At 46.8% G+C, this 115,343-nt stretch carries 110 protein-coding genes, 2 tRNA genes, 1 other RNA gene, 1 pseudogene and 5 other annotated features (2 of these 119 running past the window's edge); of the genes and pseudogenes, 101 read left to right on the plus strand and 13 right to left on the minus strand.

Features of this window, described 5'->3' with window-relative positions; translation table 11 throughout:
• The 12 genes and pseudogenes from racE to V7728_RS05510 form a co-directional block, all read left to right on the plus strand.
• Positions 1–580, plus strand: the 3' portion of a protein-coding gene (gene racE, locus V7728_RS05455) for a glutamate racemase (protein ID WP_012118125.1). 239 nt of this gene lie to the left of the window's left edge; the window shows 580 of its 819 coding nt (coding positions 240–819); its start codon lies beyond the left edge, outside the window; its stop codon occupies positions 578–580.
• Positions 581–685: 105 nt separating this feature from the next.
• Positions 686–1,771, plus strand: coding sequence for a GerMN domain-containing protein (locus V7728_RS05460; RefSeq protein ID WP_099566997.1), 1,086 nt, complete (start codon positions 686–688; stop codon positions 1,769–1,771).
• A gap of 109 nt (positions 1,772–1,880) precedes the next feature.
• A complete protein-coding gene (rph, locus tag V7728_RS05465; protein WP_099566996.1) occupies positions 1,881–2,618 on the plus strand; it encodes a ribonuclease PH in 738 nt (245 codons plus the stop codon).
• Positions 2,619–2,629: 11 nt separating this feature from the next.
• Positions 2,630–3,226 carry an XTP/dITP diphosphatase gene (locus V7728_RS05470; protein ID WP_087920775.1) on the plus strand — a complete coding sequence of 199 codons (597 nt, stop codon included), beginning with the start codon at positions 2,630–2,632 and terminating at the stop codon, positions 3,224–3,226.
• A gap of 15 nt (positions 3,227–3,241) precedes the next feature.
• On the plus strand, positions 3,242–3,751 hold the full coding sequence (locus V7728_RS05475; protein WP_076425060.1) for a YfcE family phosphodiesterase: 510 nt from the start codon (positions 3,242–3,244) through the stop codon (positions 3,749–3,751).
• Between the two features lie 113 nt (positions 3,752–3,864).
• Positions 3,865–3,938, plus strand: a tRNA-Arg gene (locus tag V7728_RS05480).
• Between the two features lie 125 nt (positions 3,939–4,063).
• Positions 4,064–4,137: transfer RNA gene (locus V7728_RS05485), tRNA-Arg, on the plus strand.
• A 648-nt stretch (positions 4,138–4,785) separates the two neighbouring features.
• Positions 4,786–7,992, plus strand: coding sequence for a type I restriction-modification system endonuclease (hsdR, locus tag V7728_RS05490; RefSeq protein WP_025853160.1), 3,207 nt, complete (start codon positions 4,786–4,788; stop codon positions 7,990–7,992).
• A gap of 132 nt (positions 7,993–8,124) precedes the next feature.
• Complete coding sequence (locus V7728_RS05495; protein ID WP_076425056.1) at positions 8,125–9,555, plus strand: class I SAM-dependent DNA methyltransferase; 1,431 nt, start codon at positions 8,125–8,127, stop codon at positions 9,553–9,555.
• Positions 9,552–11,045: a restriction endonuclease subunit S gene (locus V7728_RS05500; protein ID WP_076425054.1), complete on the plus strand. Its 1,494-nt coding sequence runs from the start codon at positions 9,552–9,554 to the stop codon at positions 11,043–11,045. The genes V7728_RS05495 and V7728_RS05500 overlap by 4 nt, the downstream gene beginning before the upstream one ends.
• Positions 11,046–11,311: 266 nt before the next feature.
• Positions 11,312–11,688, plus strand: a pseudogene (locus V7728_RS05505) (recombinase family protein); the annotation flags it as partial.
• A 563-nt stretch (positions 11,689–12,251) separates the two neighbouring features.
• Complete coding sequence (locus tag V7728_RS05510; protein ID WP_007408136.1) at positions 12,252–12,437, plus strand: hypothetical protein; 186 nt, start codon at positions 12,252–12,254, stop codon at positions 12,435–12,437.
• A 39-nt stretch (positions 12,438–12,476) separates the two neighbouring features.
• Here V7728_RS05510 and V7728_RS05515 read toward each other — a convergent pair whose 3' ends face one another.
• The gene (locus V7728_RS05515) at positions 12,477–12,827 is read right to left on the minus strand and encodes a hypothetical protein (protein ID WP_015417942.1); all 351 of its coding nucleotides are present in this window, start codon (positions 12,825–12,827) and stop codon (positions 12,477–12,479) included.
• 422 nt (positions 12,828–13,249) lie between these two features.
• Positions 13,250–13,501: a binding site (T-box leader), on the plus strand.
• Between the two features lie 119 nt (positions 13,502–13,620).
• On the opposite strand from V7728_RS05515, the gene ilvB reads away from it, so the two are divergent.
• The 13 genes from ilvB to yihA all read left to right on the plus strand — a co-directional run bounded on the left by ilvB (position 13,621) and on the right by yihA (position 30,718).
• Positions 13,621–15,345: an acetolactate synthase large subunit gene (ilvB, locus tag V7728_RS05520; protein ID WP_032866714.1), complete on the plus strand. Its 1,725-nt coding sequence runs from the start codon at positions 13,621–13,623 to the stop codon at positions 15,343–15,345.
• Complete coding sequence (gene ilvN, locus V7728_RS05525) at positions 15,342–15,860, plus strand: acetolactate synthase small subunit (protein WP_025285067.1); 519 nt, start codon at positions 15,342–15,344, stop codon at positions 15,858–15,860. Before ilvB ends, ilvN begins: the two co-directional genes overlap by 4 nt.
• 22 nt (positions 15,861–15,882) lie before the next feature.
• Positions 15,883–16,911, plus strand: a complete 1,029-nt coding sequence (gene ilvC / locus V7728_RS05530; protein WP_007408142.1) for a ketol-acid reductoisomerase — start codon at positions 15,883–15,885, stop codon at positions 16,909–16,911.
• Positions 16,898–18,454: a 2-isopropylmalate synthase gene (locus tag V7728_RS05535; RefSeq protein WP_076425052.1), complete on the plus strand. Its 1,557-nt coding sequence runs from the start codon at positions 16,898–16,900 to the stop codon at positions 18,452–18,454. The genes ilvC and V7728_RS05535 overlap by 14 nt, the downstream gene beginning before the upstream one ends.
• A 20-nt stretch (positions 18,455–18,474) precedes the next feature.
• Positions 18,475–19,572 (plus strand): 3-isopropylmalate dehydrogenase, encoded by a 1,098-nt coding sequence (leuB, locus tag V7728_RS05540; RefSeq protein ID WP_003152604.1) that lies wholly within the window; start codon positions 18,475–18,477, stop codon positions 19,570–19,572.
• Positions 19,573–19,621: 49 nt separating this feature from the next.
• Positions 19,622–21,040: a 3-isopropylmalate dehydratase large subunit gene (gene leuC / locus V7728_RS05545; protein ID WP_003152606.1), complete on the plus strand. Its 1,419-nt coding sequence runs from the start codon at positions 19,622–19,624 to the stop codon at positions 21,038–21,040.
• Positions 21,041–21,055: 15 nt separating this feature from the next.
• A complete protein-coding gene (gene leuD / locus V7728_RS05550) occupies positions 21,056–21,655 on the plus strand; it encodes a 3-isopropylmalate dehydratase small subunit (protein WP_007408146.1) in 600 nt (199 codons plus the stop codon).
• A 117-nt stretch (positions 21,656–21,772) separates the two neighbouring features.
• Positions 21,773–22,777 (plus strand): DNA damage checkpoint antagonist DdcA, encoded by a 1,005-nt coding sequence (gene ddcA / locus V7728_RS05555; RefSeq protein WP_012118117.1) that lies wholly within the window; start codon positions 21,773–21,775, stop codon positions 22,775–22,777.
• A gap of 216 nt (positions 22,778–22,993) precedes the next feature.
• Entirely contained in the window at positions 22,994–24,268 is a 1,275-nt protein-coding gene (gene tig, locus V7728_RS05560; protein WP_003152618.1) for a trigger factor, read from the plus strand.
• 271 nt (positions 24,269–24,539) lie between these two features.
• Positions 24,540–25,802, plus strand: a complete 1,263-nt coding sequence (clpX, locus tag V7728_RS05565; RefSeq protein WP_007408149.1) for an ATP-dependent protease ATP-binding subunit ClpX — start codon at positions 24,540–24,542, stop codon at positions 25,800–25,802.
• Positions 25,803–25,952: 150 nt separating this feature from the next.
• Complete coding sequence (gene lonB / locus V7728_RS05570; RefSeq protein ID WP_012118116.1) at positions 25,953–27,611, plus strand: ATP-dependent protease LonB; 1,659 nt, start codon at positions 25,953–25,955, stop codon at positions 27,609–27,611.
• A 198-nt stretch (positions 27,612–27,809) separates the two neighbouring features.
• Entirely contained in the window at positions 27,810–30,134 is a 2,325-nt protein-coding gene (gene lon, locus V7728_RS05575) for an endopeptidase La (protein ID WP_052827698.1), read from the plus strand.
• Positions 30,131–30,718 carry a ribosome biogenesis GTP-binding protein YihA/YsxC gene (gene yihA, locus V7728_RS05580; protein ID WP_003152626.1) on the plus strand — a complete coding sequence of 196 codons (588 nt, stop codon included), beginning with the start codon at positions 30,131–30,133 and terminating at the stop codon, positions 30,716–30,718. Before lon ends, yihA begins: the two co-directional genes overlap by 4 nt.
• 32 nt (positions 30,719–30,750) lie before the next feature.
• Here the strand turns inward: yihA and V7728_RS05585 are convergent, their stop codons facing one another.
• On the minus strand, positions 30,751–31,242 hold the full coding sequence (locus tag V7728_RS05585) for a hypothetical protein (protein ID WP_015240316.1): 492 nt from the start codon (positions 31,240–31,242) through the stop codon (positions 30,751–30,753).
• 194 nt (positions 31,243–31,436) lie between these two features.
• On the opposite strand from V7728_RS05585, the gene hemA reads away from it, so the two are divergent.
• From hemA to ysxE, 8 genes are all read left to right on the plus strand, one after another.
• Positions 31,437–32,804 (plus strand): glutamyl-tRNA reductase, encoded by a 1,368-nt coding sequence (gene hemA, locus V7728_RS05590; RefSeq protein ID WP_082998891.1) that lies wholly within the window; start codon positions 31,437–31,439, stop codon positions 32,802–32,804.
• Between the two features lie 7 nt (positions 32,805–32,811).
• Positions 32,812–33,642, plus strand: a complete 831-nt coding sequence (locus V7728_RS05595; RefSeq protein WP_007408154.1) for a cytochrome c biogenesis protein — start codon at positions 32,812–32,814, stop codon at positions 33,640–33,642.
• Positions 33,643–33,676: 34 nt separating this feature from the next.
• The gene (hemC, locus tag V7728_RS05600; RefSeq protein ID WP_015240314.1) at positions 33,677–34,618 is read left to right on the plus strand and encodes a hydroxymethylbilane synthase; all 942 of its coding nucleotides are present in this window, start codon (positions 33,677–33,679) and stop codon (positions 34,616–34,618) included.
• The gene (locus V7728_RS05605; protein WP_020956156.1) at positions 34,608–35,387 is read left to right on the plus strand and encodes a uroporphyrinogen-III synthase; all 780 of its coding nucleotides are present in this window, start codon (positions 34,608–34,610) and stop codon (positions 35,385–35,387) included. Before hemC ends, V7728_RS05605 begins: the two co-directional genes overlap by 11 nt.
• A gap of 5 nt (positions 35,388–35,392) precedes the next feature.
• Positions 35,393–36,367: a porphobilinogen synthase gene (gene hemB, locus V7728_RS05610; RefSeq protein WP_099567284.1), complete on the plus strand. Its 975-nt coding sequence runs from the start codon at positions 35,393–35,395 to the stop codon at positions 36,365–36,367.
• 28 nt (positions 36,368–36,395) lie between these two features.
• The gene (gene hemL, locus V7728_RS05615) at positions 36,396–37,685 is read left to right on the plus strand and encodes a glutamate-1-semialdehyde 2,1-aminomutase (RefSeq protein ID WP_021494394.1); all 1,290 of its coding nucleotides are present in this window, start codon (positions 36,396–36,398) and stop codon (positions 37,683–37,685) included.
• 132 nt (positions 37,686–37,817) lie between these two features.
• Complete coding sequence (locus V7728_RS05620) at positions 37,818–39,788, plus strand: LysM peptidoglycan-binding domain-containing protein (protein WP_099566995.1); 1,971 nt, start codon at positions 37,818–37,820, stop codon at positions 39,786–39,788.
• Between the two features lie 33 nt (positions 39,789–39,821).
• Entirely contained in the window at positions 39,822–40,844 is a 1,023-nt protein-coding gene (gene ysxE, locus V7728_RS05625) for a spore coat protein YsxE (RefSeq protein WP_012118110.1), read from the plus strand.
• Between the two features lie 15 nt (positions 40,845–40,859).
• Here ysxE and V7728_RS05630 read toward each other — a convergent pair whose 3' ends face one another.
• Positions 40,860–41,051 carry a hypothetical protein gene (locus tag V7728_RS05630; protein WP_003152639.1) on the minus strand — a complete coding sequence of 64 codons (192 nt, stop codon included), beginning with the start codon at positions 41,049–41,051 and terminating at the stop codon, positions 40,860–40,862.
• A gap of 172 nt (positions 41,052–41,223) precedes the next feature.
• Positions 41,224–41,445: a binding site (T-box leader), on the plus strand.
• Positions 41,446–41,503: 58 nt separating this feature from the next.
• On the opposite strand from V7728_RS05630, the gene V7728_RS05635 reads away from it, so the two are divergent.
• The 20 genes from V7728_RS05635 to pheA all read left to right on the plus strand — a co-directional run bounded on the left by V7728_RS05635 (position 41,504) and on the right by pheA (position 59,475).
• Entirely contained in the window at positions 41,504–44,146 is a 2,643-nt protein-coding gene (locus V7728_RS05635) for a valine--tRNA ligase (RefSeq protein WP_014418550.1), read from the plus strand.
• Positions 44,147–44,204: 58 nt separating this feature from the next.
• Positions 44,205–45,497 (plus strand): bifunctional folylpolyglutamate synthase/dihydrofolate synthase, encoded by a 1,293-nt coding sequence (locus tag V7728_RS05640; RefSeq protein ID WP_076425046.1) that lies wholly within the window; start codon positions 44,205–44,207, stop codon positions 45,495–45,497.
• A gap of 139 nt (positions 45,498–45,636) precedes the next feature.
• Entirely contained in the window at positions 45,637–46,389 is a 753-nt protein-coding gene (locus V7728_RS05645) for a prepilin peptidase (RefSeq protein ID WP_012118107.1), read from the plus strand.
• A 126-nt stretch (positions 46,390–46,515) separates the two neighbouring features.
• On the plus strand, positions 46,516–47,517 hold the full coding sequence (locus V7728_RS05650) for an SPOR domain-containing protein (protein WP_012118106.1): 1,002 nt from the start codon (positions 46,516–46,518) through the stop codon (positions 47,515–47,517).
• 140 nt (positions 47,518–47,657) lie between these two features.
• Positions 47,658–48,227, plus strand: a complete 570-nt coding sequence (locus V7728_RS05655) for a Maf family protein (RefSeq protein ID WP_007408164.1) — start codon at positions 47,658–47,660, stop codon at positions 48,225–48,227.
• Positions 48,228–48,258: 31 nt separating this feature from the next.
• Positions 48,259–48,954, plus strand: a complete 696-nt coding sequence (gene radC, locus V7728_RS05660; RefSeq protein ID WP_007408165.1) for a RadC family protein — start codon at positions 48,259–48,261, stop codon at positions 48,952–48,954.
• A 91-nt stretch (positions 48,955–49,045) separates the two neighbouring features.
• Complete coding sequence (gene mreB, locus V7728_RS05665) at positions 49,046–50,059, plus strand: cell shape-determining protein MreB (protein ID WP_003152647.1); 1,014 nt, start codon at positions 49,046–49,048, stop codon at positions 50,057–50,059.
• A gap of 30 nt (positions 50,060–50,089) precedes the next feature.
• Positions 50,090–50,953, plus strand: coding sequence for a rod shape-determining protein MreC (mreC, locus tag V7728_RS05670; protein ID WP_007408166.1), 864 nt, complete (start codon positions 50,090–50,092; stop codon positions 50,951–50,953).
• Positions 50,950–51,468, plus strand: coding sequence for a rod shape-determining protein MreD (mreD, locus tag V7728_RS05675; RefSeq protein WP_007408167.1), 519 nt, complete (start codon positions 50,950–50,952; stop codon positions 51,466–51,468). The genes mreC and mreD overlap by 4 nt, the downstream gene beginning before the upstream one ends.
• 53 nt (positions 51,469–51,521) lie before the next feature.
• Positions 51,522–52,202, plus strand: a complete 681-nt coding sequence (minC, locus tag V7728_RS05680) for a septum site-determining protein MinC (protein WP_003152653.1) — start codon at positions 51,522–51,524, stop codon at positions 52,200–52,202.
• A gap of 2 nt (positions 52,203–52,204) precedes the next feature.
• A complete protein-coding gene (gene minD, locus V7728_RS05685; RefSeq protein WP_016938784.1) occupies positions 52,205–53,008 on the plus strand; it encodes a septum site-determining protein MinD in 804 nt (267 codons plus the stop codon).
• Positions 53,009–53,135: 127 nt separating this feature from the next.
• Positions 53,136–53,939 (plus strand): M23 family metallopeptidase, encoded by an 804-nt coding sequence (locus V7728_RS05690; RefSeq protein WP_007408168.1) that lies wholly within the window; start codon positions 53,136–53,138, stop codon positions 53,937–53,939.
• A complete protein-coding gene (locus V7728_RS05695) occupies positions 53,932–54,798 on the plus strand; it encodes a M50 family metallopeptidase (RefSeq protein ID WP_033574183.1) in 867 nt (288 codons plus the stop codon). Before V7728_RS05690 ends, V7728_RS05695 begins: the two co-directional genes overlap by 8 nt.
• A 58-nt stretch (positions 54,799–54,856) precedes the next feature.
• Positions 54,857–54,930: a sequence feature (ribosomal protein L21 leader region), on the plus strand.
• 13 nt (positions 54,931–54,943) lie between these two features.
• Positions 54,944–55,252: a 50S ribosomal protein L21 gene (gene rplU, locus V7728_RS05700; protein WP_003152660.1), complete on the plus strand. Its 309-nt coding sequence runs from the start codon at positions 54,944–54,946 to the stop codon at positions 55,250–55,252.
• A gap of 2 nt (positions 55,253–55,254) precedes the next feature.
• Positions 55,255–55,596 (plus strand): ribosomal-processing cysteine protease Prp, encoded by a 342-nt coding sequence (locus tag V7728_RS05705; protein WP_012118103.1) that lies wholly within the window; start codon positions 55,255–55,257, stop codon positions 55,594–55,596.
• Between the two features lie 12 nt (positions 55,597–55,608).
• Positions 55,609–55,893 (plus strand): 50S ribosomal protein L27, encoded by a 285-nt coding sequence (gene rpmA / locus V7728_RS05710; protein ID WP_003152662.1) that lies wholly within the window; start codon positions 55,609–55,611, stop codon positions 55,891–55,893.
• Positions 55,894–56,210: 317 nt separating this feature from the next.
• The gene (locus V7728_RS05715) at positions 56,211–56,789 is read left to right on the plus strand and encodes a sporulation initiation phosphotransferase B (protein WP_007408171.1); all 579 of its coding nucleotides are present in this window, start codon (positions 56,211–56,213) and stop codon (positions 56,787–56,789) included.
• Positions 56,790–56,820: 31 nt separating this feature from the next.
• Complete coding sequence (gene obgE, locus V7728_RS05720; protein WP_007408172.1) at positions 56,821–58,107, plus strand: GTPase ObgE; 1,287 nt, start codon at positions 56,821–56,823, stop codon at positions 58,105–58,107.
• Between the two features lie 53 nt (positions 58,108–58,160).
• Positions 58,161–58,604 carry a transcriptional regulator ThrR gene (gene thrR, locus V7728_RS05725; RefSeq protein WP_007408173.1) on the plus strand — a complete coding sequence of 148 codons (444 nt, stop codon included), beginning with the start codon at positions 58,161–58,163 and terminating at the stop codon, positions 58,602–58,604.
• 13 nt (positions 58,605–58,617) lie between these two features.
• Positions 58,618–59,475 carry a prephenate dehydratase gene (gene pheA, locus V7728_RS05730; protein ID WP_003152668.1) on the plus strand — a complete coding sequence of 286 codons (858 nt, stop codon included), beginning with the start codon at positions 58,618–58,620 and terminating at the stop codon, positions 59,473–59,475.
• Positions 59,476–59,501: 26 nt separating this feature from the next.
• Here the strand turns inward: pheA and V7728_RS05735 are convergent, their stop codons facing one another.
• Together V7728_RS05735 and V7728_RS05740 are read right to left on the minus strand one after the other, a co-directional pair.
• Positions 59,502–60,044: a transcription repressor NadR gene (locus V7728_RS05735; protein WP_012118101.1), complete on the minus strand. Its 543-nt coding sequence runs from the start codon at positions 60,042–60,044 to the stop codon at positions 59,502–59,504.
• Positions 60,041–61,192: an IscS subfamily cysteine desulfurase gene (locus V7728_RS05740; protein WP_025285057.1), complete on the minus strand. Its 1,152-nt coding sequence runs from the start codon at positions 61,190–61,192 to the stop codon at positions 60,041–60,043. Before V7728_RS05740 ends, V7728_RS05735 begins: the two co-directional genes overlap by 4 nt.
• Positions 61,193–61,298: 106 nt before the next feature.
• Between V7728_RS05740 and nadB the strand changes: the two genes are divergently transcribed.
• The 13 genes from nadB (at position 61,299) to yajC (ending at position 72,219) form a co-directional block, all read left to right on the plus strand.
• Entirely contained in the window at positions 61,299–62,864 is a 1,566-nt protein-coding gene (gene nadB / locus V7728_RS05745; protein ID WP_099566994.1) for an L-aspartate oxidase, read from the plus strand.
• On the plus strand, positions 62,846–63,694 hold the full coding sequence (gene nadC, locus V7728_RS05750; protein WP_099566993.1) for a carboxylating nicotinate-nucleotide diphosphorylase: 849 nt from the start codon (positions 62,846–62,848) through the stop codon (positions 63,692–63,694). Before nadB ends, nadC begins: the two co-directional genes overlap by 19 nt.
• A 1-nt stretch (position 63,695) precedes the next feature.
• The gene (gene nadA / locus V7728_RS05755) at positions 63,696–64,799 is read left to right on the plus strand and encodes a quinolinate synthase NadA (RefSeq protein WP_012118097.1); all 1,104 of its coding nucleotides are present in this window, start codon (positions 63,696–63,698) and stop codon (positions 64,797–64,799) included.
• A 126-nt stretch (positions 64,800–64,925) separates the two neighbouring features.
• Entirely contained in the window at positions 64,926–66,116 is a 1,191-nt protein-coding gene (gene safA / locus V7728_RS05760) for a SafA/ExsA family spore coat assembly protein (RefSeq protein WP_043021679.1), read from the plus strand.
• 148 nt (positions 66,117–66,264) lie between these two features.
• On the plus strand, positions 66,265–66,858 hold the full coding sequence (locus V7728_RS05765; protein ID WP_099566992.1) for a YhcN/YlaJ family sporulation lipoprotein: 594 nt from the start codon (positions 66,265–66,267) through the stop codon (positions 66,856–66,858).
• A gap of 133 nt (positions 66,859–66,991) precedes the next feature.
• Positions 66,992–67,111: a hypothetical protein gene (locus tag V7728_RS20470; RefSeq protein WP_007612850.1), complete on the plus strand. Its 120-nt coding sequence runs from the start codon at positions 66,992–66,994 to the stop codon at positions 67,109–67,111.
• Positions 67,112–67,243: 132 nt separating this feature from the next.
• Complete coding sequence (locus tag V7728_RS05770; RefSeq protein ID WP_099566991.1) at positions 67,244–67,753, plus strand: intercompartmental signaling factor BofC; 510 nt, start codon at positions 67,244–67,246, stop codon at positions 67,751–67,753.
• Positions 67,754–67,887: 134 nt separating this feature from the next.
• Positions 67,888–68,493: a Holliday junction branch migration protein RuvA gene (gene ruvA, locus V7728_RS05775; RefSeq protein ID WP_003152683.1), complete on the plus strand. Its 606-nt coding sequence runs from the start codon at positions 67,888–67,890 to the stop codon at positions 68,491–68,493.
• A 10-nt stretch (positions 68,494–68,503) separates the two neighbouring features.
• Positions 68,504–69,508: a Holliday junction branch migration DNA helicase RuvB gene (ruvB, locus tag V7728_RS05780; protein WP_007408185.1), complete on the plus strand. Its 1,005-nt coding sequence runs from the start codon at positions 68,504–68,506 to the stop codon at positions 69,506–69,508.
• Positions 69,501–69,701: a DUF2905 domain-containing protein gene (locus V7728_RS05785; RefSeq protein ID WP_099566990.1), complete on the plus strand. Its 201-nt coding sequence runs from the start codon at positions 69,501–69,503 to the stop codon at positions 69,699–69,701. Before ruvB ends, V7728_RS05785 begins: the two co-directional genes overlap by 8 nt.
• A 25-nt stretch (positions 69,702–69,726) precedes the next feature.
• Entirely contained in the window at positions 69,727–70,755 is a 1,029-nt protein-coding gene (gene queA / locus V7728_RS05790) for a tRNA preQ1(34) S-adenosylmethionine ribosyltransferase-isomerase QueA (protein ID WP_015240297.1), read from the plus strand.
• 27 nt (positions 70,756–70,782) lie between these two features.
• On the plus strand, positions 70,783–71,928 hold the full coding sequence (gene tgt / locus V7728_RS05795; RefSeq protein WP_007408186.1) for a tRNA guanosine(34) transglycosylase Tgt: 1,146 nt from the start codon (positions 70,783–70,785) through the stop codon (positions 71,926–71,928).
• Positions 71,929–71,958: 30 nt separating this feature from the next.
• Positions 71,959–72,219: a preprotein translocase subunit YajC gene (gene yajC, locus V7728_RS05800; protein WP_012118091.1), complete on the plus strand. Its 261-nt coding sequence runs from the start codon at positions 71,959–71,961 to the stop codon at positions 72,217–72,219.
• Between the two features lie 51 nt (positions 72,220–72,270).
• Here the strand turns inward: yajC and V7728_RS05805 are convergent, their stop codons facing one another.
• Positions 72,271–72,657 carry a TIGR04086 family membrane protein gene (locus tag V7728_RS05805; RefSeq protein WP_003152697.1) on the minus strand — a complete coding sequence of 129 codons (387 nt, stop codon included), beginning with the start codon at positions 72,655–72,657 and terminating at the stop codon, positions 72,271–72,273.
• A gap of 166 nt (positions 72,658–72,823) precedes the next feature.
• On the opposite strand from V7728_RS05805, the gene V7728_RS05810 reads away from it, so the two are divergent.
• Positions 72,824–73,480, plus strand: coding sequence for a DUF421 domain-containing protein (locus V7728_RS05810; RefSeq protein WP_003152699.1), 657 nt, complete (start codon positions 72,824–72,826; stop codon positions 73,478–73,480).
• A gap of 7 nt (positions 73,481–73,487) precedes the next feature.
• Here the strand turns inward: V7728_RS05810 and spoVB are convergent, their stop codons facing one another.
• Complete coding sequence (gene spoVB, locus V7728_RS05815; RefSeq protein ID WP_099566989.1) at positions 73,488–75,044, minus strand: stage V sporulation protein B; 1,557 nt, start codon at positions 75,042–75,044, stop codon at positions 73,488–73,490.
• 115 nt (positions 75,045–75,159) lie between these two features.
• Between spoVB and V7728_RS05820 the strand changes: the two genes are divergently transcribed.
• From V7728_RS05820 to dtd, 8 genes are all read left to right on the plus strand, one after another.
• Positions 75,160–75,456 (plus strand): post-transcriptional regulator, encoded by a 297-nt coding sequence (locus V7728_RS05820; RefSeq protein ID WP_007408189.1) that lies wholly within the window; start codon positions 75,160–75,162, stop codon positions 75,454–75,456.
• Positions 75,457–75,492: 36 nt separating this feature from the next.
• The gene (gene secDF, locus V7728_RS05825; protein WP_059368045.1) at positions 75,493–77,712 is read left to right on the plus strand and encodes a protein translocase subunit SecDF; all 2,220 of its coding nucleotides are present in this window, start codon (positions 75,493–75,495) and stop codon (positions 77,710–77,712) included.
• Between the two features lie 131 nt (positions 77,713–77,843).
• The gene (locus V7728_RS05830; protein WP_012118088.1) at positions 77,844–78,341 is read left to right on the plus strand and encodes a cation:proton antiporter regulatory subunit; all 498 of its coding nucleotides are present in this window, start codon (positions 77,844–77,846) and stop codon (positions 78,339–78,341) included.
• Positions 78,342–78,404: 63 nt separating this feature from the next.
• The gene (locus tag V7728_RS05835) at positions 78,405–78,731 is read left to right on the plus strand and encodes a LapA family protein (protein WP_099566988.1); all 327 of its coding nucleotides are present in this window, start codon (positions 78,405–78,407) and stop codon (positions 78,729–78,731) included.
• 55 nt (positions 78,732–78,786) lie between these two features.
• Positions 78,787–81,147: a single-stranded-DNA-specific exonuclease RecJ gene (gene recJ / locus V7728_RS05840; protein ID WP_033574174.1), complete on the plus strand. Its 2,361-nt coding sequence runs from the start codon at positions 78,787–78,789 to the stop codon at positions 81,145–81,147.
• Between the two features lie 5 nt (positions 81,148–81,152).
• Positions 81,153–81,665: an adenine phosphoribosyltransferase gene (locus V7728_RS05845; protein WP_003152714.1), complete on the plus strand. Its 513-nt coding sequence runs from the start codon at positions 81,153–81,155 to the stop codon at positions 81,663–81,665.
• Positions 81,666–81,822: 157 nt separating this feature from the next.
• Positions 81,823–84,027: a GTP diphosphokinase gene (relA, locus tag V7728_RS05850; RefSeq protein ID WP_099566987.1), complete on the plus strand. Its 2,205-nt coding sequence runs from the start codon at positions 81,823–81,825 to the stop codon at positions 84,025–84,027.
• 12 nt (positions 84,028–84,039) lie between these two features.
• On the plus strand, positions 84,040–84,483 hold the full coding sequence (dtd, locus tag V7728_RS05855) for a D-aminoacyl-tRNA deacylase (protein ID WP_007408194.1): 444 nt from the start codon (positions 84,040–84,042) through the stop codon (positions 84,481–84,483).
• Between the two features lie 26 nt (positions 84,484–84,509).
• On the opposite strand, the gene V7728_RS05860 is transcribed toward dtd, so the two are convergent.
• Positions 84,510–86,072, minus strand: coding sequence for an SH3 domain-containing protein (locus tag V7728_RS05860; protein ID WP_069006949.1), 1,563 nt, complete (start codon positions 86,070–86,072; stop codon positions 84,510–84,512).
• A gap of 130 nt (positions 86,073–86,202) precedes the next feature.
• Between V7728_RS05860 and V7728_RS05865 the strand changes: the two genes are divergently transcribed.
• The 5 genes from V7728_RS05865 to V7728_RS05885 all read left to right on the plus strand — a co-directional run bounded on the left by V7728_RS05865 (position 86,203) and on the right by V7728_RS05885 (position 90,887).
• Entirely contained in the window at positions 86,203–86,373 is a 171-nt protein-coding gene (locus V7728_RS05865; RefSeq protein ID WP_020956141.1) for a YrzK family protein, read from the plus strand.
• Positions 86,374–86,433: 60 nt separating this feature from the next.
• Positions 86,434–86,666, plus strand: a binding site (T-box leader).
• Between the two features lie 63 nt (positions 86,667–86,729).
• On the plus strand, positions 86,730–88,004 hold the full coding sequence (gene hisS, locus V7728_RS05870) for a histidine--tRNA ligase (RefSeq protein WP_012118082.1): 1,275 nt from the start codon (positions 86,730–86,732) through the stop codon (positions 88,002–88,004).
• Positions 88,005–88,018: 14 nt separating this feature from the next.
• A complete protein-coding gene (gene aspS, locus V7728_RS05875; RefSeq protein WP_099566986.1) occupies positions 88,019–89,797 on the plus strand; it encodes an aspartate--tRNA ligase in 1,779 nt (592 codons plus the stop codon).
• 62 nt (positions 89,798–89,859) lie between these two features.
• Positions 89,860–90,051, plus strand: a non-coding RNA gene (gene ssrS, locus V7728_RS05880) — 6S RNA.
• Between the two features lie 71 nt (positions 90,052–90,122).
• Entirely contained in the window at positions 90,123–90,887 is a 765-nt protein-coding gene (locus tag V7728_RS05885; RefSeq protein ID WP_095352922.1) for a tRNA threonylcarbamoyladenosine dehydratase, read from the plus strand.
• 116 nt (positions 90,888–91,003) lie between these two features.
• On the opposite strand, the gene V7728_RS05890 is transcribed toward V7728_RS05885, so the two are convergent.
• A complete protein-coding gene (locus tag V7728_RS05890; RefSeq protein WP_029326053.1) occupies positions 91,004–92,272 on the minus strand; it encodes a replication-associated recombination protein A in 1,269 nt (422 codons plus the stop codon).
• A 194-nt stretch (positions 92,273–92,466) separates the two neighbouring features.
• Here V7728_RS05890 and cymR point away from each other — a divergent pair, with 194 nt between their 5' ends.
• From cymR to V7728_RS05930, 8 genes are all read left to right on the plus strand, one after another.
• A complete protein-coding gene (gene cymR / locus V7728_RS05895; RefSeq protein ID WP_003152730.1) occupies positions 92,467–92,883 on the plus strand; it encodes a cysteine metabolism transcriptional regulator CymR in 417 nt (138 codons plus the stop codon).
• An 18-nt stretch (positions 92,884–92,901) separates the two neighbouring features.
• The gene (locus V7728_RS05900; RefSeq protein WP_099566985.1) at positions 92,902–94,041 is read left to right on the plus strand and encodes a cysteine desulfurase family protein; all 1,140 of its coding nucleotides are present in this window, start codon (positions 92,902–92,904) and stop codon (positions 94,039–94,041) included.
• Between the two features lie 36 nt (positions 94,042–94,077).
• Positions 94,078–95,193: a tRNA 2-thiouridine(34) synthase MnmA gene (gene mnmA / locus V7728_RS05905; RefSeq protein WP_012118077.1), complete on the plus strand. Its 1,116-nt coding sequence runs from the start codon at positions 94,078–94,080 to the stop codon at positions 95,191–95,193.
• 87 nt (positions 95,194–95,280) lie between these two features.
• Positions 95,281–95,901: a tetratricopeptide repeat protein gene (locus V7728_RS05910; protein WP_099567283.1), complete on the plus strand. Its 621-nt coding sequence runs from the start codon at positions 95,281–95,283 to the stop codon at positions 95,899–95,901.
• Positions 95,902–95,919: 18 nt separating this feature from the next.
• Entirely contained in the window at positions 95,920–98,298 is a 2,379-nt protein-coding gene (gene recD2, locus V7728_RS05915) for an SF1B family DNA helicase RecD2 (protein ID WP_007408204.1), read from the plus strand.
• A 118-nt stretch (positions 98,299–98,416) separates the two neighbouring features.
• Positions 98,417–98,875, plus strand: coding sequence for a PRC-barrel domain-containing protein (locus V7728_RS05920; RefSeq protein WP_007408205.1), 459 nt, complete (start codon positions 98,417–98,419; stop codon positions 98,873–98,875).
• Between the two features lie 12 nt (positions 98,876–98,887).
• Positions 98,888–99,079 (plus strand): hypothetical protein, encoded by a 192-nt coding sequence (locus tag V7728_RS05925; protein ID WP_003152738.1) that lies wholly within the window; start codon positions 98,888–98,890, stop codon positions 99,077–99,079.
• A gap of 21 nt (positions 99,080–99,100) precedes the next feature.
• On the plus strand, positions 99,101–99,232 hold the full coding sequence (locus V7728_RS05930) for a YrzQ family protein (RefSeq protein ID WP_003152741.1): 132 nt from the start codon (positions 99,101–99,103) through the stop codon (positions 99,230–99,232).
• Positions 99,233–99,267: 35 nt separating this feature from the next.
• Here V7728_RS05930 and V7728_RS05935 read toward each other — a convergent pair whose 3' ends face one another.
• Genes V7728_RS05935 through V7728_RS05950 form a run of 4 tightly spaced genes read right to left on the minus strand, consistent with a single transcriptional unit; the run spans position 99,268 to position 102,226 of the window.
• A complete protein-coding gene (locus tag V7728_RS05935; RefSeq protein ID WP_012118075.1) occupies positions 99,268–99,924 on the minus strand; it encodes an amino acid ABC transporter permease in 657 nt (218 codons plus the stop codon).
• Positions 99,925–99,942: 18 nt separating this feature from the next.
• Positions 99,943–100,593, minus strand: coding sequence for an amino acid ABC transporter permease (locus V7728_RS05940; RefSeq protein ID WP_032866635.1), 651 nt, complete (start codon positions 100,591–100,593; stop codon positions 99,943–99,945).
• A 56-nt stretch (positions 100,594–100,649) separates the two neighbouring features.
• Complete coding sequence (locus V7728_RS05945; protein WP_007408208.1) at positions 100,650–101,477, minus strand: transporter substrate-binding domain-containing protein; 828 nt, start codon at positions 101,475–101,477, stop codon at positions 100,650–100,652.
• 20 nt (positions 101,478–101,497) lie between these two features.
• Complete coding sequence (locus V7728_RS05950; RefSeq protein WP_007408209.1) at positions 101,498–102,226, minus strand: amino acid ABC transporter ATP-binding protein; 729 nt, start codon at positions 102,224–102,226, stop codon at positions 101,498–101,500.
• A 219-nt stretch (positions 102,227–102,445) separates the two neighbouring features.
• Here V7728_RS05950 and V7728_RS05955 point away from each other — a divergent pair, with 219 nt between their 5' ends.
• The 13 genes from V7728_RS05955 to V7728_RS06015 form a co-directional block, all read left to right on the plus strand.
• The gene (locus V7728_RS05955) at positions 102,446–103,507 is read left to right on the plus strand and encodes an AI-2E family transporter (RefSeq protein WP_007408210.1); all 1,062 of its coding nucleotides are present in this window, start codon (positions 102,446–102,448) and stop codon (positions 103,505–103,507) included.
• 43 nt (positions 103,508–103,550) lie between these two features.
• Positions 103,551–103,758: a binding site (T-box leader), on the plus strand.
• An 80-nt stretch (positions 103,759–103,838) separates the two neighbouring features.
• Entirely contained in the window at positions 103,839–106,475 is a 2,637-nt protein-coding gene (gene alaS / locus V7728_RS05960) for an alanine--tRNA ligase (RefSeq protein ID WP_032866637.1), read from the plus strand.
• Between the two features lie 84 nt (positions 106,476–106,559).
• Entirely contained in the window at positions 106,560–106,826 is a 267-nt protein-coding gene (locus tag V7728_RS05965; protein ID WP_012118070.1) for an IreB family regulatory phosphoprotein, read from the plus strand.
• A gap of 8 nt (positions 106,827–106,834) precedes the next feature.
• Positions 106,835–107,251: a Holliday junction resolvase RuvX gene (gene ruvX / locus V7728_RS05970; RefSeq protein ID WP_003152750.1), complete on the plus strand. Its 417-nt coding sequence runs from the start codon at positions 106,835–106,837 to the stop codon at positions 107,249–107,251.
• A gap of 12 nt (positions 107,252–107,263) precedes the next feature.
• Positions 107,264–107,545, plus strand: a complete 282-nt coding sequence (locus tag V7728_RS05975) for a DUF1292 domain-containing protein (RefSeq protein WP_003152751.1) — start codon at positions 107,264–107,266, stop codon at positions 107,543–107,545.
• 110 nt (positions 107,546–107,655) lie between these two features.
• Entirely contained in the window at positions 107,656–108,747 is a 1,092-nt protein-coding gene (gene mltG, locus V7728_RS05980; protein WP_032866639.1) for an endolytic transglycosylase MltG, read from the plus strand.
• 151 nt (positions 108,748–108,898) lie between these two features.
• The gene (locus tag V7728_RS05985; RefSeq protein WP_025285043.1) at positions 108,899–109,552 is read left to right on the plus strand and encodes an O-methyltransferase; all 654 of its coding nucleotides are present in this window, start codon (positions 108,899–108,901) and stop codon (positions 109,550–109,552) included.
• Between the two features lie 6 nt (positions 109,553–109,558).
• Positions 109,559–110,488: a peptidase U32 family protein gene (locus tag V7728_RS05990; RefSeq protein ID WP_007408214.1), complete on the plus strand. Its 930-nt coding sequence runs from the start codon at positions 109,559–109,561 to the stop codon at positions 110,486–110,488.
• A 17-nt stretch (positions 110,489–110,505) separates the two neighbouring features.
• A complete protein-coding gene (locus V7728_RS05995; protein ID WP_003152759.1) occupies positions 110,506–111,774 on the plus strand; it encodes a peptidase U32 family protein in 1,269 nt (422 codons plus the stop codon).
• 6 nt (positions 111,775–111,780) lie between these two features.
• Positions 111,781–112,416 carry a uridine kinase gene (gene udk / locus V7728_RS06000; protein WP_003152763.1) on the plus strand — a complete coding sequence of 212 codons (636 nt, stop codon included), beginning with the start codon at positions 111,781–111,783 and terminating at the stop codon, positions 112,414–112,416.
• A gap of 253 nt (positions 112,417–112,669) precedes the next feature.
• On the plus strand, positions 112,670–113,143 hold the full coding sequence (gene greA / locus V7728_RS06005; RefSeq protein ID WP_003152766.1) for a transcription elongation factor GreA: 474 nt from the start codon (positions 112,670–112,672) through the stop codon (positions 113,141–113,143).
• Between the two features lie 53 nt (positions 113,144–113,196).
• Positions 113,197–114,951: a peptidoglycan D,D-transpeptidase FtsI family protein gene (locus tag V7728_RS06010; RefSeq protein ID WP_032866641.1), complete on the plus strand. Its 1,755-nt coding sequence runs from the start codon at positions 113,197–113,199 to the stop codon at positions 114,949–114,951.
• Between the two features lie 63 nt (positions 114,952–115,014).
• A protein-coding gene (locus V7728_RS06015; protein ID WP_003152769.1) for a YrrS family protein crosses the window boundary here: on the plus strand, positions 115,015–115,343 show its beginning. Its footprint extends 388 nt past the window's final position; 329 of the gene's 717 nt are visible here — the first part of the coding sequence; it begins with the start codon at positions 115,015–115,017; its stop codon lies off the right edge, out of view.

Genomic DNA, 115,343 nt, shown 5'->3' on the forward strand with positions numbered 1-115,343 from the left:
TGCCTTGGAGGATATTCAGCGCAAAACGGATATTCCGGTTGTCGGCGTCATTCAGCCGGGTGCAAGAACGGCGATAAAGGTCACGAAAAACCAGCATATCGGCGTCATCGGCACGGTCAATACCATTAAAAGCAGAGCGTATGAGCAGGCGCTGCTCGGATTAAACGCAGAACTTCAAGTTGAGAACACGGCTTGTCCGCTGCTCGTACCGTTTGTGGAAAGCGGACGGTTTCTTCAGGAATCAGCGGAGGAAGCGGTTGAAGCATCGCTTGAGCCTTTAAAAGGTACATCAATTGACACCTTGATTTTAGGATGTACACATTATCCGATTTTAAAGGATCCGATTCAGAACTATATGGGAGAGCATGTGAAAATCATTTCCTCCGGAGACGAGACGGCGAGAGAAGTGAGCACCATCTTGTCTTATAAAGGTTTGTTAAACCAATCGAAACATGCACCGGAGCATCAATTTCTTACAACGGGAGAGCGGAACGGCTTCGCAAAAATTGCCGAAGACTGGTTCGGCCACGAAATCGGCCATGTCGAGTGCATCTCCCTTCAAGAGCCGGTCAGAAAATAAATCAAAAAACCCGCTGTTTACGGCGGGTTTTTTTGCGCTTCCCGGTCTATTTCCCGGACAGGGCTCGTATACATCATAGTACAAACAGCCTTAGGAGGGAAAAGTATGCTGAAAAAAGGACCTGCAGTCATTGCTGCAACATGTCTTACTTCGGCTTTTGTGTTATCTGGATGCGGTTTGTTTCAATCCGATAAAACAGCCGGGGAAATTGACCCGCCTCAAGACATTTCATATGTAAAGGATGAAGCGGGAATTCAGGCAAAACCAAAGCAGTCAGAGAAAAACGGCACTTCTAAAGCCGACCAGCCGGCCAATACAGTCATGCGAGAGCTGTATCTGATTGATAAAAACGGCTATGTCGCAGCACAGACACTGCCTCTTCCGAACAGTGAGGGAACCGCAAAGCAGGCCCTTGAGTATTTGGTTCAGGGAGGGCCTGTGTCAGAAATCCTGCCGAACGGCTTCAGAGCGGTGCTCCCTGCGGATACGACGGTAAATGTCGATATTAAAAAAGACGGCACTGCCGTCGCTGATTTTTCGAAGGAATTTAAAAACTATAAAAAAGAAGACGAACAAAAAATCCTGCAATCGATTACATGGACGCTTACCCAATTCAGCTCAATAGATAAAGTCAAAATCAGAATCAACGGGCACGAGCTGAAAGAAATGCCTGTGGGCGGCACGCCAACTACGGGCGACTTAAGCAGAAAAGACGGGATTAATATTGAAACGGCCGGAGTGAATGATCTGACAGACACCCATCCGCTGACTGTCTATTATCTGGCGGAAACAGAGACGAGCGAATACTACGTGCCTGTCACAAAGCGGATTGACAATTCGGAAACAAATGACATCACCGCTGCCGTTGAACAGCTCGCCGACGGACCGGGCAAAGCAAGCGGGCTTTTGACGGACTTTAATAACGATGTTAAGCTTCTCAGCAAGCCGAAAGTAAAAGACGGCCAAGTTACACTGGACTTTAACAGCTCCATTTACGGAAGCGCCGACGAAAAAACAAAAATGGTATCATCGGGCGTACTGGACAGCATCGTTCTCACATTAACCGAACAGCCGTCGATTAAAAGTGTTTCTATAAAAGTAAACGGAAAATCAGAACTGGTGAATGAAAAAGGAGAATCCCTTTCAAAACCTGTTTCGAGGCCGTCACAAGTGAATACGGGTAGTTTTTAATTTGCGATTTTTGATATACTAGTAAAAAAGAGGTTAGCGTTCCGGCTGCCTCTTTCTTTATTCACAATCCGGAACAAAAGGTTTATGTACATATAATCGGAGGTAAAATATGAGACACGACGGAAGACAGCACGATGAGCTGCGCCCTATCACATTTGATTTGGATTTTATCACTCACCCGGAAGGCTCTGTTTTAATTACAGCGGGAAATACGAAGGTCATCTGTAATGCATCTGTGGAAGACCGGGTGCCGCCATTTTTACGCGGCGGAGGAAAAGGCTGGATCACAGCGGAATACAGCATGCTTCCCCGCGCGACGAATCAAAGAACGATAAGAGAATCTTCAAAAGGAAAGGTCTCCGGCAGAACGATGGAAATTCAGCGGCTGATCGGGCGCGCGCTCCGGGCCGTCGTTGATTTGGAGAAGCTCGGCGAACGGACGATCTGGATCGACTGTGACGTCATTCAAGCTGACGGCGGAACAAGAACGGCTTCCATTACCGGCGCCTTCTTGGCAATGGCCATTGCGATCGGCAAACTCGTAAAAAGCGGCGTTATCAAAACCTCTCCTGTGACAGATTATCTCGCGGCCATTTCTGTCGGGATGGATAAAGAAGAAGGCCTTCTTTTGGATCTGAATTATGAAGAGGATTCGACGGCTGAAGTCGACATGAATATCATCATGACGGGAAGCGGACGTTTTGTAGAGCTTCAAGGGACGGGCGAAGAAGCCACATTCTCCCGTGAAGATTTAAACGGACTGTTAAGCCTTGCCGAAAAAGGAATCCAGACGCTTATTCAAAAGCAAAAAGAAGTGCTGGGAGAAACATTGCCTGAACTGAAATAAGAAAGAGAGGCCTGATCACCGTGAAAGAAGCCATTATTGCGACACACAATCAGGGAAAAGTGAAAGAATTCAAGGAAATACTCGAACCGAAAGGCTACAGCGTCTCTTCTTTGGCGGAAATCGGATTTACGGAAGAAATTGAAGAAACCGGACATACTTTTGAAGAAAACGCCATCTTAAAAGCGGAAGCCGTGGCAAAAGCCGTCAACAAAATGGTCATTGCAGACGACTCCGGTTTATCGGTGGACAACCTTGGAGGCAGACCGGGCGTTTATTCAGCCCGTTATGCCGGAGAAGCAAAAGATGATAAAGCGAATATGGACAAGGTGCTGTCAGAATTAAAAGGCATCGAAAAAGAGCAGCGCACGGCCCGTTTCCGCTGCGCCCTTGCCGTCAGCATGCCGGGGCAGGAAACAAAAACGGTCGAAGGTCATGTTGAAGGGTATATTGCGGAAGGACCCGAGGGGGATAACGGGTTCGGCTATGATCCCATTTTTATTGTAAAAGATAAAGATAAAACCATGGCCCAGCTGACAAGCGCTGAGAAAAACAAAATCAGCCACAGGGCTGAGGCGCTCAAGAAACTGTCAAAGCTGCTTGATTCATAAGGGGGAGCGTATGCAATGAAAGTGCTGATAATAAGTGACAGTCACGGCCTTGAAGACGAGCTGGAGACGATTGCAAAGCGGCACGAAGACGAAGCGGATCTGATGATTCATTGCGGTGATTCAGAGCTTGACGCCGCACATCCGGCACTCACGCCGTTTCACACGGTAAAAGGCAATTGCGACTTTGGCGGCGGGTTTCAGGATGAACTTCTTCTGGACGCCGGTTCAAAGAAAATTCTGGCCGTTCACGGGCATCTTCACGGCATTAAACAGTCACTTTTAACTGTTTTTTACCGGGCGGAAGAGCTTGGGGCGGATGTCGTCTGCTTCGGCCATTCACATATTGCCGGGAGTGAAGAGCTTCGGGGCAAGCTTTTGATTAATCCGGGCAGCATCCGTCTTCCAAGAGTCCGCAATGTGAAAAGCTATGCCATTCTTACTCTTACTGAAAGAGAAGTCGCCGTGACATTTTACGACGAAACGGGTCGGGAATTGAAGGACTTGGGGACTACAATCAGTTTTTAACAAGTGATGGGGGAGATTTCATTCTTCCCCATCAAAAGTTTTTAAAAAAATATTGACTTATGATTTGAACCTGTATATAATAAATCTTGTCGCTGATACATAAAGCAAAAGCTGTCCCAGTAGCTCAGCTGGATAGAGCAACGGCCTTCTAAGCCGTCGGTCGGGAGTTCGAATCTCTCCTGGGACGTACAAAAAAAAGAGCTGGTGACATCAGAGTGAAAACTGATGCCGCTGGCCTTTTTTATCGGATGCCTATATTGTCAATTCGGTGAAATCATGGTAAAATGATCAGCAGAACAATTTGTTTTTCATGTCCCAGTAGCTCAGCCGGATAGAGCAACGGCCTTCTAAGCCGTCGGTCGGGAGTTCGAATCTCTCCTGGGACGCTAAGAAATCGGGTGTGAAGCCCGTCAAATCAACCTCTTATTTCGTTTAGTGAAACGGTCAGTATAACGGTCAAGTAAGAAATTACACCTGTTATTGGCTTATATCACTTTCGGTATAGGAGGTTTTTTGTTGTGACCAAAAGAAAATGAAAATGAAGCTGACTATGTGCTAAAACGCAAGGTAAATATCATGAAAAAGGCTGAAAAACGTCACAAGCAAAGGCTTCAGGAATACAAGGAACAGAAGATTGGATTTGCCACTGAGGAGAGGAAGTATTTATTAGACTCTTCTACACGCAGCAAGTACTTGAAGATATCTTTGCTGGCTATGACTTGGGAGTTAAGAGGTTACACTTGCAGAATCTATATATGGAGCGGATGCGGCAATTATTCGATTTATATAACCTAAAAGGCACAAACTTTGTAAGAGTCTCTTAATTGAGGCTCTTCTTTTTATCGATCAAATCTGATGTCGCAGCTCCGATATTTAAACAATAACTAATAAAACCCGTCTTTTATTCACTTGGTTAAAGAATGAACCTAAACTAAGGAGCAGAGTAGAAAAAAGAGCGATACATATTATTCCTAATTTTTGCATGATTATAGTATAATAGACACAAACAACCTTTTAGGAAAACGGTGATAACAATGAGTGGCAACTTTTCATTTTTTCAAGGGAAATGGGATGTACTTGCTAACTTGGGAGAGACAGCTGAGAGAAATGTATATCATGACCCCCATACAACAGTAATGAAACTGCGATTGTTCGCTGAAACACTAACTAAATTTATTCTTGCCGCTGAAAATATTAAAGAGGCATATGGTACAACGCAAGTGGATCGCATTAACACTTTGCGTCGGGAAAGGTTACTTGAGCCTGAATTAATTGATATATTAGAGGCTCTTCGTCGCAAAGGGAATGTAGCGATGCATGAAGCGGATTATGGAAAAGTAGAAGAAGCAAAGGCTTTGTTGCAATTAACGTTCCGCTTGTCCATTTGGTTCATGGAGGTATATGGTGATTGGGATTTTCAAGCACCAGAGTATACAGAACTTCAAGAACAAGTAGAACAGAGTACAGAAACACTTCAGCGAGAATATGAGGAAAAAGTCAAAAAGCTTGAAGAAGAATTAGAGGCAATTCGTCGACAGGCGGAAGTGGAACAAGAAGAGGTAAAAATCGAGCGTAAAAAAATATCCAAAAACTTTATGCGTCGACAGCAATTAACTGAAGCCGAAACGCGTACGATTATTGATGGAAAACTACGTGCTGTTGGATGGGAAGTAGACACAACTGTACTCAATCATCAAAAGAACGGAACGCTGCCAGAGAAAAATCGAAACATGGCAATTGCTGAATGGAAGGTCAATGGCGGCAGGATTGACTATGCGTTGTTTATTGGCTTAAAGCTTGTTGGCTTTATTGAAGCTAAGGCAAAAAAGAAAACGATTCCTGGCGCATTAGAAAGTCAAACAAAAGTGTATGCAAAAAATGCGGCACAAGTCGAAGATGAAGTCATCACACCTACAACAGGTGAATATAAGGTGCCGTTCTTATACGCAACGAACGGCCGACCATACTTGAAACAACTTCAAGAAGAGTCGGGCATCTGGTTTTGGGATTCACGTAAACCGTTAGAACATGCTCGCCCATTAGAAGGCTGGCATTCACCTGACGACTTGCAGCTTCTTCTTAGTCAAGATGATAAGGATGCGAATAAACGATTAGAAGAAGAGGATATTACGAAGTTTGGTTTGCGTCATTATCAGCAAAGAGCGGTACTTTCCGCTGAAGAGGGATTAAAAGAAGGGCAACGAAGAATGCTTATTGCGATGGCAACTGGAACTGGGAAAACTCGTACAGCTATCGCCCTCATGTATCGCTTAATTAAGTCCAAAAAATGTCGTCGTATTCTTTTCCTTGTAGACCGTAATTCGTTAGGAAAACAGACAGAGGATGCACTTAAGGATACAAAAATTGAAGGCTACTCATTTGCTGATATATACGATGTGAAGTCTTTAGAAGACATGTCTCCAGAAGTTGAAACGAAGGTGCAAATTGCGACGGTGCAGGGAATGGTTAGAAGACTTTTCTATAGCGATAACGAAAAGCTTCCAAGTGTCGGGCAGTATGATTTCATCATTGTAGATGAAGCACATCGTGGCTATACAAGTGACAAAGAAATGTCAGAGGAAGAATTGAAATTCCGTGACCAAAATGATTATATTAGCCAATATCGACGTGTAATTGATTATTTTGATGCGGCATGTTTAGGACTTACTGCAACACCAGCTCTTCATACAACAGAGATTTTTGGTATGCCTATTTTTAAGTATTCTTATAGTGAAGCGGTTCTGGATGGCTACTTAGTTGACCATGAACCACCATATCTGTTTAAGACAGAACTTTCACAAGTCGGCATTACTCTTGAAAAAGACGAAGAAGTTGAAGTGTATGATGTTGATAAAGGCGAGATTCAACTAGAAAAAATGGAAGATACCATTCATTTTGAGGTTGAGCAGTTTAATAAACGGGTAATTACTGAACCTTTTAATCGGGCGGTTCTAAACAAACTGGTTGAATACATTGATCCGACAGGAAAAGAGAAAACTCTTATCTTTGCAGCCACTGACCAACACGCAGATTTGGTTGTTCGGTTATTAAAGGAAGCCTTTAAAGAACGTGGCGATGAAATTGAAGATGATGCTATTATGAAAATTACTGGCTATATCTATAAGCCATTAGATGCCATTAAAAGGTTTAAGAACGAGCGGCTGCCAAATGTCGTTGTAACGGTTGATTTACTCACCACAGGCATTGACGTTCCTCCAATAACAAATCTAGTATTCTTACGGCGTATACAGTCTCGTATTCTTTATGACCAAATGCTTGGACGTGCAACCCGTCTTTGTCCCGACATTGGAAAAACACACTTTAACATTTACGATGCAGTGGGCATCTACGATAAATTGCAAAGCTATACGGAGATGAAACCTGTTGTAAAGAAACAAAATTACAGTATCGGTGAACTATATGAATCACTTGCCAATGCTACTGCAGAAGATGAAGCTTCGTTTTATCGTAACCAATTGGCAGCGAAAATTCAGCGTCGCAAGCAAAGGCTGAATGAAGAAGGAAAACAAAAGTTTGAAGAATTGTCGAATGGAAAAAATGTGGATGAGTGGGCGAAAGAAATTCAGTTATATACTCCGCAAGAAGCAAAACAGCACAACATGTTATTTGAATATATGGAAGCCTATCGGGTAAAAGGCGAGAAACGATATATCTCCAACAAAGAGGATGAAGTAACAGATGTGGTTCGGGGATATGGTGAAGGAAACAAGAGACCAGAAGATTATTTAGAAGGTTTCGTTCGTTTTATCCAAGAAAATATTAATGAAATTCCCGCTCTTCATCTTATTTGCACACGACCGAAAGATTTAACAAGGCAGGATTTACGAGAACTTATTACCATTCTAGAAACGAAAGGCTTTAAGCAATCGCATTTGCAGACAGCTTGGAAGCAGACAAAAAATGAAGACATTGCAGCAGACATTATTAGCTTTATTCGCCAAGCTGCATTAGGTGAAGCACTAGTTGCCCATGAAGCACGTATTAAACAAGCGATGCAAAAAGTGTATTCACTGCATGATTGGACTCCAAGACAGAAGAAATGGTTAGAGAGAATAGAAAAGCAATTACTTAAAGTGCCTGTATTAGCACCGACTGCAGAAGAGGCATTCTCGGAAGAACCATTTAAAACTCCGGGCGGCTATAAATTGCTGAAGCGGGAGTTCGGTGACTATATTGATACGGTTGTTACCACTATAAATGAGAACCTTTATATTAGTTAACAATGTGCCTCTTCATAGGGGCACTTTTTCAGTTATAATAGATAAGTTACTTTATCTTTGATTTTCACTTTAATGAGGTTTGAATGAGAATCCAACATTAAAATATACTCAGAGTTAGCAGGAGGCTGAAAAATGAACAACCAAGAAATCGTTCAAAAACTATGGAATTTATGTAATGTGTTACGTGATGATGGGATTACCTATCAGCAATATGTAACAGAGTTAACCTACTTATTATTCCTCAAAATGATGAAGGAGCAGGAAACAGAAGGTGTGATTCCAGAAGGATATCGATGGGATGATTTGTTAGATAAAGAAGGTTTGGAATTAAAGACATTTTATCAGCGATTATTACTTGAATTAGGAAGCAGTGAAAATGAGCGGCTGCGTCTAATATACAGTGATGCTTCTACAAGTATTGCTGAGCCGAAAAACTTAGAGAAGATTATTAAATCGATTGATGCCCTTGATTGGTACAATGCAAAAGAAGAAGGACTGGGCAATCTTTATGAAGGATTGTTAGAGAAGAATGCCAGTGAAAAGAAATCGGGAGCGGGGCAATACTTCACACCTCGTGTATTAATTGATGTGATGGTTCAATTAATTGACCCGAAAATTGGTGAGCGGTGTGCTGACCCTGCAGCTGGAACATTCGGTTTCATGATTGCTGCAGACCAATATTTAAAGAATCAAACAGATGATTACTTTGATATAGAACCACAAGAAGCCGAGTTCCAAAAGAAAGAAGCCTTTGTAGGGATGGAACTTGTTAAAGATACGCATCGTCTGGCACTCATGAATGCGTTGCTTCATAATATCGAAGGTCGTTTGGAACAAGGAGACACGTTATCGGGCAACGGGAAATGGATGAAGAACTTTGATGTTATTTTAACAAATCCGCCGTTCGGTACAAAAAAAGGCGGGGAACGGGTATCCCGTGACGATTTAACGTTTGAAACATCGAATAAACAGTTGAATTTCTTACAGTTGATTTATAACGCTTTAAAAGATGATGGAAATGCAAGAGCAGCGGTTGTCTTGCCCGACAACGTGTTGTTCGAAAGTGGTATTGGCGCACAAATTCGTCGTGACTTGATGAACAAGTGTAATCTACACACGATTTTACGCTTACCAACAGGAATTTTTTATGCGCAAGGTGTAAAAACGAATGTCTTATTCTTTACAAGGGGAACAACAGACCAAGATAACACGAAAGATGTTTGGGTCTATGACCTTCGTACAAATATGACTTCATTTGGAAAACGTAATCAGCTAACAATGGCTCATTTTGAAAACTTCATGAAGGCATATGTGGCAGAAGACCGTTCTAAAGTGGAAGATGAACGCTGGAATGTGTTTACACGAGAAGAAATTGCCAAAAAGGATGATAGTTTAGATATTGGATTGATTGCGGATGAATCATTATCTTCATATGAAAACTTACCAGACCCGATTGAATCAGCAGAAGAAGCGATAGTGAAACTTCAGCAAGCAATGGATTTATTAGGTGAAGTAGTTGAGGAGTTACGTGCTGTTGAAGAGGATGGGGTGGTCAGAAAATGAGTAAGACACAAAAGACCATCGAAGAGTTGATGGAAGAAGTGGTAGTGCCACATGAGGAACAACCTTATCAAGTGCCAGAGAATTGGATGTGGGTTAATTCAGGACACATATTGAACTTCATAGGTGGGGGCACACCTTCGAAGAGTAATAGTGATTATTGGAATGGAGATATTCCGTGGGCTACAGTAAAAGATATTAAGAATGGGTATTTATCATCTACAATAGATTATATTACGGTTGAAGGTTTGGAAAACAGTTCGGCTACTATGGCATCACCAAATGAACTCTTATTAATTACAAGAATGTCTCCTGGTAAGAGTGCAATAACAAAGATATCGACAACCATTAATCAAGATTTAAAAATAGTCAGACCAAAAATTGAAATACTGCCTTATTTTTTGTGGTTATTTTTTACAATGAATACCCCGTTAATTGAATCGATGTCAACAGGCTCTACTGTTAAAGGTATACAAGTAGAGAAACTTAAAAAAATCACTTTCCCACTGCCACCATTTAATGAACAAAAACGGATTGCTGAGAAAGTGGAGCGGCTTTTAAGTAAAGTTGAAGAAGCAAAGCAGTTGATTGAGGAAGCGAAGGAAACGTTTGACCTTCGTCGAGCGGCTATTTTGGATAAGGCGTTTCGTGGGGAATTGACAAAGAAATGGCGTCAACAAAATCTTTCAGTAGATTCGGCAGCCCAAAGACTTGAGATGATAAAAAAAGAAAGATTTCAAATTGCTGAAACTAAGAGAGAAGTATCTGAAATAATAGAGATGTTTGACGAACTTAATATAGTGGAATGTATAAATAATAATGATTGGTTGTATATAAAGGCAAATATGTTTTGTTATAACATAAATTGTGGAGGTACACCTTCTAAAGATATTTCTGAGGAAGGAGAAATTCCATTTTTAAAAGTTTATAACATAGTAAATAATAAAGTTGACTTTTCGTATAAGCCTCAATACATTCCTAAAGAGGTTCATAAATCAAAGTTAAAGAAATCAATGTTGAGACCTAATGATGTAATTATGAATATAGTTGGTCCGCCATTAAAAAAAATAGCCATAATTCCAGAAGAATATTCTGAAATGAACATGAATCAAGCGATTGTCCGTTTTAGACCAATAAAATATGTATTACCAAAATATCTTTATTACTGTCTACAATATGATGAAACGTTAAGAGATGTAATCAATGAAACTAGAGGTGTTGTAGGTCAAAGTAATATATCTGTTTCTCAAAGTAGAAATTTAGTTATGCCAATTCCTTCAATTGAAGAACAAGCTGAAATAGTAAGTAAATTAGAGGAAATGATTAAGAGAGAAGAAATTGTGTTAAGCCTAGTGTCTGATGAAAAAAATTTAGACGAACTAAAGCAATCAATTCTTTCAAAAGCATTCCGAGGTGAATTAGGAACAAATGACCCAAGTGAAGAAAGTGCGATTGAATTGTTAAAAGAAGTGCTGCAAGAACAGGTGAAATAGTTATAAGAAGGCATCCAAATTAATTGGATGCCTGTCTTTTATGGTTGCGTTGTGGTATTGGTTTGATACAGAACCACTCTCATTCACAAACTGACAATCGGTAAATTTCCGACACGACTCACATTATGAATGTGATTTAGCATGGTAAAGTAATAAGAGTTGCAGTGAAACCCTATTCGAGTTCGATAATAATATCGATAGCAGAGGGTGTAGACTTATAAGTGATATCAAAGAAAAGATACCGATGCCTCAAGGTGGAATCAATTATGGACAACAAAGAATTTGGATACGTTAGAGTAAGCAGCAAAGAACAAAATGAAGCACGACAACTGGATAGTATGTATGCTCTTGGAAGTGATGAGCGTGATATTTATATCGATAAGCAAAGCGGGAAAGACGTCAATAGACCTCAATACCAAGCTTTGAAATTGCGTTTGCGTAAAGGAGATACGTATACATACATTCATTAGATAGGCTAGGTCGTAACAAAGAGATGATTTTAAACGAGTGGAAAGATATCACACAGAACATCGAAGCACATATTGTTGTAATTGATAAGCCATTGTTGGATACACGGAAATACAATGAATCCATCGGTTCTTTCGTGGCTGACTTGGTGTTACAGGTATTCTCGTGGGTTGCATCAGCATCGCAATAGGGACAGCATTCTTTGTTATCTCTCATGAAACCACTTCTTTAAATAAATACCTATACCTTTTAACATAGCAGATTTAAGTACAACTGTATTACCTCTTCAATAGGTTTTTTTTCTACTATATGAATGCTTGAACTGTACAGTATAAGCAAATATAATAGAAATTAAGTCAATCGGTCAAAGTTCGGAAAGTGACCGTTATACATGAACGTAACGATAGCGATATGTAAAGGATGAAGGCCGGATAGAGCAACGGCCTTCTAAGCCGTCGGTCGGGAGTTCGAATCTCTCCTGGGACGTATAAAAAACCTCAAGTCCTGACAATGGGTTTGAGGTTTTTTTGTATTTTATTTTTTTATTTTACGAAACAAAAGTTCCGTATTTGATGAAAAATTGTAAAGTAATTTTAATATAAATGAAACTTAATGTAATATTTACCGTAATAAATATATGTATAAAGATACTTAAGGCGCCCTTGAGTGATAAATTATCTAATTTCTATCATGCATTTTGTCAATGAATGATAGAAAGACAGCAGGAGGAATTAGCTTTTGAAGTACGCATTTGCATATAAAAATCACAATATAGAAACGATCTTTTGCGGAAAAGACGAGCTGTTTGAGGAACTGAAGCAATTTTTAATCACTCAATGCGGTTTAATCATCGTTGAGGTTTCAAGGGCTGATTACTATACGGAGCAGGAAATGAATCAGTGGAATGACCGTTATACTCTGTGAATAAGAAAAGAAACCGGCCGTGGGAGGCCGGTTTTTGTATCATCTGAATCCGCTCGGAGCGCTGAAGCCCCCGGCATGGCCGCTGAAACCGCCCCCGAGCGCGCCGGGATGGGCCCCTGCGCCGAGGCTTCCGCCGACGTCACTGAAGGATTGGCCGTAGTACCCGGTTGTATAAGGGTACGGAACGAATTGCTGCCCGGCGAATGACAGCGTGCTTTGCGGGGTCTGCTGTCCGTATCCGGATGACGGGAATCCCTGCTGAAAAGAAGGGCCGCCTTGATATGGTGCTGTATGCATCGGGGCCGGAGGATAGTAAGACTGCGGCGGTAAGACCGGTAAAGGCGGAAATCCAGGAGGCAGGCCCTGCATGCCTGATAACATCTTATTCATGACATCACTCATTTCTTACGAGATAAGAACAGTGTATGCGTATGTCTGTAGAAAGAGCCTGTTCAATCGAACGGAATATCTGACAAGCATGCCGGAAGGACAGAGAAAAATCGTGTAATAAAATGTGACATATTCGTATATGAACGGAAAAATTTCATGTAATCTTGAGAGATTAATAAAAAAATGATAAAAACTTTTAATATTTACAGATCCCTTTGTACCAGTAATGAAAGCGTATACAAAGTAGATTGATTAATCTAAATTGTCTAATAATTATAAAAATGCTGTTGACACTGTCTGCAAACGGGCGTAATATGAGTTCAAACAAAAATAAATAAATGATTCACGCTAAAAAGAAAAATCATAAAACACTGAAAAAACAAACAAATGAAGGTTCTTTTTTAATAAAAGAGCTGCCATAATAAAAAGCGCAGAAGAGGATAAGTAGCTTTGCTGAAGTTTTTCACAGAGAGCCGGTAACGCTGAGAGCCGGTAAAACAAATCAAAGTGAACTCCCCTCAGAGTGCCGGTCTGAAATGTAAAGAGTAGGACTCGGCCGAGTGAACACAATGTTTACTCGTTATCAAAACGGATAATCATTATCCATGAGACGGTCTGCATATGACCGTAAACAAGGGTGGTACCGCGGAAAGCAAAGCCTTTTCGCCCCTTTTGGCTATCGCATGAAATGCTTGGCTGAATGTGGGTGGGAAGGCTTTTTTATTTGCGTCAGCCGGCGCTGCGTTTTATGAATTGGATTTTAGAAAGGAACATTGAAAAGGAGGAACTGAAAATGGGCACAAATGTACAGGCGGATTCTTTGTCTGCCGAATGTACAAAAACAATGAACGGGGCTCTGATGCTGATTGAATCATTAAAGAAAGAAAATGTCGAGATGATCTTCGGCTATCCGGGGGGAGCCGTCCTTCCGATTTACGATAAACTGTATCAATCAGGATTGGTTCACATCCTGCCCCGCCACGAGCAAGGCGCGATTCATGCGGCAGAAGGGTATGCGAGAGTCTCCGGAAAGCCGGGGGTTGTGATTGCTACTTCCGGACCCGGAGCGACAAATTTAGTTACCGGTCTTGCGGATGCGATGATTGATTCATTGCCGCTCGTAGTGTTTACCGGTCAGGTGGCCACTTCGGTCATCGGCAGCGACGCTTTCCAGGAAGCCGACATTTTAGGAATTACGATGCCGATTACGAAACACAGCTACCAAGTCCGCCGTCCGGAAGATCTCCCCCGTGTGATTAAAGAGGCGTTCCATATTGCCACGACGGGAAGACCGGGCCCGGTATTAATTGATATACCGAAGGATGTCGCAGCATTTGAAGGAGAGTTCAGATATGATCACGAGATCAGCCTTCCGGGTTATCAGCCTGTAAAAGAGCCTAACTATCTGCAGATCCGAAAGCTCGTGGAAGCTGTCAGCAGTGCGAAAAAGCCGGTTATTTTAGCCGGAGCGGGTGTTTTGCACGGTAAAGCTTCAGAAGATTTAAAAAATTATGCTGAACAGCAGCAAATCCCGGTAGCGCACACGCTTCTCGGTCTGGGCGGTTTCCCGGCAGACCATCCTCTTTTTCTGGGAATGGCGGGGATGCACGGCACATACACAGCGAATATGGCGCTTTACCACTGTGATTTGTTGATCAGCATCGGAGCGCGGTTCGATGATCGTGTGACCGGAAATCTGAAGCATTTTGCAAAATCGGCCAAAGTAGCGCATATCGATATTGATCCTGCTGAAATCGGAAAAATTATCGAAACGCAGATTCCGGTGGTCGGCGACAGTAAAATCGTCCTTCAGGAATTATTGAAGCAAAACGGAAAACAGGGACAGACAGAGGAATGGAAACAGCAGCTTTCAGAATGGAAAGAAGAATATCCGCTTTGGTATACAGACAACAGAGAAGAGGGCTTGAAACCCCAAAAGCTGATTGAGTATATTCACCAATTCACAAACGGTGAGGCGATTGTGGCGACGGATGTCGGCCAGCACCAGATGTGGGCGGCTCAGTTTTATCCTTTCCGAAAGGCTGATAAGTGGGTTACCTCGGGGGGACTAGGCACAATGGGCTTCGGCCTTCCGGCGGCTATCGGAGCGCAGCTGGCCGATCGTAACGCCACGGTCGTTGCCATCCTCGGAGACGGCGGTTTTCAGATGACCCTTCAGGAATTAGATGTCATCCGGCAGCTGAATCTTCCTGTCAAAGTGGTTATCTTGAACAACGAATGTCTGGGCATGGTCAGACAGTGGCAGGAAATCTTCTATGAAGAGCGCTATTCTGAATCCAAATTCTCGGCGCAGCCTGACTTTGTCAAATTGTCAGAAGCCTACGGCATTAAAGGCGTCCGGATTTCATCGGAGGAAGAGGCGGAAGAAGAGCTTAAAAAGGCGCTTTCATCAAAAGAACCGGCCGTTATTGACGTCCGGGTCGCCAAAAGCGAGAAAGTATTCCCGATGATTGCGCCGGGTAAAGGACTTCATGAAATGGTGGGGGTGAAACCTTGAAACGCATTATCACATTAACGGTGGTCAACCGCTCGGGAGTATTAAACCGGATCACCGGCCTGTTTACAAAAAGACACTATAATATCGAAAGCATCACTGTAGGCCACACGGAAACAAGCGGTGTTTCAAGGATTACATTTGTCGTCCATGTGGAAGGCGAAAATGACGTAGAGCAGCTGACAAAGCAGCTTAACAAACAAATTGACGTCCTGAAAGTGACGGATATTACAAACCAATCGATTGTACAGCGTGAGCTGGCATTAATCAAAGTTGTTTCCGCACCGTCGGCCAGAACGGAAATCAATGGAATCATTGAGCCGTTCAGAGCTTCCGTCGTTGATGTCTCAAGAGACAGCGTCGTCGTTCAGGTTACCGGCGAATCTAATAAAATCGAAGCGCTCATAGAGCTGCTCAAACCCTACGGCATTAAAGAAATCGCGAGAACGGGCACAACGGCTTTTGCGAGGGGAACCCAGCAGAAGGCGTCATCCAATAAAACAATTTCAATTGTATAACACAAAAAAGGGAGAGATTAAAATGGTAAAAGTATATTATAACGGTGATATCAAAGAGAACGTATTGGCAGGTAAAAAAGTAGCGATTATCGGTTACGGTTCACAAGGTCACGCACATGCGCTGAACTTAAAAGAAAGCGGAATTGATGTCATTGTCGGCGTCAGACAAGGAAAATCATTTACACAGGCCCAAGAAGACGGTCATCAAGTCTTTTCGGTAAGAGAAGCGGCTGCCCAGGCTGATATCATTATGGTTCTTCTTCCGGATGAACAGCAGCAAAAAGTATATGAAGCTGAAATCAAAGATGAATTGACGGCGGGCAAGTCATTAGTATTCGCACACGGATTTAACGTCCATTTCCATCAGATCGTGCCTCCTGCTGATGTGGATGTATTCCTTGTCGCCCCTAAAGGACCGGGACACCTTGTCAGAAGAACATATGAACAAGGCGCGGGCGTACCGGCATTGTTTGCCATCTACCAGGATGTATCAGGCGAAGCGAAAGATACGGCTCTTGCTTATGCAAAAGGAATCGGCGGAGCGCGTGCGGGCGTTCTTGAAACAACATTTAAGGAAGAAACGGAAACGGATTTGTTCGGTGAGCAGGCCGTTCTGTGCGGAGGTTTAACGGCGCTTGTCAAAGCGGGTTTTGAAACGCTGACAGAAGCCGGCTACCAGCCTGAACTCGCATACTTCGAGTGTCTGCACGAACTGAAGCTGATCGTAGACTTGATGTATGAAGAAGGATTGGCGGGCATGAGATACTCTATCTCTGATACGGCTCAATGGGGAGATTTTGTCTCAGGGCCGCGCGTAGTCGATGCGAAGGTAAAAGAATCGATGAAACAAGTATTAACGGATATTCAAAACGGTACATTCGCGAAAGAATGGATCGTGGAAAACCAAGTGAACCGTCCTCGTTTCAATGCGATCAATGCAAGTGAAAACGAGCATCAGATTGAAAAGGTCGGCAGACAGCTTCGTGAAATGATGCCGTTTGTCAAACAAGGCAAAAAGAAGGAAGCGGTGGTCTCCGTTGCGCAAAATTAATGTTTTCGACACGACCCTTCGTGACGGTGAACAATCCCCCGGGGTCAACCTCAATTCCCGGGAGAAACTGGCGATAGCCAAGCAGCTTGAAAGACTCGGGGTGGACATTATTGAAGCGGGATTTCCCGCTTCATCCCGAGGTGATTTTTTAGCCGTGCAGGAAATCGCAAGAACGATTAAAAATTGTTCGGTAACAGGGCTTGCCCGATCTGTCAAAGGTGACATCGACGCAGCCTGGGAAGCACTGAAAGACGGGGCCAGCCCGCGGATTCACATCTTTATCGCCACTTCTGACATTCATCTGAAGCATAAGCTGAAAATGACGCGGGAAGAGGTTAAGGAAAAAGCGGTTGAAATGGTGAAGTATGCAAAAGAACGCTTTCCGATCGTTCAATGGTCAGCAGAAGACGCATGCCGCACCGAACTTCCGTTTCTGGCTGAAATCGTTGAAGAAGTGATTGATGCCGGCGCGAGCGTCATCAACCTGCCGGACACTGTAGGTTACCTGACGCCGGATGAATACGGAAACATCTTTAAATATATGAAGGAACACGTTCCGAATATCAGCCGGGTAAAGCTTTCAGCCCATTGCCACGATGATCTCGGAATGGCGGTTGCCAACTCGCTTTCGGCAATTGAGAACGGCGCTGATCAAATTGAATGCGCCATTAACGGCATAGGAGAAAGAGCCGGGAACGCCGCGCTAGAGGAAATCGCCGTTGCGCTTCATGTCAGAAATGACGCGCATCAAGCCGATTCATCTCTTAATCTTCATGAATTGAAGCGGACGAGTGATCTTGTCAGCAAACTGACGGGTATGGCCGTTCCCCGCAACAAAGCAATCGTCGGAGATAACGCTTTCGCACATGAGTCCGGCATTCACCAAGACGGTTTCCTGAAAGAAAAATCAACATATGAAATCATTTCGCCGGAACTTGTCGGCGTGACTGCTGATGCGCTCGTACTCGGAAAGCATTCCGGGCGCCACGCGTTCAAAGACCGCCTGAATACGCTTGGATTCCAGTTTGATAGTGAGGAAATCAATAAATTTTTTACGATGTTTAAAGAACTGACCGAAAAGAAAAAAGAAATCACCGATGATGACTTGATTTCTCTTATTTTAGAAGAAAAAGTGACAGACAAAAAAATCGGCTATGAATTTTTGTCTCTGCAAGTGCATTACGGGACGTCTCAGGTGCCGACTGCAACAGTCTCTTTAAAAAATCAGGAAAACGAACAGCTGATTCAAGAGGCGGCAACGGGGGCGGGCAGCGTAGAAGCCGTTTATAATACGCTCGGGCGCTGCATCGATAAAAATATTGAACTGACAGACTACCGCATCCAATCCAACCGGAAAGGCGAAGACGCGCTGGCTCAAGTTTTTGTCAGAGTGACCGTGAACGGAAAAGAAACATCAGGGCGGGGAATCGCGCAGGATGTTCTGGAAGCTTCTGCTAAAGCTTATCTGAACGCCGTGAACCGGCAATTGGTGCTGGATTGCAATATAGACGGATTAAAGAGACAGACTGCGGTCGGCTCGTAATAGAAAGGAGAACGTTTGATTTGAAAAAACGCATTGCTTTGCTGCCCGGTGACGGAATCGGACCGGAAGTGGCGGAATCAGCGGCAGATGTATTGAAAAGCGTTGCCGAACAATTCGGACATGAATTTGAATTTGAAAACGGACTGATCGGGGGAGCGGCTATTGACGCCCACCAAAACCCCCTTCCTGAGGAGACGGTGGCTCTTTGTGAAAGATCCGACGCCATCCTGCTCGGGGCAGTCGGCGGGCCGAAATGGGACCAAAATCCTCCGGAGCTCAGACCGGAAAAAGGCCTGCTCGGCATCAGAAAAAAACTCGGCCTGTTTGCCAATCTGCGTCCCGTGACCGTATTTGAAAGCTTGTCTGAGGCGTCTCCGCTGAAAAAAGAATATATCAGCGGCGTCGACTTTGTAATCGTCAGGGAACTGACGGGCGGCCTCTATTTCGGAGAACCGAGCAGACAGTATGTCAATGAAGCGGGAGAAAAGGAAGCGGTCGATACCCTTTTTTATAAGAAAGAAGAAATCGCACGCGTTGTCAGAGAAGCCTTTAAGATGGCTGCCGGCAGAAAAGGAAAAGTGACGTCCGTTGATAAGGCGAATGTGCTTTCTTCAAGCAGGCTGTGGCGTGAAACAGCGGATGAAATCGCAAAAGAATTTCCTGATGTGACGCTTGAACATATGCTTGTCGATAATGCCGCGATGCAGCTCATCTACGCTCCGAGCCAATTTGACGTCATCGTAACTGAGAATATGTTCGGCGATATTTTAAGCGATGAAGCCTCCATGCTGACAGGCTCGCTCGGCATGCTGCCGTCAGCCAGTTTATCAAGTTCAGGTCTTCACTTGTTTGAACCCGTGCATGGATCTGCGCCTGACATCGCCGGTAAAGGGATGGCAAATCCGTTTGCGGCGATTTTATCAGCGGCGATGCTTTTGAGAACATCTTTCGGGCTTGAAAACGAAGCGCAGGCGGTGGAAAAAGCGGTCGCAAAGGTGCTTGCAGATGGCAGCCGTACACGTGATATCGCCCGGGACGGCCAATATGCCGGAACGCATGACATTACTGAAAAAGTAAAAGCCGCATTAGCCGGCTCGAATACAAAATCTATAGTGTGACGCTTTAAAGAAAGCGGTCTTAGTTCATAGGTAGAGGGAGGAAACAAAGATGATGCCTCGAACAATCATCGAAAAGATTTGGGATCGGCATGTTGTAAAAAGCGGTGAAGGAAAACCCGACCTTCTCTATATTGATCTGCACCTCATTCATGAGGTGACGTCTCCTCAGGCGTTTGAAGGGTTAAGGCAGAAGGGAAGAAAGGTCAGACGGCCGCAGAACACATTCGCGACGATGGACCACAATATTCCGACCGTCAACCGTTTTGACATTAAAGATGAAGTCGCAAAGCGCCAAGTAACCGCGCTTGAACGGAATTGCGAGGAGTTCGGCGTCCGTCTTGCGGATCTTCACAGCGCAGACCAGGGGATCGTTCACGTAGTCGGGCCTGAGCTTGGTCTGACACTACCGGGGAAAACGATCGTTTGCGGAGACAGCCATACATCGACTCACGGCGCATTCGGAGCGCTTGCCTTCGGTATCGGCACAAGTGAGGTGGAACATGTTCTTTCCACTCAGACATTGTGGCAGCAGCGGCCGAAAACGCTTGAAATCCGCGTTGACGGAACGCTCCAAAAAGGAGTGACCGCGAAGGATGTCATCTTGTCGGTCATCGGAAAATACGGGGTGAAATTCGGTACCGGATATGTCATTGAATACACCGGGGAAGTATTCAGAAACATGTCTATGGACGAACGCATGACGGTCTGCAATATGTCAATAGAAGCGGGAGCGCGGGCGGGACTGATCGCTCCAGATGACACGACGATTGAATATTGTAAAAACCGTAAATACGCGCCAAAAGGCGAGGAATTTGAAAAAGCCGCCGCAGAATGGAAAGCGTTAAAAACCGATCCGGGCGCCGTATACGATCATTCCATCGTGTTAGACGGCAGCGAGATTTCTCCAATGGTAACATGGGGCGTCAATCCCGGTATGGTTCTTCCGGTCGATGCCCAAATACCGGCGCCGGAAACGATTGATTCTGAAGACGGTAAAAAAGAAGCCATCCGCGCGTACGAATACATGGGAATCGCACCGAATCAAAAAATTGAAGATATTAAAGTCGAGCATGTGTTTATCGGCTCCTGTACAAATTCGCGGATGACCGATCTTCGCCAGGCTGCGGATATGATCAAAGGCCGAAAAGTCGCCGACAGCGTCAGAGCCATTGTGGTGCCGGGTTCTCAAAGCGTGAAACAGCAGGCCGAAGAAGAAGGGCTGCACCGCGTGTTTCTCGAGGCCGGGTTTGAATGGAGAGAATCAGGCTGCAGCATGTGCCTCAGTATGAACAATGATGTCGTGCCTGAAGGGGAACGATGCGCTTCCACTTCCAACCGCAACTTCGAAGGCAGACAGGGAAAAGGCGCGAGAACACATCTTGTCAGTCCGGCGATGGCGGCAATGGCGGCCATTCACGGGCATTTCGTCGATGTAAGAAAGTTTTATCAAGAAAAAACAGTTGTGTAAGGAGTGCGCGAAAAGATGGAACCTTTAAAAACGCATACGGGAAAAGCGGCCGTCTTAAACCGGATCAACGTCGATACGGACCAGATTATTCCGAAACAGTTTTTGAAAAGAATTGAAAGAACAGGATACGGCAGATTCGCGTTTTTTGATTGGAGATACCTTGAGAACGGTGAGCCTGATCCTGAATTTGAATTAAACCGCAAAGTCTATGAAGGCGCGTCCATATTAATTGCCGGAGAGAATTTCGGCTGCGGATCATCCCGTGAGCACGCTCCTTGGGCGCTGGATGATTACGGCTTCAAAATCATCATTGCTCCGTCATTTGCCGATATTTTTCATCAAAACTGTTTTAAAAACGGTATGCTTCCCATCCGTATGCCGTATGATCAGTGGAAAAAACTCGCCGGTCAATATGAAAATCAGTCTCTTAACATGACGGTTGACTTGGAAAACCAGCTCATTCACGACAGTGAAGGAAAAGAGATTTCATTTGAAGTCGATCCTCACTGGAAGGAAATGCTGATAAACGGCTATGATGAAATTTCATTAACGCTTCTGCTGGAAGACGACATACAGCAGTTTGAATCGAAAAGAAGTTCATGGCTTCAAGCCTGAAAAAAGCCGACCGGCATCTGTCCGGCGGCTTTTTTTACCGTGCGCACCATCCTTTCTTGTGTTTCCTGACGCGTGTTGATACACTTGAAAAAAATAGCGCCTGAAAGGAAATAAAGTATGACGCATGACAAGAAAAAAGCTGATATCATTCCTTTCCCCCGTCTGAAAGAACGCTTGGTTGATAAAGGGATGGCCGCCATGAAGGATAAACAGTATCAGGAGGCCCTCGAACTGTTCTCAGAGGCGGTAAGCCACGGCGATACCGAGTCCGACGTACATTTAGGCATGGCGATTTGTTTTCTGGAACTCGGGGAATTGGAAGAAGCAAAACAAGTTTGCGAGAAAATGCTGAATGAAGGGTACGGCCATTATTTCACCGTACTGCAGGTGTACATGACCATTTTAATTCAGCTGAAACAATATGAAGAAGTCAAAAGCACAATTGAAGCTGTGCTGGAAGAAAACCAGCTGCCCGCAGAAAGTGCGGAGCAATTCTACCGGCTGCTCGAATTCAGCCGCAAAATGACCGATCCCGACCAGCAGGATGAAGCGTGGGAGGAGGAATACGAGGACATTCTTGATGCGGAAAAAGTGCTGAACAGCCCCGCTGAACAAATGAATCTGATTCATTCTCTCAAAGACCGCAATATTGCAAAATACACGGGTCTCTTAAAAACGATTCTTCAAGATCCGGGCGCACATCCGCTTATCAAAACGATGATTTTGACGCTGATGGCGGAGCACGACTACAGCAAGCCGGTCCATATTACAAAATTCGGCGATTCAATGACCGCGGTTCCGAGTGAAACGGTTCAGCCTGATGCGGCTCCGATTTTGCATCGCGTTCTCCGGGTGCTTGATGAAACGCTCGGCAATGAAAACCCTACATTATACGCTGCCGTCGAGGAGCTGTGGAGAAGGCATCTGTACGTCCTGCACCCTTTTATGCCGAAGTTTTTGAACGCAGATTTATGGGCGGCGGCGCTTCATAAGGTCGGTTACGAGATGCACGGCATTGACATTGAGCCGGAGGAACTTCATATGATGTACGAGTTTGACAGCCGCGAACTTGAAGAAGCCTGCACGATGATTAAGGATATTGAAGAAATTTCTTATTTGTAAATCACACCATATAGTTGAAAGCGGTAGGCGTTATGTTATAATATAGTGGTTGTATTTATGTATAGCGGTTTAACTGAAATGAGAATTACGGTTGGACAGGCTGCCAGTTCATTACATAATGATTCTGATTCAAAGCGGTTTTTTCTTTGACAAAGCCGCGGATTGCTTTAGAATGGAAGACCGACACAACCTGAATAGATTTTTGGAGGGAAACACATGTCTGTAAAATGGGAAAAACAAGAAGGCAACGAAGGCGTATTAACGGTTGAAGTTGATGCGGATACGTTCAAAACAGCTCTTGATGATGCATTTAAAAAAGTAGTAAAACAGGTTTCTATTCCTGGATTCCGCAAAGGGAAAGTTCCCCGCGGTTTATTCGAACAGCGTTTCGGCGTTGAAGCTCTTTACCAGGATGCTTTAGATATTTTACTTCCTGTAGAATACCCTAAAGCGGTTGAAGAAGCCGGCATTGAACCTGTAGACCGCCCTGAAATCGATGTTGAAAAAATCGAAAAAGGCGAAAGCTTGATTTTCACTGCAAAAGTGACTGTAAAACCGGAAGTGAAACTTGGCGACTACAAAGGCTTAGGAATCGAAAAAGATGACACTGCCGTTACTGACGAAGATGTACAAAACGAACTTAAAGCGCTTCAAGAGCGTCAGGCTGAGCTTGTCGTGAAAGAAGAAGGCGCTGTTGAAAACGGCGATACAGTCGTTCTTGACTTCGAAGGTTTCGTTGACGGCGAAGCGTTTGAAGGCGGAAAAGCTGAGAACTACTCACTTGAAGTAGGATCAGGTTCATTCATCCCGGGCTTCGAAGAGCAGTTAACAGGCCTTGAAGCAGGCGCTGAAAAGGATGTTGAAGTAACATTCCCTGAAGAGTACCACGCTGAAGAGCTTGCCGGAAAACCAGCTGTTTTCAAAGTGAAAATTCATGAAATCAAAGCGAAAGAGCTTCCTGAGCTTAACGACGAATTCGCAAAAGACATTGACGAAGAAGTTGAAACGCTTGCTGAATTAACTGAGAAAACAAAAAAACGCCTTGAAGAAGCAAAAGAAAACGAAGCTGACGCTAAATTGCGTGAAGAGCTTGTTCTGAAAGCATCTGAAAACGCTGAAGCTGATGTTCCTCAAGCGATGATCGACACTGAGCTTGACCGCATGCTGAAAGAATTCGAACAGCGTCTGCAAATGCAAGGCATGAACCTTGAGCTTTACACTCAATTCTCAGGCCAAGACGAAAACGCGTTAAAAGAGCAAATGAAAGAAGATGCCGCAAAACGCGTAAAATCAAACCTGACTCTTGAAGCGATCGCTCAAGCTGAAAACCTTGAAGTAACAGACGAAGAAGTTGAAGCTGAGCTGACTAAAATGGCTGAAGCTTACAACATGCCGGTTGAAAACATTAAGCAGGCAATCGGTTCAACTGACGCGATGAAAGAAGATTTAAAAGTTCGAAAAGCAATTGATTTTCTTGTAGAAAACCGTTAATATGGTTCATAATAATAGACATAATAAAACAGGGCGCGATTAATTCGTGCCTTGTTTTGTACAATTATGATATAACTCTTTTTCTTGGGGCAAGATAGTCATTGCCGGGCTGTTTTTCGTCATACATATAGAATGTGCAAGTGCGAAACACATTGTTACCGTCTTACTGGAAAGTATGGTAAAATGCAATACATACTCGATCGTAGCAAGAACCGTTTTCTTTTGCCCTTCAGGTAAAAGAAAAAGTGAGACAAGATTAAGGGGTGAAAGAATGTTTAAATTCAACGAGGAAAAAGGACAATTGAAATGCTCGTTCTGCGGAAAAACGCAAGATCAGGTTCGTAAGCTGGTTGCAGGACCGGGTGTATATATATGCGACGAATGTATTGAGCTCTGTACAGAAATCGTAGAGGAAGAGCTTGGTACAGAAGAAGAAGTCGAATTTAAAGACGTTCCGAAGCCGCAGGAAATCCGTGAGATTCTGAATGAATATGTCATCGGACAGGATCAGGCGAAGAAATCACTTGCGGTTGCGGTATACAACCATTACAAACGCATCAATTCCAACAGTAAAGTGGATGATGTCGAGCTTTCTAAAAGTAATATTTCTTTAATCGGACCGACTGGAAGCGGGAAAACACTTCTTGCCCAGACGCTTGCGCGTATTCTGAACGTGCCGTTTGCGATCGCGGACGCTACATCTCTGACTGAAGCCGGATATGTCGGTGAGGACGTGGAAAACATCCTCCTCAAGCTGATTCAGGCAGCAGACTATGATGTGGAAAAAGCAGAAAAAGGCATTATTTATATCGATGAAATCGATAAAGTAGCGCGAAAATCTGAAAACCCGTCCATTACACGCGACGTATCAGGCGAAGGCGTTCAGCAGGCGCTGCTGAAAATTCTTGAAGGAACGGTTGCAAGCGTGCCGCCTCAAGGAGGACGCAAACATCCTCATCAGGAATTCATCCAGATCGATACGACGAACATCCTGTTCATTTGCGGCGGTGCATTTGACGGCATCGAACAAATCATCAAACGCCGTCTCGGACAAAAAGTCATCGGCTTCGGCTCTGATAATAAAGCGGCAGACCTGGAAAAAGAAGAACTGCTTTCTAAAGTTCTTCCTGAAGACTTGCTCCGTTTCGGTCTGATTCCTGAATTCATCGGCCGTCTTCCTGTCATTGCAAGCCTTGAGCAGCTTGACGAAACGGCACTGGTTGAAATTCTGACTAAACCGAAAAACGCACTCGTCAAACAATACAAGAAAATGTTAGAACTTGATGATGTCGAGCTTGAATTTGAAGACGAGGCATTATCTGAAATTGCGAAAAAAGCGATCGAGCGTAAAACAGGCGCACGCGGCCTGCGTTCTATCATTGAAGGCATCATGCTTGACGTCATGTTTGATCTGCCGTCCCGCGATGATATTGAAAAATGTGTCATTACCGGAGCGACAGTCGCAGATGGTGAAGCACCGCGTCTTGTATTAAAAGACGGCACAGTTGTCGGCCAAGATAAAACATCAGCATAACATGACAAAACCTCCTGACTCGAATTGATCAGGAGGTTTTTTTTCTTGTCCTGACCCTTCTGAAAATGTTTATTCCGGGCTTTGCTGGGAGATACTAGCGGACAGAGGAATGAATTGGATACATAAATCGTTTTTTCAGGAGGGACCAGCATGAGTTGGACAGGGATCGCATTATTTGTACAGCTGTTTTTCGGGATAGTCATCGGATTATATTTTTGGAATCTGCTCAAAAACCAGCGTACACAAAAAGTGACGATAGATAAAGAATCAAAAAAAGAAATGGAACAGCTGCGCAAAATGCGCGCCATCAGTTTATCAGAACCTTTATCAGAAAAGGTGCGGCCGAAAAGCTTTCAGGACATTGTCGGCCAGGAAGACGGAATTAAAGCGTTAAAAGCAGCGCTTTGCGGACCGAACCCGCAGCACGTCATTATTTACGGTCCTCCGGGAGTCGGAAAAACGGCTGCGGCGCGGCTGGTATTGGAAGAAGCGAAAAAACATAAACAGTCACCGTTTCAAAAGCAGGCTGTTTTTGTTGAACTTGATGCGACGACCGCGCGGTTTGATGAACGGGGGATTGCCGATCCGCTTATCGGTTCAGTGCATGATCCGATTTATCAGGGAGCGGGAGCGATGGGCCAAGCAGGCATTCCGCAGCCGAAACAGGGGGCTGTGACCCATGCTCACGGCGGGGTATTGTTTATTGATGAAATCGGCGAGCTTCATCCGATTCAGATGAATAAAATGCTGAAGGTGCTTGAAGATCGAAAAGTATTTTTAGACAGTGCGTATTACAGTGAAGAAAATACGCAAATACCGAATCACATTCATGATATTTTTCAAAATGGGCTTCCGGCAGATTTCCGTTTGATCGGAGCGACAACGAGAATGCCGAATGAAATTCCGCCGGCCATCCGTTCGCGCTGTCTTGAAGTATTTTTCCGCGAGCTGGAAAAGGATGAACTTAAAATCGTTGCGAAAAAAGCAGCCGACAAAATTCAGAAAGAGATTTCTGACGAAGCTCTCAGTGTGCTGACCACATATACGAGAAACGGACGTGAAGCCGTCAATATGATCCAGATCGCCGCCGGCATGGCGGTGACTGAGGACAGAAAAGAAATTACGACAGAAGATATAGAATGGGTTGTTCATTCCAGTCAGCTTACACCTAAAAATGAGCAGAAAATCGCCGATGAACCGCAAGTCGGCATCGTGAACGGACTTGCCGTCTACGGGCCGAACAGCGGCGCATTGCTGGAAATTGAAGTGAATGTCACACCTGCGCAGGACAAAGGAAGCCTGAATATCACGGGAATTGCAGAGGAAGAAAGCATCGGCAGCCAATCGAAGTCGATCCGCCGCAAAAGCATGGCGAAGGGATCTGTAGAAAATGTTCTGACGGTTCTGCGCACAATGGGCATCAAACCTTCAGACTATGACATTCACGTCAATTTTCCGGGCGGAGGCCCGATTGACGGACCTTCAGCAGGTATCGCGATGGCCGCGGGGATTTTTTCCGCGATTCACCGCATCCCGATCGACCATACGGTGGCGATGACGGGAGAAATCAGCCTGACGGGGCTTGTCAAACCGATCGGCGGCGTCATTCCGAAAATTAAAGCCGCAAAACAGGCCGGAGCAAAAACGGTCATTATCCCATATGAAAATCAGCAGTCCATTCTGAAACGAATAGACGGAATCACCATTAAAGCGGTAAAAACGTTCCAGGAAGTGCTGGACGTCATATTGGTTGACCCTCCTTCAGAACAAAAACCGTTTGATATCCAAATGAATAAAGAATCCGTATAAACCCCATTTTTATAATGGGGTTTTTTTATGGAGGACATCTTTTCCTTTTTCAGAACAGAAAGAAAGGGTATACTACGAAGAGACTGTTTTATATACAGGGCAGGCGGATAAGCCGGTTTTGCCCGATCCCGGAATTGTACAACGATGAAAAAGTTGTATTATAATGGTTCATACTAAAGTCACGGAGGTGTCAGTCACATGGCAGAAGATACAAAACGCAGCATCCCGCTCCTCCCTTTAAGAGGCTTATTGGTATACCCGACAATGGTTTTACATTTAGATGTAGGCCGTGACAAGTCGGTTCAGGCTCTTGAACAGGCAATGATGCATGATCATATGATTTTTTTAGCCACTCAGCAGGATATTTCGATAGACGAACCGGGTGAAGAGGATATTTTCGCCGTCGGCACTTATACAAAAATTAAACAGATGCTGAAGCTGCCCAACGGTACGATCAGAGTGCTTGTAGAAGGAATTCAGCGGGCGCAGATCCTTGAATACACCGAGCTCGAAGATTATACTTCGGTCGATATACAGCTGATGCATGAGGATGATTCAAAAGACGTGGAAGACGAAGCGCTTATGCGGACGCTGCTGGACCATTTTGACCAGTACATAAAAATTTCTAAAAAAATCTCCGCAGAAACGTATGCGGCTGTGACTGATATTGAAGAGCCCGGCAGAATGGCGGATATCGTCGCTTCTCATCTCCCGCTGAAATTAAAGGACAAGCAGGACATTTTAGAAACGGCGGATATTAAAGAACGTCTGAATAAGGTCATCCGCTCCATTCATAATGAAAAAGAAGTGCTGGAGATTGAGAAAAAAATCGGCCAGCGCGTCAAACGTTCGATGGAACGCACTCAAAAGGAATACTACTTGCGTGAACAGATGAAAGCCATTCAGAAGGAGCTTGGCGACAAAGAAGGAAAAACCGGCGAAGTTCAGTCGCTCACGGAAAAGATAGAAGAAGCAGGCATGCCTGAGCGTGTCAAAGAAACGGCGCTTAAGGAATTAAGCCGTTACGAAAAAGTGCCGTCAAGCTCAGCGGAAAGCTCTGTTATCCGCAACTATATTGACTGGCTCATCGCCCTTCCGTGGTCGGATGAAACAGAAGATAAACTTGATATTAAAAAAGCCGGGGAAATCTTAGATAAAGAGCACCACGGCTTAGAGAAAGTGAAAGAGCGGATTTTGGAGTATTTGGCCGTGAAACAGCTGACGAAAACGCTGAAAGGGCCGATTCTTTGTCTGGCCGGACCTCCGGGAGTCGGTAAAACATCTCTTGCAAAATCAATCAGTACGAGCATGGGGCGCCGTTTTGTGAGAATTTCACTGGGCGGAGTGCGCGATGAGTCTGAAATCCGCGGGCACCGGCGTACATACGTCGGAGCGATGCCGGGCCGTATTATACAGGGGATGAAAAAAGCCGGCAAACAAAATCCGGTTTTTCTCCTGGATGAGATCGACAAAATGTCGTCTGATTTCAGAGGCGATCCGTCTTCAGCGATGCTTGAGGTGCTGGATCCGGAACAAAACAGCACATTCAGCGACCACTATATTGAAGAGACGTTCGATTTATCGAAAGTGCTGTTTATCGCGACTGCGAATAACCTTGCTTCCATCCCGGGCCCTCTCAGAGACAGAATGGAGATTATCAGCCTGTCAGGCTACACTGAAAACGAAAAGCTGGAGATCGTGAAGGACCACCTGCTTCCGAAACAAATCAAAGAGCACGGGCTCACAAAGAGCAGCCTGCAGATTCGGGACCAGGCGATTACGGACATCATCCGCTACTACACGAGGGAAGCCGGCGTGAGAACGCTTGAACGCCAGATTGCCGCCATTTGCCGAAAGGCTGCAAAAGCCATTGTGTCTGAGGAGAGAAAACGCATTACCGTTACAGAGAAAAATCTGGCCGACTATCTCGGAAAACGGATATTCAGATACGGACAGGCGGAAACCGAAGATCAAATCGGGGTTGTCACGGGGCTTGCGTATACGACGGTCGGCGGAGATACGCTGTCAATCGAAGTGTCATTGTCACCGGGAAAAGGAAAGCTGATTCTGACCGGGAAGCTTGGAGATGTCATGCGGGAATCAGCACAGGCCGCTTTCAGTTATGTCCGCTCGAAAGCGGAACAGTTCGGAATCGACCCGAAATTCCATGAGAAGTATGACATTCATATCCATGTCCCTGAAGGAGCGGTGCCGAAAGACGGCCCTTCTGCCGGAATTACGATGGCCACGGCGCTCGTTTCAGCATTAACGGACCGTGCGGTAAAACGCGAAGTCGGTATGACGGGAGAAATTACGCTGCGGGGCCGCGTGCTTCCGATCGGCGGACTGAAAGAAAAGGCGCTCGGCGCGCACAGAGCGGGCCTGACCACTATTATTGCGCCTAAAGATAACGAAAAAGATATAGAGGATATTCCAGAAAGCGTCAGAGAAGGACTGAAGTTTATATTCGTTTCTCACCTGGATGACGTTTTGGAACATGCCTTAGTAGGAGAGAAGAAATGAAAGTCACAAAGTCAGAAATCGTGATCAGCGCGGTCAAACCCGAACAGTACCCTGATGGGGGGCTTCCGGAAATCGCGCTGGCGGGAAGATCAAATGTAGGAAAGTCATCTTTTATCAATTCATTAATCAATCGGAAAAACTTGGCCAGAACGTCATCAAAACCGGGGAAAACACAGACCCTAAACTTTTACATCATCAATGATGAATTGCATTTTGTCGACGTTCCCGGGTACGGATTTGCGAAAGTTTCCAAAAGCGAGCGGGAAGCATGGGGGAGAATGATTGAAACCTATATGACGACCCGCGAAGAGCTGAAAGCCTGCGTGCAGATTGTCGATCTCAGGCACGCGCCGTCTGCTGAAGACGTGAACATGTATGAATTCCTGAAGTATTACGGCATTCCCGTCATCGTTATCGCGACAAAAGCGGATAAGATTCCAAAAGGAAAATGGGACAAGCACTTAAAGGTTGTCAAACAGACGCTTGATATGGATCCTGAAGATGAGCTGATTTTATTTTCCTCTGAAACGAAAAAAGGCAAAGATGAAGCATGGGGAGCCATTAAAAAAATGATCAGCCGGTAATGAAAAACCCAAAACGCAGTGCGTTTTGGGTTTTATCGTATAGTTTTGTTCCGCTTGATAAACAATAATAAAAGGCTGATTCCGATGAAAACATACGGCCAGTATGTTTTGAAGTGTTCCGTCGGAATATGGACGGACTCCAGCCACGCCGTAATTTGTTTAAAGAAGTATAAAAAGAGGGAAAAACCAATCATGGCAACCGCTTCGTATACATATTCTTTTCTGGCTGCCGCAAATAAGGAGAACCCGAAGACGAAGAGAATCATTTCAAAATCTCCCGGCCACCATGAGAGCTCAGGTTTGGCGAAAAAGTGTAAACCTATGCCGAAAAGAAGCATGCCGATCAGGACGTGAGGCCCGGCCGCTTCCTTTTTGCCCTGATACAAGAGCACAGCGCCCAAAAGCATAAGGAGCACCGGCCATTCCCCCTGATTCGCAAACAGGTGAACCTGTCCGCTCTGAAGCCATGCGAATAATGAAGCGGCAAGCAGAAGTCCCGGTAATAAAATTGATGTTTTTTTCATCCTGTCACCTACCCGCAGTAAAGGATTTTTAGTATGATGATTACAGTGGAAACGAGCTTTTTATACTATAGCATAACATTTTTGAAATCTGTTCACATTTTCCCGAAGAAACTATGTTATAATCATTATAAATAATAAATTCTATGTTAGAATGATTATAAATAAATTGCGATGTACGGGGGTGCATGAAAGCGATGCATATTCTTGTTGTGGGAGTAGATTATAAATCCGCCCCTATTGAAATACGCGAAAAAATAAGTTTTCAGCCGGATGAGCTTGCAGAAGCGATGCTCCGTTTAAAAGGAGAAAAAAGTGTTCTTGAAAACATTATCGTGTCAACCTGCAACCGCACCGAAATATATGCGGTGGTCGACCAGCTTCATACCGGCCGTTATTATATAAAGACATTTTTATCCGAATGGTTCTCGCTGCCGAAAGAAGAGCTGTCTCCGTTTCTGAAATTTTATGAGAGCGACGCGGCGATCGAGCATTTATTCCGTGTGGTGTGCGGCTTGGATTCCATGGTCATCGGGGAAACGCAAATACTCGGCCAGGTCCGCTCAAGCTTTAAAACGGCGCAGGCAGAGAAGACGATCGGCACCGTTTTCAATGAGCTGTTTAAACAGGCGGTGACCGTCGGCAAACGCACGCATGCCGAAACCGATATCGGCGCCAATGCCGTTTCCGTCAGTTACGCCGCCGTTGAACTCGCGAAAAAAATCTTCGGCTCATTGTCAAATAAGCACATTTTGATTCTCGGTGCGGGAAAAATGGGCGAGCTCGCCGCAGAAAACCTGCACGGTCAGGGCATCGGCAAAGTAACGGTCATCAACAGAACGTTTTTGAAGGCAAAAGCGCTTGCTGACCGTTTCTCCGGAGAAGCGCGCAGCTTAAACCAGCTTGAACATGCACTTGCTGAAGCTGATATTTTAATCAGTTCGACAGGCGCAAGTGATTTCGTCGTGTCTAAAGAAATGATGGAGAGAGCGGGCAGACAGCGGAAAGGCCGCCCGTTATTTATGGTGGATATCGCTGTGCCGAGAGATCTCGATCCGGCGCTGAACGATCTTGAAGGTGTTTTTCTGTATGATATTGATGACCTTGAAGGAATCGTTGAAGCCAACTTACAAGAACGCCGTGAAACCGCTGAAAAAGTCGAGCTGTTTATTGAAGCGGCAATTGTTGAGTTTAAGCAGTGGCTTAATACGCTCGGCGTCGTGCCGGTCATTTCGGCGCTGCGTGAAAAGGCGCTGTCCATCCAGTCCGATACGATGCAGAGCATTGAGCGCAAGCTGCCTCATCTGACGGTAAGAGAGAAAAAACTTCTCAGCAAACATACGAAAAGCATCATTAACCAAATGCTGCGCGACCCGATTCTGAAAGCGAAAGAGCTTGCGGCTGAAGCGGATTCAGATGAAAAGCTGAAGCTGTTTATGCAGATATTCGATATTGAGGAAGAGGCCGGCCGCCAGCTGGACAAAAGCCTGGATAACCGCCAGACGGTTCATTCGTTTCAAAAGGCAGAAGCAAAAACGGGCTTACGTCCGCTTGTAAGTGAGTGAGGGCTGTATGATTGATACAGCAATGGCAAGACTTAATGAAGCGACAATTGTTATTTATGCAGTAAGCGTCCTTTTTTACTTTATAGATTTTCTTCAACACAACCGGAAGGCTGGGAAAATGGCCTTCTGGTTGCTTTCTATTGTCTGGACTCTGCAAACTGTCTATCTTTCTTATTTCATGTGGCAGACGGGCAGATTTCCGGTCTTGAATATTACGGAGGCCCTTTACTTTTATGCGTGGGTGCTTGTCACGCTCTCACTTGTGGTCACGCAGATTCTGCGCGTTGATTTTATCGTGTTTTTCACGAATGTCATCGGTTTCTCGATGATTGCGATCCATACGTTTTCACCGACGGATCAGCATTCGGCCGCTTTTTCCGGCCAGCTGGTCTCGGAGCTTTTGGTCATTCATATTACAATGGCGATTCTGTCTTACGGCGCTTTTTCCCTTTCTTTTGTCTTTTCGCTTCTTTATCAGTTTCAATACTCTTTATTAAAGAAGAAAAAGTGGGGAAAATGGCTGTTGAGAATTGAAGATTTGTCAAAACTTGATTATATGGCTTACGTTTTAAATGTCATCGGGGTTCCGATGCTGCTGTTGAGCCTGATATTAGGCGTGATCTGGGCGTATGTGTCGCTGGAAACGCTGTACTGGTTTGATTCAAAAGTGCTCGGCTCGTTTATTGTGCTGCTTTTATACAGCTACTATTTATATATCAGAATGATTAAGGAACTGCAGGGAAAAGTGGCGGCGTTATGGAATTCAGCATGTTTTCTCGTGCTGATGATTAATTACTTCCTGCTCGGAAGCCTGTCGCAATTCCATTGGTTCAGTTAACGCACGCGCCCAAACAGATTCGGGAGGAAAGAAAATGAGAACGATTAAGGTAGGTTCCAGACGGAGCAAACTGGCTATGACCCAGACAAAATGGGTGATTAACAAACTGAAGGAATTGAACCCTTCCTATAACTTTGAAATCCGGGAGATTGTCACAAAAGGCGACCGCATCCTCGATGTTACACTGTCAAAAGTGGGCGGCAAAGGTTTGTTTGTCAAAGAGATTGAACAGGCGCTGCTGCATCAGGAGATTGATATGGCGGTTCACAGCATGAAAGACATGCCCGCCGTTTTGCCTGAGGGTCTTGTCATAGGATGCATACCGAAACGTGAGGATCCGCGTGATGCGCTGATTTCAAAGGGGCATCAAAAGCTGGACGACATAAAAGAAGGGGGCATCATCGGCACCAGCAGTTTAAGAAGAAGCGCCCAGATTCTTGCTGAACGCCCTGATCTTACAATTAAGTGGATCAGAGGCAATATCGATACGAGACTTCAAAAGCTTGAAACGGAAGATTACGATGCTATTATTTTAGCGGCTGCGGGACTTTCAAGAATGGGCTGGAAAGATGATGTCGTATCTGAATTTCTCGAACCGGCCCGCTGTCTGCCTGCGGTCGGCCAAGGCGCTCTTGCCATTGAATGCAGAGAGTCGGATGAGGAGCTTTTGAAGCTGTTTGCGCAATTTACCGATGAGTATACGCAGCGCACGGTGGCAGCCGAACGGGCTTTCTTACACGCGATGGAAGGCGGCTGCCAAGTGCCGATAGCCGGGTATGCGTCCGTCAATGACCGGGATGAGGTTGAATTGGTCGGTCTTGTCGCGTCTCCGGACGGAAAGACGATTTATAAAGAAACAGCGGCGGGACATGATCCGGAAGAAATCGGTAAACGCTGTGCGGCGATGATGTCTGAAAAAGGAGCCAAAGCACTAATCGACAGCGTAAAACAGGAGCTCGATCAGGATGGCAAATGACCTTCCTTTACAAGGAAAGACCGTGCTTGTCACTCGGAACAAAAGACAGGCCGCTCCGTTCCGAAAAAAAGTGGAGGCGCTCGGCGGAACGGCTGTTTCCGCTTCGCTGATCGCTTTTCAGGAAGCGCTCCCGGATGAATGTGCGGACAGTCTGCGGGAAGACCTTTCTGAGCCGGGATGGCTTGTGTTTACAAGCGTAAACGGTGTCCGGTTCTTTTTTTCCTATCTTGATCGTCACGGTCTTGCGCTTTCGGGACGGAAAAAAATCGCAGCCGTCGGTGAAAAGACTGCGCGCGCCCTGAAAGAGCGGGGAGCCCGGACGGATGCGATGCCTGACGAGTATGTGGCGGAATGTCTGGCTGATACTTTAAAACGGCACGCATCAGCTGCCGAACCCATTTCAGTGATAAAGGGCAATTTATCACGCGATGTCATAAAAGCGGAGCTTGAGCCGCTTGGCTATCAAATAAGGGAATGGGTGTTATACAATACCATTCAGGATGAAAAAGGCATGGACGAGCTGAGACGGGCTGCATCCCGCTCTCATTTTGATTTTATTACGTTTACCAGCTCATCGGCGGTGCATACGTTTATGCACGCGGTCGGAGACGGAGAAAAAGCGTGGGAAAACAGCGGTGCGAGCTATATCAGCATCGGCCCTTTGACAGAGAAAGCGCTCTTGGAATACGGGATCTCATCCCATGTGCCTGACACTTATACGATTGAAGGCATGCTGGACGTCATGTGCAGCATGTCGGGAAAGGATTGATAATGATGAATCAAACATTTAACAGACACCGCCGTTTGCGCTCGAACGCTGCGATGAGAGATTTAGTAAAAGAAACACGTCTTCACCCCTCAGATTTTATTTACCCGTTATTTGTCGTTGAAGGACTCGAAGGAAAAAAAGAAGTTCCTTCCATGCCGGGGGTTTATCATGTATCACTTGATTTGTTAAAGGATGAAATGGCTGAGCTGATATCGCTCGGCATTAAGTCGGTCATCGTTTTTGGCGTGCCGGAAGAAAAAGACGCCTGCGGAACCCAGGCTTTTCACGATCACGGCATTGTGCAGAAAGGGATTGCTGAAATTAAAAAGCATTATCCTGAAATGATCGTAATCGCTGATACGTGTCTCTGTGAATACACGGATCACGGCCATTGCGGCGTCGTGAAAGACGGAGAAATCCTCAATGACGAGTCGCTTGAACTGCTGGCTCAGACAGCCGTCAGCCAGGCCAAAGCCGGCGCTGACATCATCGCTCCTTCAAATATGATGGACGGTTTTGTCACAGTGATCAGGGAAGCGCTCGACAAAGAAGGATTCACGAATATTCCGATCATGTCTTATGCCGTAAAATATTCAAGTGAATTTTACGGTCCGTTCCGCGACGCGGCTGACAGCACGCCGCAGTTCGGAGACCGAAAAACATATCAGATGGATCCGGCCAACCGCTTGGAAGCGCTCCGTGAGGCTGAATCAGACGCGGCAGAAGGCGCTGACTTTTTAATCGTCAAACCGTCTATGTCATACTTAGATATTATGCGTGATGTGAAAAACCGCCATCACCTGCCGCTGGTCGCATATAATGTGAGCGGGGAGTATTCCATGGTGAAAGCGGCAGCCCAAAACGGCTGGATTAAAGAAAAAGAAATGGTGCTGGAAATTTTAACGAGCATGAAACGTGCAGGAGCCGATCTGATTATGACGTATCATGCAAAAGACGCAGCAAGATGGCTTGCTGAGTAACGATTTCATTTGACGGGAGCTGAGGCAGATGAGAAGCTATGAAAAATCAAAAGCCGCTTTTAAAGAAGCGCAGAAACTGATGCCGGGCGGAGTGAACAGCCCGGTGCGCGCGTTTAAATCAGTCGATATGGACCCGATCTTTATGCAGCGCGGAAAAGGATCGAAAATTTTTGATATTGACGGCAATGAATATATCGACTACGTCCTGAGCTGGGGGCCGCTCATTTTGGGCCACACGAACGACCGGGTCGTTGAAAGCCTGAAAAAAGTAGCCGAGAACGGGACAAGTTTCGGAGCATCTACTGAGGTGGAAAACGAACTGGCCAAATTGGTCATTGACCGTGTGCCGTCTGTTGAAATCGTACGGATGGTCAGCTCCGGCACAGAGGCGACAATGAGCGCCCTGCGTCTGGCAAGAGGATATACCGGCCGCAACAAAATTTTGAAATTCGAAGGCTGTTACCACGGCCATGGTGATTCACTGCTGATCAAAGCGGGATCCGGAGTGGCGACACTCGGCCTTCCGGACAGCCCGGGCGTGCCGGAAGGAATAGCAATGAATACGATTACCGTTCCATACAACGACTTGGAAAGCGTTGCACTCGCATTCCGGGAGTACGGTGAAGATATTGCCGGGGTCATTGTTGAACCGGTAGCAGGCAATATGGGCGTTGTTCCGCCGCAGGAAGGCTTTTTACAAGGACTTCGCGACATGACGGAACAGTATGGCGCGCTGCTCATTTTTGATGAGGTCATGACCGGTTTTCGCGTGGATTATAACTGTGCGCAAGGGTATTTCGGCGTGACGCCTGACTTAACGTGTCTCGGCAAAGTCATCGGCGGCGGTCTTCCTGTCGGTGCGTATGGCGGAAAAGCTGATATTATGGAACGAATCGCGCCGAGCGGTCCTATCTATCAGGCGGGAACATTGTCAGGAAATCCGCTTGCCATGACAGCGGGACTTGAGACGTTACAGCAGCTCACACCTGAATCTTACCAAGAATTTGTGAAAAAAGGCGATATGCTTGAAGAAGGCATTTCAAAAGCAGCTGCAGCACATGGCATTCCGCACACGTTTAACCGGGCGGGTTCAATGATCGGCTTCTTTTTCACAAATGAGCCTGTCATTAACTATGAAGCAGCCAAATCATCTGATTTAAAGCTGTTTGCCAAATATTATAAAGGGATGGCTGATGCAGGCGTATTTCTGCCGCCGTCTCAATTTGAAGGATTGTTTCTCTCCACTGCGCATACAATGGAGGATATTGAAAAAACCATTCAAGCCGCTGAGAAAGTGTTCCAGGCGATCAGCCGCTGATACGGAAAAGCCGATGCAAGCAAGACTTGTATCGGCTTTTTTCAATGCCTCCATTATCATATTTTTCCGGATTGCGGCATACACCTTTAGTGACATCTAATTGTATGGATTAGATGAAAGGAGGATATGAACTTGCCGCATAATCACCGATTGCAATTTTCTGTTGAAGAATCAATCTGTTTCCAAAAAGGACAGGAAGTTTCTGAATTACTTTCGATTTCATTAGACCCTGACATCAGGGTGCAGGAAGTAAATGATTATGTCTCAATTAAAGGATCACTAGAACTTACTGGCGAGTACAACATAGATCACAGCAGTCATTTTGAAGAGCTTGATAGGGAGCTGAGGCATGTAGAGGAAGTGAGGGCGAGGGAGGATGGCACGGCCGAGCTCATTCATTGTTTCCCAGTGGACATTACGATTCCGAAAAATAAAGTGAGCCACCTCAATGATGTTTTCGTATTTATCGATGCCTTTGATTATCAGCTGACGGATTCAAGGATCTTAACCATTCAGGCTGATTTGGCAATTGAAGGGCTGCTTGAGGAATCCGAGCCAAAAGAGCCGGAGATCCCTTTGTACGTGGCACCTGAATTTGCCAGAGAAGAAATGATCAATCTTGCCGGACATCATTCGGAGGACGAAAACGAACCAGAATTAATGATACGCCATGAGCCTGAAATACCTTTGAGTGTATCAAAAGAAGCAGCACAAGAAACCGAGAAGAACGAGGAAGAAACCCCGCCTTTACTCAGGCAGGAGGAAGAAGAGCAGGAAGCAGCCCCGATTCTGAGGGAGCGGGAAGAAGAAGAGCAGGAAGCAGCCCCGATTCTGAGGGAGCGGGAAGAAGAAGAGCAGGAAGCTGCTCCGATTCTGAGGGAGCGGGAAGAAGAAGAGCAGGAAACTGCCCCGATTCTGAGAGAGCAGGAAGAAGAAGAGCAGGAAGCAGCCCCGATTCTGAGAGAGCAGGAAGAAGAAGAGCAGGAAGCAGCCCCGATTCTGAGGGAGCGGGAAGAAGAGCAGGAAGCAGCCCCGATTTTGAGGGAGCGGGAAGAGGAAGAGCAGGAAGCAGCCCCGATTTTGAGGGAGCGGGAAGAAGAAGAGCAGGAGACTGCCCCGATTCTGAGGGAGCAGGAAGAAGAAGAGGAGCAGGGAGCTGCCCCGATTTTGAGGGAGCGGGAAGAAGAAGAGCAGGAAGCAGCCCCGATTTTGAGGGAGCGGGAAGAAGAAGAGCGGGAGACTGCCCCAATTCTGAGGGAGCAGGAAGAGGTGCCGAAACCTGTTTCCTTTACTGAGCCTCCTCCTCCCGTTTCTTTCCAACACGAAGAAGAGCCGGAAGAAGCTGAGGAGCCTGCAATCATGTCGGCTGTGAGGAATGAACCTGTATTTGAGGATGATTCAGCAGAAGTCCAGGAAGAGCCAAAAGATGATATCGAAAAGGTTTTCCCTGCGTTCACTCTGACTCCGCATGCAGAAAAACCAAAAATTGCGGAACAGCCCTTCCTTCAAAAAGAAGAGCAGCCAGAGGCCGAGCCGCTTCTCCGTCAGAGCGATCATGAGGCGGCAGAAGACGAAGATGAGCCTGCGGTTTTTCAAGAAGAGCAGGCGCCCGTTTATCGCGAGTTCGTTCCGGAACGGCAGGAAGAGGAGTTTTACAGCGCTCCTAAGCTGCTTGAAGAAGAGGCTCATGATGAAGAAGGGTTTGAAATTGAGGTAAGGAAGATGGCGCAGCCGGAGGAGGAAACCGGGAAGCCTCTCGATTTGTCTTTTCAGTTTTCCAAACTGCCGCCTGAGGAGCCGGCGCAAGCTGAACCGCCTGAGCCGCTTAAGTCTGAAAGAAAGAATGAAGAAGCGGCACCGGGAACCGAGCAGAAGGAAAATGACAACTCTCATTACTTGACAAAATTATTTACAAGGGAAGAAGAAAAGTTTTCAAGAATGAAAATTTGTATCGTACAGCAGCAAGATACTATCGACCGGGTGTGTGAACGATATGACATAACAACCCAGCAGCTCATCAGAACGAATGCTTTATCGTTTGATGACGAGCTTGAAGAAGGTCAGCTTCTGTATATACCTGAATATAATAACAGCCATGCGTAAGCACAAAGAGGCCGTAAAAATGTGGTGAATGGAATGGAAGCAGTCCAATCAGTGCTTCAGGAATACGGGCTGGCGGCTGAGTATATTGAGCCTGTCAGCCCGCATGTTTGGAAGGTCTACTCAAACTACGGCATTTTTGCTTTGAAACAGCTCAAGCCGGCCCGCAGCAGTGAATTTACGGATCTTATGATTGAGATTGAGGAGAAAGGGTACCGATCATTTGTGCCGATCTGCCGCACGTATGCCGGCGATTTTTTTGCGGGAAGACAGACGGAGAATTCTTATTATTTAATGCCTTGGCTTCAGTACGATCAGGAAGAGGAACGGGATCAAAAACATGTTTACCTTTTTAAAGAGGTCGCGAAGCTCCATTCTGCGACTGTGCGGGACATCCAAATCCGGACTGAAGATATCAGCGGCTTTTATGAAGCAACGAAAAGAGATTGGGAAAATGATAAGCTTGTCTATGAACAATTCGCCGACCGGGCGGAAAAAGAGTGGTATCTTTCACCTTTTGAACTGCAGGCTGTTACGTATCTTACAGAAACGGTTTCCGCCGTCAATTTCGCTCTGGAACGTCTGGAAGAGTGGTTTGACGCGGCAAAGGATCATGACAAGACGAGAGCGGTGATCAACCACGGCAGCTTATCGAGCCGCCACTTTCTGTATAATGATGCGGGATCGGGCTTTTTCACGAATTTCGAGAAAGCTGCGCTGGGCCCTCCGCAAAACGACCTGCTCGGCTTTTACTCCAGAATGTTCAGAAGCTATCCGAAAGCATGCCCGGAGTGTCTGGACTGGTTTTATACGTATCACAAATCATTCCCGCTCCGTGAAGCGGAAATCAGCCTGTTTCTCAGCTATATGGCTTATCCGTCCGCCATGTACAAAGTGCTGAAACGGTATCAGACCGGCCAAAGGGGCTCTGAAAAAGAAGAGTGCACGCAATTATTAAGAGCGTTTTGGCAGATGAAAAATGTTGAGCCTTTTCTCATGAAGGTTCATCAGATTGAGCGGGAGAAAAAAATAAAAGCGGAAAACGAGTCCTCTTCATAACGGGACTCGTTTTTTTTATATCCATTCCAAATGCAGGGCGCACGCTAAAAACAGCAGGATGGCAAGCAGCAGGACATCAAAAGTCGTCGGAAAGAAAATCGTCCTGATCCCCTGAAAGATCGTAATCGGGATAATGACTTGCACGGATACAAGGCGGACCTGTCTGGCCCACTGGGGGAGCGAATAAGAATTGAATTTTTTTCTCACGGGCAATTCCTCCTCACATTCGCCTTTCTATGTATCGTATGTAAGGGAAAGGGCGGGGTGCATGCCCATTTATGTATGACGGCAGCGGTTTTTGGAAAAGATGATTGACGAATCAAAAACACTTTTACTATAATAAAGAACATAATAAATAAGATCATGAGCTGATATAAATACACCTGCTTTGAACGGGAAGAGTACAAGAAAGACGCATGAAGAGAGAGAAGCTACTGTGCTGAAAGGCTTCTTATGCTGTCTCATTGGAAGGTCGCCCGGGAGCATAATTTCTTGAACATACAGTAGAGAAATTCGGGCCGCACCCGTTATCCGTTTAAGTGCATGAACAAATCTGTTCATGAAAAAAGGTGGTACCGCGAAAGAGCTTTTCGTCCTTTATCAGGATGAAGGCTCTTTTTTAGTTGCTCAGCCATTTCTAAACATGCTGGAGGGTTATCATGGATACAAATGAACAAACAATGCCGACAAAATATGATCCGTCTGCGATTGAAAAAGGCCGCTATGATTTTTGGCTGAAAGGAAAATATTTTGAAGCGGGCGGCGATCAAACGAAACAGCCATATTCTGTCGTTATTCCGCCGCCGAACGTGACGGGCAGGCTGCACCTCGGACATGCGTGGGATACGACGCTGCAAGATATCGTTACGCGTATGAAACGCATGCAGGGCTATGACGTGCTCTGGCTTCCGGGCATGGACCACGCCGGCATCGCCACTCAGGCAAAAGTCGAAGCGAAGCTCCGCGAACAGGGCACAAGCCGTTATGACCTCGGCCGTGAAAAGTTTTTAGAAGAAACGTGGAAGTGGAAGGAAGAGTATGCTGATTTCATCCGCAGCCAATGGGCTAAGATGGGACTCGGACTCGATTATTCACGCGAACGTTTTACTCTTGATGAAGGGCTGAACAAAGCCGTGCGGGAAGTATTCGTCAAGCTGTACGAGAAAGGCTTGATTTACAGAGGCGAATATATCATCAACTGGGACCCTGCCACAAAAACGGCTTTATCCGATATTGAAGTAATTTACAAAGACGTACAGGGCGCGTTTTATCATTTGCGCTATCCGTTAGCAGACGGTTCAGGCTCAATTGAAATCGCGACCACCCGTCCGGAAACGATGCTTGGCGACACGGCTGTCGCGGTTCATCCTGAAGATGAGCGCTACAAGCACTTAATCGGCAAAACGGTGATTCTGCCGATTACAAACCGTGAAATTCCGATTGTCGGCGATGATTATGTTGATATGGAATTCGGATCAGGCGCCGTTAAAATCACGCCTGCCCATGACCCGAATGATTTTGAACTCGGAAACCGCCACAATTTAGAGCGGATTCTCGTCATGAATGAAGACGGAACAATGAATGAAAAAGCGCTGCAATATAACGGCATGGACCGGTTTGAATGCCGCAAAAAACTCGTCAAAGATCTTCAGGAATCCGGTGTTCTCTTTAAAATCGAAGACCATATGCATTCTGTCGGACATAGTGAGAGAAGCGGCGCCGTTGTTGAGCCGTACCTGTCCACACAATGGTTTGTCAAAATGCAGCCGCTGGCCGATGCTGCGGTTGACCTTCAGTCAAAAGAAGAGAAAGTTCACTTCGTTCCAGACCGTTTCGAGAAAACGTACCTGCACTGGATGGAAAATATCCGTGATTGGTGTATTTCCCGTCAGCTGTGGTGGGGCCACCGCATCCCGGCTTGGTATCATAAAGAAACAAAAGAAGTGTACGTCGGCCTTGAGGCGCCTGAGGACAGTGAAAATTGGGAACAGGATTCAGACGTGCTTGATACATGGTTCAGCTCCGCGCTTTGGCCGTTTTCTACAATGGGCTGGCCTGATGAAAACGCTGAAGACTTTAAGCGGTATTACTCAACCGATGTTCTTGTAACGGGATATGACATCATTTTCTTCTGGGTATCCCGGATGATTTTCCAAGGTCTTGAGTTTACCGGCGAGCGTCCGTTCAAAGACGTGCTGATTCACGGCTTAATCCGTGACGAGCAGGGCAGAAAAATGAGTAAATCCCTTGGGAACGGCGTGGACCCGATGGATGTCATCGACAAGTACGGAGCGGATTCCCTGCGCTATTTCCTGGCAACCGGAAGTTCACCGGGACAGGATCTCCGTTTCAGCTATGAAAAAGTGGAATCCACATGGAATTTCGCAAATAAAATTTGGAACGCCTCCCGTTTTGCATTAATGAACATGGACGGCATGACGTATGACGAGCTTGATCTGTCCGGTGAAAAATCAGTTGCTGATAAGTGGATCCTCACAAGATTGAATGAAACGATAGAAGACGTAACCCAGCTTGCGGATCGTTATGAATTCGGTGAAGTCGGACGCCACCTGTACAACTTTATCTGGGACGATGTGTGCGACTGGTATATCGAAATGGCGAAGCTTCCGCTGTACGGGGAAGATGAAGCGGCGAAGAAAACAACCCGTTCTGTTCTGGCATACGTGCTTGACCAGACGATGCGTCTTCTTCACCCGTTTATGCCATTCTTAACGGAAGAAATCTGGCAGCACCTTCCTCATGAAGGCGAGTCGATCACGATCAGCTCTTGGCCGGTTCCGGTGCCGGAACATACGGATAAAGAGGCAGCGGCGGATATGAAACTGCTCGTTGAATTAATCCGTTCTGTCCGCAATATCCGGAGCGAAGTCAACACGCCGATGAGCAAGCAGGTTGAGCTTTACATTAAAACATCTACGGAAGACATTGCCGGCCGCCTTGAGAAGAACCGTTCTTACGTTGAACGCTTTACGAATCCGAGCACGCTGAAAATCGGGACGGATATCACTGCGGCAGACAAAGCGATGACAGCGGTCGTCACCGGAGCGGAAGTCATTCTGCCGCTTGAAGGGCTGATTAACATTGATGAGGAGATCGCCCGTCTGCAAAAAGAATTCGACAAGCTGACAAAAGAAGTCGAACGCGTTCAGAAAAAACTCGGCAACGAAGGGTTCATTAAAAAAGCTCCTGAGCATGTCATTGAAGAAGAACGCGGAAAAGAGAAAGACTACACGGCAAAACGCGAAGCTGTCCGGCAGCGGATTGCAGAGCTGAAAGGCTGATAAAACAGCGGGGCGGTTTCCTAAGAAACCGCCTTGTCGTATAAAAGAGGGGATTTCATTGTTTAATACGTACAAAGAAGCGATCAGCTGGATTCATGGCAGACTCAAGTTCGGCGTTAAGCCGGGCCTTCTCCGTATGGAAAAGCTGATGGAAAAACTGGAACACCCGGAAAAGAACATTCGCGCCATTCATGTGGCGGGCACAAACGGCAAAGGATCAACCGTCGCTTTTATCCGTTCCGTGCTTCAAGAAGCCGGTTATAAAGTCGGCACGTTCACATCGCCTTACATCATTACGTTTAATGAGCGTATCAGCGTCAACGGCACGCCGATTTCTGATGAGGAATGGAGAACGCTCGTTAATGACATAAAACCGATAGTCGATGAGCTTGATAAGACCGATGCCGGAACGGTGACAGAATTTGAAATCATTACAGCGTGTGCATTTTTATATTTTGCGAAGCGGGCTGATATCGATTTTGTCATTTTTGAAGCGGGGCTCGGCGGCACATTTGATTCAACCAATATTGTGAATCCGCTCCTGTCGGTCATTACAAGTATCGGACATGACCATATGGCGATTTTAGGCAATACCATCGAGGAGATCGCCGGGCAGAAAGCCGGTATCATTAAAAATTCCATTCCGGTTATTACGGGCGTCAATCAGCCGGAAGCACTCGGCGTTATTGAAGCGGAAGCCGATAAAAAGCAGGCTCCGTATCAGTCACTATATAAAACGTGCAGACTGTTTAATGAAGCGGCGCTTCCTTCCGGTGAAAGCTTTTCGCTGGAAACGGAAACGAAATGCTATGAAAACATTCAAACGTCGCTGATCGGCATTCACCAAAGGCAGAATGCGGCATTGGCGATATTGGCCGCTGAATGGCTGAATCGTCTGGAAGCCGCAGCCATTTCTGAAGAAGCGATGCGAAACGGTCTGAAAAAAGCATCGTGGCCGGGCCGGTTTGAACGTCTTCAAAGCCGCCCTTTAGTGTTTGCGGACGGCGCGCATAACGAAGAGGGCGTTGAAACGCTGATAGAAACGATCCGCCAGCGCTTTGCCGATAAAAACGTCCATGTCGTATTCAGCGCATTAAAAGACAAACCGTATCAGGAAATGATTAAAAAGCTTGAAACCGAAGCGGATTCCATTCACTTTGTATCATTTGACTTTCCGCGTGCTTCAAGCGCCGAAGCCCTTTATAACGCAAGCAGTCTAGCGGATAAGAGTTTCGATGAGAACCCGGACAGTGTGAAAGAGTGGATTGAACAAAAAGATGGTGCGGATGATGTCATCATCATTACCGGCTCCTTATATTTTATTTCAGAAATGAGAAAGCGGCTTATCTGACAGCCCCTCGGATGCCCGACGGACCATTTTCCGGTTTTGCCGGGTGTTTTTATGCTGAAAATATATTTTCAGCCATTTCAGTCATGGTGTTTTTCTTTGCTATAATCTGAGCCAGATTGATAGTAAAGGTGTGGTCTGAGTGCTTTTGATTCTGTTTTTTCTCGGCTTGATTTTCGGTTCTTTTTTTTATACAGCAGCGTGCCGTATCCCGCTGCGAATCTCGGTTATTTCGCCGCGTTCAGCCTGTTCGTTTTGCCGCTTGCCGCTCTCCTGGGGGGAGCTTGTGCCCGTCGTTTCCTATATTCTGCAAAGAGGCAGATGCAGAAACTGCCGTGCAAAGCTGTCGGTTATGTATCCGGCGGCGGAATGCTGGACGGCGTGTTTATTCACGGCTGCAGGCATTCATTTCGGTTTCTCAAAAGAACTGTTAGTCGCGCTGTTATTTCTGTCTCTGCTCATGATTGTTACTATGACGGATCTGCAATATATGCTGATTCCTGACAAGGTTCTGCTGTTTTTTCTTCCGCTTTTCATCGCCGGCCGTATGTTTTCTCCGCTGGATTCATGGTATGCAGGGTTTGCGGGAGCCGTTTGCGGATTTTTTCTGCTTGTTTTTATCATGTTTGTCAGTAAAGGAGGCATCGGCGCAGGTGATGTGAAACTGTTTGGGGTGATCGGCCTGACGCTCGGCGTGAAGCTCGTGCTCATTGCATTCTTTCTTTCCGTTATGATCGGAGCCGTATACGGTATGTGCGCCGCAGCCCGGGGCAGGCTTGGTAAAAAGCAGCCATTTCCGTTTGCGCCGGCCATCTCAGCCGGGAGCGCTTTGAGTTATTTATACGGTGAAGAGCTGTTTTCGTTTTACATCAAGCTAGCTTCAGGAGGGGCTTGAAAAATTTGGCGAACGTTTTTTGGACAAGACGACAAAAGTCTTGTTCTTTTTTTTTTCGCCTATGCTAAAGTGTGAACCATGATCAGTTCAAGGTACGGCCAAGACGAATGCAAGGGGGAAGAGACGTTGAAAAAAAGGAAGAGCAAAAAGCACAGCAAAGCAAAAAACAATGCCCTTAAAGTAACCATTAACGGACAAGAAGAAACGATGTATGGACAAGAAGATGTGAAAGAAGGCGGGGAGAAAACCGTCACATTTTCAAATTGGGAGGAAACAAAAAAGGCGGAGCAGGAGACCGCTGCATCCCATGAAGATCCGAAAGAAGAAGATTTCAATTGGGATCATGAGAAGAATTCTGAGGTATTTGAAGATGACCCGAAAGTCGTTCCGCCATACCAGAAGAAAAAAAACGGCCCTCACTTTCCGAAAAAAAAGCAGCCGTCTTCTCCAGTTAAAAAAGCGGTCACGACAATTGCCGTTGCGGCTGTTTTAGGCACCGGGCTCGGCCTTGTCGCCTTAAATATGTCGGGAAGTAAAGAAGCCTCCGCTCCGGCATCAGCTGACAAAGGTTCACAAGGGCAGACGGCGAAAGCGGGGGATGTTTCTAAAGACAAATCTGAAACAGCCGGCACAGGAGATGCGGAATCTTCAGAGGGAAACTATAAAACATATGCGGTGCAGGCCGGAAAATTTTCATCAGAAAAAGGAGCGCAAACGCTTGTTGACCAGCTGACTGAAAAAGGATACTCGGCCGTCTCTCTGGCTAAAGAAGATGGATACACATACGTGATCGCCGGGCTTGCAGCGGAAAAAAGCCTATCACAGCAATTGGGTCAGACACTGATAGACCATGATTTTGAGGCTTGGGGCGGAAAAGAGCTCAGCTTTGCGGTCGATTCAGGACTGGAAGACTCTTTTAAACAAGCATCTGAGCTCTCCGCCAAAGCGATTACCGGCAAAGATCTTTCAAAAACGGAAGTGGCTGAAGCGGCAAAAGCGGCAGACGGTGCAGACGCCGCTGACAAAAAGCAGAAAGAGGCCGTGCTTCAAGCGCTGAAAGAACTGGAAACGTCGGGTTCAGAATCCGGCTGGAAAGCCCAAAAAGAGCTTTTAAGTGTTGTAAAATAGTATCTCATTTCCCGTCATCCGGCGGGATTTTTTATTTTGTCATCAAAAAGTTATTTTTCTGAAATTGTGGTTGCCCGTTTGATTTGGTAGGATAGACAAGTATCTTTTTTTCTTAAGCAAACCCTGAAAGGATGACAATCATGACAAAACGCTTAATACTCGCATCACAATCTCCGCGAAGAAAAGAACTCCTTACTCTTCTTCAGATTCCTTACAGCATTATTGCAAGCCGCACAGAAGAAAAATTAAATCGAAACCTTTCGCCGGAAGAAAACGTCCAATGTTTGGCCGAGCAAAAAGCTGGTGCTGTATTGGCCGAAAATCCCGATGCAGTCGTTATCGGGGCTGACACGATGGTGTGCATAGACGGCGAGTGCCTCGGCAAACCGCATGACAGAGAAGAAGCGGCACACATGCTGCGGAGGCTTTCCGGCCGAAGCCATCAAGTCATTACGGCGGTCAGCATTCAGACGCATGACCGGAAAGAAACGTTCTGTGACACGACGGAAGTGACGTTTTGGCCGCTCAGTGAAGACGACATACAGCTCTACATTGAAACAAAAGAACCGATGGATAAAGCAGGTGCATACGGCATCCAAGGAAAAGGCGCGCTTTTAGTGAAAAAAATAGACGGTGATTTTTATTCTGTCGTCGGGCTTCCTGTCGCTAAAACAATGAGAGCCTTGAAAGAATTTAATATAAAAGCTTGATGTTCAAACCGGGAAGGGGAACAAGGAGGGGTTGATCATCCGTGATCTGCCGTTAAAATTAAGAGATTTCCCCGAAAAAGAAAAACCGAGAGAGCGGCTTCTGCACTTCGGAGCCGAACATCTCTCTAACAATGAATTGCTCGCCATCCTGCTGCGGACGGGAACGAAACATGAGTCCGTCATGAACCTCGCTCACCGGCTGCTGCGGACGTTTGACGGGCTGCGACTGTTAAAAGGCGCCTCTGCCCAGGAGCTTTCCAGCATTCCGGGAATCGGCACGGTGAAAGCCGTTCAGATTCTTGCCGCAATTGAGCTGGGGAGCCGCATTCATAAGACATCCGCCGGGGAGCATTGCGTCATCCGCTCTCCGGAAGACGGGGCGAAGTATGTGATGGAGGATATGCGCTTTTTATCCCAGGAGCATTTTGTCTGTTTATATTTAAATACCAAAAATCAAGTCATTCATAAACGCACCGTTTTTATCGGAAGTCTGAATTCATCTATTGTCCACCCGCGGGAGGTGTTTAAAGAAGCTTTCAAACGATCCGCCGCGTCCTTCATTTGTGTTCACAATCATCCTTCAGGAGATCCTACACCGAGCAGGGAAGATATAGAGGTAACCAGGCGGCTTTTTGAGTGCGGAAATTTAATCGGCATCGAGCTGCTGGATCATTTGGTCATTGGTGACAAAAAATTTGTGAGTTTAAAGGAAAAAGGATATTTGTAACACTTTTTTTTTCGTTGATTTAAGATATAATAGATTTTATGAGTTTTTCCCTTTAGGGTATTTTTGCTTTAAGAAAGGAAGATACATACATATGTTCGGAATTGGTACAAGAGACCTTGGTATAGATTTGGGAACCGCGAATACGCTTGTGTTTGTTAAAGGAAAAGGAATCGTAGTGAGAGAGCCGTCTGTCGTTGCTCTGCAAACGGATACGAAGTCCATCGTTGCGGTCGGTAACGATGCGAAAAACATGATCGGAAGAACTCCGGGCAACGTGGTAGCGCTCCGTCCGATGAAAGACGGCGTTATCGCTGACTATGAAACAACTGCGACAATGATGAAATACTACATTAATCAGGCTGTGAAAAATAAAGGATTGTTTGCGAGAAAGCCTTACGTTATGGTGTGTGTGCCGTCAGGTATTACGGCCGTTGAAGAACGGGCGGTCATCGACGCGACAAGACAAGCGGGCGCACGTGACGCTTATCCGATTGAAGAACCGTTTGCAGCAGCAATCGGCGCGAATCTTCCGGTATGGGAGCCGACGGGCAGTATGGTCGTTGATATCGGCGGCGGAACAACTGAAGTGGCGATCATTTCTTTAGGCGGCATTGTCACGTCTCAGTCAATCCGTGTAGCCGGTGACGAAATGGACGATTCAATCATCAGCTATATCAGAAAAACATATAATCTGATGATCGGTGACCGTACGGCGGAAGCTATTAAAATGGAGATCGGTTCAGCAGAAACCGGTGAAGAAAATGCGTCAATGGAAATCCGCGGCCGCGATCTTCTGACAGGTCTGCCGAAAACGATCGAAATCACGGGAACGGAAATTGCAAATGCACTGCGTGATACAGTTCTCTCAATCGTTGACGCGGTGAAGAGCACGCTTGAAAAAACACCGCCTGAGCTGGCCGCTGATATTATGGACAGAGGTATTGTATTAACAGGGGGAGGCGCCCTGCTCCGCAATCTCGACAAAGTCATCAGCGACGAAACGAAAATGCCTGTTCTTATCGCTGAAGATCCGCTGGATTGTGTTGCGATCGGCACTGGAAAAGCACTGGAGCACATCCATCTTTTCAAAGGAAAAACAAGATAATCAGGAGTTAAATAGAAGAGGTGTATCACGATGCCGAACAAACGGTTAATGCTATTACTTCTGTGTATTATCATATTGGTGGCTATGATTGGATTCTCGCTGAAGAACGGCCGTAATACCACCTGGCCTGAAAAGCTGATCGGTGATACGACGGGAGTATTTCAAAACATTTTTCACACGCCTGCCGAATATTTTGCAGGGTTCTTCGGGGACATAAAAGACCTGAAAAACACGTACAAGGAAAACGAACGCTTAAGACAAAAGCTGGACGGACAGACACAATATGAAGCGAAGCTCCAAGAACTCAAAGATGAAAACAAGAAGCTGCGTGATGAACTCGGGCATGTCAAATCAATTTCCGACTATGATCCGATTTTAGCGACCGTTATCGCCAGAAACCCTGATCAATGGTACAAGCAGATCATGATCAATAAGGGAACGAAGCAGAAAGTGGCCAAAGACATGGCTGTCACGAACGAAAAGGGTGCGCTGGTAGGAAAGATCAAAAGCAGCGGACTCAACAGTTTCACATCCGCCGTTCAGCTGCTGAGCGATGTTGACCGCAATAACAGAGTGGCCACCAAAATCTCCGGCAAAAAGGGCAGCAAAGGCTACGGTTTAATTGAAGGGTATGATAAAAAGAAACAGACTCTGAAAATGACCATCCTTGAGCCGGATGAAAAACGTGAAGTGAAAAAAGGCGACCTCGTGGAGACATCCGGAACGGGCGGCGTATTTCCTCAAGGACTGACGGTCGGGGAAGTGACCGATGTAGAATCAGATGCTTACGGCCTGACGAAAATCGCTTACGTGAAACCGGCTGCCGACCTGTACGATCTTGACCATGTCATCGTCGTGAACCGAAGCGTAGCAACAGGGGAGGAAGGATCGTGAAACGTTTCCTTCTCCCTTTGATTATGATTTTGGTCTTTTGTGCGGAAAGCATCTATACCGATCTGGTGCGTTTTCCTTTCGTTTCCGTCGAGCAGCAGGTCGTTCCGCATTTTCTTTTGCTTGCGCTGATTTTTATGTCCGCTTATATCAACCAAAAGCATGCGGTGATCTACGGTTTGATTTTCGGATTTCTTTATGACATCAATTATACGGGTGTTTTAGGCGTTTATATGTTTGGTTTTGCCGGTTTATGCTATCTGGCGGCCAAAGCGTTTAAAGTGCTGCAGACAAACGCCCTGATGGTCATTCTGGTTGCGGTGCTGAGCGTATGTGTGCTTGAATTTTACGTCTACGGCATTCAGACGTTAATCCGCAGCGGCACAATGACATTTAACGATTTTGTCATTCAGAGGTTCTTGCCGACCGCTTTGCTGAATATTGCGGGAGCCGTTATATTAGTCCTGCCCTTCAGGCTGTTTTATATAAGTCTGAAGAAAGAATTAAGAGATGAGTAAAAAGGATTTTATCTTTTTTTGACGAAAAGAGTATGTTGTTGAGGTGAACATTGATGAAGACCAAAAAGCAGCAATATGTAACAATAAAAGGAACAAAAAACGGCTTAACATTGCATCTGGATGATGCGTGTTCTTTTGATGAGCTTCTCGATGGTCTTCAAAACATGCTGTCGATTGAACAATATACTGATGGCAAAGGCCAAAAAATCAGTGTTCATATTAAACTCGGGCATCGGTATCTGTATCAGGAACAGGCAGAGCAGCTGACTGATCTGATCGCGTCAAAGAAAGATTTAGTCGTGCATTCAATTGACAGTGAAGTCATCGCCAAAGAAGAAGCGCAGCGGATGAAAGAGGAGCAGGAAATTGTTTCTGTTTCCAAAATCGTCCGTTCGGGCCAGGTGCTTCACGTGACGGGAGATTTGCTTTTAATCGGAGATGTGAATCCCGGCGGTACGATCAGAGCCGGAGGAAATATATTTGTTCTCGGTTCATTAAAAGGGATTGCCCACGCGGGTTATAACGGAAATAACCGGGCTGTGATCGCCGCATCAGAAATGATGCCGACACAATTGAGGATCAATCACGTGTTAAATCGCTCCCCAGACCACATTCAAAAAGGGAACGACATGGAATGTGCTTATTTAGATACTGACGGAAATATGGTCATTGAACGCCTTCAGCAATTGGCTCATTTAAGACCTGATCTAACAAGGCTTGAGGGAGGAATGTGAAATTGGGTGAGGCTATCGTAATAACTTCGGGAAAAGGCGGAGTAGGTAAAACAACAACATCTGCAAACCTCGGTACCGCCTTAGCCATTTTAGGGAAGCGCGTCTGTTTGGTAGACACAGATATCGGACTGCGCAACCTTGATGTCGTAATGGGTCTTGAAAACAGAATTATTTACGACTTAGTAGATGTAATTGAAGGCAGATGCAAGACGCATCAGGCGCTTGTCAAAGACAAACGTTTTGATGATCTGCTGCATTTAATGCCGGCTGCCCAGACAAGCGACAAGACGGCTGTTGTCCCTGAGCAGATCAAATCGCTTGTGCAGGAGCTTAAGCAGGAATTTGATTATGTGATTATTGATTGTCCGGCCGGAATTGAACAAGGCTATAAAAATGCCGTCTCCGGAGCTGATAAGGCGATTGTTGTGACGACGCCGGAAATATCAGCGGTGAGGGACGCTGACCGCATTATCGGACTTTTGGAGCAGGAAGATATCGAACCGCCGCGCCTTATTGTGAACCGCATCAGAAATCACCTGATGAAAAACGGTGACACGATGGATGTGGATGAAGTTGTTCATCATCTGTCTATTGATCTCCTCGGAATCGTTGCTGACGATGATGAAGTGATCAGGGCTTCAAATATCGGCGAACCGATTGCCATGAATTCCAAAAACCGCGCCAGCATTGCGTACCGCAATATCGCCCGGCGCATTTTAGGAGAATCCGTTCCTTTGCAGGTGCTTGAAGAGCAGCAAAAAGGGATGATGGCGAAAATCAAGTCATTTTTCGGCGTGCGTTCATAATATATACCAGAATACAAAGATCTGATGAAGCCCAGCTTATCAGGTCTTTTTTGTTTTTCAAGAGCGCATATTTGCAATGGACAAGACATAGGATGTACAAACCCAACGATTGCAAAGGATGATGGCGATGAGTCACAGAGCTGATGAAATTAGAAAAAGACTGGCCAAAAGAAGAAAACAGCGGCCTGAATCAAAACGGACTTTCGTTCAAAACGCCCAAACGCAGAATTTTCCCGCGTGGCAGACGGTCAAGGAGCAGGAAAAGCACAAGCTTCTACCGGACTACGAATATCAAACGGAACACCCGCCCGAATTTAACGGACGGCATCCATTGATCAGCGCTCATTCTATTATTTTAAAATGCCTGCTGGCCGCCTGTCTCGTACTGATCTCCGCTATTGCCTATAAAACTGACAAACAGCCGCTGAGTCAGATCAAACCGGCGATCGCACAAACCTTTCAAAAAGAATTTCAGTTTGCTGCCGTAAGCAATTGGTTCGTATCTTCCTTCGGAAACCCGCTCGCTTTTCTTACGCCGGGAACGAAAAAGAAGGACGGTCAGGTGGCGGTCAGTCAGGATATGGCCGTTCCTGCCGCGGGGAAAATCCAGCAGGACTTTCAAAATAACGGAGAAGGCGTCGTCGTCGAAACCGCCAGCGAAGCCATTGACAGCGTAAAAGAAGGCTACATTATGGAAGTGAGCAAAGATAAAAAAACAGGGCTGACGGTGAAGGTGCAGCACGCCGACAATACCAGCAGCATTTACGGCCGGCTAAAAGATGTTAACGTTTCATTGTACGACTTTGTCGATAAAGGGAAAAAGATCGGTTCGATCAAGCTCAACGATAAAAGTAAAGGCCAGTACTATTTCGCGATCCAGGATGGCGATAAATTCATAGATCCGATCCAGGTGATCACATTTGATGAATAAATGGCTCATCCTCCTTTTTAAAATTCATGTCCATCCTTTTCTTTGGATTATCATGGGGCTTGGTCTTATGACGGGGCACATCAAAGCGCTGCTGTGTCTTTTGCTGGTCGTATCCGTTCATGAGCTGGGGCATGCTGCTCTGGCTGTGTTTTTTTCGTGGCGCATTAAACGAATCTTTCTGCTCCCTTTCGGCGGGACGGTTGAGGTGGAGGAGCACGGAAACCGGCCGCTTAAAGAGGAATTTGCGGTCATCCTGGCGGGCCCGCTTCAGCATGTGTGGCTTCAGGCGGCAGCCTGGCTCTTTTTCATGTCAGGCTTTGCAAGTGAGCAGACATTTGAGATGTTTACCTTTTATAATCTCTCCATTCTTTTCATCAATCTTTTGCCGATCTGGCCGCTTGACGGCGGAAAGTTCGTGTTTTTATACTTCTCTAAACAAATGGCTTTTCAAAAAGCGCATCTCCTCAGCCTGCAGACATCGGCCGTTTCCGCGCTTTTGCTCTGCTGCTGGATTGTGCTGGCCGTCCCCCTTCAGGTCAGCGCATGGGTTCTGTTCGTCTTTCTCGCCGTCTCTTTATGGGATGAATACCGGAAGCGGCATTATATTCAGCTGAGGTTTCTTTTGGAGAGATACTACGGCAAAAACCGCGATGTCGCCATGCTGCATCCTTTGACGGTCGCGGCCGATGCCAAAGTAAAGCATGTCATGGCCGAATTCAAACGGGGATGCAAGCACCCCATTATCGTTGAAAAAGCCGGCGAAAAGCTCAGCCAGCTCGATGAAAATGAAGTGCTTCATGCGTATTTTGCCGATAAACGGACAGATTCCTCTATGGAAGACCTGCTGCTGCCTTACTAGAAATAGATTGACATATCCTTTTGGTTCTGATATATTTTTTAATGTTATGGATGTAGCACCAATGCTACAACCGCTCGGGACAGGTGATAAGAGCTTTAAAGCCCCCTGTTGCTGGCGAGTCTTAGTCTAATAGGAGGTGCAGAGAATGTACGCAATCATTAAAACAGGCGGAAAACAAATCAAAGTTGAAGAAGGTCAAACTGTTTACATCGAAAAACTTGCTGCTGAAGCAGGTGAAACAGTGACGTTTGAAGACGTATTGTTTGTTGGCGGAGACAGCGTGAAAGTCGGCAACCCAACAGTTGCAGGCGCGACAGTTACAGCTAAAGTTGAAAAACAAGGCCGTGCGAAAAAAATCACTGTTTTCCGTTACAAGCCAAAGAAAAATGTTCATAAAAAACAAGGTCATCGTCAGCCTTATACTAAATTGACAATCGAAAAAATCAACGCGTAAGCATGATTGAGGCAACAATTCGAAGATCCCGGAATGACGGGGGCATATTGTCCTTTGAAATGACGGGACATGCCGATTTTGCTGAACATGGACGAGATCTCGTATGCGCCGGGGTCACGGCTGTCGTTTTCGGAGCGGTCAATGCGGTTATCGCGCTGGCTCCTCTCGAACCGATTCTTGATATAGGCGAGGACGGGGGTTATTTCTACTTTGAATTCCCTGAAGCCGCTGATCAGGAAGCTTTGCAAAAAGCGCAGCTGCTGATTGAAGGCATGATTGTTTCTCTTGAAACGATCGAGCGGGATTACAGTGAACACTTACGGTTGACTGCAAACCAAATATAGGAGGTGAGTTACATGCTTAGATTAGATCTTCAGTTTTTCGCTTCTAAAAAAGGTGTAGGTTCTACAAAGAACGGACGTGACTCTGAATCTAAACGTTTAGGCGCTAAACGTGCAGACGGTCAATTCGTAACAGGCGGATCTATCCTTTACCGTCAACGCGGAACGAAAATCTACCCAGGTGAAAACGTGGGCCGCGGAGGAGATGACACTCTTTTTGCTAAAATCGACGGAACTGTTAAATTCGAACGTTTCGGCCGTGACCGCAAAAAAGTGAGCGTATATCCTGTAGCTCAATAATGACACAAAAAACTCCGGTCGTTGACTGGAGTTTTTTTTGCAGTAAGCGGAGTAACATCAAGAATGAAAAGCAGAGGATGCGTGAGTGAACCCCGCCTTGAATGAGGACATCAGCTTCCCATACCCACTGGATATGTTCCCCAAGCAGTGATACCAAAAATGTTTCTGCCTGGCATCCGCATTGTATGCGATCCGAAAAAGGAACATGATGAACCAGGAAAAACAAGTGTTTTTTTAACAAAGCCTTCTCTGTTATAATTCATAGTACACACTTATCAAGACTCCTAAAAAGAAATTAAACGATTGGGAGTGCGAAAATGAAGGATGTATCGAAGAAACAAGAAGAACCTGTAAGCGATGCGGCTCTGATCAATGAGCTGATCCAATTAATGGGCCATTTCCGTCATGATTGGATGAATAAGCTGCAGCTGATAAAAGGAAACTTAAGTTTGCAGAAGTATGACAGGGTCGTTGAAATTATTGACGAAATGGTCATAGATGCAAAGCACGAATCAAAGCTCTCAAACCTGAAAACCCCGCACTTGGCGTTTGACTTTCTTACATTTAATTGGAAGTCCCGTTATATGAGGCTCGAATACGAAGTGCTCGGAGAAATTAAAGATTTATCGGCATATGATCAAAAGCTGTCGAACCTGATGAGAAAACTGTTTCATCTGTTCGGTCTGGCGGTAAACAATGAAAGTGAAAATCATCTGACCGTATCGCTGCAGACGGATCACCCTGACAGACAGCTTATTGTATATCTCGATTTTCATGGAACGATTGCAAATGCAGATGTGTTTGATGAATTTCGCAAATCCCGGCATGAGGACTTTGATGTCATGCAATTTGAGCTGACCGGCCATGAATGTGTGGCCGAAATTGGAATGAACTAGCGGTTTTTTACGGTTTAGAACGGAGGATATTATGTTTGTAGATCAGGTGAAAGTATATGTAAAAGGCGGCGACGGCGGTAACGGAATGGTTGCGTTCCGCCGTGAAAAATATGTGCCGAAAGGCGGGCCTGCCGGCGGTGACGGAGGTAATGGAGGCGACGTCGTTTTTGAGGTTGATGAAGGACTGCGTACGCTCATGGACTTCCGGTACCAGCGGCATTTCAAAGCGATACGCGGCGAGCACGGCATGTCTAAAAACCAGCACGGCAGAAATGCGGACGATATGGTTGTTAAAGTTCCGCCCGGCACAGTCGTAACGGATGACGATACAAAACAGGTCATTGCCGATCTGACTGAGCATGGGCAGCGTGCCGTCATCGCAAAAGGCGGACGCGGCGGACGCGGAAATACCCGCTTTGCGACACCGGCCAACCCGGCACCGCAGCTGTCAGAGCACGGAGAGCCCGGAAAAGAGCGCTATATCGTGCTTGAACTGAAAGTGCTTGCAGACGTAGGTCTCGTCGGCTTCCCGAGCGTCGGAAAATCTACGCTTCTGTCTGTCGTTTCATCGGCAAAGCCGAAAATCGCCGATTATCATTTTACAACGCTTGTTCCGAATCTGGGCATGGTGGAAACGGATGACGGAAGAAGCTTCGTCATGGCGGATCTGCCCGGTTTGATTGAAGGAGCGCATGAAGGAGTCGGCTTAGGCCACCAATTTCTCCGCCATATCGAACGGACGCGCGTCATCGTTCACGTCATTGACATGTCAGCGATGGAAGGCCGTGATCCGTATGAGGATTATGTCACCATTAATCAGGAGCTCAGTGAATATAATCTGCGGCTGACGGAGCGTCCGCAAATTATCGTTGCGAATAAAATGGACATGCCCGAAGCGGCTGAAAATCTTAAAGCGTTTAAAGAAAAGCTTCAGGATGATCACCCTGTCTTTCCGATCAGCGCGGTGACGAGAGAAGGGCTCCGCGATCTTCTGTTTGAAGTCGCCAACCAGCTGGAAACAACGCCTGAATTCCCGCTGTATGATGAAGAAGAACTGGCGGAAAACCGCGTAATGTACACGATGGAAGATGAAGAAATTCCATTTAACATTACGCGTGATCCGGACGGCGCGTTTGTGCTTTCAGGTGACAGCCTGGAACGCCTCTTTAAAATGACTGATTTCTCCCGTGACGAATCCGTCAAGCGTTTTGCAAGACAGATGCGCGGTATGGGCGTTGATGAAGCGCTCAGAGAACGCGGTGCTAAAGACGGCGATATCATCCGGCTTCTGGAATTTGAATTTGAATTTATTGATTAAAAAAACGGAGAGCTTGCAATGCAGGCTCTCTGATGTAAAAGGGAGGGGTGCAGGTGAAAGAAGAGACATTTTATTTAGTGCGTGAAGACGTTCTGCCTGATGCGATGCGGAAAACCCTTGAAGTCAAAAAGCTGCTCGACAGAAAAAAGGCTGAATCGGTTGCAGATGCTGTGCAGAAAGTTGATTTAAGCAGAAGCGCTTTTTACAAATACCGAGATGCGGTTTTCCCTTTTTACACGATGGTTAAGGAACAAATAATCACACTTTTCTTTCATTTGGAGGATCGGTCAGGCGCGTTATCCCAGCTTTTGCAGGCGGTGGCTGACTCAGGAAGCAACGTGCTTTCCATTCACCAGACGATTCCGCTTCAGGGCAGGGCGAATGTCACGCTCTCAATCAGTACGTCCGCAATGGAAGAAAACATTCATACGTTAATGAATAAACTGAGAAAATTTGATTTTATAGAAAAAGTTGAGATCTTAGGGTCAGGCGCGTAAGGAGAGAAGAGACATGAAAGTCGGTTATTTAGGGCCAGAAGCCACATTTACACATCTAGCAGTCAGTTCCTGCTTTCAAAACAGTGTGACACAAGCACCTTATCAAACAATACCGGCATGCATGGATGCGGCGGTTGCGGGAGAAGTTGATCTTGCATTTGTTCCTTTGGAAAACGCGCTGGAGGGCTCGGTTAACTTAACGATTGACTATTTGATTCATGAGCAGCCTCTTGCGATCGTGGGGGAAATGACGCTGCCGATTCACCAGCATCTGCTCGTTCACCCTTCGAGAGAAAATGAGTGGAAAAAGCTTGAGAAAATTTATTCTCATTCCCATGCGATTGCGCAATGCCACAAATTTCTTCACCGGCATTTTTCGTCCGTTCCTTATGAGTATGCGAAGTCAACAGGTGCGGCTGCCAAGTATGTCAGTGAGCATTCGGACCTTCCGATCGGCGTGATTGCAAATGAAATGGCCGCCGCTACATACGGATTGAGCATCGTGAAGCGGGATATTCAGGATTATCAGGACAACCACACGAGATTTGTCATTCTTTCGCCTGAAAAAGACGTCTCATTCGAAGTGAATGCGAAACTGTCTTCACGGCCGAAAACGACGATGATGGTAACGCTTCCCCAAGATGACCAATCAGGTGCGCTGCACAGGGTGCTGTCCGCTTTTTCATGGAGAAACCTGAATTTATCAAAGATCGAATCGCGCCCGACAAAAACGGGTCTCGGCAACTATTTCTTTATTATTGATATTGAACAGGCGATGGATCAGGTTCTCATTCCCGGTGCCGTTCAAGAGATGGAAGCCCTCGGCTGCCGGGTCAAGCTTCTGGGAACATATCAATCCTATTCGATATAAAAAAAGCCCTTCAGGGGGCTTTTTTTTTAATCTTTTATTAAAATACCCGCGTCGTCCAGCGCTTGGCAGGCTTGGTCAATCCGCTCTTTTGTCGGGGCGCTTAACGTATGGAGGTGCACGCCTCCGGTCAGCTGTGAAAGGTAAGCGGCATTTGTCGAGTTAATGTGATCCATGAATTGTTTGACTTCTTTCCGTGTACTGACTCTTATGGCGGCGGTTAAATCGCCGTATACGGGGTGTTCAATTATGACGTCCTTTATGGTGACGCCTTCATCGACAATGAGTGCAAGCTCTTCTTCCGTCCGCTCCGGGCCGTGCAGACAGGCGACAATCCGTTCGGCATTTTTTTCGCCGCCGGCATTCATGCTGATGTATAAGTAGCCTTGGCTCGTCGCGATAATCGGCTCGTTTTTTGCTTTCAAAAGCGATATGTCCTGCACGATCACCTGTCTTGAGACATTTGCTTTTTTGGCCAATTCGCCTCCTGTTAATGGCGAGCCGGCTTCTTTCAGCCAATGAAGCAGCATGTCGCGTCTTTTCTCCCCAGTAAGCTTCGTTCCTTCTGTCAAATTGCTGATTCTCCTTTCTTTTGCTCCCATAGCGCCGTAAATGTATGTATCAGCATATCGAGCTGTTCACATGTTGTTTCGTTTCCGAATGAGATCCGGAAAAACTGCCGCGCTTCCCGTTCGGTTTTTCCCAGCGCCTTCATAGCTGAAGAAGGGCCGTGGCTGCCGGCGGAACATGCGCTCCCGGTTGAGATGCAAATATCGTTACGATTACATTCTAACATAATATATTGTCCTTCAAAGGAGTGAAAAAAACACCCGACAATGTGGGGCAGGCATTCACCGCCGGTTTCTTCCTCTGAAAATGAAATGGGGAGGCCTTGACGCCGAATTTGGTCATACAAATAATTCCTCAGCCTGTCAGCATGCTCACGGTGTTCCTCCATATGTTTCACTGCATACTCGGCAGCAGCGGTAAAAGCGCCGATGGCCGGCACATTCACCGTACCGGGCCTGAACCCGTTTTCATGCACGGTATGCGGATAAACCGGGTTCCAGCTGACACCGGGCCGAATGTAAACAGCCCCGGTGCCTTTCGGGCCGTATACTTTATGACCGGAGACGGAAAGGGCGTCGATTCCCTCCTGATCCGCATCAATCGGCAGTTTGCCGAAACTTTGAACACAATCGCAATGCAGCAAAATGTTTCTCTGGTGAAGAAAAGCGGCCAGACGATTCACAGGCTGGATGAGGCCGGTTTCTGAATTGGCGTGCTGTATGGAAACAAGCCCCGTGTCAGGACGGATATGAGCCGCCAGTATGTCCTCGGTTATAAGGCCGTTTTCGTCGGGATATATGATGGTGACATTAATTCCACGGTCAGCTAAAAACGCCGCGGCATTATGGATCGAATGGTGTTCCATTGCGGTCGTAATAAAATGTTTTTTGTGATCGGGCAGGCCGTGCAGCAATGATTGGACGGCCAGGATGTTCGCTTCCGTTCCGCCGCTTGTAAAGTAAATGCCGTCTGCCGCTCCGCCGATCAATTTGCCTGCAGAATGTCTGCAATATTCCAGCACGTCCGCCGCTCTTCCTCCGGCGTCATGAAGGCTGCTTGCATTGCCGTATACCTCTGTGCTGAGATGCTGAAAGACTTTCGCGGCTTCTTTGCTTAAAGGCGCTCCCGCCGCGTAATCAAGATAAATCATACAGCCCGTCTCCTATCCGTTTATGTTAAAAAAAAGCTTGAGTTTATTTTATCGTTGTGTAAATATAGGTGTCAAGACAGGTGTAAACATAACAGGAGGGTGATGTATGTCTGAAAAAACAATTATCGTCATTGGTTCGGGGACGGCGGCCCTTGCCTGTGCTTCCTCATTTCCTCCGTCATACCAAGTGACCGTCATCACAAAGAGAAACGTAACGAACAGCAATTCGCATTATGCTCAAGGCGGGATTGCTGTTTCATATGCAAAAGATGACTCTATAGAATCCCATGTGAACGATACACTGTATGCGGGATGCGGACACAATGACGTGACAGCCGTGCGGCATTTGCTGAAAAGCGGACAAAGCATGATAAACAGGCTGATAGAAGGCCACTTCCCTTTTGATACGAAGTCGGACGGGACGTTTTGTCTCGGCAGGGAAGGCGCTCATTCCAAAAGGAGGATTCTGCACGCCGGGGGAGATGCGACCGGACGGATGTTAGTTGAGTTTCTGGTTCAGCAGCTGAGGGACGGCATACGGATCATTGAACACGAGACGGTTGTTGATCTGCTGATTGAACACGGACGATGCGCAGGCGTTGCCGTCAAGGATGCTTCAGGCGCCGTTTCTTACAGAAGAGCGGATAGTGTAGTGCTTGCATCAGGCGGCTGCGGCAGTCTGTACCAATATCACACAAATGATTCCGCCATAACGGGAGACGGCATCGCTCTTGCCTTCCGCGCGGGAGCTGAGATCACGGATATGGAGTTCACCCAGTTCCACCCGACCCTCCTTGTGAAAAACGGGACTGTGTACGGCCTGATTTCTGAAGCAGTGAGAGGAGAAGGCGGATATTTAGCGGATCGCTTCGGGCGCAGGATCATGGCTGGCAGACACGCGCTTGAAGATTTGGCGCCCCGGGATGTGGTTTCACGGGCGATTTATGAAGAAATGATGAAAGAAAATCCTGTTTTTATAAATTGCAGCCGAATAGCCGATTTTAAGAAACGTTTTCCGACCATAACAGAAATTTGTCAAACAGCCGGTGTTGATCTTGAAAGCGGGATTCCTGTAGCACCCGGAATGCATTTTTTAATGGGCGGAGTAAAAGCCGATACATGGGGGAAAACGTCCGTGCCTGATTTGTACGCCATAGGCGAGACCGCCTGCACAGGATTGCACGGGGCGAACCGCCTTGCGAGCAACTCACTGCTGGAAGCGCTGGCAAGCGGGAAACGATGTGCTGAACATATCATTCAAACGCCGTTAAACGGAAGATATAAAAAAACCCCGAAGAAATCTGACGTCATCTTAGAAGTGCCGGACACAGCGCTTCATGTGCTCCAAGCCAAAATGACAACCGGAGCGGGCATTGTCAGGGAAAAAGAAAACATGCAGGCGCTGGCATCCTGGCTTAACAACGTATCTGTGCGTCATATAAATGTGAAGGGAATCACAATAGAACAAGCCGAGCTATCCTGCCTATGGAAGACTGCGCAACTTGTTGTGACCTCAGCCCTTATTCGGGAAGAAAGCAGGGGGGCTCATTTTCGCGCTGATTTTCCCGGGACGGAGAAAGAGTGGCACGGAAAACAAATCATTCATTCAACATCTGGAACAGCTATCAGAAAAAACGAAAGGATTGGGGAACTATGGACATTCTGCAGCTGAAACAAATGCTGACTCATTTTTTTCAGGAAGATATCGGAACGGGTGATGCGACGTCACAAGCGATTTTTTCTGATCAGCAATGTAAAGCGCGAATCATCGCAAAAACAGACGGCGTGTTTGCCGGAGAAGCCGTTATCCGTGAAGGATGGAAGCTTTTACACGATGATATCCGCATCCGCTCCCTGAAAAAAGACGGAGAACGGATGAAAAAAGGAGACGTGCTCGCTGAAATGGAAGGCCAGGCGGCGGCTCTTCTTACGGGGGAGCGGGTCATTCTGAATCTCATACAAAGAATGTCAGGCATTGCGACAATGACGGATGAGGCCAAAAGGCGTCTTGATGATCCGACTATCAAGCTTTGTGATACGAGAAAAACGACACCCGGGCTCAGAATGCTGGAAAAATACGCCGTTCGGGTCGGAGGCGGCTTTAATCATCGCTTCGGCTTATATGACGGCATCATGATTAAAGATAATCATATTGCCGCCTGCGGATCGATAAAGGCGGCCATGGAGCGGGCAAGAAAAACGGCGGGGCAGATGCTTGCGGTGGAAGTCGAAATCGAATCCGAACAGCAGCTGCTCGAGGCAATAGAAGCGGGTGCAGACGTTATTATGTTTGACAACTGTCCGCCTGAGTCCGTCCGGCGTTTTGCAGGTATGACACCGGGCCATATCAAAACGGAAGCATCCGGAGGCATAACGCTCGACACATTGCCCGCTTATAAAGGAACGGGGGTCCAATATATTTCACTCGGATTTCTGACTCATTCAGTAAAAAGCGCCGACATCAGCATGGATGTTGAGGCAGCGGAACAGGGGGATTTTTAAGATGTCTATTTTTGACGTGCTAACTGCATCAGCCGAAATGATGCCGAGCCATTATAAAGACATGAGCACTGGAGAAATGGAAAAGCGGGTCGCCGCCATTAAACGGGCTTTCGGAAAGCGCCTGTTCATTCCGGGGCATCACTATCAAAAAGACGAAGTAATACAATTCGCCGATACGGCAGGTGACTCCCTGCAGCTTGCTCAAGTGGCAGAAAAAAATAAAGAGGCGGAATATATTGTGTTTTGCGGCGTGCATTTTATGGCGGAAACCGCTGATATGCTGACTGATGATAACCAAACCGTCATTTTGCCCGACATGCGCGCCGGATGCTCGATGGCTGATATGGCAGATATTCAGCAGACGGACAAAGCATGGCAAGAGCTTCAAGAACTGTACGGTAACACCATCATTCCGTTAACATATGTTAACTCGACGGCGGAAATTAAAGCATTCGTTGGACGGCACGGAGGAGCGACCGTCACCTCTTCGAATGCCCGGAGTGTGCTGAAATGGGCTTTTAAACAAAAAGAGAGAATTTTATTTTTGCCGGATCAGCATTTAGGCAGAAATACGGCCTATGACCTCGGCATTCCGCTGACAGAAATGGCTGTATGGGACCCGGTGCAGAACCGATTGCTTACTGACCATCCGGAAAACATTAAGGTTATCCTTTGGAAAGGGCATTGCTCCGTACACGAAAAGTTTACAGCGGAAAATATTTCTCAGCTGCGGCAGCGGGATTCCGGCATCCGCATTATCGTTCATCCGGAATGTTCGCGGGAAGTGGTCTCGCTCAGTGACGACAGCGGGTCTACCAAATACATTATTGATACGATCGAACAGGCTGAACCGGGAAGCAAGTGGGCGATCGGCACGGAAATGAATCTTGTCCAGCGCCTCATTCACTCGCATCCGGATAAACAGATTGAATCATTGAATCCCGATATGTGTCCGTGTCTGACAATGAACAGAATCGACCTGCCGCATTTATTGTGGTCGCTTGAGCAGCTTGAAAAAGGCGAGCCGAAGGGTGTCATTAAAGTTCCGGAAGCGGTTCGGACAGAAGCGCTTCGTGCTTTGAACAGAATGCTGAGTCATACGTAATCATAAAAATTTCCCCTCCTTCCCAAATTTTTTATCATCATGCCCAGTCCATCGGCATATAGTGTGAAGAAACGTATTGTAATGACAAATGTACCGTTCACGTTTTGTGCATAGGAGGGGAAAACGTTGAAAATTCATATCGTTCAAAAAGGCGATTCGCTCTGGAAAATAGCTGAAAAATACGGAGTTGATCTTGAAGAGTTAAAAAAACTGAATCATCAGCTTAGCAATCCAGACTTAATTATGCCTGGAATGAAGATAAAGGTGCCTTCAGAAGCCGTTCCGGTCAGAAAAGAACCTAAGGCCGGCTTCGGAACGTCTGCGCATAAGCATGAGCATCCATATGCCAAAGAAAAACCGAAATCAGTTGTGGACATTGAAGACACCATACCGGAAGAACCAAAGCCGTCAATTCCGTATGTGCCGCCAATCCCTGAAAAGCATGAAAATGTGCTGCCGGAAGCTGATATGAACCAATATTACCCGTCCAATCAGCTGTTTCAGCCGTGGTCGCCTCCTAAGCCGGAGGAACCGGTGACACATTTTGTCGAGCCGAAAGAAAAAGAGCATGACAATAACATTCCACAACAGGAGGAAATGATCAACATGGAAAACGCGAATTACCCGAATATGCCAAAGGCGCCTGAAGCCGGAAAGATGGAAGAAGAAAACGCCGCTTATCATCTGCCGAACATGCCAAACATTCCGAATGTCCCGTTTCCGAATATGCCGGCCGTTGAACCGTCTTTTATGCATTATCCGATGCCGTGCATGCCTTGTCCTTGTCCGGTTCCGGTGACACCGATGCTGCCGGGTTCGGGACTATGCCATCCGTGCTTCCCGGTAGGCGGAGGTTTCGGCGGTTTTGGAGGAGGTTTTGGAGGCTTTCCGGTCATGCCGATGCCGTTACCGTACGGATTCCATCATCCGGGATTTGGGCCGCATGCGGGTTACGGTGAATATGAAAACCAGGCCCATGAAAATGCAGAGCATTATGATGGTTCTGCATCTGGTTTCGGCGGTGCTCCGTACGGTCAAATGCCGTATTACGGCGGATATTCGTCACATTACGCAAACGCGCCTCATCATGATGGAAAATATAAGGATGATGATTGCGGCTGCCATGATTCACATCATCACCACCACCATCACCACGGTTCACATCACCATCACGCAAATATGCCTGTGCAGCCGTATCCGAATATGGGTGCAAACGCCGGATATTTTATGCCTTACGGCGGAGCAAATCCTAATGCCGCGCCGAATCAGCCGAGTCCAAATCAAGTATTCGGACGGCCGGAGGAAGAAGAAGATTAATGTTTCGGGACGATGTATGTCGTTCCTTTTTTTATGTCCAACTGAGGAATGGACATAACTGACAAGCTTAAACCCGCCGCCCGCCGCGCATCCTAAACATGAGCGGAAAACGCTCAAAACAGCGATGAATCCACGGGGGGTTTTTCCATTGGGTAAAAAACTGATGACGATCGCGGGCGTTTTAGCCGTGACGGCAAGCTTAACGGCATGCGGAGCAAATAATGCCATGAATGACGGACGCTACAACCAGTCAACACGTCCGGTCGGATATTATTCGAATGATAATGGTAACGGCAGAGGCCAGTACGGAATGGACCATCAAGGACCCGTTTCTGAAATGATGGAAAACCGAAACGGCCGTCATAATACGACAAACGTGTCCGACCAGTACGCGCCTAATGACGGGGCTCCGTTAACGACGGACGGCACATATAACGGCCGAAATGTCAATACGCCGCCGGCAGCAATGTCTTATAATGGGTATGACAACGCCGAAAACATCAGGTTGGCGGCAAAAGTTGCAAACCGCGTGAAAAAAGTAAAAGGCGTACAGGATAGTCAGGTCATCGTGACTGACACGAGAGTCGTCATTGCCGTCAGAACAAATCATCCTTTTACGAAGAATGATGATAAACATGTCAAACATGCGGCCAAAAAATTCGCGGACGGCCGTACAATTCAAGTGTTTACCGACAACGCTACTTTTACAAAGCTGCAAGACATGAACAGAAACAGCCGTTAAACGGGACTGCCGGATGATTTCATCCGGCAGTATTTTTATGAATAAAGCTTCATCATTTCTTTACATATTCTTAAAACGCTCTTTATATTGCGGTGTTAACATAAAAGTAATAAAACGTAACGGAGGGGCCGGAATGAAAAAAACGGAGCATGACAAAAGCCGCGGAGCAAAAACTGTGTATCTGACCGTAAGGGGATACCGGCTCAAACTGACGCCCGGACAAATGAAACTGATTTCAGCCGGCCGGGCATAATCATCGCAGCAGCCCTCATTTAGAGAGCTGCTTTTTTTCGGCTGAAACAGACAAATGAAAGAAAACGATTAAGCACCGGCATCTTTGGTCAAACTAGCATCAAGAGTTTGATTGAATAAAGAGGTGTTATTGGTGAAACGAATTTGCGGTGCTCGTCTATTGTTTATGCTTGTCTTATCGGCTGCAGTCCTGATTTGCGGAGGAAAAGGCGCATATGGGGCGGAGGTTGAGCTTTACGGGCCGCTTCGGGTGCACGTCCAGCTGGAAAAGGTCTATCTTGACGGTGATGTCGGCATCGAACATACGGATGAAACCGTTTTAGCGATGGAGGATTTTTGGGCCTCATATGCCGGCTGGACGCTCGTTGAGCAGAAAAAAGGCTTCGTCCTTTTCCGTAAGCATGTTGATGACATTTCTCCGCTCAGTAAGGTTAACGGTTATATCGGCGTCACGGACGGAGGCGTCATCTCCACTTTTCACGGCCGTCCCGGATCGCTGGCCGAGCCGATTCAATCTTTCTTCCAGATTGATATAGAAAGACTGGAAAGCCGATTGCAAAAGCACTTGGAACACGGCATACCGTACAGGACAAAAGCGGAGTTTGAGAGCGTGATCGATCATATTAAGACTTACAGCGGCTGACTTTGACGCAAGACATGTGACACATGTCTTTTTTTTCTGAATGGAAGGTGTCAAAGCGAACATACGTTAACTTTTCTATAAGACTTTGGCTGTTTTTGTGTTACAATGATAAGCAGTCAAAGAGGTGAATAGGTGTGATTGAATTCGTGAAGGGGACGATTGATTATGTATCTCCCCAATACATCGTGATTGAAAACGGCGGAATCGGCTATCAGGTCTTCACTCCGAATCCGTTTATTTATAAGGTAAGCAATCAAGAGACCATTTTTACGTATCATCATATAAAAGAAGATGCCTTTTCTTTGTACGGTTTTTCAACCCGGGAAGAAAAAGCGCTTTTCACAAAGCTGCTGAACGTCACCGGCATCGGGCCGAAAGGGGCGCTCGCCATCCTCGGTTCCGGTGATCCCGGAGCCGTCATCGAAGCGATCGAACAGGAAGATGAAGCCTTTTTGGTGAAATTTCCGGGTGTGGGCAAAAAAACGGCGCGGCAGATTATTCTTGATTTGAAAGGCAAACTGGCCGACGTCGTGCCTGAAATGATTGACAACCTGTTCAATCATGAAGCGCGCATTGAAAAACAAGAGGCTGAAACGGCGCTTGACGAGGCGCTTGAAGCGCTCCGGGTTCTCGGCTACGCCGAAAAAGAAATTAAAAAAGTGCTTCCTCACTTAAAAGAGGAAACGGCGCTTTCAACAGATCAATATGTGAAAAAAGCATTGCAAAAATTATTAAAGTAAGGTGATGTTCATGGATGAACGGCTCGTTTCAAGTGAAGCAGACAGCCATGAATCAATAATCGAGCAAAGCCTCAGGCCGCAGAATCTCGCCCAGTATATCGGCCAAAAGAAGGTGAAAGAAAATCTGCGCGTGTTTATCGATGCGGCGAAAATGAGGCAGGAAACGCTGGACCACGTTCTTTTATACGGGCCTCCGGGTCTCGGGAAAACAACGCTTGCGTCTATCGTGGCCAATGAGATGGGTGTGGAGATGCGGACGACGTCAGGTCCCGCCATCGAAAGACCGGGGGATTTGGCAGCCATTTTGACGGCGCTCGAACCAGGGGATGTGCTGTTTATAGACGAAATTCACAGGCTGAACCGCTCAATTGAGGAAGTGCTGTACCCGGCGATGGAGGATTTCTGCCTTGATATCGTCATTGGAAAAGGCCCGTCCGCCCGCTCCGTCCGTCTCGACCTTCCCCCTTTTACGCTTGTAGGAGCGACGACAAGGGTCGGATTATTGACCGCACCGCTCAGAGACCGGTTCGGGGTGCTGTCGCGCCTTGAATACTATACGCAGGAAGAGCTGACAGATATCGTGTCAAGAACGGCTGACGTTTTTGAAGTGGATATCGAAAAAGCACCGGCTCTGGAAATCGCCAGACGGTCAAGGGGAACGCCGCGGGTTGCAAACCGTCTGCTCAGAAGGGTGAGAGATTTTGCCCAGGTGCTCGGCGACAGCCGCATCACGGAAGAAATCGCTCACGACGCGCTCGAACGTCTTCAAGTCGATGCGCTCGGCCTTGACCATATCGACCATAAGCTGCTGATGGGCATGATCGAAAAATTCAGCGGCGGTCCCGTCGGTCTTGATACGATTTCCGCGACAATCGGCGAAGAACCGCATACAATAGAGGATGTGTACGAACCGTATCTGCTGCAGATCGGATTTCTTCAGAGGACGCCGAGGGGACGGGTCGTGACTCCGGCTGTGTATGAACATTTTCGATTGGAGGCGCCCGCCCGTGACTGACTTTCCGAAGGTTCTCATGGTTCTCGGTGCCGTTTTGCTTATTGCCGGCGCAGTCTGGCACTTTGTCGGAAGGCTGCCCGGAGATATTTTTGTTAAGAAGGGAAATGTTACATTTTTCTTTCCCGTTGTCACTTGTATTGTGATCAGTGTGATACTATCCATTCTGCTTAATTTTTTCGGCAGAATAAAATAACAATAGACAGAATTAAGGTGAAATGATGAAAGTCGATTTATTTGATTTTGAACTGCCTGAACGCCTCATTGCCCAAGTGCCGCTTAAAGAGCGTGACGCATCGCGGCTGATGGTGCTCGACAAACAGACGGGCGGGCTGACGGACAGTTCATTTAAAGAGATTGTAAGCTTTTTTAATGAAGGGGATTGCCTCGTCTTGAACAATACCCGTGTGCTGCCTGCAAGATTATTCGGCACAAAAGAAGATACGGGAGCGAAAGTGGAGCTTCTGTTATTAAAACAGGAAGAAAATGATACATGGGAAACGCTCGTAAAGCCGGCGAAACGCGTAAAAAAAGGAACGGTCCTGACATTTGGCGACGGCCGGCTGACAGCGGTCTGCACGGAGGAGCTTGATCACGGAGGCAGAAAAATAGAATTCCGGTATGACGGGATTTTTTACGAAGTGCTTGAATCACTCGGTGAAATGCCGCTGCCTCCTTATATTAAAGAGCAGCTTGATGATAAAGAACGGTATCAGACCGTCTTTTCAAAAGAAATCGGATCTGCCGCAGCTCCGACGGCCGGACTTCATTTTACGGAAGAGATTCTGGACGAGCTGAAGCAAAAAGGTGTGCGGATTGAATTTATCACACTTCATGTGGGACTCGGCACATTCCGCCCGGTCAGTGCGGATGATGTGGAAGAGCATAACATGCACGCGGAATTTTATGAAATGACGGAAGAAACCGCCGCCTCTTTAAACGAGGTCAGAAAGGCGGGAGGGCGTATCGTGTCGGTCGGGACGACATCAACGCGCACCCTGGAAACCATTGCCGGCGAGCATGCCGGCGAATTTACCGCTTCAAGCGGCTGGACGTCCATCTTCATTTATCCGGGATATGAATTTAAGGCGATTGACGGCATGATCACCAATTTTCATCTGCCGAAATCTTCCCTTATTATGCTCGTTTCTGCGCTTGCCGGCAGAGAGCATGTTCTTTCCGCCTACCGTCATGCGGTAGAAGAGGAATATCGTTTCTTCAGCTTTGGCGACGCCATGCTGATTATCTAATTTGAATGACAGGAGGCCTCATACAAAGTGGCTGAACAACCGATACGTTATGAATTTATAAAGGAATGCAAACAAACGGGAGCGCGCCTGGGCAGAGTCCATACGCCCCACGGCTCCTTTGAGACGCCTGTATTTATGCCGGTCGGCACGCTTGCTACGGTAAAGACGATGTCTCCGGACGAGCTGAAATCTATGGATGCGGGCATTATTTTAAGCAATACGTACCATTTATGGCTCCGCCCGGGACATGACATTGTAAAAGAAGCGGGCGGGCTTCATAAGTTTATGAACTGGGACCGCGCGATTTTAACGGATTCCGGCGGTTTTCAGGTCTTTTCATTGAGCAAGTTTCGTAATATAGAAGAAGAAGGTGTTCATTTCCGCAATCACTTAAACGGAGACAAGCTGTTTTTATCTCCGGAAAAAGCGATGGAAATTCAAAACGCCCTCGGCTCTGATATCATGATGGCGTTTGATGAGTGTCCGCCGTATCCGGCAGAGTATGATTACATGAAACGCTCTGTGGAACGGACCAGCCGCTGGGCGGAACGCTGCCTGGAGGCGCACGGGCGCTCAGATGAGCAGGGGCTGTTCGGAATCGTACAGGGCGGAGAATACGAAGACCTGCGGACACAAAGTGCAAAAGACTTGGTTTCGCTTGATTTTCCGGGGTATGCCATAGGCGGGTTATCTGTCGGCGAGCCGAAGCACGTCATGAACCGAGTGCTTGAGTTTACAACTCCGCTTTTACCGAAGGACAAGCCGAGATATTTAATGGGTGTGGGTTCACCGGATGCCTTAATTGACGGCGCCATCCGCGGCGTGGATATGTTTGACTGCGTACTGCCCACCCGGATTGCCCGAAACGGCACGGTGTTTACGAATGAAGGGCGTCTGAATATGAAAAACGCCAAATATGAGCGTGATTTCCGTCCGATTGATGAAGAGTGCAGCTGCCATACATGCAAAAATTACTCCCGCGCTTACATCAGACATTTGATCCGCTGTAATGAAACGTTTGGAATTCGATTAACAACTTACCATAACCTTCATTTTCTGTTACACTTAATGGAGCAGGTCAGACAAGCCATCCGGGAGGATCGTCTTGGTGATTTCCGAGAAGAGTTCTTTGAGCGTTACGGCTATAATAAGCCAAATGCGAAAAGCTTCTAAATAAAACCATTCTTGAAGGGAGGGAAACAGATGGGTACTTTAGGTACAATCGTTCCTATTATTTTAATGTTTGCAGTGCTTTATTTCCTGCTCATCCGTCCGCAGCAAAAGCAGCAGAAGGCCGTACGCCAGATGCAGGAAGAGCTGAAAAAAGGGGATTCAGTGGTGACAATCGGAGGATTGCACGGCACTGTTGAGTCAATTGATGAAAGCAAGGTCGTCATTAAAACAGGTGATAACACCCGTTTAACATTTGACCGCCGCGCAATCAGAGAAGCTTCCGCTGAATAACAGCGAAGCTCATACATACAAAAAAAGAGCGGAGAATCCGCTCTTTTTTTATTACGCTGATCTGCTTCCTTTCAAATTCACTCCGAAAATGCCGCCCAGCATACTGACTCCCAAAAAGCCGAGATGAAACAAAAGCTGACCGGATGTAAACGTTTTTCCGAACCCTAAATATTGAAACAGCAAGATAATTAATGAAAAACAGACGGCGGTTAACGCTCCGATCATCCAGCCTTTTTCCTTCGCTTTGCCGCCCGATATAAAACCGCCCGCAAATAAAGAAAGAAAAGAAAGCGCGGTGATCAGCCAGCTGAAAGATGATTCTTCCATTGAGGTAACCGTCAGTAAAAGCGAAATCGCCAAACTCGTAAGAAGCATCACCGCAAAGATAGCCACTAAGCCGTACAAGACGCCTCTTCCCACTTGTTTCGTTTCTTCCATTTTTATCTCCTCTCCGCTCTGCGGCCTGATATATGACAAGCCGGAGCCCGTCTTTTTCTAAATGTATTCTCTGAATGTTCGAATTAGACGTAAATGCATGATGTTCAGCCCGTTTCTTACATAATTCAGAGCCGATGGCAAATGCTATGACCGTTGGAGGTGCGATATGGAAGATATTTTCATTATTACGTTTCGTACGATTGTGCTTTATTTTATCATTCTTGTGATTTTCAGACTGATGGGAAAACGGGAAATCGGAGAACTGAGCATTTTAGACCTTGTCGTCTCCATTATGATTGCCGAGATTGCCGTATTGGCAATTGAAAATGTAAAAGATAAGCTTTTGCATACGATTGTGCCGATTGTCGTTTTAATGATTATTCAAGTAAGCCTTGCTTTTATTTCGCTCAAAAGCCAAAAAATACGGCAGCTGCTTGACGGAAAACCCACCATTATTATAAAACAGGGAAAAATTGATGAACGGGCGATGAGATCGCAGCGCTACAATTTTGACGATCTTCTTATGCAGCTGAGGGAGAATAACATCGATAGAATCTCTGACGTGTCATATGCCATTTTGGAGTCTTCAGGCAAACTGTCGATCGTCAAAAAGAAAAACAATAAGGATAAGCAGATGGAAACATCGCTTATCGTTGACGGGGTCATTCAGAACGAGCATCTGGACAGAATCGGGAAAGATAAACACTGGCTCGAAAAAAATTTAGCAAAAAGAGGATATCGCGATCTTTCGGTTATATCATTCTGCACGTTTACGGACGGCGCTTTTTTTATTGATCTTAAAGATGAAAAAGGGGAGCCGTGAATCGGTTTCACCGCGTCACGAACTTGCCGATGACCGGAATCCGGATCAGCTCTTCCCTTTTAATCAGCCTGAATAACAGAAGAAGCGCTATATACAAAATCGCGGTCATTGCAATCCAGCCTGTGAGATTAACAGCCTCTGACCCTGAAAAATGAACGGTGTGCTTGATGATGCGGCTGACATAACCGCAAATGAATATGACGGCAAAACAGAGCGCGTATTCTTTTATTTTAATGCTGATCGGAAGCACCTTGCTTACGGTGGCCGCATGCATCAGGGTGACAAGGACCATCCCCGTTACAATCGCAAGTGCGGCGCCCATGATGCCCAAGGAAGGCCTGGTCGCCAAAACAAAAATTAGGCCAGTTTTGACAGCGGCGCCGATAAAACTGTTCATCATGGCGGCCCCGGCTAAATTGAGAGCCTGCAGCACCGCCTGAAGGGGCCCCTGAAAATAGTAAAGCAGAAAAAACGGCGCCATCACTTTAACAAATACCGCCGCATTAGTTGATCCGTACATGACGGACATCAGTTCATCAGCGAAAGAGAATAAAATAACCACCGAAATGCCTCCGCTTAAAAGACACAGCCTCATCGCCTGTTCCAGACGGTATTCGACAACTTGCAGCTTTTTTTGCTCCATTCCTTCACTGATCGCAGGAACAAGCGCCGTTGACAGAGAATAGGTTATAAAGCTGGGCAGCGTCAAAACCGTCATGGCAAATCCGGTCAGCTCCCCGTACTGGCTGGTGGCGGCAGCGGTGGCCACTCCTGCAATCGCAAGGCTTTGCGCGACGACAATAGGTTCAAAAAACCAAGATAAATTTCCGATGAAGCGGCTTCCGGTTGTCGGGAGCGACACGCTCATCAGCTGGCGGAAGGTTTCTTTTCCATTTGCGATCGACTTGAAAAATTGTTTTCTGATTCTGATTGTTTTATTTGCTTTAAAACAAATGAATAAATAAATAAGAGAGGCAAGCTCCCCGATGACAGACGAAATCATGGCTCCGGCTGCGGCATATTCAATCCCGTACGGCAGAAACACCGTCGTGCAGACCGCGACAAGTGAAATCCGCACGATCTGCTCAAGTACTTGGGAAAACGCCAGCGGGTTCATATTCTGCCTGCCCTGAAAGTAACCGCGCAGCACGCTGGAGATCGCGATAATCGGCACGACGGGCGTAATCGCCAGAAGCGGGTAAACCGTGCGCTGATCCGTCAGCATCGTTTCGGACATAATCGGCGCAAAGCATAAAAACAGCGGCGTGAAGATGAGACTTAATATCCCGGTGACGGTAAGCGACATCACTAAAATATGTTTCATTTTCTGCCGGTCCCCCCGCGCGCTCGCTTCAGCGACAAGTTTGCTGATGGCAACGGGGAGGCCGAATTGAGTCAAAGTGGTGGCCAAGAAAAATGTCGGGGCAGCCATCATGTATAAACCGACCCCTTCTTCACCGATAAACCGGGCGATAACCACCCGGTTGACAAAGCCGAGCATTCTCGTAATCATCCCGGCTGCGATGAGAATAAGAGTGCCCCTTAAAAAAGTCTGTTTTGCCATTTTATAAACCCCTGCCTTCTCAAACTACCTGGAATCATATACAATAAAGATATGCGCCGATGTCGTCCGAGCATGACAAGTCTTCGAGAAAAATGGAAAAAGGAGCGAGCGCCCAGTGGAGAAACATCCCGCCGAAATGTACAAAGATCATTTGCGGCCTTTCTTGTACAGTAAACTTGAAGAGTTCAAAATCCTCGGATACGATGATGTTGAGCACGAGAGTTTATGGTCATACTTAATACATAAAAAGTGGAAACAGAAAAAGGAACTGCCGCTGCATGAATTGGCCGGTCATATTTTATCAGTTAAAATTGGCGATTTTATGAACTATGCAACCGTTGAAGCTTTTAAGTCGTCTAATTGGCTGGAAAGCGATGAGGGTCAGGAAGCTTTAGATGAACTGCTGAGATAATGATTTGACGGCATAGGTTTAAGGAGGAAATACATAATGAAAAAAGGACGCTTGATTGCGTTTTTCCTGATTGTATTATTGATCGGCACAGGGCTGGGGTATTTTACAAAACCGGCTGCCAATAATATTACGTTAGGATTGGATTTACGCGGCGGGTTTGAAGTTCTGTACGATGTGCAGCCCGTCAAAAAAGGCGATAAAATCACAAAAGACGTGCTCGTCAGCACGGTGCAGGCGCTGAACCGCCGGGCTAACGTTCTCGGCGTAAGCGAGCCGAACATTCAGATTGAAGGAAATAACCGCATCCGCGTACAGCTGGCGGGCGTCACGAATCAGAACAGGGCGCGCGAAATTCTGTCAACGGAAGCGCAGCTCTCGTTCAGGGATACGAATGATAAAGAGCTGTTAAACGGCTCTGATCTCGTGGAAAACGGCGCGAAGCAAACCTTTGATCCGACGACGAACGAACCGATTGTCAGCGTTAAGCTGAAGGATGCGGATAAGTTCGGCGAAGTGACGAAAAAAGTCAAGAAAATGGCGCCTAATAATCAGCTTGTGATCTGGCTTGATTACCAAAAAGGCGATTCATTTAAAAAAGAAGTCGGCAAAAAACATCCGAAATATGTATCCGCTCCGAATGTGAGCCAGGAATTAAACACGAAGGATGTCACAATTGAAGGCCAGTTTACCGTTCAAAAAGCGAAGGATTTGGCCAATATTTTAAACGCGGGCGCGCTGCCTGTGAAACTGACCGAAAAATACTCTACTTCAGTAGGGGCGCAATTCGGACAGCAGGCTTTGCATGATACGGTAGAGGCCGGCATTATCGGTATTGCAATTGTTTTCTTATTTATGCTGCTTTATTACAGACTGCCTGGACTCATAGCGGTAATTACGCTTTCTGTATACGTGTATATTACGCTTCAAGTGTTTGACTGGATGCAGGCGGTGCTGACGCTTCCGGGTATTGCGGCGCTCATTTTGGGTGTCGGGATGGCGGTTGACGCCAACATCATCACCTATGAACGGATAAAAGAAGAACTGAAACTCGGCAAATCCGTCCGCTCAGCTTTCCGTTCAGGGAACAGACGGTCATTCGCGACGATCTTTGATGCGAACATTACAACGATCATCGCAGCGGTCGTGCTCTTTATTTTCGGGACAAGCTCTGTAAAAGGGTTTGCGACGATGCTGATTCTGTCAATTCTGACAAGCTTTATTACAGCTGTCTTCCTTTCAAGATTCCTGCTCTCCCTTCTCGTGGAAAGCAGATGGCTTGACCGGAAAAAAGGCTGGTTCGGCGTCAAGAAAAAACATATTATGGACATTCAAAAAACGGATGAAAATACTGAACCGCATACGGCATTCCAAAAATGGGATTTCACGAGCAAGCGAAAATACTTCTTTATTTTCTCAAGCGCTGTAACCATTGCGGGAATTATCATCTTAATGGTCTTTAAACTCAACCTGGGAATCGATTTTGCAAGCGGCGCGCGGATTGACGTGCAGAGCAATCATTCTTTGACGGCGCATCAGGTTGAAAAAGATTTTGATTCTCTCGGCATGGAGCCGGAAAACATCGTGCTTTCTGGTAAAGAGAACCATGTTGCCGCGGCCCGGTTTGTCGGAGAGCCATCTAAAGAAAAAATCGCTGAAATCAAAACGTACTTTAAGGACAAATACGGATCTGAACCGAACGTCAGCACGGTATCGCCGACAGTCGGAAAAGAACTGGCCCGTAATGCTTTATATGCTGTCGCCATTGCATCAATCGGCATCATTATTTACGTATCAATACGTTTCGAGTACAGAATGGCTATCGCCGCGATTGTCTCCCTGCTGTATGACGCTTTCTTTATCGTCGCGTTTTTCAGCATTACAAGGCTGGAGGTCGATGTCACCTTTATCGCCGCTATTCTCACCATAATCGGTTACTCGATAAATGATACGATCGTTACATTTGACCGGATACGCGAGCAGATGAAAAAACGTAAGCCGAAGTCATTTGCCGATCTGGAACATATCGTGAATCTGAGCTTGCAGCAAACCTTTACACGTTCGATCAATACGGTCTTGACCGTTGTGATTGTTGTCGTCGTGCTGCTCATTTTGGGCTCATCGTCAATTACAAACTTCTCCGTCGCTTTATTGGTCGGTTTATTGACGGGCGTTTATTCCTCTCTTTACATCGCCGCGCAGCTGTGGCTTGTATGGAAAGGTAAAGAATTTAAAGGGAAAAAATCAATCGAAGAGTAAAATGGGAACAGGCTGTCTTCCGGAAGGCAGCCTGTTTTTTCAGGCCGCATTGAACTTAAAACCTGCATTTGCTATAATGACATACGCTTACATAATCAATCATCATTGTAAAAACATGTAGGAGGGTTCTTATGAACGTTCGTGAGTCGGAGCTTCCGGGCATCGGCCAGAAAGTAGAAGTCATTACGAAAAATCACGATAAAATCAGTATTATTCTTCATGATGACGGCAGAAAAGAGCTCTATTACTTCGATGAGAATGATCATGACGAATGCTTGGCATCCGTTGAATTTAACGACGAAGAGGCGAGGCAGATTTCCGCTATTTTAGGTGGTATGACGTATAAGCCGAAAGCGCTGGAATCTGTGGAAGTCGCGCTTGATGACCTCGTCATTGAGTGGTTTAAAGCCGAATCTCATGCACCGGCTGTCAGCCGTACAATCGGAGATTTGGAGATCAAGAAACATTACAACGTCCAGATTATTGCGATCGTAAAGAAAAACCGGCAAAAACAGCTGAGCCCCGGCATTGATACCGTAATTGAAGAAGGGGACACCCTCGTCATATCGGGAGAAAGGAGCGGACTGAAAAAGCTGGTCCGCGAGCAGTTAACGGCCCGGATTTCCTGAGACCGGGGTTTACTCCCGGGAAAATGGGGGAAAAGATAAGAATGAACAATTGGGGGCAGACGCATGAATAAACAATGGACTATTATATTCGCTTTACTATTTACTTTGATTGTCGCCATCTTTGCTGTCATTAACGTGCGGGCGGTTGAGGTTGATTATCTGTTCGGAACCGCTGAATGGCCGCTGATTTTAGTCATTTTAGGCTCTGTGTTAATGGGAGCGCTGATCGTGTTTTCAGCCGGTATCTTTCAAGTGATGAAGCTGAAGCGCGAAATTAAAATGCTGCGGAAAGAAAACAGATCTGCGGCTGAATTGACGGCTGATTCGGACGGCAAAAAAACAGCCGCGCCGCCGGAAGAAATGCTTGAAGAGAAAAAAGGATCAGAATAACATTTGAAACCCCTCAGTCCGCTCTAGTATAATAGGGTGGTTGAGGGGTGAATTTATGTTAGCGTCAAAAATGCGCTGGGAAATCCAGCAGCCGGATCAGGAAAAAGTCAAATCACTCACAGAACAATTGGACATAACACCTCTTGTGGCATCACTGCTTGTAAAAAGAGGTTTTGATACTGCCGAAAGCGCAAGGCTGTTTTTACATACAAAGGATGCAGACTTTTATGACCCGTATGAATTAAAGGGAATGCGGGAAGCAGTTGATCGGATAAAACTGGCGGTTTCTCAAGGGGAACCGATTATGATTTACGGAGATTACGATGCAGACGGCGTTACAAGCACGTCGGTGATGCTGACGGCACTCAGACAGCTGTCGGCGGACGTTGACTTTTATATTCCCGACCGTTTCACAGAAGGCTACGGCCCGAATGAACAAGCTTTCCGCTCCATAAAAGAGCGGGGATTTTCGCTGATCATTACAGTGGATACGGGAATCGCCGCCGTCCATGAAGCTGAAGTCGCAAAAGAGCTGGGCTTAGACGTCATTATTACCGACCACCATGAGCCGGGACCCGAGCTTCCTGACGTATTTGCGATCATCCACCCGAAGCAGCCGGGCTGCGGCTATCCGTTTAAAGAATTGGCCGGCGTCGGTGTGGCGTTTAAGCTTGCCCACGCGCTTACGGGTTCTTTGCCGGAAGCTATGCTGGACTTGGCGGCAATCGGTACGGTTGCAGATCTGGTGCCTCTTCATGATGAAAACAGATTAATTGCGTCACTCGGAATCGAAAGGCTTCGGACGACAAATCGGCCGGGCCTCAAAGCCCTGATTAAGCTTTCCGGCGGAGATATCGGACAAGCTGATGAGGAAACGATCGGATTTCAGGTCGCGCCAAGGCTCAATGCCGTCGGAAGAATAGAACAGGCCGATCCCGCCGTCCATCTGCTGATGACCGAAGATCAGTTTGAAGCGGAGGAACTGGCTTCGGATATTGACCGGCTGAATAAAGAGCGGCAGAAAATGGTGAAAACCATGACCGAAGAGGCTGTTGAAATGGTTCAGCAGCAAGGCGGAAACCCGTCTGCCATTGTAGTGGCAAAAGCCGGCTGGAACCCGGGAGTCGTCGGTATTGTCGCATCGAAGCTGGCTGAACGTTTTTACCGGCCCGCTGTTGTGCTTGGGATAGATGAGGAGCAGGGAATCGCTAAAGGGTCGGCGCGAAGCATCAGAGGCTTCAACCTGTTTACGAGCCTTTCACAGTGCAGAGACATTCTTCCTCATTTCGGCGGGCATCCGATGGCGGCAGGAATGACGTTGAAGGCTGAAGATGTGGCGGAATTAAGGGACAGGCTGAATCAAATGGCTGAAGAAACCCTTACGGAAGAGGATTTTATTCCCGTTCAGGAGGTTGATCTTGTCTGCGGCGTTGAAGACATAACCGTTGAAAGCATTACAGAATTGAATATGCTGTCGCCGTTCGGCATGCTTAACCCTAAACCGCATGTGATGGTGAAAAATGCGGTGCTTGATGATGTGCGCCTGATCGGAGCGAATAAAAACCACGTGAAAATGACGGTAAAAAGTGATTCCGCCGTCCTTGACTGCGTCGGCTTTAACAAAGGAGAGCTTGAAGCCGGAGTTGTCCCCGGATCAACGATTTCCATTGTCGGCGAGATGTCTATTAATGAATGGAACAACAGAAAGAAGCCCCAGCTGATGATTAAAGACGCTGCGGTGCCGGAATGGCAGCTTTTTGATATCAGGGGCAAGCGGACGTGGGAAGACACGGTCACCGCGCTGCCGAAGGAAAAACGGGTGCTCATCAGCTTTAACGAAAAAACCGCTCAGAAGCTCCATGCAAAAGAGCTGTCGGGCGAGCTGGCCGGTATCACTTCGGAATCCGAGGCGGAAGCTCTCCAGCTTGACGGAAAATATGCCGTTTTTCTGGATGTGCCGCCGTCAGCGGATCGCCTGCAGCATTTGCTTGACGGAAAGAAGCCGGAACGGATTTATTTTGTTTTTATCAATCATGAAGAACATTTCCTGTCCTCATTTCCATCGCGGAATGATTTCAAGTGGTTTTACGCATTTCTCTTGAAAAGGGGCGCTTTTGACTTCGGCAAGCATGGTTCAGAGCTTGCGAGACACAGAGGATGGTCAATTGACACAATCAATTTCATGACAAAGGTGTTTTTTGATCTCGGTTTTGTTAAAATAGAAGATGGTGTGCTGTCTGTCGTGAGCGGCGCGAAAAAACGCGACCTGGCAGATTCGCAAACCTATCAGGTAAAACAGCAGCTGATGGAATTAGACCAGAAGCTCAATTATTCCGCAGCCCATGAGCTGAAGGAATGGCTGAATAAGCTGATGAACCAAGGTTCAGAAGCTTATGAAAGTACGAGGAGGACATAGAACAGATGGATCTTAAAAAATACGTAACAATTGTGCCCGATTACCCGAAAGAAGGCGTACAATTTAAAGATATTACGACATTGATGGACAAAGGCGACGTATACCGTTACGCCACTGACCAAATTGTTGAATATGCAAAAGAAAAAGAAATTGATTTAGTTGTCGGGCCTGAAGCGCGCGGCTTTATTATCGGCTGTCCGGTTGCATACGCTCTCGGAGTGGGCTTTGCGCCGGTTCGGAAAGAAGGAAAACTTCCGCGTGAGGTCATTAAAGTCGATTACGGTTTGGAGTACGGAAAAGACGTACTGACGATTCATAAAGATGCAATTCTGCCGGGACAGCGCGTGCTGATTACTGATGACTTGCTTGCAACAGGCGGCACGATCGAAGCGACAATTAAGCTGGTCGAAGAACTGGGCGGCGTTGTAGCCGGTATTGCGTTCTTAATCGAGCTTTCTTACCTTGACGGCAGAGACAAGCTTGACGATTACGATATTTTAACATTAATGAAATATTAACCGCATATGGAAAAAAGCACTCGTGTCAGGGTGCTTTTTTCCTATTATTTCATCATCCTGACAGATTCTTTAGGTGTTTTGAACTTCTGCCCTTTACATCTCTCGTTTTTTTCTTGATAATAAACTAATACAGTTTACATTTAAAAAAGGTGATTCCATGGCGAACGAACAAGTATTGACTGCCGAGCAAGTAATAGATAAAGCGCGCACTTATCTGCCGGAGGAGCAGATTGCGTTTGTTGAGAAAGCTTACCTGTATGCGCAAAACGCGCATCGCGAACAGTACCGCAAATCAGGTGAGCCGTACATCATTCATCCGATTCAGGTGGCGGGGATCCTCGTCGATCTGGAAATGGACCCTTCCACAATTGCGGGCGGATTTCTGCATGACGTGGTAGAGGACACGGATGTCACCCTCGACGACCTGAAGGAAGCATTTTCTGAAGAAGTGGCGATGCTTGTCGACGGCGTGACGAAGCTCGGTAAAATTAAGTATAAATCTCAAGAGGAGCAGCAGGCGGAAAACCATCGAAAAATGTTTGTCGCTATGGCTCAGGATATCAGAGTCATATTGATCAAGCTGGCGGATCGCCTTCACAATATGCGGACGTTAAAGCATCTTCCGCAGGAAAAGCAGCGGAGAATTTCAAATGAGACGCTGGAAATTTTCGCTCCGCTGGCCCATCGGCTCGGGATTTCTAAAATCAAATGGGAGCTGGAAGACACCGCTCTCCGTTATTTGAATCCTCAGCAATATTACAGAATCGTCAACCTCATGAAGAAAAAGCGCGCGGAACGCGAACTTTATGTCGAAGAGGTTGTCAATGAAGTGAAAAAACGCGTCGAAGAAGTGAATATCAAAGCGGACTTTTCAGGACGTCCGAAGCACATCTACAGCATTTACCGCAAGATGGCGCTGCAAAATAAACAGTTCAATGAAATATATGATCTGCTCGCCGTCCGTATTCTTGTCGGAAGCATTAAAGACTGCTACGCCGTACTCGGCATTATTCACACGTGCTGGAAGCCGATGCCGGGCAGATTCAAAGATTATATTGCAATGCCTAAGCCGAATATGTATCAGTCCCTGCATACGACCGTAATCGGGCCTAGAGGCGATCCGCTGGAAGTGCAGATCAGAACATTTGAGATGCATGAGATCGCTGAATACGGGGTGGCCGCACACTGGGCATATAAAGAAGGCAAGGCTGCAAACGAAGAAGCGACATTTGAGAAAAAACTGTCCTGGTTCCGTGAAATTCTGGAATTCCAAAACGAGTCTACCGATGCGGAAGAATTTATGGAATCGCTGAAAATCGATCTGTTTTCTGACATGGTATACGTATTTACGCCAAAAGGCGATGTCATTGAACTGCCGTCAGGCTCTGTGCCGATTGATTTTTCCTACAGGATCCACTCGGAGATCGGCAACAAAACAATCGGGGCGAAAGTGAACGGAAAAATGGTGACGCTTGACCATAAGCTCCGGACGGGCGACATCGTCGAGATTCTGACGTCCAAGCATTCATACGGTCCGAGTCAAGACTGGGTCAAACTGGCGCAGACGTCCCAGGCGAAACACAAAATCCGCCAATTCTTTAAGAAACAGCGCCGTGAAGAAAACGTCGAAAAAGGCCGTGAGCTTGTCGAGAAAGAAATTAAAAATCTTGATTTTGAAGTGAAAGATGTTTTAACACTCGAAAATCTTCAAAAAGTTGCCGACAAGTTCAATTTCTCAAATGAAGAGGATATGTACGCGGCGGTCGGGTATAACGGCATTACCGCTCTTCAGGTGGCCAACAGGCTCACCGAAAAAGAACGGAAGCTGCGTGACCAGGAAGAGCAGGAAAAAATCGTTCAGGAAGTCACTTCCGAGCCGAAACATTATCCGCAAGGGAGAAAACGGGAAGCGGGTGTGCGCGTAAAAGGCATTGACAACCTTCTCGTCCGCTTGTCGAAATGCTGCAACCCGGTGCCGGGCGACCATATCGTCGGTTTTATTACAAAAGGGCGCGGTGTATCCGTTCACCGGGATGACTGTCCGAACGTCAAAACGAATGAAGCGCAGGAACGTCTGATCCCCGTTGAATGGGAGCATGAATCACAGGTTCAAAGACGCAAAGAATATAACGTTGAGATTGAGATTTTGGGGTATGACCGTCTCGGGCTTTTAAATGAGGTGCTCCAAGCCGTAAATGAAACGAAAACCAACATCTCCTCTGTCTCCGGCAAATCCGACCGCAATAAAGTCGCTACGATTCATATGGCGATTTTTATTCAAAACATCAATCATCTGCATAAAGTGGTCGAGCGGATTAAGCAGATCAGAGACATCTATTCAGTCCGCCGGGTAATGAACTAAAAGGAGCTTGCTATGAAATTAGTTGTTCAGCGTGTAACAGAAGCGAGTGTGACGGTTGACGGCGCTGTTGCCGGCCGGATCGGACCCGGTATTATGGCGCTTGTCGGCATCACTCATGAAGATACAGAAGAAGATGCCGCTTACTTGGCGGATAAAATCGTGAATCTTCGGATTTTTGATGATGAAAGCGGCAAGATGAATTTATCGCTTTTGGATACGGGCGGGGAGATTTTATCCGTTTCACAGTTTACGCTTTACGGCGAAACGAAGAAAGGGAGACGCCCGAATTTTATGAATGCGGCTAAACCGGATCAGGCTGTGCTCCTTTATGAAAAGTGGAACGAACTCCTTCGGGAAAAAGGAGTCAAAGTGGAAACCGGAATATTCGGAGCCATGATGGATGTTCAGCTGACGAATTCCGGGCCGATTACATTGATTATGGATTCTAAACAATAAAAAAGCTGCCGTTCGGCAGCTTTTTTTTATGATTGAAAATAATGTTCCAATCCGCTTTCAATTCCGTCTGTCACTTTTTCCTGATAAGAGCCGCTATGTATGATTGTTTCTTCTTGCGGTTGACTGAGATAGCCGAGCTCATACAGCATGGCAGGCCGTTTATTTTCCCTCAGGACGTAATAATCGCCAAACAGAACGCCGCGATCCGGGATAGGGGAACGCTTCACTACTTCAGAATGGACGTCTGAGGCAAGCTGGCGATCCTTAGACGGACTGTAATAATAAGCCGTGCTTCCCCGTGTTGACGTATCGGCATAGCTGTCATAGTGAATGCTGATAAAGGCATCCGCATTCCGGTAATGAGAGGTTGAAACCCTAGCCTGCAGGCTGATAAAAGTATCATCCTGTCTGGTGATATACACGTTTGCACCGGCCGCCCGCAATTTTTGGGCCAGCAGCTTAGCGGTTTTAATGGTTACGTTTTTCTCAAACTTTCCGGAGTAGCCGATCGTTCCGCTGTCTTTTCCTCCGTGTCCGGGATCAACGACGATCGTTTTGTTTTTAAGTGAGCCGCTGCCGCCTGACGTGTCGGGAGAAGGTGCTTCACCTGTTTCCTCACCGCTTTTTGACGTTTGTACGACCCAGTTTGCCACATATGCGGTTTGTCCGTTTTCAAGCCGGACTTCATACCATTTGCCGCTTGAGCCGACAATCGGGTAGGCTGCGCCTTTATCTGCTCTTTTTACGATAGAAGCGGAAGTTGAGGCCGAGCTCCTTAAGTTGGTGCCGCCGTAAACAATATACGCTTTTTTCGAGGAGCCTGAGCCCGCAGAACCGTCTCCCGAGCCGGATGCGCTGTCCGATGAGTCAGAATCCTTTATGATGTAGTGGCTTGCTGCCCAGCCTTTTTGCCCGTTTGCTTCAATTTTCAGCCAGCCGTGGTCTTCACTTAAGATGGAAACCTTTGTTCCGCGTGATAATTTAGTCATAATCGCTGAATCATGTGACGCTGCACTTCTGACATTCAATGAAGAAACGCCGACAGTCCCGTTTTTTGACCCGCTTCGGGCCGAAGTTGCTTTCGTATCCGATCCGCCGCTGTCCGCGGTGACGTATTCGGAAGAAACCCATCCGGTTGTGCCTTGATAAGAAATGTTCACCCATCCGCTGTTCTTGTCAAGCACGGATGCATGTGCGCCTTGCGGAAGTTTGCCGATGACTTCATATGATGTCCCCGGGCCTTTTCTGATGCGGAGGTCAGGATCGGTGGAAGTGACCGTTCCGCTTGTTGCGGATGAATGGTCTGCTCCTCCGGTTGTTTTTGATATCAGCCAGGAAACGACCCATCCGGTTTTACCGGGGCTCAGCTGAAGCTGCACCCAGTCTCCCTCTTCTTTAGCGATCGGGTATCTTTCCCCTTTTTTTACTTCAGCCTTAATTCCATAGCTCAGGCCGGGACCGCCTCTGACATTGATCTTGTCTGTCGCGATGACCGCTTCTCCCTCTGCGGCGATTGCGGTGTGGAATGACGGAAGAAGCGCTGTGATGATGACGCCGCATAAAATAAGAGCAAGAGTTCTCTTCTTCATGGCTGTCCTCCTTTCTGAACTAACTAAAATACATTCTTGTATAATATCGTATTTTCCTTGCTGAATGTTAAATAAAAATAAAATGGTTTGTTTATACTAGTCATAAATACAGCGAAAAGGTGTGCAAATCATGAAATATCAACCAAAAATGGGACGCGCGCTGCACGATGCGGAAGGAAATCTGCACTTCAGTGATCAGAGCGATAGAGAAAAGGCGGGTTTTCTTGAAGAGACGGCGACGGAGTTCGGTCTTTTATCGAAAGATGCGGTCGCAAGGAAAAACAGACGGAATAAAACTTGACAGGGGAGTGCAATCCCATTATTATAATAGAAATTGATGTACATAAGTCATGATAACGATTTTGAACCGATAATGGAGAAGAGTAGGTCAGAATGCATGGAGAAGAGAGGAACCGTCCCGGGCTGAAAGCGGATCCGCACTGCATCTTTCTCGAAACAACACTCCGGAGGTTCCCTGCTGAACGCTTTTGTAAGTCATTAGGCAGCGGACGTGAACCTGCGTTAAAGGTCAGAGCGGGGATGCTTCGGCATTCCAACTAGGGTGGCACCACGGGTATAACTCTCGTCCCTACTATACATGTATAGTAGGAGCGGGAGTTTTTTTATTTGAAGAAAGACATTAAGGAGGCCTGTAACATGGCATATCACATTCCAAGAGGCACACAGGACATACTGCCGGGTGAATCAGACAGATGGCAGTTCGTCGAACAAATTATGAGGGAGACGTGCCGCACTTATCAATATAAAGAAATCCGCACGCCGATCTTCGAACATACGGAATTGTTCGCAAGAGGCGTCGGTGAGTCTACAGATATCGTGCAGAAAGAAATGTACACGTTTGAAGACCGTAAAGGGAGAAGCCTGACGCTTCGGCCGGAAGGAACAGCCGCCGCAGTCCGCGCGTTCAATGAAAATAAATTATTTGCGAACCCGGTGCAGCCGACGAAGCTTTATTATGTCGGACCGATGTTCCGTTACGAACGTCCGCAGACAGGGCGTTTCCGCCAATTCTATCAATTCGGAATTGAAGCGATCGGCTCCAAAGATCCGGCCGTGGATGCAGAAGTCATTGCGCTTGCGATGAGTATTTACCGTAAAGCCGGTTTGAAACATGTCAAGCTTGTGCTGAACAGCCTTGGTGACCAGGACAGCCGCAAATCCTACCGGGAAGCGCTCGTCAAACATTTTGAACCGCGCATCGGAGAGTTTTGCTCAGACTGCCAGTCGCGCCTGCACACAAACCCGCTCAGAATTCTTGACTGCAAGAAAGACAGAGAGCATGAACTGATGAAAACGGCTCCGTCCATTCTTGATTACTTAAATGAAGAATCAGCCGCTTATTTTGAGAAAGTAAAACAATACTTAAACGATCTCGGCATCCCGTTCGAAATAGATCCGAACCTTGTCAGAGGGCTTGATTATTATAACCATACCGCTTTTGAAATTATGAGCAATGCCGAAGGGTTCGGAGCGATTACAACCCTTGCCGGCGGGGGCCGCTATGACGGGCTTGTTGAACAGATCGGCGGACCTGAGGCGCCGGGTATCGGATTTGCGATGAGCATCGAACGTCTGCTGGCAGCCATTGACGCTGAGAAAACAGAGCTTCCCGTCAATCAGGGGATTGACTGCTACATCGTGACGCTCGGAGAAAAAGCGAAGGATTATTCCGTTTCCCTCGTGTACAAACTGAGAGAAGCGGGCATCTCAAGTGAAATCGATTATGAAAATAAAAAGATGAAGGGCCAATTTAAAACAGCTGACCGTCTCGGCGCACGTTTTATTGCGATTTTAGGGGAAGATGAGCTTGCCCAAAATAAAATCAATGTAAAAGATGCGGAAACAGGAGAGCAGCGTGAAGTGGTGTTAGACGAGCTGATACAAGTGTTAAAGGCAGATCAAAAGCAGTGAAGGAGAGGAACGCTATGTTTGGAAGAACATATTATTGTGGCGAGATAACTGAAAAAGCGATTGGCGAAACCGTCAAACTGAAAGGGTGGGTGCAGAAGCGGCGCGATCTCGGCGGCTTGATTTTCATTGATTTGCGCGACCGCTCGGGTATTGTGCAAGTCGTGTTCAACCCTGACGTATCGAAGGAAGCCCTTGCCGCAGCGGAAGCAATCAGAAACGAATATGTGCTTGATATCGAAGGCACGGTTTCTGCCCGTGAAGAAGGCACGGTGAATCCCAACCTGAAAACCGGTAAAATTGAAATCAAAGCTGAAGCGGTGACGGTGCTCAGTACGGCGAAAACGCCTCCGTTTCCGATCAGTGACCAGGCGGCTGAGGTTTCTGAAGACGTCCGGTTAAAACACCGCTATTTGGATTTGCGCCGCCCGGCGATGTTTCAAACATTGCAAATGCGCCACCAAGTCACAAAATCCATCCGCCATTTCTTGGATGAAAACGGATTTCTTGATATTGAAACACCGATTTTAACAAAAAGCTCTCCCGAAGGCGCCCGTGATTACTTAGTGCCGAGCCGGGTGCATGAAGGAGAATTTTACGCCCTTCCGCAATCGCCGCAGATTTTCAAACAGCTTCTGATGGTGTCGGGCTTTGAACGGTATTATCAAGTGGCCCGCTGCTTCCGCGATGAAGACTTGCGTGCCGACCGCCAGCCGGAATTTACGCAGATTGATATTGAAATGTCCTTTATGAGTCAAGAGGACATCATGGCTCTGGCGGAAGAGATGATGGCGAAAGTCATGCTTGAAACAAAAGGTGTTGAAGTACCGCTTCCGCTTCCGCGAATGACATATGAAGAAGCGATGAACAGCTACGGTTCCGACAAGCCTGACACCCGCTTCGGCATGCTGCTGACGGACGTGTCAGACATAGTGAAAGATACTGAATTTAAGGTGTTCTCATCAGCCGTGGCAAACGGCGGCGTTGTAAAAGCGATCAATGTCAAAGGCGCTGCCGGCGACTATTCCAGAAAAGATATCGATGCGCTCGGCGTTTTTGCCGGAAATTACGGCGCGAAAGGTCTCGCTTGGGTGAAAGTTGAAGCTGACGGCGTAAAAGGCCCGATTGCGAAATTCTTTGATGAAGAGAGGCAGGCAAAACTGGCTGAAGCGCTTGATGCTTCTGAAGGCGATCTGCTCCTGTTCGGGGCTGATAAGTTTGAGGTTGTGGCTCAATCCCTCGGCGCGCTTCGCTTAAAGCTCGGCAAAGAACGCGGCCTGATTGACGAAAGCCTCTTCAACTTCCTGTGGGTTGTGGACTGGCCGTTACTGGAGCATGACGAGGAAGAAGGCCGTTTCTATGCGGCTCACCACCCGTTTACAATGCCTGTCCGTGAAGATCTTGACCTGATTGAAACGGCGCCTGAAGATATGAAAGCGCAGGCTTACGACCTCGTCTTAAACGGCTATGAACTCGGCGGAGGCTCAATCCGTATTTTTGAAAAAGACGTTCAGGAAAAAATGTTCGGGCTTCTCGGCTTTACAAAAGAAGAAGCGGAGGAGGAGTTCGGATACCTTCTCGAAGCCTTTGAATACGGCGCACCTCCGCACGGCGGAATCGCGCTCGGCTTAGACCGTTTGGTTATGCTTCTTGCAGGCCGCACAAACTTAAGAGATACGATCGCTTTCCCGAAAACGGCAAGCGCAAGCTGCCTTCTTACGGAAGCGCCCGGCGAAGTGAGCGACGCCCAGCTTGAAGAACTTCACCTTTCTGTCAAAAGAAAAGTGAAACAGTAAAGATCAGCAGTTTGTTTCTTGAAAATCAAAATCTGCTGTGATATGATTTTGACAAGTTAAATAAAGTCCTGATGTGTTAGTTGTACACCTAGTTTTGACCGAACATTTTTTTGATTTGGGAGCCCGTATTTTTAAATGGCGTACATGCCTCTTTTCATTCGTTAAGAGGACTTACAAGATTTAAAAAAGGGCACCCACCTGCTGAGAGCGGGTTCAAAACGAAGGAAAGCTGCAACGGCACAATTGGGACTTTATTTTTTGTGCGCTAAAACCAGCGGCTTTTTGACAAGCCGAGTTTATAAAACCAGAATGTGGAGTGAGGTTCTTGTTACATCAGTTTTCCAGAAATGAGCTAGCGATTGGAAAAGAAGGGCTGGACACGTTAAAAAACAGCACGGTGGCCGTTCTCGGCGTCGGCGGAGTCGGTTCATTCGCAGCCGAAGCATTGGCGAGGTCCGGAGTGGGGCGGATCGTGCTTGTCGATAAAGATGATGTTGACATTACAAACGTAAACCGCCAGCTGCATGCGCTCTTGTCGACGGTGGGACAGCCGAAAACAGACTTGATGAAAGAGCGGATCGCGGATATTAATTCGGATTGCGATGTCGTCGCCTTAAAAATGTTTTATACGGAAGAGACGTATGAGCAGTTCTTTGAGCATCCGCTCGATTACGTCATTGACGCGTCGGATACGATTCATTATAAAATTCATCTGATGAAAGAATGTCTGAAACGGAATGTTCCGCTGATTTCAAGCATGGGAGCGGCGAATAAAACAGACCCGACACGCTTTCAGATTGCTGATATTTCAAAAACCCATACCGATCCGATTGCCAAAGTCGTCCGCACAAGGCTTCGTAAAGAGGGCATTAAAAAAGGCGTACAGGTCATTTTTTCTGATGAAAGCCCGATCGTCATCCGTGAAGACGTCAGAAAAGAAGTCGGGAATGATGAAGCGAAAATCCGCAAAGCGCAAATGCCGCCGTCTTCCAACGCCTGGGTTCCGTCAGTGGCCGGTCTGATTATGGGCGGACATGTTGTCATGGAGCTCTTAAAGGACATCGACATTAAACGGGTTAAAGATAAATAAAAAGAAAAACAGCCTTCTTCAGGAAAGGCTGTTTTTTTTATTTGAATCCTCCGTTTACACGAAAGATCTTGGCCGGTATCAAAAAAGACAAGAACACATAGGGTGTCCTTGTCCGGTTATTTTTTCTGCTTCATCAGTTTTTCATACACTTGCTTTATGGCGGCTTCAAATTTCCCCGTTTGTTTCGGTTTATAGTATTGCTTGTTTTTTAACGGATCAGGCAAATATTGCTGTTCGACCCATCCGTTCTCGAAATCGTGAGGATATTGATAGCCGATCCCGCGTCCGAGCTCTTGGGCCCCTTTATAGTGGGCGTCTTTTAAATGTTTCGGCACATCGCCGATTTTACCCGTCCTGATGTCTTTGAGCGCCTCATCAACGGCTGAGATGGCGGAGTTTGATTTTGGCGAGAGGCATAATTCGATTACCGCATTGGCCAGCGGAATTCTCGCTTCCGGAAAGCCGATCCGTTCTGCGGTCTGAATCGCGCTCAGCACCCGGGGGCCTGCCTGCGGGCTTGCGAGGCCGATATCTTCATAGGCGATCACGAGAAGCCTTCTTGATATGCTTTCAAGGTCGCCGGCTTCGATCAGACGGGCCAGATAATGAAGGGCGGCGTTTGCGTCCGAGCCTCGGATCGATTTTTGGAAGGCGGATAAGACGTCATAATGCGCATCGCCGTTTTTATCATGAGTATAGCTTTTTTTCTGCAGACATTCTTCCGCCGTCTCCCGTGTAATCCGGACCGTGCCGTCGCTTGATTCCTTTGTGGAGAGCACGGCAAGCTCCAGTGCGTTCAAAGCGGAGCGGACGTCTCCTCCGCACCCTTGTGCGAAATGATCCATCGCGTCGTCGTCCACCGAAACGCTGTAAGAACCGAGTCCCCGGTGTTCATCTGTGAGCGCTCTTTTCAATGCCTGCTTGATCAGATCGGGTGTTAACGGTTCAAGCTCAAATATCTGGGTCCGGCTTCTGATGGCCGGGTTAATGGCATGATAAGGGTTGGCGGTCGTTGCGCCGATTAAAATAATCATGCCGTTTTCTAAATAGGGCAGCAGAAAATCCTGCTTTCCCTTATCAAGCCTGTGCACTTCGTCAAGGATTAAAATGACCTGGCCTGACATTTTCGCTTCCTGTACGACAATCTCCATGTCTTTTTTATTATGAATGACGGCATTCAATTTCCTGAATGCGATGCTTGTCGATCCTGCGATCGCTGTGGCGATGGATGTTTTTCCGATGCCCGGCGGTCCGTACAGGATCATGGATGATAAGTGCTTTGCACGCACCATTCTGCCGATGATTTTATCTTCTTTGACCAAATGTTCCTGGCCGATAATGTCTTCAATATTGGCAGGCCGCATCCGATACGCCAGTGGTTTCATGAACATCTCTCCTTACATATACAGGGTAACGGAAAACGGACGATTAGAAAAGCGAATTGCGGCGGGCCCCGTGTTTCAATGAAAATTAGGATAAGTTATGTTATAATAACAGTTGGTCTATAAGATACTAAACAGATTATTCATATCCATTTACTTGTATAAATTAACAATTAGAATTGACTGGGGTGTTCATATTGAAAATATCGACAAAGGGAAGATACGGGCTCACCATTATGATTGAATTGGCGAAAAAGCACGGAGACGGTCCGACGTCGCTCAAAAGCATCGCCCAAACAAACAGCCTTTCTGAGCATTACTTGGAACAGCTTGTATCACCGCTCAGAAACGCCGGACTCGTAAAAAGCATCAGAGGCGCTTACGGGGGTTACGTGCTCGGGGGCCAGCCTGAAGAGATAACGGCCGGAGATATTATCAGAGTGCTGGAAGGGCCGATCAGCCCGGTAGAAGTGCTTGAGGATGAAGAGCCTGCCAAGCGGGAGTTATGGATCCGCATCCGCGACGCTGTAAAAGACGTGCTGGACAGCACGACGTTAGAAGACCTTGCGAGCTACACGGACGGCGAGCAGGAAGCTTATATGTTCTATATTTAAACCAGAGGTGTACAGACAATGGAACGGATTTATTTAGATCATGCCGCGACTTCCCCGATGGATGAGCGTGTGCTCGAAGAGATGAAGCCCCATTTCTTCGGCAGTTTCGGCAACCCGTCAAGCATTCATTCATTCGGGAGAGAATCCCGGAAATGGGTCGATGAAGCGAGAGCGGACATCGCGCGCGAAATCAGTGCGAAAGAACAGGAAATTATTTTCACAAGCGGCGGCACGGAGGCTGATAATTTAGCGATTTTCGGAACGGCTGCCGCCCGGAAGAATGAAGGTAAGCATATCATTACGACCGCTATTGAGCATCATGCTGTATTGCACGCCTGCGAAAAGCTGGAAGAAGACGGCTTTGAGGTGACATACCTCATCCCCGGCCCTTCAGGACGGATCAGTGCAAATCAGGTGAAAGAAGCGCTCCGTGATGATACAATCCTTGTTACCGTCATGTATGGCAATAACGAAGTCGGTACCATTCAGCCGATTGACGAAATCGGAGAGCTGTTAAGCGGGCATCAGGCCTATTTTCACACAGATGCCGTCCAGGCATTCGGTTATATGCCGATTGACGTGAAAAAAAGCAGAATTGACATGCTGTCTGTTTCCGGTCACAAGCTTAACGGGCCTAAAGGGACAGGCTTTTTATATGTAAATCAAGAGGTGAAGCTGTCACCGATTCTTCTCGGGGGAGAGCAGGAACGAAAGCGCCGCGCGGGGACGGAAAATGTACCGGGCATCGCCGGCTTAAAAGAAGCGGTCGTCCTTTCAAACCGTGAGAGGGAAGAGAAAACAGCGAAGTATAAGGAGTTTAAGAACATTATCATGAGCACGCTGGAAAAATCCGGCGTCACAGCGGAGGTGAACGGAGATGCCGAGAAATGCCTGCCTCATATTTTAAACCTTTACTTTCCCGGTGTGCCGGTGGAAGCGCTGCTGGTCAATCTTGACATGGAAGGCGTTGCCGTCTCCAGCGGATCTGCTTGTACGGCAGGATCCGTTCTTCCGTCCCATGTGCTTACGGCCATGTTCGGAAGTGAGAGCGGCAGGCTGACTTCGTCAATCCGTCTCAGCTTCGGCCTCGGCAATACGCCGGAACAAATCGAAACAGCCGCCGAAAAGCTTGCCGCCGTCGTTAAACGGCTTGCTTAAAACGGCGGACTTACGTTTTTAATGGAGTGAATGCAAATGGAAAAACGGCCGGAGGATACAAGAGTCGTAGTCGGCATGTCCGGCGGTGTGGACTCTTCCGTGGCGGCCCTTCTGCTGAAGGAGCAGGGCTACGATGTAATCGGAATCTTTATGAAAAACTGGGATGATACGGACGAAAACGGTTTTTGCACGGCGACGGAAGATTATGAAGACGTCATCCGGGTCTGCAACCAGATCGGAATTCCGTATTATGCCGTCAATTTTGAGAAGCAATATTGGGAAAAGGTATTTCAATATTTCCTTGATGAATATAAAGCCGGAAGAACCCCCAATCCGGATGTCATGTGCAATAAAGAAATTAAGTTTAAGGCTTTCTTGGATCATGCTCTGTCACTCGGCGCGGATTATCTTGCGACGGGCCATTACGCCCGCGTGGACAGAAGCGCAGGTACAGTGCGCATGCTCCGCGGTCTGGATGAAAACAAGGACCAGACTTATTTTCTGAATCAGCTCAATCAGGAACAGCTCAGCAAAGTCATGTTCCCGATCGGTGATCTGCAAAAAAGCCGCGTGCGGGAAATCGCCAAAGAAGCGGAACTTGCAACAGCTGCGAAAAAAGACAGCACGGGAATCTGCTTTATCGGCGAACGCAACTTCAAAACGTTTCTCAGCCAATATCTCCCCGCTCAGCCGGGCGATATGATGACAATGGACGGAGAAGTAAAAGGGCGTCATGACGGTCTGATGTATTATACTATCGGACAGCGCCACGGTCTTGGAATCGGCGGAAGCGGCGAGCCGTGGTTCGCCGTCGGTAAAGATCTTGAAAAAAACATTCTGTATGTTGATCAAGGATTCCATAATCCGCTTCTGTATTCTGATAAGATCACGGCGACAAATGTCAGCTGGACGCGTCCCGGTCTGATGGACGGCGGCGAAATGACATGCACGGCGAAATTCCGCTACCGTCAGGAAGATCACAAAGTAACGGTGAAAATGACGGGTGATGATGAAGCGGAAGTCATTTTTGACGGGCAGGTACGCGCCGTTACGCCGGGACAAGCCGTCGTTTTTTATGACGGAGAAGAGTGCCTCGGCGGCGGAACGATAGATGACGTTTATAAAGACGGAACAAAACTGTGGTACGTATAACACATGTAAAAAACCTCAACTCGCATGTTGGGGTTTTTTAGCGAAAGGAAGTTAAAAATGGATTATAATAAAATCGGGATTGACGCCATGCAGGAGGGCGATTTTGAAAAAGCGGCAGAGGCTTTTACGAAAGCGATTGAGGAAAACGGGCAAGATCCGGTGCCATATATCAACTTCGCAAATCTGCTTTCTTCTGTGAACGAACTCGAACGGGCGCTTGCATTCTATAACAGAGCGCTCGAATTGGACAATTCGGCGGCAGCCGCTTATTACGGTGCGGGAAACGTATATGTGATGAAAGAATCGTTTTCCGAAGCGAAGGATATGTTTGAAAAAGCGCTTCGCTCCGGAATGGAAAACGGAGATTTGTTTTATATGCTGGGGACCGTTCTCGTTAAATTAGAGCGGCCGAAGCTTGCACTGCCATATTTGCAGCGTGCCGTTGAATTAAACGAAAATGACACGGAAGCACGCTTCCAGTTCGGAATGTGCCTCGCAAACGAAGAAATGCTGGATGAAGCTCTGGCGCAGTTTGAGACGGTGATCGAGCAGGACCCAAGCCACGCGGACGCAATTTATAATGCCGGGGTCGCTTACGCGTACAAAGAAAATCGTGAAAAGGCGCTTGAGATGCTGGAAGGCGCAATCGGCATACAGCCTGATCATATGCTTGCGCTTCATGCGAAACAGCTTATCACCCAGTCATAACAAAAGGAGGGAAGGCTCGTGGATCAGCTGAACATCGAGGAACAGCCGTATGTAAAAGGCGTCATTCATACGGTCATTTATCATAATGACACCAACCTGTATACAGTGCTGAAAGTCAAGGTTGCAGAAACGTCTGAGGCGATCGAAGACAAGGTCGTATCCGTAACGGGCTACTTCCCTCTGCTGCAAGAAGATGAGACCTACACATTTTACGGAAAAACCGCCACGCATCCTAAGTTCGGCCTGCAATTTCAGGCTGAGCACTTTAAAAAAGAAATTCCGACCACAAAAGAAGGGATCATTCACTATTTATCAAGTGATCTGTTTGAAGGAATCGGAAAAAAAACGGCGGAAGAAATCGTCAAAAAGCTCGGAGACGGCGCGCTCAATAAAATTCTGACGGATGCGTCGGTGCTTTACGATGTGCCGAAAATGTCGAAAAAGAAAGCGGATAAGCTTGCCGGAGAGCTGCAGCGGCATCAGGGGCTTGAGCAGATTATGATCTCTCTGAACCAATACGGTTTCGGGCCTCAGCTATCCATGAAAATATATCAGGCCTACGAAACGGAAACACTGGAGAAAATTCAGGAAAATCCTTATCAGCTTGTAAAAGACGTTGAAGGCATCGGCTTTGTGAAAGCTGACGAGCTGGGCGGAAAAATGGGTCTGTCAGGAAACCACCCGGAGCGGATCAAAGCGGCTATCTTATATACAATTGAATCGACCTGTCTTTCAGAGGGCCATACGTACATAGAAACAAAGCAGCTGATAATCAATACGCAAACGCTCCTGAATCAGTCAGCTGAAGGCGGCCGCGTCACGGAAATGGATGCGGCTGACGGCATCATCGCCCTCGGGGAGAGTAAGGATATCGTCATAGAAGGAGAACGCTGCTATTTTCCGTCCTTGTTTTACGCCGAACAAAATGTCGCAAAACGCGTGCTCGACATTGCGGCTCAGACGGAGTATGCCGATCAATTTCCTGAATCGGAATTTCTGCTTGCACTCGGTGAACTGGAAGAACGGATGAATGTTCAATACGCACCAAGCCAAAAGGATGCCATTCAAAAAGCGCTGTCTTCACCGATGCTTTTACTGACCGGAGGACCTGGGACGGGGAAAACGACCGTTATTAAAGGAATCGTGGAATTATACAGTGAACTGCACGGAGTATCGCTTGACCCCGGTGATTATAAAAAAGACGAGGCGTTCCCGGTGCTGCTTGCCGCGCCGACGGGAAGAGCCGCAAAACGGATGAGCGAATCTACGGGTCTGCCGGCTGTTACGATACACAGGCTGCTCGGCTGGAATGGCGCTGAAGGCTTTACCTACAATGAAGATCAGCCGATAGAAGGGAAACTGATCATTATAGACGAAGCGAGTATGCTCGATATCTGGCTCGCCAGCCATTTGTTTAAGGCGCTTCCTAAGCACATTCAGCTCATTGTCGTCGGTGATGAAGACCAGCTTCCTTCAGTAGGACCGGGGCAGGTGCTCAGAGACCTTTTGGCTTCTGAGGTGCTGCCGACCGTGCGCCTGACAGATATTTACCGTCAGGCTGAAGGATCATCCATTGTGGAACTTGCGCATGATATGAAAAAAGGACTGCTTCCAAAGGGGCTGACCGCGCCGACAAAGGACCGCTCATTTATCCGCTGTAATTCTTCACAGATTAAAGAAGTCGTGGATCAGGTCGTTTCGAACGCGTTAAAAAAGGGGTATACCTCCAGGGATATTCAAGTGCTTGCCCCGATGTACAGGGGAAAAGCGGGAATTAACGAGCTGAATATGCTTCTTCAAGACATCATGAATCCGCCGAAAGAAAAAAGGCGGGAGCTGAAATTCGGAGATGTCGTCTACAGGACGGGCGATAAAATATTGCAGCTTGTCAACCAGCCGGAAAACAATGTGTTTAACGGCGATATTGGCGAAATCGTGTCCATTTTTTATGCCAAAGAAAATACGGAAAAGGAAGACATGGTCGTCGTCTCATTTGACGGCAACGAAATCACCTTTACGAAAAAGGATTTCAGCCAGTTTACCCACGCGTACTGCTGTTCGATTCATAAGTCGCAGGGAAGCGAATTCCCTATTGTCGTCCTGCCTGTCGTCAAAGGCTACTATCGAATGCTCAGGAGAAATCTGCTTTATACCGCCATAACAAGAGCGAAAAAATTTCTGATTCTTTGCGGAGAAGAAGAAGCGCTTGAATGGGGCGTCAAAAACAATGATGCCACCGTCAGACAGACGTCGCTTAAAAACAGGCTCACAGAGCAGACTGAAGAGATGGATGCAGAACTGGCCGCCCTGCAAAAAGAGCTGCCGTTCAGTGTATATGATGCGAACATCGGAATGGAAGGCATCACGCCGTTTGACTTTATGGAAGAAAAAGCGTAAATAAAACCCGGAGCATAAACATGCGCCGGGTTTTCGCCTGTGGAAGTCATTTCAAAGTATGCTGCCCGGCTTCTTGGCAAAACCTATACGTGTTCAACAAAAGGTGGTTGATCACACTTTGAGAACATGCCATGCAGCTGAAGGACGAACAGTATATGACGAAAACACCGGGCGCAGTCTCGGGATGATATCGGATGTATGTTTCTCTCTGGACGGCCGGTTTCTCGGTTTCGTGCTGGAGCAGAAACGCCTGTTTCATAACCGCCATCTTTTTTTAGAGGCAAGTGATATAAAAGAGATGGATCAAGAAGCCGTAGCTGCCGGTCATGCTCATTTGCAGCCTTTGCCGAAGAGCTGTTTCACCTTTGAACAGATTAAGATGCAGCCGGTGAAATCGCCTGATGGTGAAATGTTCGGTTTGCTGGAAGATGTATACTTTTGTTTGGACAGGGGCATAATCGTAGCATATGAACTCTCGGACGGCTTCTTTTCAGATCTGGCTGGCAGACGCCAAGTGCGCCGCGCCGCCGATACGCTTATTGAAGCGGGGAAAGAAGGCATCGTCCTGAACGGATAAGAGGTGTAGTCTGTGCTTGTATGTCCGAACTGCAAAAGTAAAGATATCGGCAAAATCGGCGTAAACCAATACTATTGCTGGGGCTGCTTCATTGAGCTGACGGTGGCCAAAGGCAAAATTGCGACACATCAAGTAGAGGAAGACGGCACGTTAAGCAGTCTTGATGATTTGTTTTCTGAAGACGAACGCAGTATCAATTTTTAAAGTTGAAAGGAGATACGCGCGATGGGCAGAACAATGACCTCTCTGTTGGCTTTAGGAGCTGGAGCCGTTATGTATCGTATGGCTTCTCAGTCCGATATGCTGAATAAAAAAGGTATGAAACGGATGAGAAGACGAGTCATGAAAATGTTTTAAGCAGAAAAAAGGATACTTCTCCGGAAGTATCCTTTTTACGTTTGTCTCGCTTCCAGCCGTCTGGCTGCGAGAGACAGGCAGTAATTGACCGCGAAATACATCAGGGCCGCCAGCAGAAAGATCGGGAAAAAATATCCCCCGTCAGCGCTTTGTCCGTTTAAAATCTGCGCGTTATGAATCAGTTCGGGCAGAGCGATGACGACCGCAAGTGACGTATCCTTTAATAAGGAGATAAACTGGCTCACAATCGGAGGAACCATACGCCTGAGCGCCTGCGGCATGACGACGAGAAAAAGAGTCTGCGTGTACGTCAGTCCTGAAGAACGCGCCGCTTCAATCTGTCCTTTGTCAACGGATTGCAAACCGCTTCTGATGATTTCTGACAGCATGGCCGATTCAAAAATCGTCAGCGCCGTGATGGCGGCCGCGGTAATTTCCAGTTTGATCCCGATTTCCGGTAGGGCAAAAAACGTAAAGAAAATGATTAATAACAGCGGCAGGTTGCGAATGGTTTCCACAATGGCCGCTATAATGCCCGAGACGATAGGAATTTTCGCATAGCGCAAAGTGCCGGCGGCAAGCCCGAAAATAAAACTCAGGACAATGGAGATCAGCGCAACATAAAGTGTGACCAAAAAGCCGTCCCATAAAAACAGCAGATGGTCAGGTGTATAGGCGCCGCTAAAATCCATGTTTTTCACTCTCCTTCTCTAATAACTCTTTCCGAGACGTCTTTCCAAATAGTGAACCCCGATGCTGAGCGGGATCGTTACTATCAAATAAAAAAGCGCGACGAAAATATAGACATCAAACACGACAAGAGTGCTTGAGGAAACGAGATCCGCCTGATACATCAAATCGAGTCCCGCCACCACTCCGAGTATTGATGAGTTTTTGACAAGGTTGAGAAATTGGTTTCCGAGCGGGGGAATCACGATTTTTACGGCCTGAGGAAGAATGACGTATCTCATCGCCTGACTGTAGGTGAAGCCTGACGATCTGGCCGCTTCCATCTGCCCTTTGGAGACAGTCTGAATTCCGGCTCTGATGGCTTCTGCGATAAAGGCCGACGTGTATATCGTCAGCGCAATCGTTCCCGCCTGAAAGCCGTCCAGTCTCAGCCCGGCGTTCGGAAGTCCGAAATAAAAAACGAATGTGATGAGGAGAAGCGGGATGTTGCGGATAAATTCCACATACGCAGTGCCGATCCATTGAAGGGGTTTGAAAGCCATGATTCTCATGACTGCGATCAGAACGCCCAGCGCAAAGCTGCCTGCCAGCGCGATGAAGCTCGCAAGCAATGTGTGCAGGAAACCGTCCATATACATATCGAAGTTTTCCGTTAAAATTGAAAAGTTCATCTATGTCACTCCTTATAAAACGGGGATGAGCATGCCTGCTCATCCCGCGGTCCTTTCTATTTTGCCGGTTCTTCTTTAATCCATTTTTTATAGATTTTTTCGTACCTGCCGTCGGCTTTCATTTTTTTCAAAGAGGCGTTGATTTCCTTGATGAGTCCGGATTGGCCTTTTTTGACGGCGATTCCGTAAGGTTCATCGGTGAAGGTTTCGCCTGTCAGCTGATATTGTTTATTTTCATCTGCCATGCCGTATAAAATCGCATTATCAGTTGTGAGCGCATCTCCCTGTCCCGCTTTAAGCGCAGTGAACGCTTCGGCGTAATTTTCAAATTCCAGCACTGAGGCGTCAGGCGCTTTTTCTCTGATGTTTTGTGAGGAAGTAGAGCCTTTTACCGCCAATACTTTTGAGCCTTTTCCCAGGTCTTCGGTGCTTTTGATGCTGCTTCCTTTTTTGACGAGCAGGGATTGCCCGGCTTCAAAATAAACATCTGAGAAATCAACTTCTTTTTTCCGCTCATCCGTTATTGTCATCGTGGCGGTGATGGCATCGATATCGCCGTTTTGCAGCATCGGAATTCTCGTTTTTGACGTCACTTCTTTAAATTCCGCTTTCTTCTCATCCCCCAGAATATCTTTTGCGAGCTGTTTTGAGATATCAATATCGAAGCCTTCAATATCACCGGAGCTTGGGTTTTTCAGCCCGAATAACCTCGTGTCGGTTTTGACGCCGAAGATGATTTTGTCTCTGTCTTTAATAGAGGCTAACGTGTCTTTTCCCGTTCCTTTTGAATCTCCGGACGTTTCTTTCCCTCCGCAGGCGGCCAGCATAAAGACGGCCAGCAGTGATATCAACCCGAATGACAACCATTTTGTTACACGTGACATAAGCACTCCTCCGTTTCTTTTCAGTGATTTAAAATACGGCTTAAGAATAAACGCGCCCTCTCTTCACGGGGGCTTTCGTAAAATTCAGCCGGTGCAGCTTCTTCTAAGATGGCTCCGCCGTCGATAAACACGATGCGGTCCGCCACTTCTTTTGCGAATCCCATTTCATGTGTGACGACTGCCATGGTCATGCCTTCCTTTGCGAGTGTTTTCATGACATCCAGCACTTCCCCGATCATTTCCGGATCAAGCGCGGATGTGGGTTCATCAAACAGCATAATTTCGGGCTTCATCGCAAGCCCCCTGGCGATGGCGACACGCTGCTGCTGGCCGCCGGAAAGCTGTGAAGGATAAGCGTCCGCTTTTTCCGGTATACCGACTTTTTTCAAATAGTATAAGGCCGTTTCTTTTGCTTCTTCTTTTGATTGCTTAAGCACTTTGATCGGTGCGAGCATGATGTTTTGCAGAACGGTTTTGTGCGGGTACAGATGAAAATGCTGGAACACCATGCCGATATTGCGGCGGACCTTATTTATATCCGTTTTCTTGTCATGGATGGAGACGCCGTTTACCGTTAAGGCGCCTCCATCAACTGTTTCCAGCTGATTAATGCAGCGGAGAAGCGTGCTTTTTCCCGATCCTGAAGGTCCGATGATAACGACGACTTCCCCTTTTTTAATGTGCAGATTAATGTTTTTCAGCACGTGGAAATGTCCGTAGTGCTTATTTACATCCTGAAATGAAATCATGGCCATCCTCCTTAAAAAACATGAGTCATATTGACTGGACAGTTTTTGAAATCCTTTAACACATTACGATGGTTATACAGATTTTTATGAATATTATTTAGATTATTTCGTAATTTCTGATAATTATTTCCGTCAAGAGGTCTGCGTCATAAGGCGGAGTTTATGAAACGGGAATAATTCCGGCTTTCTGTCAAAAGATAAAGCAAGAGGTGAAACGTCATGCTTCAAAAACCGCTGCAGCTCTTAATGTGGACGGCTGTATGTCTGCTCGTTTTGTTAACAGTGTATGTCTTTTGCATGCTCGATATGTTATGGTCTCCCATTTGGCTTGTTATAAAATCTCTCTTTATTCCTATATTTATCGCAGTATTTATTGCTTATCTTTTACTTCCGATTACTGAATGGCTTCATAGAAAAGGGATGCCTAGAACTTTAAGCCTGCTTCTGATTTATTGCCTGTTTTTCGGCGGAATCGGCTGGGGGGTTTATAAAGGGGTTCCTGTTTTAATTGAACAGCTGCAGGATCTGTCTGAGAGCATTCCCGGTCTTGCCAAAAACTACAACAGCATGCTGAAGCATCTGCATAATCACACGGATCATTGGCCTGACGGCATGCACCATCGAATGGACAAAATGATTCAGCAGACAGAAACGTTTCTTGCCGGCACGATTGAAAGCACGATCAGAAGCATCCGTTTCGTGCTTGATTATATCCTGATCGCGGCGACGATTCCTTTTCTCGTGTTCTATATGGTGAAGGATATAGACGTCATGAAAAAGACAGTCTGGTATTTGACGCCGAAGTCCTGGAGAAAAAGGGGGAGTGAATTTCTGCGGGATGTAGACGACTCTCTCGGTGATTACATCCGCGGTCAGCTTCTCGTTTGTTTTTTGCTCGGGCTAATAGCCGGCGTTTCATTTTGGCTGTTCGGGCTTCCTTACCCGCTGATTTTGGGCCTTGCCATCGGGATTACGAATGTCATCCCGTATTTCGGTCCGTTTATCGGCGCTGTACCGGCGTTGCTCCTTGCGCTGGCGATTTCTGCTAAAGCTGTGATCATCGTAATCGTCACGATTTTTATTCTGCAATTTATAGAAGGAAACATTTTGAGCCCGCTTATTGTCGGGCGCAGTCTCAGAATGCACCCCGTCGTGATCATGCTGGCGCTCCTTGCCGGAGGAGAGCTCGCGGGCATTCCCGGCATGATTCTCGCTGTTCCGGCGGCAGCCGTTTTAAAAGTGACGGCCATACACTTTTTGCGGATCAGGACGGAACATTGACATTCGGGTTCTGCTTGTCTATAATTTCGAGTAGAATACATACGAATCTCGAGTGACGGATATGAGTACGCCGAAGCCCTGTTTAAGAGAGAAGCTCCGATACGCTGAAAGGAGCTTCAGCAGAAGATCGGCCGAAGCTAATCCTGAGTGCAGTTAAAGGCTGCCGCAGTCCTGCGTTACGGGATGAAAGGTGACAGGCCTTTTTCGGCCTGTAATCAGGGTGGTACCGCGAGACAGCTCTCGTCCCTGTGTGAACGCATGGTTTGCATAGGGAGAGAGCTTTTTTGCTGTCGCAAAAGAGAATTTCGGGTAGTGATAAGGAGGAATATAGATGAAACACTTAACTTCTGCTGAAGTGCGTCAAATGTTTTTAGATTTCTTTAAAGAAAAAGGCCATGCCGTTGAACCGAGCGCCTCATTGGTTCCGCATGAAGATCCGTCTTTATTATGGATCAACAGCGGCGTTGCGACGCTGAAAAAATACTTTGACGGCCGCGTTGTGCCGGAGAATCCGAGAATTGTAAACGCGCAAAAATCAATCCGAACAAATGATATTGAAAATGTGGGGAAAACGGCGCGCCACCACACGTTCTTTGAGATGCTCGGAAACTTTTCCATCGGTGATTATTTTAAAGAAGAAGCGATCACGTGGGCATGGGAGTTTTTAACGAGCGAAATGTGGATCGGCTTTGATCCGGAGCTGCTGTCTGTAACGGTTCACCCTGAGGATGAAGAAGCTTATACGCTATGGGCGGAAAAAATCGGCGTTCCGGAAGAAAGAATCATCCGTCTGGAAGGGAACTTCTGGGATATCGGCGAAGGCCCGAGCGGACCGAATACGGAAATTTTCTATGACCGCGGCGAGAAATACGGCAATGACCCGTCAGATTCTGAATTGTATCCGGGCGGCGAAAATGATCGTTATCTTGAAGTATGGAACCTGGTATTCTCAGAGTTCAACCACAACCCGGACGGCACGTACACACCGCTTCCGAAGAAAAACATTGATACGGGCATGGGGCTTGAACGGATGGTCTCCGTGATTCAGGATGTCCCGACAAACTTTGACACTGATTTGTTTATGCCGATTATTGAAGCAACAGAGCGCATTTCCGGAGATGCTTACGGAAAGGACGCAGTGAAGGATACGGCCTTTAAAGTGATCGCCGATCATATCAGAACGGTCGCATTTGCGGTAAGCGACGGGGCGCTGCCTTCGAACGAAGGGCGCGGGTATGTACTGAGACGCCTCTTGCGCCGGGCAGTGCGATACGCGAAAACCATCGGTATCAGCCGTCCGTTTATGTACGAGCTAGTACCGACTGTTGCAGGAATTATGGACGCTTTCTATCCGGAGGTGAAAGAAAAGCAAGAGTTTATCGCCAAAGTCATCAAAACGGAGGAAGAGCGCTTCCACGAAACATTAAACGAAGGTCTGGCCATTTTATCCGACGTGATAAAGAAAGAGAAGGAAAAAGGCAGCGGCATCATCTCCGGAAAAGACGTATTCAAACTGTACGATACGTACGGATTCCCGGTTGAATTGACGGAGGAATACGCGGAAGATGAGCAAATGACGGTTGACCATAAAGGCTTTGAAGCCGAAATGGAAAAACAGCGTGAACGGGCGAGAAATGCGCGCCAAGATGTAGGAAGCATGCAGGTTCAGGGCGGCGCGTTGCGCGACATTACCGCAGAAAGCACATTTGTCGGCTACAGTGCCGTAAAAGCTGAAGCGAAGGTGATCGAGCTTCTTCATGACGGGCAATTAATCAGCGAGGCGCATGAAGGGGATACCGTCCAAATCCTTCTTGACAAAACGCCTTTCTATGCTGAAAGCGGCGGACAGATCGGTGACAGAGGAGTGCTGAGAAGCGAGCAGGCTGTCGTAACCATTAAAGACGTGAAAAAAGCTCCGAACGGTCAGCATGTACACGAAGGCACGGTGGATAGCGGCACGATTCAAAAAGGCGCAAGCGTGACGGCTGAAGTTGAAGATCAAATGAGAAGCGGCGTGGTGAAAAACCATACGGCTACCCACCTTCTGCACCAGGCGCTGAAAGACGTTCTCGGCACACATGTCAACCAAGCGGGTTCACTCGTTACCGAAAACCGTCTGCGTTTTGACTTCTCTCATTTCGGTCAAGTGACGAAAGAAGAACTTGAACGCATTGAAGGAATCGTCAACGAAAAAATCTGGGAGAGCATTCCGGTAGCGATTGATTTGAAACCGATCAATGAAGCGAAAGAAATGGGCGCGATGGCCCTGTTCGGCGAGAAATACGGCGATATCGTCCGCGTCGTACAAGTCGGAGATTACAGCCTTGAGCTTTGCGGCGGATGCCATGTCACGAATACGGCTGAAATCGGCCTGTTTAAAATCGTATCCGAATCAGGGATCGGCGCAGGGACACGAAGAATTGAAGCCGTAACAGGAAAAGGCGCTTATCAGGAAATGAACAGCCAGCTCAGCCTTCTGCAGCATGCTGCGGACGAGCTGAAATCAAACGTAAAAGACGTACCGAAGCGAATTCAGTCTCTTCAAGCGGAGCTGAAGGAAGCGCAAAGAGAAAATGAATCATTGCTCAGCAAACTCGGCAATGTGGAAGCCGGAGCCATTCTGTCTAAAGTAAAAGACATCGGCGGCGTAAAAGTGCTGGCTGAAAAAGTAAATGCGAAAGACATGAACCACCTTCGCACTATGGTGGATGATCTGAAAGCGAAGCTCGGTTCTGCGGTCATCATTCTCGGCGCCGTGCAAAATGAGAAAGTCAACCTTTCAGCAGGCGTGACGAAAGACCTGATCGAAAAAGGCCTTCATGCCGGCAAAATGGTCAAACAAGCGGCTGAAGTCTGCGGAGGCGGAGGCGGAGGCCGTCCGGACATGGCACAGGCCGGCGGAAAGCAGCCTGAAAAATTGGAAGAGGCGCTCGCATCTGCGGTAGATTGGATAAAATCCGTTTTATAATCCTTTCAAGTAGTGTAGAATGATGATAAGATGAGGACCTCAGGCTGAACTTTGCCTGCGAATTTGGGAAAGAGGTGCAAAACGGTGAGCTCGTTTGATAAAACGATGAAATTTAATTTCTCCGATGATTCTGCTGAAACAAACGTCGAAGAAGTGCTGAATACGGTATATGATGCGCTTCAGGAAAAGGGGTACAATCCTATCAACCAGATTGTCGGATACTTGCTGTCTGGAGATCCTGCATACATTCCTAGGCATCGCGACGCCCGGAACTTAATTCGCAAACTGGAACGTGACGAATTAATTGAGGAATTGGTAAAATCCTATCTAGAACAGCATAAAGAGGCGTAAATACATTCATGAGAATATTGGGACTTGATCTTGGAACGAAAACACTCGGCGTAGCTTTAAGCGATGAAATGGGCTGGACCGCTCAAGGCATTGAGACGATAAAAATAAACGAGGCTGAAGGAGATTACGGTCTGGACCGTTTATCCGAGCTGATGAAAGACTATAATGTAGAGAAGATCGTGCTCGGTTTTCCGAAAAACATGAACGGGACGATCGGTCCGAGAGGCGAAGCCAGCCAAACATTTGCGAAACTGCTTGAAACAGCGTACAATGTCCCTGTTGTGCTGTGGGACGAGCGTCTGACGACGATGGCGGCTGAAAAAATGCTGATCGCGGCTGACGTCAGCAGGCAAAAACGAAAAAAAGTCATTGATAAAATGGCGGCTGTCATGATCCTTCAAGGATATCTGGACAGTTTAAACTAAGAGGTGAAAAAAATGGAACACGGCGAAAAACACATTACAATTGTCGATGATCAAGGCAACGAACAGCTTTGCGAAGTGCTGTTCACATTTGAAAACGACACATTCAACAAATCTTACGTACTTTATTATCCGATTGATGCTCAAGACGATGATGAAATCGAAATTCACGCTTCAAGCTTCGAACCGAACGAAAATGGTGAAGACGGCGAACTGATGCCGATTGAAACCGATGAAGAGTGGGAAATGATCGAAGAAACGCTGAACACGTTTTTAGCGGAAGAAGACGAAGAATAAAATGAACGGAAAAAGCCGGAGCGCATATGCGCTTCGGCTTTTTTTTGTAATAAATTGCCGAATGCACATGAATCATGTAGTATAAGAGCTGTTGGGAGGAAAATACTTGTATGAATATCAATCAGACTAAACATTCATTTCCGCGTAAAAACAAAAAAATGACGATAATACTGTCCTCCGTGATCGCTCTGCTTATCATCATTTGCGGTGCTTTTTTCTATGGAAAATCTCTGCTGTCTCCGGTTGACAAAGGCAGCAAAACGGCAGTCAATATTAATATTCCGAGCGGTTCTTCCGTTTCGGCAATCGCTGAAATTCTTGAGGATCAGCATGTCATCAAAAGCAAAAAAGCATTTCAGCTGTATGTGAAGTATAAAGGCGCTTCCGGATTTCAGGCGGGATTTTACCACCTGAATAAAGGAATGGATGCGGATGCGATTATCAAAAAACTGACCGCGGGATCAACGGGATATGCTTTTCAGATCTCCGTTCCTGAAGGAAAACAGCTTACGCAGATTGCGGATGCGATCGCAAAAGAAACATCATATTCAAAAGAAGAGATCATGGCGAAACTGGATGACAAAACATTCATCGGCAAACTGAAGAAACAGTTTCCTGATACGATAACGGACGCGCTTTCAAACAAGAAGCTCAAGCATCCGCTAGAAGGCTATCTGTATCCGGCCACATATCCTTTTAATGATCCGGATGCATCGCTTGACACGATTTTGACGGCAATGGTTCAGGAAACAAACACCCGTATCGAAACATATAAATCTGAACTGGAAAAAAAGAAACTTTCCGTCCATAACGCGCTGACAATGGCATCGCTTATTGAAGAAGAAGCCACCGCCAAAGCCGACCGTCACAAAATCGCCAGCGTTTTTTACAACAGGCTCGAAGAAAAAATGCCGCTGCAGACTGACCCGACGGTATTATATGCGGCCGGTAAGCATAAAAGCCGGGTCTACTACAAAGACCTGAAAATTGATTCTCCGTTTAATACGTATAAACATAAGGGGCTGCCGCCGGGACCGATTGCAAATGCCGGTGATTCATCATGGGAAGCGGCTCTCCGCCCTGACAAAACGGATTATCTCTATTTCCTTGCAAAATCAAACGGCGAGGTTGTTTTCACCAAAACATTAAAAGACCATAATAAAGCGAAGGAAAAGTATATTTCCAAAAAAGACAGCGAATAAAAGGAGGGCAAAAGCTCTCCTTTTATTCCATTCTGAAAGGTTTTATGATAAAATATATCGGGTTGTTTACTTATGGATAAAGAAGTGTCTTAAGAGAGTGTCCCCGCGGATTCGTCAGGGGCACTCCTTTTTAGAACGGAGGCTGTTTGCCGTGAATGATCGGTATGAACAAATAAACGAGTATATAAACGCGATGCTGAAGCCTCGGCCTGATAAAGTGAAAAAGCTTGAAGCCTATGCAAAAGAGCACCATGTTCCGATTATGGAAGAAGCGGGCATTGAAGTGCTGCTTCAAATGCTGTCGATTCAACAGGCGAAAAACATTTTGGAAATCGGCGCGGCAATCGGATATTCCGCCATACGGATGGCGCTTGAGCTTCCGGATGCGAATATTTACACGATTGAACGGGACGACAAACGCTATGAAGAAGCTGTGAACAATATAAAAGACTTTGAAATGGAAAACCGGATTCACGTAGTGCACGGGGATGCGCTGGAACTTTCTGAGTCTGTCCGTGTCACGGCTCCTTATGATGCCATTTTTATCGACGCGGCCAAAGGCCAGTACACGAACTTTTTTGAGCTCTATGAACCGATGCTTGCGCCGGATGGAGTCATTTTTACGGACAATGTTCTGTTTAAAGGGCTGGTGGCGCAAAATCACTCGGACATTGAGCCGAAAAGAAGACGGAAGCTTGTTGAAAAAATTGATCAATATAACCAATGGCTGATGGACCGGCCTGACTATCAAACGGTCATACTGCCGGTCGGAGACGGCATCGCCATCAGTAAAAAGAAGAGGTGAAGGATCATGAAAAAACCTGAACTTTTGGTGACTCCGACTTCTGTACAGGATATTCTTCCGCTCATTCAAGCGGGCGCAACGGCCCTGTTAGTCGGAGAACAGAGATACGGCCTGAGACTGGCCGGTGAATTTTCAAGAGAAGATATAAAAGAAGCCGTAAAGACAGCTCATCAGGAAGGCGCGAAAGTGTACGCTGCCGTCAATGCTATTTTTCACAACGAAAAAGTGGACGAGCTGAACGGCTATCTTGCCTTTTTGCAGGAGGCCGGCGTTGATGCGGCTGTTTTCGGTGATCCGGCCGTTTTAATGGCGGCGCGTGAAGCGGCTCCCGAGCTTAAACTGCATTGGAGCACGGAAACAACGGGAACCAACTACTATTCCTGCAATTACTGGGGACGCAAAGGCGCACGGCGGGCAGTGCTGGCTAAGGAATTAAATATGGACAGCATCATTGACATAAAAGAAAACGCCGAAGTGGAAATTGAAATTCAAATCCATGGCATGACGTGCATGTTCCAATCGAAGCGTTCTTTAGTGGGCCATTACTTCGAATATCAAGGTAAAGTCATGGACATCGAACAGAAGAAAAAAGAAGCGGGGATGTTTCTGCATGACAAGGAACGTGGCAATAAATACCCGATTTTTGAAGATGAAAACGGCACGCACATCATGAGCCCGAACGATGTGTGCATGATTGATGAATTAGAGGACCTGATGGACGCCGGCATCGATTCTTTCAAAATCGACGGAGTTTTGAAGTCTCCTGAATACTTAACTGAAGTGACCCGCATGTACAGAGAAGCAATCGATTTGTGCTTCGAAAGCCGAGAGACATACGAAGAGAAAAAAGAGAGCTGGATAGAGCGGATTGAAAGCATTCAGCCTGTGAACAGAAGCATCGACACAGGATTCTTCTTTAAAGAAACGGTCTATTAAAAAGGAGGGTGCAACGGATGACAGCCGTAAATCAAACCATTTCCAAAGTCGTAAACGGAAAACGCGTCATTACGAAAAAACCTGAACTCCTTGCTCCGGCAGGAAACCTTGAAAAATTAAAAATTGCCGTTCATTACGGAGCGGACGCGGTTTTTATCGGAGGACAGGAATACGGACTCCGCTCAAATGCGGATAACTTCTCAATAGAAGAAATCGCAGAGGGCGTAGAATTTGCCAAAAAATACGGGGCAAAAATATATGTGACAACAAACATTTTCGCCCATAATGAAAATATGGACGGTCTGGAAGAATACTTAAAAGCGTTGGGAGACGCAAAAGTTGCCGGAATTATCGTCGCTGATCCGCTGATTATTGAAACATGCCGGAGAGTGGCCCCGGACGTAGAAATTCACCTCAGCACACAGCAGTCCCTTTCCAACTGGAAAGCGGTGCAGTTCTGGAAAGAAGAAGGGCTTGACCGCGTAGTGCTTGCCCGTGAAACGAGCGGACTGGAAATTAAAGAAATGAAGGAAAAGGTGGATATTGAAATTGAAACCTTTATCCACGGCGCCATGTGTATCGCTTATTCAGGCCGATGCGTGCTGAGCAATCACATGACGGCCCGGGATTCTAACCGCGGCGGCTGCTGTCAGTCCTGCCGCTGGGATTATGACCTGTATCAGACAGACGGTGCAAACGCGGTCGCGCTCTACGACGAAGAAGACGCTCCGTTTGCGATGAGCCCGAAAGATTTAAAATTGATTGAATCCATCCCGCAAATGATCGAGATGGGCATCGACAGCCTGAAAATTGAAGGCCGGATGAAATCGATTCATTACGTTGCGACGGTTGTCAGCGTGTATCGCAAAGTCATCGACGCATACTGCGCTGATCCTGAAAACTTTGTCATTCAAAAAGAATGGCTGGATGAGCTGGACAAATGTGCAAACCGGGATACCGCGCCTGCTTTCTTTGAAGGCACGCCCGGGTATGAAGAGCAGATGTTCGGTGAACACGGAAAGAAAACAACATTTGATTTTGCCGGTCTCGTGCTCGCGTATAACGAGGAAACTCAAATGGTGACGCTCCAGCAGCGCAATTTCTTTAAACAAGGTGACGAAGTGGAATTTTTCGGTCCTGAAATCGACAATTTCACATTCACAATCGGCACTATTTGGGACGAAGACGGAAACGAGCTTGATGCTGCCCGCCATCCCCTGCAAATCGTTACATTTAAAGTAGACAAAAAGATTTATCCGAGCAACATGATGAGAAAGGGGAAGTAATCACCAATGGGTAAGAGTCCTGTAGTTATAGGCATCGCAGGAGGTTCCGGATCAGGAAAAACAAGCGTCACCCGTTCCATCTATGAACAGTTTAAAGGACACTCGATTTTAATGATCCAGCAAGACCTTTATTATAAAGACCAAAGCCATCTTCCGTTTGAAGAAAGGCTGAACACAAACTATGATCACCCGCTCGCATTTGATAATGACTATTTAATCGAGCATATTCAAGAGCTTTTGAATTACCGGCCGATAGAAAAGCCGATTTATGATTATAAACTGCATACGCGTTCTGAGGAAACCATTCCGGTTGAGCCGAAGGATGTCATTATTCTGGAAGGCATTCTCGTTCTCGAAGATAAAAGACTTCGCGACCTCATGGATATGAAACTTTATGTCGACACGGACGCGGATCTCCGTATCATCAGACGGATTATGAGAGATATTAACGAAAGAGGCCGTTCAATCGATTCTGTCATTGAGCAGTATGTGTCCGTCGTCAGACCGATGCACAATCAGTTTGTTGAACCGACGAAACGCTACGCGGACATCATTATTCCGGAAGGCGGACAAAACCACGTCGCGATTGATCTGATGGTCACGAAGATTCAAACGATCCTTGAACAAAATGCAATTTTGTAATACCATAGCATAGACATAAATAACTCAGACCATATTATGTATAGGCTGGAAGGGAATGAGACAGTTCCCTTCTTTCCCTGTTTATAAACCGAAACATTTGCAGAAAACACACATTCAGTTTAAGATAAACAGTACCTATATGGGAGAGAAGAACGAGGACTGCCCTGTGTTCTCATTCTTGATTTTTTCGTTTATGCTCTCATACATAATCACACGTTATTGTTGAGGGACAACCACCAAGGAGTGAAGGAACATGGCACAAGAAAAAGTTTTTCCGATGACTCACGAAGGAAAACAAAAACTAGAACAAGAATTAGAGCAATTGAAAACGGTTAAACGTAAAGAAGTAGTAGAACGCATTAAAATCGCAAGAAGCTTCGGAGATCTGTCAGAGAACTCTGAGTATGATTCTGCAAAAGAAGAACAGGCATTTGTGGAAGGGCGCATCACGACGCTTGAAAACATGATCCGCAATGCGAAAATCATCGAGGACGACGGCGGTTCAAATGTAGTCGGTTTGGGAAAAACCGTATCATTCATCGAATTGCCGGACGGTGAAGAAGAATCTTACACGATTGTCGGAAGCGCTGAAGCTGATCCGTTTGAAGGGAAAATTTCAAACGACTCGCCAATCGCCAAAAGCCTGCTTGGCAGAAAAGTGGACGAAGAAGTGACAGTTCAGACGCCGGGCGGAGAAATGCTCGTGAAAATTGTGAAAATTTCATAAGATCCGTTTAACAATGAAACACCTCGTCCAAAATGTGGATGAGGTGTTTTTTTATGATCGTATCAAAAAGGCTGAAAGCGGCCGTGATTTGTTTTCTGCTCGTGTTTTTCTTTCTGCTTGCGAGGCTGGCTGAAATTCAGCTGTTTTTCACAGAATCTTTTTCAAAATCCAATATTAATCTGATTCAGGAAAGCGTCAAGCAGCGGACGGAAGAAGTCCTTATTTCAGACGGACGCGGCTCTTTTCTTGATCGGAACGGCAAAGAACTGACCGGAAAAAAGCAGCCTGCCGTCATACTGTTTCCCTTTCTCGTGACGCAGGATTGGCCGGTTGACCGGGTATCAGACATTCTCGGAATGAAACAGGGGGAGCTCAGGCAGCTGCTCACGGAAGCGAAAAAACCGGTGGTCCTGAACAGCAGAAAAATAAAACATTTGACGAAACAATCCGTGTCAAATATAAATTCTTTGAAATATCCCGGCATTTACGGCGTATATATGAAAGACAGCAAGGAAACAAACATAGCCGCTCATCTGTTGGGCGCGACAAACCAGGACCCTGAGCTTTTGAAAAAGAAATACCCCGGCAGGAAGGAACTGCCGATCACGGCAAAGATCGGGACAAGCGGGATGGAGCGGACGTTTGATGAGTTTTTACTGGCGGATCAGGACACAAAACTTTTGTATCATGTCGACGGAAGGGGAAACCCTTTATTCGGAATGGACGTCAAATATACGGCTGAAGCAAACGCGTTTTATCCGCTGCAAGTCAAAACCTCCATCGACCGCAATATTCAAAAAGCAATGGAAGATGTATTGAAAGACCGCGGGTTAAAAAAGGGGGGAGCCGTCCTTTTAGACATTGAAAAAAGCAGTGTGCTCGGAATGGTATCAAAGCCTGACGCCGACATGTCAAAGCAGCAGACACTGCAAAATTACATGCTGACGCCGATTTATCCGGGATCAGTGTTTAAAACGGTGATCGCCGCAGCCGCAATAGAACAAAACGAAGTGAAGCCGGGCACATCCTTTAACTGCAATCTCAACCTGTACGGAGAGCCGGGGGATGACAAAGGCACGCTCAGTTTTGGAGAAAGCTTTGCTCAAAGCTGCAATTATACGTTTACAAGTCTTGCGGAAAAATTGATCAAAAAAGATGATTCCGTTATTGAAAACATGGCGGAAAAACTCGGTCTCACACAGCGGGCGGGCTGGGAAGGCAAGCTGTACCGGGAAGACGGATTCAGGCAGCTGTATAATGAAAAAAGCGGGATCATTTGGGGAGATGACAAAGACAAAACCGTAAAAAAAGCTGTCGCACAGACGGCGATCGGGCAAAAAAACGTGAAAGTCACGCCTCTTGAAGTCGCCAATATGATGGCGGCGATCGCGCGCGGCGGTGAAAAAAAACAAGTCAAAATCGCGGACAAAATTGAATACAAAAACAAAACGACGATGGCGTCATTCAATGATCAGCCGTTAAAAGGGGAAAACATCGACAAATATACGGCGCAGCAGCTTCAAAAAATTCTCAGAGAAGTCGTCACCTCACCGAAAGGAACCGGCCGAAGGTTTCAGGACCTGCCGTATGAGATAGCAGGCAAATCGGGAACGGCCCAGACGGGAATGTTCACAAAAGAAAAACAGACGCTTTACCACAAATGGTTTGCGGGATACTTTCCCGCGGACAAGCCGAAATACGCTCTCGTGGTGCTGCACATGGACACGCCGGGGGATAAGGCTCTGACAAATACAGTGTTTTATGATATTGTTAAAAAGGTACATGAAAATGAAATAAATCAGACATAGAACAACCGCTCAGCCCATGTTAAAATATATGCTGAGCAAGAGGGATAAAGGAGTGCAGAATGATTGAGCAATAAACAATCTCGTTTTGAAAACCGTGATAAGCGCAGAAAAGCAAATATGGTGCTTAACATTTTAATTGCTATCGTATCTATTCTTATTGTCGTCGTTGCCGTCAGCCTCTTCATCAACAGTCCGTCGAGCGACGTGAGCGAAAAAGCGGACACGAGCCAGAAGCAGGAAACACCTGCATCAGGCAAGACGAAGCAGACATCGGATGAAGACATAAAAGACAGCAAAAAAGATAAGGCATCAGACGATGACAAAAAAGATAAACAGGATAAGGACACATCTGATTCATCTTCAGATTCTGACAGCAAAAAAGACGATGATTC

Origin of the sequence: Bacillus sp. JHAA, from assembly GCF_036961585.1 — a bacterium.
GTDB lineage: Bacteria > Bacillota > Bacilli > Bacillales > Bacillaceae > Bacillus > Bacillus velezensis.

What these genes read in the sequence shown, in the direction of transcription:
- V7728_RS05460 (WP_099566997.1), top strand. Translation starts at nt 686, where the DNA reads ATGCTGAAAAAAGGACCTGCAGTCATTGCTGCAACATGTCTTACTTCG.
- rph (WP_099566996.1), top strand. Translation starts at nt 1,881, where the DNA reads ATGAGACACGACGGAAGACAGCACGATGAGCTGCGCCCTATCACATTT.
- V7728_RS05475 (WP_076425060.1), top strand. Translation starts at nt 3,242, where the DNA reads ATGAAAGTGCTGATAATAAGTGACAGTCACGGCCTTGAAGACGAGCTG.
- hsdR (WP_025853160.1), top strand. Translation starts at nt 4,786, where the DNA reads ATGAGTGGCAACTTTTCATTTTTTCAAGGGAAATGGGATGTACTTGCT.
- V7728_RS05495 (WP_076425056.1), top strand. Translation starts at nt 8,125, where the DNA reads ATGAACAACCAAGAAATCGTTCAAAAACTATGGAATTTATGTAATGTG.
- V7728_RS05500 (WP_076425054.1), top strand. Translation starts at nt 9,552, where the DNA reads ATGAGTAAGACACAAAAGACCATCGAAGAGTTGATGGAAGAAGTGGTA.
- V7728_RS05515 (WP_015417942.1), bottom strand. Translation starts at nt 12,827, where the DNA reads ATGAATAAGATGTTATCAGGCATGCAGGGCCTGCCTCCTGGATTTCCG.
- ilvB (WP_032866714.1), top strand. Translation starts at nt 13,621, where the DNA reads ATGGGCACAAATGTACAGGCGGATTCTTTGTCTGCCGAATGTACAAAA.
- ilvC (WP_007408142.1), top strand. Translation starts at nt 15,883, where the DNA reads ATGGTAAAAGTATATTATAACGGTGATATCAAAGAGAACGTATTGGCA.
- leuC (WP_003152606.1), top strand. Translation starts at nt 19,622, where the DNA reads ATGATGCCTCGAACAATCATCGAAAAGATTTGGGATCGGCATGTTGTA.
- leuD (WP_007408146.1), top strand. Translation starts at nt 21,056, where the DNA reads ATGGAACCTTTAAAAACGCATACGGGAAAAGCGGCCGTCTTAAACCGG.
- ddcA (WP_012118117.1), top strand. Translation starts at nt 21,773, where the DNA reads ATGACGCATGACAAGAAAAAAGCTGATATCATTCCTTTCCCCCGTCTG.
- tig (WP_003152618.1), top strand. Translation starts at nt 22,994, where the DNA reads ATGTCTGTAAAATGGGAAAAACAAGAAGGCAACGAAGGCGTATTAACG.
- clpX (WP_007408149.1), top strand. Translation starts at nt 24,540, where the DNA reads ATGTTTAAATTCAACGAGGAAAAAGGACAATTGAAATGCTCGTTCTGC.
- lonB (WP_012118116.1), top strand. Translation starts at nt 25,953, where the DNA reads ATGAGTTGGACAGGGATCGCATTATTTGTACAGCTGTTTTTCGGGATA.
- lon (WP_052827698.1), top strand. Translation starts at nt 27,810, where the DNA reads ATGGCAGAAGATACAAAACGCAGCATCCCGCTCCTCCCTTTAAGAGGC.
- yihA (WP_003152626.1), top strand. Translation starts at nt 30,131, where the DNA reads ATGAAAGTCACAAAGTCAGAAATCGTGATCAGCGCGGTCAAACCCGAA.
- V7728_RS05585 (WP_015240316.1), bottom strand. Translation starts at nt 31,242, where the DNA reads ATGAAAAAAACATCAATTTTATTACCGGGACTTCTGCTTGCCGCTTCA.
- hemA (WP_082998891.1), top strand. Translation starts at nt 31,437, where the DNA reads ATGCATATTCTTGTTGTGGGAGTAGATTATAAATCCGCCCCTATTGAA.
- V7728_RS05595 (WP_007408154.1), top strand. Translation starts at nt 32,812, where the DNA reads ATGATTGATACAGCAATGGCAAGACTTAATGAAGCGACAATTGTTATT.
- hemC (WP_015240314.1), top strand. Translation starts at nt 33,677, where the DNA reads ATGAGAACGATTAAGGTAGGTTCCAGACGGAGCAAACTGGCTATGACC.
- V7728_RS05605 (WP_020956156.1), top strand. Translation starts at nt 34,608, where the DNA reads ATGGCAAATGACCTTCCTTTACAAGGAAAGACCGTGCTTGTCACTCGG.
- hemB (WP_099567284.1), top strand. Translation starts at nt 35,393, where the DNA reads ATGAATCAAACATTTAACAGACACCGCCGTTTGCGCTCGAACGCTGCG.
- hemL (WP_021494394.1), top strand. Translation starts at nt 36,396, where the DNA reads ATGAGAAGCTATGAAAAATCAAAAGCCGCTTTTAAAGAAGCGCAGAAA.
- ysxE (WP_012118110.1), top strand. Translation starts at nt 39,822, where the DNA reads ATGGAAGCAGTCCAATCAGTGCTTCAGGAATACGGGCTGGCGGCTGAG.
- V7728_RS05635 (WP_014418550.1), top strand. Translation starts at nt 41,504, where the DNA reads ATGGATACAAATGAACAAACAATGCCGACAAAATATGATCCGTCTGCG.
- V7728_RS05655 (WP_007408164.1), top strand. Translation starts at nt 47,658, where the DNA reads ATGACAAAACGCTTAATACTCGCATCACAATCTCCGCGAAGAAAAGAA.
- mreB (WP_003152647.1), top strand. Translation starts at nt 49,046, where the DNA reads ATGTTCGGAATTGGTACAAGAGACCTTGGTATAGATTTGGGAACCGCG.
- mreC (WP_007408166.1), top strand. Translation starts at nt 50,090, where the DNA reads ATGCCGAACAAACGGTTAATGCTATTACTTCTGTGTATTATCATATTG.
- minC (WP_003152653.1), top strand. Translation starts at nt 51,522, where the DNA reads ATGAAGACCAAAAAGCAGCAATATGTAACAATAAAAGGAACAAAAAAC.
- V7728_RS05690 (WP_007408168.1), top strand. Translation starts at nt 53,136, where the DNA reads ATGAGTCACAGAGCTGATGAAATTAGAAAAAGACTGGCCAAAAGAAGA.
- V7728_RS05695 (WP_033574183.1), top strand. Translation starts at nt 53,932, where the DNA reads ATGAATAAATGGCTCATCCTCCTTTTTAAAATTCATGTCCATCCTTTT.
- rplU (WP_003152660.1), top strand. Translation starts at nt 54,944, where the DNA reads ATGTACGCAATCATTAAAACAGGCGGAAAACAAATCAAAGTTGAAGAA.
- V7728_RS05705 (WP_012118103.1), top strand. Translation starts at nt 55,255, where the DNA reads ATGATTGAGGCAACAATTCGAAGATCCCGGAATGACGGGGGCATATTG.
- rpmA (WP_003152662.1), top strand. Translation starts at nt 55,609, where the DNA reads ATGCTTAGATTAGATCTTCAGTTTTTCGCTTCTAAAAAAGGTGTAGGT.
- V7728_RS05715 (WP_007408171.1), top strand. Translation starts at nt 56,211, where the DNA reads ATGAAGGATGTATCGAAGAAACAAGAAGAACCTGTAAGCGATGCGGCT.
- obgE (WP_007408172.1), top strand. Translation starts at nt 56,821, where the DNA reads ATGTTTGTAGATCAGGTGAAAGTATATGTAAAAGGCGGCGACGGCGGT.
- pheA (WP_003152668.1), top strand. Translation starts at nt 58,618, where the DNA reads ATGAAAGTCGGTTATTTAGGGCCAGAAGCCACATTTACACATCTAGCA.
- V7728_RS05740 (WP_025285057.1), bottom strand. Translation starts at nt 61,192, where the DNA reads ATGATTTATCTTGATTACGCGGCGGGAGCGCCTTTAAGCAAAGAAGCC.
- nadB (WP_099566994.1), top strand. Translation starts at nt 61,299, where the DNA reads ATGTCTGAAAAAACAATTATCGTCATTGGTTCGGGGACGGCGGCCCTT.
- nadC (WP_099566993.1), top strand. Translation starts at nt 62,846, where the DNA reads ATGGACATTCTGCAGCTGAAACAAATGCTGACTCATTTTTTTCAGGAA.
- nadA (WP_012118097.1), top strand. Translation starts at nt 63,696, where the DNA reads ATGTCTATTTTTGACGTGCTAACTGCATCAGCCGAAATGATGCCGAGC.
- V7728_RS20470 (WP_007612850.1), top strand. Translation starts at nt 66,992, where the DNA reads ATGAAAAAAACGGAGCATGACAAAAGCCGCGGAGCAAAAACTGTGTAT.
- ruvB (WP_007408185.1), top strand. Translation starts at nt 68,504, where the DNA reads ATGGATGAACGGCTCGTTTCAAGTGAAGCAGACAGCCATGAATCAATA.
- queA (WP_015240297.1), top strand. Translation starts at nt 69,727, where the DNA reads ATGAAAGTCGATTTATTTGATTTTGAACTGCCTGAACGCCTCATTGCC.
- yajC (WP_012118091.1), top strand. Translation starts at nt 71,959, where the DNA reads ATGGGTACTTTAGGTACAATCGTTCCTATTATTTTAATGTTTGCAGTG.
- V7728_RS05805 (WP_003152697.1), bottom strand. Translation starts at nt 72,657, where the DNA reads ATGGAAGAAACGAAACAAGTGGGAAGAGGCGTCTTGTACGGCTTAGTG.
- V7728_RS05810 (WP_003152699.1), top strand. Translation starts at nt 72,824, where the DNA reads ATGGAAGATATTTTCATTATTACGTTTCGTACGATTGTGCTTTATTTT.
- spoVB (WP_099566989.1), bottom strand. Translation starts at nt 75,044, where the DNA reads ATGGCAAAACAGACTTTTTTAAGGGGCACTCTTATTCTCATCGCAGCC.
- secDF (WP_059368045.1), top strand. Translation starts at nt 75,493, where the DNA reads ATGAAAAAAGGACGCTTGATTGCGTTTTTCCTGATTGTATTATTGATC.
- V7728_RS05830 (WP_012118088.1), top strand. Translation starts at nt 77,844, where the DNA reads ATGAACGTTCGTGAGTCGGAGCTTCCGGGCATCGGCCAGAAAGTAGAA.
- V7728_RS05835 (WP_099566988.1), top strand. Translation starts at nt 78,405, where the DNA reads ATGAATAAACAATGGACTATTATATTCGCTTTACTATTTACTTTGATT.
- recJ (WP_033574174.1), top strand. Translation starts at nt 78,787, where the DNA reads ATGTTAGCGTCAAAAATGCGCTGGGAAATCCAGCAGCCGGATCAGGAA.
- V7728_RS05845 (WP_003152714.1), top strand. Translation starts at nt 81,153, where the DNA reads ATGGATCTTAAAAAATACGTAACAATTGTGCCCGATTACCCGAAAGAA.
- relA (WP_099566987.1), top strand. Translation starts at nt 81,823, where the DNA reads ATGGCGAACGAACAAGTATTGACTGCCGAGCAAGTAATAGATAAAGCG.
- dtd (WP_007408194.1), top strand. Translation starts at nt 84,040, where the DNA reads ATGAAATTAGTTGTTCAGCGTGTAACAGAAGCGAGTGTGACGGTTGAC.
- V7728_RS05860 (WP_069006949.1), bottom strand. Translation starts at nt 86,072, where the DNA reads ATGAAGAAGAGAACTCTTGCTCTTATTTTATGCGGCGTCATCATCACA.
- V7728_RS05865 (WP_020956141.1), top strand. Translation starts at nt 86,203, where the DNA reads ATGAAATATCAACCAAAAATGGGACGCGCGCTGCACGATGCGGAAGGA.
- hisS (WP_012118082.1), top strand. Translation starts at nt 86,730, where the DNA reads ATGGCATATCACATTCCAAGAGGCACACAGGACATACTGCCGGGTGAA.
- aspS (WP_099566986.1), top strand. Translation starts at nt 88,019, where the DNA reads ATGTTTGGAAGAACATATTATTGTGGCGAGATAACTGAAAAAGCGATT.
- V7728_RS05890 (WP_029326053.1), bottom strand. Translation starts at nt 92,272, where the DNA reads ATGAAACCACTGGCGTATCGGATGCGGCCTGCCAATATTGAAGACATT.
- V7728_RS05900 (WP_099566985.1), top strand. Translation starts at nt 92,902, where the DNA reads ATGGAACGGATTTATTTAGATCATGCCGCGACTTCCCCGATGGATGAG.
- mnmA (WP_012118077.1), top strand. Translation starts at nt 94,078, where the DNA reads ATGGAAAAACGGCCGGAGGATACAAGAGTCGTAGTCGGCATGTCCGGC.
- V7728_RS05910 (WP_099567283.1), top strand. Translation starts at nt 95,281, where the DNA reads ATGCAGGAGGGCGATTTTGAAAAAGCGGCAGAGGCTTTTACGAAAGCG.
- V7728_RS05930 (WP_003152741.1), top strand. Translation starts at nt 99,101, where the DNA reads ATGGGCAGAACAATGACCTCTCTGTTGGCTTTAGGAGCTGGAGCCGTT.
- V7728_RS05935 (WP_012118075.1), bottom strand. Translation starts at nt 99,924, where the DNA reads ATGGATTTTAGCGGCGCCTATACACCTGACCATCTGCTGTTTTTATGG.
- V7728_RS05940 (WP_032866635.1), bottom strand. Translation starts at nt 100,593, where the DNA reads ATGAACTTTTCAATTTTAACGGAAAACTTCGATATGTATATGGACGGT.
- V7728_RS05945 (WP_007408208.1), bottom strand. Translation starts at nt 101,477, where the DNA reads ATGTCACGTGTAACAAAATGGTTGTCATTCGGGTTGATATCACTGCTG.
- V7728_RS05950 (WP_007408209.1), bottom strand. Translation starts at nt 102,226, where the DNA reads ATGATTTCATTTCAGGATGTAAATAAGCACTACGGACATTTCCACGTG.
- V7728_RS05955 (WP_007408210.1), top strand. Translation starts at nt 102,446, where the DNA reads ATGCTTCAAAAACCGCTGCAGCTCTTAATGTGGACGGCTGTATGTCTG.
- alaS (WP_032866637.1), top strand. Translation starts at nt 103,839, where the DNA reads ATGAAACACTTAACTTCTGCTGAAGTGCGTCAAATGTTTTTAGATTTC.
- ruvX (WP_003152750.1), top strand. Translation starts at nt 106,835, where the DNA reads ATGAGAATATTGGGACTTGATCTTGGAACGAAAACACTCGGCGTAGCT.
- V7728_RS05975 (WP_003152751.1), top strand. Translation starts at nt 107,264, where the DNA reads ATGGAACACGGCGAAAAACACATTACAATTGTCGATGATCAAGGCAAC.
- mltG (WP_032866639.1), top strand. Translation starts at nt 107,656, where the DNA reads ATGAATATCAATCAGACTAAACATTCATTTCCGCGTAAAAACAAAAAA.
- V7728_RS05990 (WP_007408214.1), top strand. Translation starts at nt 109,559, where the DNA reads ATGAAAAAACCTGAACTTTTGGTGACTCCGACTTCTGTACAGGATATT.
- V7728_RS05995 (WP_003152759.1), top strand. Translation starts at nt 110,506, where the DNA reads ATGACAGCCGTAAATCAAACCATTTCCAAAGTCGTAAACGGAAAACGC.
- udk (WP_003152763.1), top strand. Translation starts at nt 111,781, where the DNA reads ATGGGTAAGAGTCCTGTAGTTATAGGCATCGCAGGAGGTTCCGGATCA.
- greA (WP_003152766.1), top strand. Translation starts at nt 112,670, where the DNA reads ATGGCACAAGAAAAAGTTTTTCCGATGACTCACGAAGGAAAACAAAAA.
- V7728_RS06010 (WP_032866641.1), top strand. Translation starts at nt 113,197, where the DNA reads ATGATCGTATCAAAAAGGCTGAAAGCGGCCGTGATTTGTTTTCTGCTC.